Below are 89,056 nucleotides of genomic sequence, written 5' to 3' on the forward strand. Positions count from 1 at the left end.
GCCGAGGTCGCCGACCAGCTCCTCGCCAAGATCGACGAGATCGCCGAGATCTTCTGGGAGACCAAGAAGGCCTGAGGCCTCCTGCTCCCGCAGCCACCACCCCGCGACCGCTCCGGCGGTCGCGGGGTGGTGTCGTTCCGGGGCCGCCGTCAGACCTCGCGCCAGCCCGAGCCGGCTTGGTCGTGACCGTGCGCGGCCATCAGCCCGAGGCCGCCGTCGACCGTGAGGGTGCTGCCGGTGACGTACGCCGACGAGGGCGAGGCCAGGAACGCCACCAGTGCCGCCACCTCGTTGACGTGGCCGGGACGACCGAGCGGGTTGCCCGGCCGGTCCTGGTGGTAGGCCTCCTGGGTCTCCATGCCGGTCATCTCGGTGGCGATCTCGCCGGGCGCGACCGAGTTGACCGTGATGCGGTGCTCCCCCAGCTCGAGGGCCAGCACCTTCGTCAGGGCCCCGAGACCGGCCTTCGCGGCGCAGTACGCCGCGGCACCGAGCCGCGGGAGGTACTCGTGCACGCTGGTCACGTTGACGATCCGGCCGCCCCGGCCCGCCGCGACGAGGTGCCGCGCCGCGTGCTGAGAGGTCAGGAACGGACCGTCGAGGTCCGTGGCCAGCACGTGCCGCCAGGTCTCGAGCGTCAGGTCCATGACGCGGCTGCTGTGCCCGGTGCCCGCGACGTTGACGAGCACCCCGAGACCGCCGAGCCGGTCGACCAGCCGGTCGACGACGTCACCGGCCTCCGGGTCCGAGGCGTCGAAGTCCTCCACGAAGGCACGCTGGCCGCGGCGCTCGACCTCCTCGACCGTGCGGGCGACCCCCTCGGCGTCCTCGTGGCGGGTCAGCCCGACGTCGTAGCCCTCGGTGGCCAGCAGCTGCGCGACGGCGCGACCGATGCCGGAGTCGGCGCCGGTGACGACGGCGAGGCGGGGATGGTGGTCGGACATGGTTCCTCCTGGGGTGGCGGACGCTGGTCGGGGACCGGGTACCCGCCGGGCTCCAGGACGACCGGTCCGCACCGGCACGGGCAGGTGACCGGTGTCGGACGTGGGCACGACCACGGGCTGTGCGCGGACCGGCGGGTACCGGCGCGCGTGCCCGACCGCCACAGCCTCGTCGCCCTGCCCGCGCGCCACCCCGTGATCGCGGTGGCCGGCAAGGCGGCGCTCGCCGCCGTCCTCGCCTGGCTCGTCGTCCAGCCGTGGGGCGTGGTGGCCGACCGCTACGACTACTACGCCCCCCTGGGCGCGGTCGTGTCGGTCTCGACGACCCTCGTGCAGTCGGTGCGCGCCACGACGCAGGCCGCCATCGCGATCGGGCTGGGCGCCGCGCTCGCCGTGGCGACCCACCTCTCCGACCTCCCCCAGGTCGTCGGTCTGGGCATCGTCGTGGCGGTCGGGTCGCTGGCCGCCGCGTGGCCGCGCCTGGGCACGATGGGCTCCTGGGTGCCCATCTCGGCGCTGTTCGTCCTGATGATCGGCGGCGAGCACCCCTCCCTGTACGTGCTCGGCTACCTCGGGCTGACCACGGTCGGCGCGGCCGTCGGTGCCCTCGTCAACGCCGCCCTCCCGCCGCTGCCGCTCACCTCGGCCATCACGGCGCAGCGCTCGCTGCGTTCCGCCCTGGCCGACCAGCTCGAGGGGCTGGCCGAGGGCATTCGCGCCGAGCCGTTGTCGGACCCGACCGACTGGGTGGAGCGGGCGCGCGGCATCGAGGAGGACACCCGGCGGATGCAGGCGCTGGTGGCCCGGGCGGGCGAGGCCCAGCGGGCCAACTGGCGCGCCCGGGGCTGGGCCGACACCTCGACCCGGGCGGCGGACCAGGGGCGCGCGCTCGGCACGCTGGCGTTCGCGGTCCAGGAGCTGACCCAGCTGCTGGCCGAGGCCGAGCACGCCGACCGCGCCGAGGTCGCGCTGGGCCCGGCGCTGCGCCCGGCGGCGGCCGACGCGATCTGCGCCGTCGCCGGCGTCCTGCAGTCCGTCGAGGACGGCGACGAGCCCGACCCCGACTCCCACACCGGGGCGCACGACGCGGTCGAGGACTTCGGCCGGGCCGTGCGCGAGCGCCAGCAGGAGGTCGAGGGTGACTACTTCGCCGCCGGCAGCCTCGTGGTCGCGATGCGGCGCGTGCTGGAGGGCCTGCAGCCCCGGACCTGACTCCCGGGACCAGCAGCCCTGCTCAGCCGCGCCGCCGCGGGATCGTGAGCACGCGGCGTACCCGGCGGCCCGCGACGGCGGCCCGCGCCGCGTTCGACCCGGGAGCGCCGTGCACCCCGCCGCCCGGGTGGGCGGAGGCGGAGCACAGGTACAACCCGCCGACCGGCGTGGTGGCCCGGCCGGTGCCGGGCACGGGCCGGAAGACCAGCTGCTGGTGCAGCTGGGCCGTCCCGCCGTTGAGGCCGCCGCCGACCAGGTTGGCGTTGCGGGCCTCCATCTCGCGGGGGCCGAGGACCCGGCGGGCCACGACCCGGTCGCCGAACCCGGGGGCGATCGCCTCCATCCGGGCCTGCACCCGGTCACCGAAGCGCTCCCGCTCCGAGTCGTCCCAGGTGCCGCGCAGACCGTCGTCGCCGCCGTCGCGACGCACCTGCTGGGGCACGTGCGTGTACGCCCACAGCGACTCGGTGCCCTGCGGGGAGCGCGACGGGTCGGTCGTCGTCATCTGACCGGCGAGCAGGAACGGCTCGGCCGGCACGGTCTGCGACGTGACCTGGTGCAGCGCCTGGGCCATCTGCTCGACCGAGTCTGCGACGTGCACGGTGCCCGTGGGGTGCGGCTGCTCCTCGGCCCACGGCACCGGGCCGTCGAGCGCCCAGTCGACCTTGACCGTGCCCGGGTCCATCTCGAAGTCCCGCATCGCCCGCATCGTGCGGGCCGGCAGGTGCTCCGGCGCGACCAGACCGCCGTAGAGGCGGGAGGCGACGACGTCGGCGAGCACCGCGTGGCGCGCCGCCACCCGCTCCCCGTCGCGCCCGACGCGCACGCCGACCGCGCGACCGTCGCGCACCTCGATGCCGGTGACCTCGGCGTCGCAGCGGATCTCGCCGCCGCGGGCCCGGACGCGGTGCGCGAGCGCCCGGGCCAGTTCGCCGGCCCCGCCCTCGGGCACCGGGAAGCCGACCGTCTGGCCCAGCATGGTCATGAGGATGCCCATCAGTCCCGAGCCGGGCGCGTTGAGCGGGATGTCGGCGTGCCCGGCATTGCCGGCCAGCAGGACGCGGGGCGCCTCGCCCCCGAAGCGCAGCCGACCGACGTCGGCGACGGGGGTGAGCAGGGTGCGCACGAGCTCGAGGCCCCCGGCGCGCGGCAGGCGGGCCGCGGCGCCGAGGCCGGTGCGTACCGGCGGGAACGGCGCGAGCAGTGCGCCCACGACCTGGTCGCCGATGACGTCCCAGGTCGCGCACAGCTCCAACCAGGCCTCGCCGTCGCCCGCGTGCTGGGCGTCCATCAGCGTGGCCGTGACCTCGCGGTCGCGGTGCAGCGTGGCCCAGCCGGTGCCCGGCAGGTAGTGGCCGAGCACCGCGGGGGCGTGGAGCCACCGCAGACCGTGCTCCTCGAGGCCGAACGAGCGCAGGGTCGGCGAGGCCGCCGCGAGGGGGTAGAACGCGCTGAAGGTGTCGTGCACGAAGTCGGGGTGCACCCCGCGGTCGCTGGCCACCGCGCCCCCGACGTCGGGCTGGGCCTCCAGGACCAGCACGGACCAGCCGGCGTCCAGCAGCAGGTTGGCCGCGACCAGGCCGTTGGGTCCGGCGCCGACGACGACGGCGTCGTGCCCGCCGCTCATCCCCGACCTCCCCGGACGAGGACCCGCAGGTTGCGCACGAGGTTGCGCGCCGCGGGGAGCGGCCCGGTCTCGGGACCCCGGGCCGACTCCTTTCGCTCCTGCGCCGCCAGCACGTTGCCGTCGGTCGGCGGCACGGGCCGCACCAGGTCGGTCGCGAGCACGCGGAACGCCGGGCCCACGACGCGGTCGTAGACGCCCGGCAGGGCCGAGTAGCCGAGCCGCAGGAGGTGGTTGACCGGGGTGAGCTGCGGTCGCTGGAGACGCCCGCCGAGCCGGTCGAGGACCTGGGCCGCCACGCGCTCCGCGCCGACCACGGGCGGCGGGGGCCGCCCCTCGACGCCGACGACCGTGGCCGCCTGGCGGTAGATCGGGGTGTCGACGCCGCCGGGGGCGACGTAGCCGATCCGGACGCCCGGAACGTCGCGGTTCTCGATGCGCAGCTGGCGCGCGAGGGCGCGCACGCCCCACTTGCTGACGACGTACGCCGTCATGGTCGGCGCGCCCGCGTGCCCCAGCACGGAGCCGACGAGCAGGAGCGAGCCCCCGCCCTGGCGACGCAGGACGGGCACCACGTGACGGGCCACCGACGCGCTGCCGAGCAGGTTGGTGCGCACCACGCCCTCGAAGACCGCGGCGGGCAGGTCCTCCACCCGTCCGTAGGCCGCGACGCCGGCCGCGTGCACCACCGCGTCGATGCGACCGTGCCGCTCCAGGACGGCCGCGACCAGCGCGGCCACCGCGCCGTCGTCGCCGACGTCGACGCGACGGTGCAGGACGGAGGCCGCGCCGGCGGCCCGGGCCTCCTCCGCGGCGGCCTCGAGCTCCGCTTCGCTGCGGGCGGCGAGCACCACGTGGTCGCCGCGGGCGCCGGCGGCCGTGGCCGTCGCGCGACCGATGCCGCTGGAGGCGCCGGTGACGAGGACGACCCTGCCGTCCTGCTGCCCGGCCCCGGTCACGTGCGGCCCTCCACGACGTACGCCAGTCGGCGCAGGGTCTCGCTGTTGCGCCAGCGCAGCGCGACGTCGCGCACCGGCCGGGGCACCAGCACGCCCGGCCCGGCCGCGGCGTCCTCGAGGATCGTCACGCTGGTGCCCGTGCCGTCGGGCGCCAGCTCGAAGGTCACCGTCGCCTCGCCCGCGGGCCAGCCGCGGGCCCGCAGGGTCAGGCGCTCCTCGGGGTCGGCCTCGAGCACCTCGGTGTGGTCGTCGATCAGCAGCGGCCAGGTGCCCACCGAGTGGTGGATGCGGGTGCCGACCTGCGGCCACCCGCGGTCGACGTCGCGGACGCGGGACGCGCCGACGACGAACAACGGGTAGAGCCAGCCGTCGGCCAGGACGTCCCAGACCCGGTCGGGCGCGGCGGCGATGGTGCGGCGGTTCTCGCTCATGCCCGACCTGTACCCGAGGCTCGGCCGGCCAGCACCACCAGGATCGCGCCCCCTCACGAGCGAGCCGGTCGGGATCGTGGGGCGGCGAGCGACTAGGGTCGCGACGAACCCCCGCTGCGAAAGGCTGGCCCATGACCGTTGCAGGTGCGACGACCGAGTTCCCGACCGGACGTCCGGACGTCGAGCTGCGCCTGCCCGCCGACGGGGCGTACGTCTCCGTCCTGCGCACGACGGCCGCCGGCCTGGCCGCCCGGCTGGACTTCACGATCGAGGACATCGAGGACCTGCGCATCGCCGTCGGCGAGGCCACGGCGCTGGTGCTCCCCGAGGCCGATCCCGAGTCCGACCTGCAGTGCGGGTTCCATCTCGGCGAACGGTCCCTGACGGTCGAGGTGCGCGTGCAGACCTCCAGCCCGGCCGTGCCCGACTACGAGAGCTTCGCCTGGCAGGTCCTGACCACCCTCGCGGCCTCGGCCGAGGAGATCGCCACCGCGGACAGCTTCAGCGTGCGGCTGACGCTCGTCTCCGGGGTCGACCTCTGAGATGACCCCCACGACACCCGACCCCGGACCGGCGGCGGACCCGGTGGACCTCGACGACCTGGACGCGGTCGCGCCGGACCTCGGCGACGAGACCGCGGCCCCGGCCCCCGACCCCGACGCCGAGCTGGACGACGCCGACGACACGGACGACACGGACGCCGGCACGGCATCCTCCGACGACGACCCGCCGCCGGCGGTGACGCGCCACCTCGACGCCCGGAGCATCGGCATCGAGCAGACGAGGATCCGCAGCGCGGAACTGTTCGGCGAGCTGCGCGACGACTTCTCCAGCGACGCCGTGCGCCAGGGCGCGCGGGACGGCCTGGTGCACCTGCACCTGCCGCTCGTGGAGCACTGCGCCCGACGGTTCCGCAACCGCGGCGAGCCGTTCGAGGACCTCGTCCAGGTCGGGACCATCGGTCTGCTGAAGTCGATCGACCGGTTCGACACCGAGCGCGGGGTCGAGTTCTCGACCTACGCGACCCCGACGATCATCGGCGAGATCAAGCGCCACTTCCGCGACAAGGGCTGGGCGATCCGCGTGCCGCGGCGTCTGCAGGAGCTGCGCATGCAGATCAGCTCGGCCACCGCCGAGCTGACGCAGAAGCTGGGCCGCTCCCCCACGGTCTCCGAGCTCGCGGCGAGCATCGGCTGCACCTCGGAGGAGATCGTCGAGGGCATCGAGTCCAGCAACGCCTACTCGACGCTGTCGCTCGACGCGACGGACAACAGCGACGACAGCACGCAGACGATGCTCGACACGATCGGCGTCGACGACGAGAACCTCGAGCACGTCGAGGTCCGCGAGTCCCTCAAGCCGCTGCTCGACCAGCTGCCCGCGCGCGAGAAGAAGATCCTGCTGCTGCGCTTCTTCAAGAACATGACGCAGTCGCAGATCGCCGCGGAGATCGGCGTCTCGCAGATGCACGTCTCGCGCCTGCTGGCGCGCACGCTCGAGCAGCTGCGGACCAACCTCCAGGCCGAGGACTGAGCTAGGCCCGGGCCCCGTCCTCCGGGTCCTCCTCGCCCGCCAGCAGGAAGCGGGTGCTCGGCCGCGCCAGGAGCGCGGCCAGCGTGAGGACCGCGAGGGCGGCGAGCGCCACGGCGTACGCCGTCAACGGCGCGGACCGCATGTTCCACGCGATGCCGAGGTGCAGCAGCTGCGCGAGCACCAGCGGCGACCGGGCCGAGAGCCGCCCCCGGTGCAGCAGCCGCGCCGCCCATCCGAGCCCGACCCCGTAGGCACCGAGGAACACCGCGACCGCCACGGCGGTGCCGGAGCCCTCGAACGCCCCGAACCCGAGCTCGCTGACGGCGAGACCGACGGCCACCAGCGCCTGGACGGCGACGGCGACGGTCGCGACCCGCAGGGTGGTGGGTACCGGCGGGTCGGACGGGGTCGACGCAGCAGGCTCGGGCGTCGGGGAAGCGCTCACGAGGACAAGGCTAGGTGACGTGGATGTAACACCTGTGACACACCAGACCCGGCAAAGGGGTTGTGCGGTCTTTAACAACTTGTCAGTCTTGGTGCATACGTGTTCGCGGGTCCCCGGCCCGGCGTCCACGACGGAATCTTCGAGCGGGTGCGTCCCGCTCGGTCACCCCCGAACGCAAAGGACCGTCCGATCATGGATTGGCGTCACCGCTCTGCCTGTCTCGACGAGGACCCGGAGCTCTTCTTCCCGATCGGCAACACCGGCCCGGCCATCCTCCAGATCGAGGAGGCCAAGCAGGTCTGCCGTCGCTGCGACGTGCGCGAGCAGTGTCTCGCCTGGGCCCTCGAGGCCGGTCAGGACCACGGTGTCTGGGGCGGTCTGGGCGAGGACGAGCGTCGCGCGCTGAAGCGCCGCAACGCCCGCGCGCGCGTCCGCACCGCCTGAGCGCTCCGTTCCCCCGCTGATCCTGCGCTGAACCACGGCGTGCCCGTCACTCGACGGGCACGTCCACGACGAACCGGCTGCCGGCCCCGCCCTCGCGCGGACCGTGCTCGAGCCGCCCGGACAGCTCGGACTCCACGAGCGTCCGCACGATCGTCAACCCCAGGCCGCTGCTGCCCGCGAGGTCGAACCCGTCCGGCAGCCCGCGTCCGTCGTCCGTGACGACGACCCGGAGCCGGCCGCCCTCCCGGTGGGCGACGACCTCGACCGCACCGGTGGCCTCGGCGTCGTCGAGCGCACCGAACCCGTGCTCCACGGCGTTCTGCAGCAGCTCGGTCACGACCATCGCCAGCGGTGTGGCCACCTCGGAGGGCAGGGCGCCGAACTCCCCGCTCGCACGCACCCGGATGCGGTGCCCGGCGGCGCTGACGTCGGTCACCATCCGCACCAGCCGGTCGACGATCTGGTCGAACTCGACGTGCTCCTCGACCGCCTGGCTGAGCGTCTCGTGCACCAGCGCGATGGAGCCCACGCGTCGCACGGCCTCCCCGAGCGCCGAGCGCGCGGCGGGCTCCTCGATGCGGCGGGCCTGCAGCCGCAGCAGCGCCGCGACGGTCTGCAGGTTGTTCTTCACGCGGTGGTGGATCTCGCGGATCGTGGCGTCCTTGGTCACCAGCTCCCGGTCGCGGCGGCGCAGGTCGGTGACGTCGCGCAGCAGGATGAGGGCGCCGACGTGCTCGCCGTAGGGCCGCAGCGGGATCGCTCGCACGATGATCGCGACGGCGTCCGTGGCGATCTCGGTGTCGCGGTGGGCGCGCCCGCCCAGCACGGCGCTGAGGGTCTCCTCGTCCGGTCGCCGACGCGGTGGCACGAGGCTGCGGGTCAGGTCGGCGAGATGGGCTCCCACGAGATCGCCGCGGTGGCCGAGGCGCCGGAAGACCGACAGGGCGTTCGGGCTGGCGTAGCGCACCGCGCCGTCGGTCTCGACCCGGACGAAGCCGTCCCCCACCCGGGGCGAGTCGGCGTCGGCGCTGCGCTGGCCCGGCACGGGGAACTGCCCGCCGGCGATCATGCGGCTCAGGTCGGCGGCGGTCTCGAGGTACGACAGCTCAAGACGGGAGGGCGTACGCACGCCCAGCAGGTTGGTGTTGCGGCCCACGATCGCGATGACGCGGCCGTTGCGCTGCACGGGGATGGTCTCGACCCGGACCGGGACGTCGTCGCGCCACTCCGGGTCGCCCTCGCGCAGGAGCGCGCGGTGGTGCAGCGCGCCGTCGAGCAGCGGTCGCGTCCCCACCTCGACGAAGTCGCCCACGACGTCGTCGACGAGGGCCGTGGGACCCGTCGTCGGGCGCATCTGCGCCACCGACCAGAAGCCCCGCCCGTCCCGGTCGGGCAGCCACATCACCAGGTCCGCGAAGGACAGGTCGGCGACGATCTGCCAGTCGGCCATGAGCAGCTGCAACCACGCGACGTCGTCCTCGTCGAGGTCGGTGTGCTCCCGCACCAGGTCGCTCATCCACGCCACACGCCCAGGGTAGGCGGGCCCGGACCGGACCGGTCCGTGGGTCCGGCGCGACCGCGTCCCGGTTTTCTGCCCGGCGCCGCACTGCTGGCAGGATGGCGCCCATGGTCGGGTCGTACTGGAAGCAGGTGATCGACTCGGGTCTCGGGGTTCCGACCGACCGTCCGCTCGGCGACCTGACGGCCGAGCTGACGGCGATGCTCGGCTCCGCCGACCCGAGCGAGCGCGACCACACCGCGTACCCGACGCTCGCCACCTGGATCGACCGCGGGGTCTACGACGACCTGCTCCCCGGCCTCGGCGACGGGATCGCGGCCGGCCTGCACGTCGGTCTCGGCGAGACGGGCACCGACAGCGTCTTCCGGCGCAGCTTCTCCGCCCTGCTGCTCAGCGAGTGCGTGACCCGCGACAACCGCAGGGCGCTGGTGCCCGGCGGCAAGATCCTCGACTGGGGCGACCGCCTGGTGTCCTGGTACCTGCGGGAGCGCGACGACCGCGGGTTCGTCGACGGCAAGGGCTGGGCCCACGCCGTCGCCCACGGCGCCGACGCGATCGGCGTCCTCGCCGACTCCCCGCACCTCGCGGGGCCGGAGCTGACCGTGCTCCTCGACGTGCTGGCCGACCGCGTGCTCGCGCCGGGCCGCCTCCTGACCTCCGGCGAGCCCGACCGGATCGCCGAGGCGACGCTGCGCGTGCTGCGGCGCAACGTCCTGCCCCTGTCCGTCATCGAGCCCTGGGTGCGGCGGGTGGCGGCGCGCGCCACGGCATACCCCTCGGAGCGGCAGGACCCCTACCTGGTCACCGGCAACCCCGAGGCCTTCCTGCGCTCGTTGCACCTGCACCTCGCGCTCGCGCCGGAGCCGCCGCAGATGCGGCCCGACCTCCTGCTGGTGCTCGTCGACGCGCTGCGCCAGACGAACCCCGGTCTGCGCACCGCTCGCCGCTGACGGTCCTCGCCGACCACCACGACACGGACCTCCACGCACCACTCCCGCTGCGGGTGACCCATGAGTAACCTGGGTCACATGACGGCTTCCGAGACCAGTCCCGCGTCCCCCGCCAGCGCCGAGAACGGCTCCGAGAACGGCTCCGAGATCTCCGGGCACGCCGGGCAGCTGGCCGTCGCGGCTGCCCGGGCCCACGGGGTCGAGACCATGTTCACGCTGTCGGGCGCGCACGTGTTCCCGATGTACGACGGCGCCGTCAAGGCCGACCCGCCGATGCGGCTGGTCGACGTCCGCCACGAGCAGACGGCGGCGTTCGCCGCGGAGGCGACCGGCAAGCTGACCCGGACCCCCGGTCTCGCCGTGCTGACCGCCGGGCCGGGCGTCACCAACGGCGTCAGCGCCATCGCCCAGGCGACCTTCGCCGGCTCGCCCATGGTCGTCGTGGGCGGCCGCGCCCCGGCGAACCGGTGGGGCACCGGCAGCCTGCAGGAGCTCGACCACCCGCCGATCGTCGCCCCGGTGGCGAAGGACGCCCGCACGCTGCCGCTGGCCTCCGACGTGCTCGGCGGCATGGACACGGCGTTCGCGACCGCCGGGTCCTCGCACCGCGGGCCCGTGTTCGTGGACGTCCCGATGGACGAGTTCTTCAACTCGGCGAGCGGGCCCGCCCCGAGCGGCGCCCGCAGCGCTCCGGTCGAGCCCGACGGCGACGCGCTCGCCGCGATCGCGCGGCTGCTGGCGGAGGCCCGCCGCCCCGTCCTGGTGCTCGGCACCGACGTGTGGGCCGACCGCGCGGAGGTCGCCGCCCTGCGCCTGGTCGAGGAGGCCGGGATCCCCGCGATCACGAACGGGATGGGCCGCGGCGTCGTGCCCGGCGGTCACCCCCTGCTGGTCACCAAGGCGCGCAGCGCGGCGTTCGGCGGCGCCGACCTCGTCGTCGTGGTCGGCACGCCGCTCGACTTCCGCCTCGGCTACGGCCTCTTCGGCGGCAAGGACGGCGCGACGCCGGCCCGGGTCGTGCACGTCGCCGACTCCCCCGGCCAGCTCTCGGGCCACGCCGACCTCGCGGCCTCGGCCGCCGGCGACCTCACCCTGGCCCTTGACGGCATCCTCGCAGCGCTCGTGGCCCAGCCGAGCAAGCCCGACTACTCCGCCTGGGTCGGCGACCTGCAGGCGCAGGTCGGTGCCGCCGTCGAGCGCGACTCCCAGCTGCTGCGGGCCGAGGCCGACCCGATCCACCCGGCGCGGATCTACGGCGAGCTGGTTACGCGGCTGGAGGACGACGCGGTCGTCATCGGCGACGGCGGCGACTTCGTCTCGTTCGCGGGCAAGTACGTCGAGCCGAAGCGTCCCGGCGGCTGGCTGGACCCGGGCCCGTACGGCTGCCTGGGCGCGGGCCTGGGCGCCGCGATCGCGGCGCGGATCGCACGGCCGTCCTCGCAGGTGGTGCTGCTCCTCGGCGACGGTGCCGCCGGGTTCTCCCTGCTCGACGTCGACACGCTGGTGCGCCACAACCTGCCGGTCGTGATGGTGATGGGCAACAACTCCGCCTGGGGCCTGGAGAAGGGCCCGATGCAGATGCTCTACGGCTACGACGTCGCCGCCGACCTGGCGCCGCGCACGGCGTACGACTCCGTGGTCACGGCGCTCGGCGGCGCCGGCGAGACCGTCACGGACCCGCGCCGGATCGGCGAGGCCATCGACCGCGCGTTCGCGTCGGGGGTGCCGTACCTGGTCAACGTCATCACCGACGTGGAGGCCGCCTACCCCCGCAACACCTTCGGCATCTGAGGCCGCGCGTGGTGCTGGTGAGGCCCCTGCGGGCGGAGGACGCCGGGGAGGTCGCGGCCGTCGGGGAGCTGACGGTGCGGGCGTACGCCCCGTTCCTGCTGGGCCGGGAGGACCCGTACGCCGACCGGTTGCGCGACGTCGCGACCCGGGCGCGGGAGGCCGAGGTGTGGGTCGCGGAGCTGGACGGCGTCGCCGTCGGCTCGGTCACCTGGTGCCCCGACGGCTCCCCGTGGCGCGAGGTCGGGCGCGACGACGAGGGCGAGTTCCGGATGCTCGCCGTCGACCCGGCGCACCAGGGCCGCGGTGTCGCGCGCGCCCTGGTCGCGCAGTGCCTCGACCTCGCACGCGCCGAGGGGCGCGGCGGGGTCGCGCTCTGCTCGCTGCCGGAGCAGACGGGGGCGCACGCGCTCTACGCGGGCGTGGGCTTCGAGCGCGACCCCGAGCGTGACTGGTCGCCCGTCCCGGGCGTGGCCCTGCGAGCGTTCGCGCTGCGGTTCTGAGGAGGCGGGCTCCGCTCAGAGCCGGCGCAGGAACCGCTCCGCGTCGACGACGACGCGGGTGACCTCGCCCGTGGCGAGCACCTTGCCGAGCTGGTCGGCAGGGCCGTTCTCGCCCTCCGCCGCGGCGAGCACCTCGCGGACGGCGACGGTGAAGCGGACGAGTCGGCCGTCGACGTAGGACTGGGCGGCGTGGACCTCGACCTCGGCGCCCACGGGGCTGGCGGCGCGGTGCTCGAGCTCGACGCGCGTGCCGACGCTGGAGGCGCCCTGGGCCATGCCGGGGGCGAGCGCCGCCACCGTCGCGGCCTCGCACCAGGCGAGCAGCCGCGGGGTGCCGAGCACGGGCAGGCTCCCGGAGCCGACCGCCTCCGCGGTGTCGTCGTCGGTGACGGTGAAGCGCAGCCGCGCCTCGACCTCGGTGGACCCGGCGCCGGTGGAGGGACTCATGGGCCCATCCTGACGGTCCCGGAAAACCCCCGGGAAGCAACGCACCCCCGGGCCGTCAGGCTCCGGGGGTGGCGACGGTGTGCGTCGCGGCGCTCAGGCGTTGGGGCGCTTGCCGTGGTTCGCGCCCTTCTTCTTGCGAGCGCGGCGCTTGCGGCCGGTCTTGCCCATGATGGGTCCTCCTCGACATCCTCGGCCCGAGGTCGGTCTCCCAGGGCCAGCGGGCATCTTCTCAGATGAGGCGGTCGGCGGCGAATCCGGCCCGACCGCCGCTCGTCACTCCGTGATGCGGACGCGGACCTCGCGGATCTGCACCAGCACCCGGCTGCGCAGCGACTCCGGCGCCGATTCCTTGCACGAGCGCGCGACGACCGCCTTGACGGTGCGCTCGAGGTCGTACTTGCGCAGGCACGGCCCGCACTCGTCGAGGTGGGCCTGCACGATGGAGCAGTCCGTCTCGTCGAGCTCGTTGTCGATCAGGTAGATGATCCGCTCGAGGTAGTCCGCGCAGCTCTCCGCCTCGTGTTCGTGGTCGTGCTCGGCGCTCACCGCGCTCCCCCCTTCTCGAGGGCGGCACCGACCGTGTCGGCGGCGACGAGGTCGTGGACCCGGACGTAGTCGGCCAGCATGTCGCGCAGCTGGCGCCGGCCGCGGTGCAGGCGCGACATCACGGTCCCGATCGGCGTGTCCATGATCTCGGCGATCTCCTTGTAGGGGAACCCCTCGACGTCGGCCAGGTAGACGGCGAGCCGGAACTCCTCCGGCAGCCGCTGCAGGGCGTCCTTGACCTCGCTGTCGGGCAGGTGCTCGAGCGCCTCGTGCTCGGCCGACTTCAGGCCGGACGAGGTGTGCGACTCGGCGCGCGCCAGCTGCCAGTCCTCGACGTCCTCCGCCATCGACTGCTGCGGCTCGCGCTGCTTCTTGCGGTAGGAGTTGATGAACGTGTTCGTGAGGATGCGGTACAGCCACGCCTTCAGGTTGGTGCCCGGGCGGAACTGGTGGAACGCGGAGTACGCCTTCGCGAAGGTCTCCTGCACGAGGTCCTCGGCGTCCGCGGGGTTGCGGGTCATCCGCAGCGCCGCCGAGTACAGCTGGTCCAGGAACGGCAGGGCGTCGCGCTCGAAGCGCTCTCCCCGCTCCTCGTCGGTCTCGGTCGCCGGGTCGACGGTCTGCACGTCGTCCGGGCTGCCCGCTGCGGTCTCGTCAGTCATCGCGCCCGAGACTACTCCGCGACGCCTGACCCCGGCGATCGTCACGGGTCCCGTCACGGTCGCGCTCCCGCTCGTCACGGGGCGCTCCTCGCACACCAGCATCGGCTCCTCCTCCTGCCGCTCTCACCTCGTGTCGGCGGCACGGACCAGAACGACGGAGCCCGGGCGGCTATTCCACGGTCGCGCCCGGGCCACCGACCTCGCGCACGATCCACTCGAGCACGGCCTCGACGACGAGCGCGCGCACGTCCTCGACCGTGATCCCGGCGCTGCGGCGCACCTTCAGACCGTGGTCGGCGTCGGGCACCACCACCAGGTCGACGCCGGCCGGCAGCTCACCGCCGTAGGCGGTCGCCAGCTCGTCCGGCCCGCCGAACGCGTCGCGCTCGCCCTGCACCACGAGCGTGGGCACCCCGGCGTCGACGAGCGCGTCGAGCTCCGCCCGCCGCGACTTCTCGGGACGCCCGGGCGGGTGCAGCGGGAAGGCGATGAGGACCGCGCCCGCCGCCCCGAGCCGGCCGGCGCAGCGTGCCGCCGAGCGTGCACCGGCGGAACGGCCGCCCAGCACCAGCGGCGCCGCGAGGTCGTCGGCCGGCAGCGCGCGGACCGCCGCCTCGAGCGCAACGTCCAGGGTGGGCGGCGCCGTGGCCACCTTGCGGCCGGCGACCCGCCAGGGCTGCTCGAGGCGCACGACCCCGACGTCCTGGGCGGGCAGGGCGTCGGCGAGACCGGCGAGGTCGTGCATCTCGACCCCGTTCCCCGCGCCGTGGCCCAGGAGCAGCGTCGCGAGCGGCCGCCCGAGCGCCGGGTTGCGGTGCAGCCGCGCCTCGCCGTGGGCCGTGGCCACCGGGCGTACCTCCACCGCGGGGACGTCGAGCGAGCTGCTCATCCCTCCTCCAGCGGCAGCGGGTCCACCAGGTGGGCGCCGTCGTTGCGGACGTTGGAGACCGCGGTGGAGACCGGGTACGCCGTCAGCCGCCCGGGCACCGCGGGCTCCAGGAGGTCCAGCAGCTCGTGGCCCGACGCGGTCGGGTCGAGCCAGTCGTCACGGACCCCGGGGCCGACCATCAGCGGCATCCGGTCGTGGATCCGTCCCAGGTCGTCGGTCGCCTCCGTCGTGATGACGGTGCAGGTCCAGCGGAACCGGTCCGGGTCGTCGTCGCCGCGGTCGGGGTCGCGCCAGATCTCGTAGAGCCCGGCCATCGCGAGGGTGCCGCCGTCGTCGGGCCGGATGAAGTAGGGCTGCTTGACCGGCTTGCCCTTCGCGTCGGTCTGCTCGGTGACGTACCACTCGTAGTAGCCGTCCGCCGGCAGCAGGCAGCGGCGCGCGGCGAACGCACGGCGGAAGGACGGCTTCTCCGCGACCGTCTCCATCCGCGCGTTGATCAGCCGCGAGCCGATCTTCGCGTCCTTCGACCACGACGGGACCAGTCCCCAGCGCAACGCGCGCAGCTGGCGACGCGGCCCGTCGATGCCCTCCTCGGGCTTCGCGGGGCGCTCGAGCACCGCGTACACCGCGTCGGTCGGCGCGACGTTCCAGCTCGGCGCGAGGGGCTCGGCCAGCACGGTCTCGGCGACGCCGAACTCGTCCACGAGGTCGTCGGGCTCCCGGCTGGAGGCGTAGCGGCCGCACATGCCCGCCAGGGTAGTCCCGCGCCGCCGTGCGGACCCCTGGGTGGGCGTGGCGCGATCGTGTAGGAAGGGGCCATGACCGTGACGCGACTCATCGCCCGTCCCCTGCTGGCCACCATGTTCGCCGTCGGCGGAGTGAACGCGCTGCGCAACGCGGAGGCCATCGCCCCGCGCGCCGCCAAGGTGACCGACAAGCTCGTCCCCAAGGCGCAGAAGGCCGGCGCCCCCGTGCCGAGCGACGCCCTGACGCTGGTGCGCCTCAACGCGGCCGTGCACCTGGTCGCCGCAGCCGGCCTCGCGACCGGCAAGGCCCCCCGCGCCTCGGCCGCCGTCCTCGCCGCGACCCTCGTGCCGACCACGCTGGCCGGCCACCCCTTCTGGGAGGAGACGGACCCGGCGGCGAAGGGCAACCAGCAGGTCCACTTCTTCAAGAACGTCTCGCTGCTCGGCGGCCTGCTCCTCGCCGCGGTCGACACCGACGGCAAGCCCGGTCTCGCCTGGCGCGCCCGCCGGGCCGCCAAGGACGCCCAGCGCGAGGCCCGCACCCTGGCGAAGAGCGCCAAGCGCGAGGCCAAGCTGGCCAAGGCGCAGCTGACCTGAGGCCGGCGTCGCCGGGGCCGCTGCGGCGCCCCGGCGGCGCGCGTCCCGCTGCCGGTAGCCTGCCGCCCGTGACGACCGACGACCTCTGGCCCGCGCCGCACGTCTCCGAGCGGCTCGACGTGACCGTCGACCTGCCGGGCAGCAAGTCGTTGACGAACCGGTCGCTGGTCCTGGCGGCCGTCGCCGACGGGCCGTCGGTGGTGCGCCGTGCGCTGCGCTCGCGCGACACGCTCCTCATGGCGGCGGCACTCACGGCCCTGGGTTCCGAGGTGGACGCCAGCGGGCCCGACTGGACCGTGCGGCCCGGCGTTCTCGACCGCGACGCGGCCGTCGACTGCGGCCTGGCGGGGACCGTCATGCGGTTCGTCCCGCCGATCGCCGGTCTCTCCACCGGGGTCGTCTCCTTCGACGGCGACCCGCACATGCGCCAGCGCCCCATCGGCGAGATCCTCACCGCCCTGCGCGGCCTCGGCGTCGACGTGCGCGACGACGGGCGCGGCGCGCTGCCCTTCGCGATCGCTGGAACCGGCACCGTGCGCGGCGGACGGGTGCAGATCGACGCGTCGGCGTCGTCGCAGTTCGTCTCCGCGCTGCTGCTGGCGGGTGCCACCTACGAGCAGGGCGTCGACGTGGTGCACGAGGGCAAGCCGGTGCCGTCCCTGCCCCACATCGAGATGACGGTCGCCGCCCTGCGGCGCCACGGGGTCGAGGTCGACGACTCCGACGCGAACCGGTGGCAGGTGGCACCGGGCGTCGTGCGGGCCGTCGACGACCTCATCGAGCCGGACCTCTCCAACGCGGGGCCCTTCCTCGCGCTGGCCGCCGCGACCGGCTCGAGCGTCACGGTGCGCGACTGGCCCGCCGCGACGACCCAGGCCGGGGACGCGCTGCGCGAGATCCTGGCGGCGTTCGGCTGCACGATCGAGCGCACCACCGACGGCCTCCGCGTCCAGGGGCCCGACCGCCTCGCCGGGGTCGACGTGGACCTGCACGACGTCGGCGAGCTGACGCCGGTCGTCGCGGCGCTCGCGGCCCTGGCCGACGGCCCGTCGGTCCTGCGCGGCGTCGCGCACATCCGCCACCACGAGACGGACCGCCTGCGGGCGCTGGCCACCGAGCTCGGCGGTCTCGGCGCCGACGTGACCGAGACCGACGACGGCCTCGCACTGCGTCCGGCCACGCTGCGCGGCGGCGTGTTCCACACCTACGCCGACCACCGGATGGCGCACGCGGCCGTCGTCGTGGGCGCGGCCGTCCCGGGCGTTCTCGTCGAGGACGTCGCCACGACGGCCAAGACCTTCCCGGACTTCGCCGGCGCCTGGAGCGCCGTGACGACCCCGAGCGGCCGGGGCTGAGCCGGGTGGCCCGCGGGTACGACGAGAACGACCACGAGCACTACGAGCGCCCGCGGCGTCGCACCCGCCCCCGCACCAAGGACCGGCCCGCCTTCGAGGACGCCGAGCCCGGCCGCGTCGTCCGCGTCGACCGCGGACGGTTCACCGTCCTCCTCGACGACCGCCCCCACACCGGCCCCGAGGCCCGCCCCGTCACCGCGATGAAGGCCCGCCCGCTGGGCCGCAAGGCCGTCGTGGTCGGCGACCGCGTCCGGCTCGTCGGCGACACGTCGGGCGCCGACGGAGCCCTGGCCCGCATCGTCCTGGTCGACGAGCGCAGCACCGTGCTGCGGCGCACCGCCGACGACGACGACCCCTACGAGCGCGTGATCGTCGCCAACGCCGAGCAGCTGGTCGTCGTCACGGCCATCGCCGACCCCGAGCCGCGGCCGGGCCTCATCGACCGCGCGCTGGTCGCGGCGTACGACGCCGGCATGGCCCCGCTGCTCGTGCTCACCAAGGCGGACCTGGCCTCCCCCGACGACCTCCTCTCGACGTACCGGTCCCTCGGGGTGCCGTGGGTGGTCACCCGTCGCGGGGCGGACCTGGACGAGGTACGCACGCGGCTCGCGGGCCGCACGAGCGTGCTGGTCGGGCACAGCGGCGTCGGCAAGTCCACCCTCGTCAACGCGCTGGTGCCGGGCGCCGACCGGGAGGTCGGACGCGTCAACGACGTCACCGGTCGCGGCCGGCACACCTCGACGTCGGCGCACATGCTCGCCCTCCCCGACGGCCCCGCGGGCCGGGACGGCTGGATCGTCGACACCCCCGGCATCCGGTCGTTCGGGCTCGCCCACGTGCGTCCCGAGCACCTCATCGAGGCGTTCCCCGACCTCGACGAGATGACGGAGGAGTGCCCGCGCGGCTGCACGCACGGCAGCGGCGAGCCGGAGTGCGGGCTGGACGAGGCGGTCGGCCGCGGCGAGGCCGACCCCGACCGGGTCTCCTCCTTCCGCCGTGTGCTGGCCGCGCGCGAGAACAGCGACGTCTGAGCGGCGGAACCTGGCCCAGGATTCCTGCGCATGGAATCATCGGCCCATGACGTCGTCCCCGGAGCTCCCGGACATCCCCGACACCCCGAGCGGCGCGCCGCCCCACGGCCTGCGCTGGGGCGTCAAGGCGTCGTTCGTCGAGTACGTGCGCCGCAGCCCCGGCGGCAAGGGGTCCGTGTCGGACGGAGCGGTGCCGGTCGGCGCCACCGAGGTGCTGTACGCGCTGGCCCCCACGCCGCCGGAGGCCCCCGCCCCGGGCAGCGCCCGCGCCTGGGCCTTCCTCGGCGACGTCCGCTTCGCCGGGCACGGCGGGATGATGTTCGTGCGCCTGGCCGCACCCTGGGTCGAGGTGGGACCGACGGGGGCCCTGCTCAGCATCGAGGACCCCCACGGCGCCGAGGGCGCACCGCGCGTACCGCTCGCGGAGCTGACCCTGCGCGAGCAGGTCAGCGCCGAGGCCCGCGCCGACGGCGTCGAGCTGTGGACCTCGGACGACGTGCGACTGACCGCGCAGGGGGCGGCGCTGTTCAACGACGTCTACGCCCCGGGCGAGACCATGGACCCGCTCAGCGTCGTGGTGCCGATCGGCAGCGGCGCCGTCGGTGGCCTAGCCTGAGCGCCATGGCACTCGCTGACGGAGCCGACCACACCGACGACCTCCGCCTCGCCCACCTGCTCGCCGACGACGCCGACTCGATCAGCCTCGACCGCTTCAGGGCGGCCGACCTGCACGTCGTGAGCAAGCCCGACATGACCCCGGTGACCGACGCCGACCGGGCCGTCGAGTCGGCCGTGCGCGCCAAGCTCGGACGGATCCGCTCCCGCGACGCGATCCTCGGCGAGGAGGAGGGCGCGACGGCCGGCACCGCCGGGAGCGGTCGCCGCTGGATCATCGACCCGATCGACGGCACCAAGAACTTCGTGCGCGGCGTGCCGGTGTGGGCCACCCTCATCGGCCTCGAGGTCGATGGCGTGATCGTGGCGGGCGTGGTCTCGGCGCCGGCCCTGCAGCGTCGTTGGTGGGCGGCGGCGGGCCACGGCGCGTGGACCGGCAAGTCGCTGCTCAAGGCCACCCGCTGCGCGGTCTCGGACGTGCGCGACCTCGGCGACGCGTCGATGTCCTACTCCTCGCTCGGCGGCTGGGAGGAGCGGGGGCGTCTCGACGACTTCCTCGCGCTGTCGCGCCGGGTCTGGCGCACGCGGGCGTACGGGGACTTCTGGTCCTACATGCTGCTCGCCGAAGGCGCCGTGGACCTCGCCGCCGAGCCCGAGCTCGAGACCTACGACATGGCCGCGCTCGACGTGATCGTGCGGGAGGCCGGAGGCACGTTCACCAGCCTCGACGGCACCGAGGGTCCGTGGGGCGGCAACGCGATCGCGAGCAACACCCACCTGCACGAGCCGGCCCTGGGCTTCCTCGGCAGCTCGAGCGGCGACGACCCGGACGACCCGCCGTTCGCGGGCGGCTCGGTGACGCGCCTGCGCTCCGTCTGAGCCCCTCGCCCTTCCCGTGTGACCCCGGTCACACCTAGAGTCGTCGCTCCGACCCCTCAGGCGCGGACGTACGGAGGCGACCATGCGGATCCAGGACGTGATGCAGGCGGGCGACGCGGTCGTGACGCTGACCCCGGACGCGACCGTGGGCGAGCTGCTCGCCCTGCTGGCCCGCCACCGGATCGGTGCGGTCGTCGTGCGCACCGACGCCACGCCGGTCGCCGGGGTGGTGAGCGAGCGCGACGTGGTCCGGCGGCTGGCGGAGACGGCCGACCCGGCCGGACTGCTCGAGCTGACCGTGGGCGAGGTGATGACCACGACCGTGCAGACCTGCTCCCCCGACGACACGACGGCCGACCTCATGGGCGTGATGACCCGCCACCGGGTGCGCCACGTGCCCGTCGTCGCCGGTGACGCCCTGGCCGGGATCGTCAGCATCGGCGACGTGGTCAAGGCGCGCATCGACGAGCTGGCCTTCGAGCGCGACCAGCTGGACGCGTACGTCAGCGGCGGCTGAGCCCCCGAGCCGCCCGGCCCGACGCACCCGGCCCCTCGCTAGGCTTCGGCGCATGGACAAGCCCGAGATCGACTTCTTCGACCCCGAACCCCCGACCGACCTCGTGGTCACCGACGTGACCGTCGGCGACGGCGACGAGGCCAAGGCCGGCGACACCGTGTCGGTGCACTACGTCGGCGTCGCGCACTCGAGCGGCGAGGAGTTCGACGCCTCCTACAACCGCGGCACCCCCCTGCAGTTCCGCCTCGGCGCGGGCCAGGTCATCGCCGGCTGGGACAACGGCGTGCAGGGCATGAAGGTCGGCGGCCGCCGCCAGCTCGTGATCCCGCCGCACCTGGGCTACGGCGACCGTGGCGCCGGCGGCGTCATCAAGCCGGGCGAGACACTGATCTTCGTGGTGGACCTGCTCAAGGTCTCCTGACCCCGGTTCCGCACCGCACCACCGCGCGACGGCCTGTCCTCACCAGGGCAGGCCGTCGTCGTACCCCTCCTCGTCGACCACCCGGGCGCTCGCGCCCCCGAGGGTCACCACGTCGCCGCGCTGCAGCTGCCGACCGCGGCGCGTCTCGACCTCGCCGTTGACCTGCACGGCGCCGTCGGCGATCACCGGCTTGGCCTGGGCTCCGGACTCCACCAGGCTGGCGAGCTTGAGGAACTGGCCGAGGCGGATGACCTCGTCGCGGATCGGGACGTCGAAGGGCTCGCTCACGCGGGACATCCTCCCACCGCCGCTCAGCCGATCAGCACCGAGATGGTGTGGATCAGGACGCCGACGAGACCGCCGACCACGGTGCCGTTGATCCGGATGAACTGCAGGTCGCGGCCCACGTGCAGCTCGATCTTGCGGGCGGCCTCCTTGCCGTCCCAGCGCTCGATGGTCGAGGTGATCACGCCGGTGAGCTCCTCGCCGTAGCGACCGACGGCGAACACGACGCCCTTCGCCACCGCACCGTCGATGCGGGCGCGCAGCTCGGCGTCGGTGCCGAGCCGGCGGCCGAACGCGACCAGCTCGTGCTCGAGGCGTACGCGCAGGAGGCTGGCGGGGTCCTCGAGCCCGGCGACGAGGGCCCGCTGGAAGGCCTTCCACAGCGAGACGCCGGTCGCCACCACCTGCGGGTGGTCCAGCACGCGCAGCTTGAGCCGCTCCGCGCGCTCCGCGGTGGCGCGGTCGTGGGCGAGGTCGTGGGCGAGCTGGTGCAGCATCGAGTCGAAGGCCTGGCGGGCGCGGTGCTCGGGGTCGGCCTGGATGTCCTCGACCCAGCGGATGGCCTCCTGGTGGATGCGCTGGGTGACGGCGTCGTTGAGCCTGGGCGGTGACCACCAGGGGGCGCGCTCGACGAGCACCTCGGTGAAGGTCTCCTCGTTGGCCCGCAGCCAGCGCAGCAGCTCGGCCAGGGTCAGGTCGACCAGACCGTGGTGCAGGTCGTCCTCGACCATCTCGGTCAGCAGGGCCGAGGCGAGCGGAGCGATCGGCTCCTCGCGGAAGCGCGGCAGCAGCACCGTCTCGGCGACCTCGGCCACGTGCTCGTCGCGCACCTTGCCGAGCGCGATCACGGCCACGTCCGAGACCTCCTCGACCACGCGGCGGGCGTGGGCGGGATCGGCGAGCCACTCGCCCACCCGGCGGCTCGGCTCCACGGCGCCGACGCGCTCGCGCAGCACCGGCTCGGCGAGGAAGTTCTCCCGCACGAACTCCTGCAGCCCCCGGCCGAGGTCGTCCTTGCGGCGCGGGATCAGCGCCGTGTGCGGCACCGGCAGTCCCAGCGGGTGGCGGAAGAGGGCGGTGACGGCGAACCAGTCGGCCATCGCGCCCACCATCGACGCCTCGGCGCCGGCGTTGACGAACCCCCAGAAGCCGTCCTGCCCGTGGGTGGCGACGTAGACGACCGCCGCGGCGACGAGCAGGCCCGTGGCCACCGCGCGCATGCGGTTGAGGTCGCGCCGCCGCACGAGGTCGGCCTCGGCGGACCCGGGGGCGATGAAGGTGTCCGCGCTCACCGGAGGGCTCCTGTTCCTCGGGCGCACGGCGCACCCGTCGTCGGCCAGCCTAGGAGGTGGGCCGGCGCCGGGTGCGCCGTCGCGTGCGCGTCGGGCGCGGGGGGGTCGGCCCGGACGGCTCAGACGTCGTCGGGGTCGATCGTGTGCATCGCGGCCTCCTCGGCGCTGGCCCCGGCGCCGTCGATGCCCTCGTCGGTGGCGTACGCGCCGCTGTCGACGTCCGTGCCCGTGCCCTCGTCGGGCGCGAGCAGGCGGCCGGTGCGCTCCCCGCCGACCTCACCGCCGACGGGCCCGTCGACGACGTCGGCGTCGAGCTCCTCCTGCAGGCCGTCCCAGACCTCGGGCTCCTCCTGCCGCTCGCGCTCGTCGATCGTCTCGCCCTCCAGCTCCCCGGCCGGCGTGACGTCCTTGAGGTTCGAGCCGCGCAGGCGCTCCGGCGGGGAGAAGCCCTCGTCGAGGACGTCGTCGACGCCGCGGTCGTCCAGGGTGTCCGATGGCTGCAGCTGGTCTTCGCTCATGGACGGAACCGTAGGTCGCGGGTTCAAGACGCGGCCTGCCACAGCAGCGCACCGCCACCGAGCGCCGCCGCACCGGTGACGACCAGGAAGACGGCGACCCAGAACCCGCCGGGCAGCGGGGTGAGGCGGGCCAGCATGTCGGCGTCCGAGTGCGGGGCGCGGCCCGCCCGGCGCTGCGCCTGGAGCTCGAGCACCGGCCGCGGCGCGGCGAGCAGCAGGAACGCGGTCGCCGCGGTGGCGACGGCCACCTGCAGCGGCGCCGGCGCCCACCAGGACACGGCGAACACGCCGCTCCCGGCGACGAGCACGGCCCAGAGACCGAAGAAGTTGCGGATCTGCAGCAGCAGGAGGGCGAGCAGCGCGAGGGCCACCCACAGCGCACCGACGGCGTACCCGCGGGAGACCATGAAGGCCGCGACCAGACCGAGGACGCTGGGTGCGACGTACCCCGCCAACGCCGTGACGACCATCCCCGGCCCGGTCGGGCGGCCCCGCGAGACGGTCAGGCCCGAGGTGTCGCGGTGCAGCCGGATGCCCGAGAGCCGCCGGCCCGCGAGGAGCGCGGCGACGCCGTGGCCGCCCTCGTGGGCGATGGTGACGAGGTGACGGGTACGCCGCCACGCCGGGCGCCACAGCACCAGCACGGCCGCCAGCGCGACGGCCGCGAGCGCGGCCCGCTCGTCGAGCGGGGGCTGGGGCGTGACGCTGTCGCCGAGGACGCGGTCGAGGAAGTCCTGCACCCGACCAGCATCGCCGAGCGGACCAGCCCGACCGCGACGCCCCGGGGCTCCGGTGCGCCCCGCTCCTGTTCCCCGCCGGACGGGCTCGATAGTTTGGGCGGGTGACCCTCTCGGACCCCGCCCCCACCCCGTTCGCCTCCCTCGACGACTTCGTCGCGCTGCCCCGCGTCGAGGGCCTCGCGCTGTCGCCCGACGGGCGACGCGTCGCCCTCACGCTCGCCACGCTCTCGTCCGACCGCACCACCTACGCGCGCTCGCTGTGGGAGGTCGCGGCCGACGGTTCCGGGACCGCGCGCCGGCTCACGCGCAGCAGCACGGGCGAGTCGAGCGCCGCGTGGACGGGCTCCGGGGACCTCGTCTTCACCTCGCGCCGCCGGCGCAGCGGCGGGCCCGAGCAGGACGGCAAGCCCGTGGCGCAACTGTGGGTGCTGCCGGCCGCCGGCGGCGAGGCGCGTCCGGTGACCGCCCTGGCCGGCGGCGTGGACGGCGTCGCGGCCGTCGCGCGCGCGGGCGACCAGGTCGTGCTCGGCGCCTCCCTGCTCCCGGGCGCCTCGACCCTCGAGGAGGACGCTGCCCTGCGGGCCGAGCGGGCGCGCAAGAAGGTCAGCGCGATCCTCCACGAGCGCTACCCGGTGCGCTACTGGGACCACGACCTCGGTCCCGAGGAGCCCCACCTGCTGACCCTCGGCACCGCCGACCTGGGCGTCGACCCGGTCGCCCCGACGGGCGACCCGGACGACGAGGGCGACACCGACGCCTCCGACGGTTCCGACGAGCCCGGCGGCTCCAGCGGGTCCGGCCCCTCGGGCGCCGCCGACCACGCGTACCCCGCGCACCTGCCGCGTCCCGCGGACCTCACGCCCCACCCGGGTCGCAGCGCCGACACCGCCGGCGCGGCCCTGACCCCCGACGGCACCCTGCTGGTCGCCGCGCTGCGTCGTGCCCAGGGCTGGGAGGACCGGCACGCGATCGTGACGATCGACGTGCGCACCGGCACGACGACGCCGCTGGTCGACGAGGAGGGCGTGTACGCCGAGTCGCCCACCGTCAGCAACGACGGGCGCCGCATCGCCTACGTCCGCTCGCGGATGCCCAGCCCGGCCGGACCCGCCGACCAGGAGATCTGGGTGATCGGCGTCGACGGCTCCGAGCACCACCAGGTCGCCGTGGGCTGGGACCGCTGGCCGGCCGAGCTGCACTTCGCTCCCGACGACGCCTCGCTCGTCGTCGTCGCCGACTCCGACGGCCGCGCCCCGGTCTTCCGGGTCGACCTCGGCGACCCCGCCGCGCAGGTGCAGCAGCTGACGCACGACGACTTCGCCTACACCCAGGTCGCCGTGGCCCCCGACGGCGGCCTGGTCGCCCTGCGCTCGAACTGGCAGACGGCGCCGCACCCCGTCCGGATCGACTCCGACGGGGCCGTCACGCCGCTCGCGACGCCCGCTCCCCCGCCGGCCCCGGTCGGCGCGATGACCGAGGTCGAGACGACGGCCGACGACGGCGCCCGGGTGCGCGGCTGGCTGCTCACCCCTCCGGGAGCCTCGGCCGAGACGCCCGCACCGCTGCTGCTGTGGATCCACGGTGGGCCGCTGAACAGCTGGAACGCGTGGAGCTGGCGCTGGTGCGCGCAGCTGGCGGTGCAGCAGGGGTACGCCGTGCTGCTGCCCGACCCCGCGCTCTCGACCGGCTACGGCCTGGACTTCATCGCGCGCGGCTGGAACGCCTGGGGCGGCGCGCCCTACACCGACCTGATGTCGATCACGGACGCCGTCGAGTCCCGGCCCGAGATCGACGCCGACCGCACGGCGGCGATGGGCGGCTCGTTCGGCGGCTACATGGCGAACTGGGTGGCCGGGCACACCGACCGCTTCGACGCGATCGTCACCCACGCGAGCCTGTGGGCGCTCGACCAGTTCCGCGGCACGACCGACGGCGCGCCCTACTGGGACCAGCTCTTCGACGCCGAGGGGCTGGTCGAGAACTCCCCGCACCGCTTCGTCGAGAACATCAGCACGCCGCTGCTGGTCATCCACGGCGACCGCGACTACCGCGTGCCGATCGGCGAGGGCAACCGCCTGTGGGCCGAGCTGGCGCAGCACTTCGCGGACGCCGACGGGTCGATGGTGCACCGCTACCTCTACTTCCCCGACGAGAACCACTGGATCCTGGCGCCGCAGCACGCCAAGGTCTGGTACGAGACCGTCTTCGCGTTCCTCGCCGAGCACGTGCGGGGCGAGGAGTGGCGCCGACCGCGCGTCCTCGGCTGACGGGTCGGCGGGAGCGTGGACCCGCAGCTGGTGGTGGCGAGCCGGACGCTGGAGGACCGGAGGGTCGCCGGCCGCTCGGTGCACTGCGCCGTCCGCACGCTGACCGACGGCGGGTTCGTGATGGAGGGCCAGGTGCTCGGCGGCGGGGAGTACGAGTGGGCGCGGCGCCTCGACGCCGGGCAGACGGCGCGCCTGGGCGCGCTGCTCGGCGTCGCGCCCGCCGACCTGCTGGACGCGGTCGTCACCCGGTTCCCCGACGCCGCCTCCTTTGAGGAGCACCTGCGCGAGCACGGGCTGGACGGCACGTTCTGGAGCCGCCGCGAGGACTGAGCCCACCCGCTCTGGTATCCATGACGCCATGCTGCTGCGCCAGTTGGAGTACCTCGCCGCCCTGGCGCACGAGGGCCACTTCGGGCGCGCGGCGCAGGAGTGCGGCGTCTCGCAGCCCGCGCTCTCCGCGGGGATCCGCAAGCTCGAGTCCGAGCTGGGCGTGCAGATCGTCAGCCGGGGGCAGCGCTTCGACGGCCTCACCACCGAGGGCGAGGAGGTGCTGCGCTGGGCGCAGCGGGTCCTGGCCGACCGCCGCGACCTGGACCACCGGATCCAGGTGATGGGCAGCCACCTCACCGGCACCCTGCGCATCGGCGCGATACCCACGGCGCTCAGCGCCGCGTCGCTGCTGACCGGTCCGCTGCGTGCCGACCAGCCGCACCTTCACTTCTCGCTGCGCTCGATGAACTCGCGCGACATCGTCGCCGAGCTCGACGACCTGACGCTCGACGTGGGCATGACCTACGTCGACGGCGAGCCCCTCGGCCACACGCGCACCGTGCCGCTCTACCGCGAGCGCTACCTGCTGCTCACCCGCGACGACGGCCCGCTGGCCGCACTGGAGGAGGTCACCTGGCGCGACGCCGGCGCCGTGCCGCTGTGCCTGCTGCCCGCCGAGATGCAGAACCGTCGCATCGTCGACGGCTTCCTCGGCGAGGCGGGCGCGCACGCCGACGTGGTCGTCGAGACCGACACGATCTCGGCGATCTTCGCGCACGTCGCCGCGCTCGACCTGGCGAGCATCGTGCCGCAGACCTGGCTGTTCGGGGTCGCGCTGCCCGACGGCCTGCGGGTGCGACCGCTGCCCGACCCGGCCCGCGGCTACCACGTCGGCCTGGTGCTCTCCGCGCGTCGGCCCGAGACGACCCTGGCGCGTGCGCTGGTCGAGGTCGCCTCCCGCATCGACGTGCAACGCGCCCTCGAGCACGAGGTGGTACGCCGGGTGCCCACGGCCGCCGCGCTGCCGGGCGTACCTCCGCGGGACGGGTGAGCGGGGCGCCCACCGGGCGACGACTGCGATAACCGCGCGCTATCGCGCCATAGCCTCTCGCTCTTTGACGTGGGTCACACCCGTCTCTAGGTTCGACGGGCCGCGCGCACCCTCGCGGCCGTCCGAGCACCGAACGCCGAGGAGATGGCTCCGCGTGGCACTGACCTTCCTGGACCGTGAGCACACGGTCGCCCCACCCGGCTACAGCCGCTGGCTCATCCCGCCCGCGGCCCTGGCCATCCACCTGTGCATCGGCCAGGCGTACGCCACGAGCGTCTACAAGGACGCCCTCGTGGAGCACTTCGACACGAGCCTGACCGCCATCGGCGTCATCTTCTCCATCGCGATCGTGATGCTCGGCGTCTCGGCCGCCCTGTTCGGGACGTGGGTCGACCGCGTCGGTCCGCGCCGCACGATGTTCACCGCCGCCTGCTGCTGGGCGGCCGGCTTCCTGGTCGCGGCGGCCGGCATCCAGCTCGGGCAGCTGTGGATCGTCTACCTCGGCTACGGCGTGATCGGCGGCATCGGTCTCGGCCTGGGCTACATCTCGCCGGTCTCCACCCTGATCAAGTGGTTCCCGGACCGTCCGGGCCTCGCGACCGGCATGGCCATCATGGGCTTCGGCGGCGGCGCGATGGTGGCGGCGCCGCTCTCGCGCGAGCTGCTCGCGCTCTACGGCGGCGACTCCCCCGGCGGCGACGCCGTGGCGAAGCTGTTCGTCACCCTCGGCATCGCGTACTTCGCCGTGATGATGCTCGGCGTCTTCACCGTGCGCGTCCCCGCGCCCGGCTGGGTCCCCGACGGCTTCGACCCCGCCAGCGTGCGCGCCAAGCCCATGGTCACCACCGCCCAGGTCTCGGCGTCGAACGCGATCCGCACCCCCCAGTTCTGGCTGCTGTGGGTTGTGCTGCTGTGCAACGTCACCGCGGGCATCGGCATCCTCGAGCAGGCCGCCGACATGATCCAGGACTTCTTCCGGGACGGCTCGGGCGTCTCGACGGTCACCGTCGTCGTCGCCGCCGGATTCGTCGGGCTGCTCTCGGTCGGCAACATGGGCGGCCGGTTCGTCTGGTCGAGCTTCTCCGACGTGATCGGGCGCAAGCCGACCTACATCGTCTACCTCGGCGGCGGCATCGCCCTCTACGGGCTGCTCGCCACCGTCGGGTCGAGCTCGACGGTCCTGTTCGTCGCGTTCTGCTTCGTGATCATCTCCTTCTACGGCGGCGGCTTCGCGACCGTGCCCGCCTACCTGCGCGACCTGTTCGGCACCTACCAGGTGGGCGCCATCCACGGCCGGCTGCTGACCGCCTGGTCGACCGCCGGTGTCCTGGGCCCGCTGATCGTCAACGGCGTCCTCGACGCGCAGGGCAACCCCGGTGAGCTCGGCGCCGCGGACTACCAGCCGGCGCTGCTGATCATGGTCGGCGTGCTGGCGGTCGGCTTCGTGGCCAACCTGCTCATCAAGCCCGTCTCGGAGCGGTGGCACGAGCCGGCCTCCGGCCGCACCACCGGCGCCGCGGGAACCGCTGCGTCCCCCTCCTCCACCGACCCGAGCACCGACCCGAGCACGGAGGCCGCCCGATGAACGACCAGCCCACCGCGTCGCAGCACCACGCCGCGCCCCGCACCGACTACCGCGCCCGGATCGCCGTGGTGTGGACCGTGGTGCTCGCGCCCCTGGCGTACGGCGTCTTCCACGCCGTCAAGGCCGCGACCCAGCTGTTCACCGGCTGAGCCCACCGCTCCCGGGGAACCACCCCCGGGAACCACGAAGGCCCCCTCGCCGTCGGCGAGGGGGCCTTCGTCGTGCAGGCGGGACTCTCAACCCACCGGGACCGAGACCTTCTCGAGGCGCACGACGACGCCCTTGGAGGTCGGGGTGTTCGAGACGTCGGCGACGCTGTCGAGCGGCACCAGCACGTTCGTCTCGGGGTAGTACGCGGCGGCGGAGCCCCGCGGGGTCGGGTAGGGCACGACCTTGAACGCCGGGGCGCGGCGCTCGAGCCCGTCCGACCACACGCTGACGATGTCGACCTCCTCCTCGTCCGCGAGGCCGAGCTCGGCGAGGTCCGCCTCGTTGACGAGCACCACCCGACGCGCGTCGTGGATGCCGCGGTAGCGGTCGTCCATCGCGTACGGGATGGTGTTCCACTGGTCGTGCGAGCGCAGCGACTGCAGGACGAGGTGGCCGGGCGGCGCGACGAGCTCGGTGAACTCGTTCGCGGTGAACTCCGCCTTGCCGCTCGCCGTGCGGTACACGCGGTCGTTGACCGCGTTCGGCAGGCGGAACCCGCCGGGGGCCACGACACGCTCGTTGAAGTCCTCGAACCCGGGGACGACCCGCGCGATGCGGTCGCGCACGAGGCCGTAGTCCTTCTCGAACTCGCGCCACGGGACGTCGGCGCCGCCCTCGCGGCCGGCCAGGGTCCGCTCGGCCAGGCGCGAGATGATCGCCACCTCGCTCAGCAGGTCCGGCGAGGCCGGGTCGAGCCGCCCGCGCGAGACGTGCACCTCGCTCATCGAGTTCTCCACCGTCACGAACTGCTCGCCCGACTCCTGCACGTCACGGTCGCTGCGACCCAGGGTCGGCAGGATCAGCGCGGTCTCCCCGCACACGGTGTGCGAGCGGTTGAGCTTGGTGGAGATCTGCACCGTCATCGAGCAGTTGCGCAGCGCCGCCTCGGTGACCTCGCTGTCGGGCGCGGCCCGCACGAAGTTGCCCGCGGCCGCGAGGAAGAAACGGGCGCGCCCGTCGCGCATCGCGCGGATCGCGTCGACGGAGTCCCACCCGTGGTCGCGGGGCGGCTCGAAGGAGAACTCCTGCCCCAACGCGTCGAGGAACGCGTCGGGCATCTTCTCCCAGATGCCCATCGTCCGGTCGCCCTGCACGTTGCTGTGCCCGCGCACCGGGCACACGCCGGCGCCGTGGCGACCGAGGTTGCCGCGCAGGAGCAGGAAGTTGACGATCTCGCGGATCGTGGGCACCGCGTGCTTCTGCTGGGTGAGGCCCATCGCCCAGCAGACGATCACCTTCTTGCTGGACAGGACGGCGCGGTGCGCCTCCTCGATCTCCTCGCGCGTCAGGCCCGTGGCCCGCAGCACGTCGTCCCACGCGACCTGACGCGTGTGAGCGGCGAACTCCTCGAAGCCGTGCGTGTCCTCCTCGATGAACCGGTGGTCGAGCACCGTGCCGGGGGCCTCGTCCTCGGCCTCGAGCAGGAGCCGGTTGAGCGCCTGGAAGAGCGCCAGGTCGCCGCCGGGGCGGATCTGCAGGAACTGGTCGGCGATGACGGTGCCGCGACCGACCACGCCGCGCGGCTTCTGCGGGTTCTTGAACCGCATCAGGCCGGCCTCGGGCAGCGGGTTGACCGCGATCACGCGACCCCCGTTGCGCTTGGTCTCCTCCAGCGCGGTCAGCATCCGCGGGTGGTTCGTGCCCGGGTTCTGGCCGACGACGAAGATCAGGTCGGCCTCGTGGATGTCCTCGAGGGACACGTTGCCCTTGCCGACGCCCAGCGTCTGGCCGAGAGCCGAGCCGCTCGACTCGTGGCACATGTTCGAGCAGTCCGGCAGGTTGTTGGTGCCGAACGCCCGCACGAAGAGCTGGAAGAGGAACGCGGCCTCGTTGTTGATGCGCCCGGAGACGTAGAAGAGCGCCTCGTCGGGGGTGGCCAGGCCGTTGAGCTCGCCGGCGACCAGCTCGAACGCCTCGTCCCAGCCGATCGGCTCGTAGTGGGTGCCGCCGGGGCGCTTGACCACGGGTTCGGTCAGCCGGCCCTGCTGGTTGAGCCACAGGTCGGAGCGCTGGTCGAGGTCGGCCACCGAGTGCTTCGCGAAGAACTCGCGGGTGACCCGCCGCGTGGTGGCCTCGTCGGCGACGTGCTTGGCGCCGTTCTCGCAGTACTCGTTCGTGTGCCGGTCCTTCGGGTCCGGCCACGCGCAACCCGGGCAGTCGAAGCCCTTGGTCTGGTTGACGTTCAGCAGCGTCAGCGCGGTGCGCTTCGGGCTGGTCTCGCCGAGGGAGTACTTCAACGCGTGCGCCACGGCGGGCACGCCTGCGGCCCACGTCTTCGGCGGCGTCACTTTCAGGTCGTCGACGGGGTCGACCTCGGGGGCCTCGCGCGAGCTCATCTCCACCTCCAGGTTGTTCGGACAACGTCTCGCGATGCGCACCGGCACGTCAAAGAAGTGACAGCGATCACCCGATCGACGGAACCGATCACGGCTGCCCCGTCACCTCGCGGCGGCCCGGTCGAGCATCCGTCGGACCTCGCCCCGGTACCCGGCGTACTGCCGGCGCAACCGCGCGCCCGGCCAGCCGGACGGGAGCAGCTCGGCCGGGAGCAGGGGGTCGGTGGCGAGGTGGCGCACGAGCCCGGCCGCGGCAGCGAGGCGTACGCCCGGCTCCGCGGCGTCGCGCAGCCGCTCGCCCCAGGCCTCGGCCGCGCCGGCCCAGCCGGGCAGGTCCCACAGCCGCGCGGCGAGGGCGCGAGGGTCCCGCGGGCGGGCCTCGAGGACCTCGAGCCCGTCGTCGGCTCCCGCGCGGTCGTCCTCGCGGCGCAGGTTGGCCGGCCGCATCCACACGCCCTCGCGCAGCTCGGCGAGACGGCGGGCGGCCAGGGCGGTGCGCAGGGCCGCCCGCTCGGAGGCCGAGCGACCTGAGGCGACGACCACCGCGGTCTCCCAGGTCCCGTCCCAGGGACGGCCGAGGTCCGCCACGGCCTCGTCCTGGCGGGCCTGGCGGGCGACGTGGCGCGGCGCCAGTGCGTACGCCCCGTCCTCGCGCAGCAGGTCGCCCCCGGCCACCGCGCGGCTCAGCGCCACGCGCGCCGTGGCAATGGGCACCCCGAGCTCCACCGCCGCCTCCGTCAGGCGGGCCGCGTCGAGCCGCGCCGGGTGCGCCCCGAGCAGCAGGCTGAGCACGACCGACCGAGCGCTCAGCGGACGCAGGTCGACGGAGGGTTCCACGTCGACGATCCTGCCACGGATTACGTTTCTGGACACAGTTGTCACTCGAAGCGTAATGTCGCGCCATGGCGACCCACGAGGTGCTCAACCAGGTCCCGGCGCTGACCGGCTACGACACGGCGGACGACGCCGCCCTCCTCGAGGGCGTCACCCGGGAGGGTGCGGCCTGGGCGCTGCCGGAGATCCACGCCCTCGGCCGCCTCGCCGGCACCGAGGAGGCGCGGGAGTGGGGACGTCTGGCCGAGCGGGTGCCACCACGCCTGCACACCCACGACCGGACGGGCCACCGGGTCGACGAGGTCGAGTACGTGCCGGCCTACCACCGGCTGATGTCCACGGCGGTCGAGCACGGCCTGCACGCGGCCCCGTGGGCCGACGAGCGCCCCGGCGCCCACGTCGCCCGAGCCGCCAAGTTCATGACCTGGTCCGTCGACGCGGGCCACGGCTGCCCGATCTCGATGACCTACGCCGCCGTGCCCGCCCTGCGCGCCGCCCCGGAGCTGGCCGAGCGGTTCGAGCCGCTGCTGACCAGCCGCACCTACGACCCCGGGCTGCGCGACCCCGCCACGAAGGCGGGTCTCACCGCCGGCATGTCGATGACCGAGAAGCAGGGCGGCTCCGACGTCCGCGCGAACACCACGACCGCCACGCCGCGCCCCGACGGCACCTACGTGGTGGTCGGCCACAAGTGGTTCACCTCCGCCCCGATGTCCGACGTCTTCCTCACCCTCGCGCAGGCGCCCGGCGGTCTGTCCTGCTTCCTGCTCCCCCGCGTGCTGCCCGGCGGCGAGCGCAACGCCCTGCGGTTCCAGCGGCTCAAGGACAAGCTCGGCAACCGGTCGAACGCGAGCTCCGAGGTCGAGTACGACCACGCCACCGGCTGGCTCGTCGGCGAGGAGGGCCGCGGGGTGCGCACGATCGTCGAGATGGTCAACATGACCCGCCTCGACTGCGTGATCGGCTCGGCCACGGGCATGCGCACCGCGCTCGTCCTCGCGACCCACCACGCCCGGCACCGGCGCGCGTTCGGCCGCCCGCTGCTCGACCAGCCCCTGATGCGCAACGTGCTCGCCGACCTCACCATCGAGTCGGAGGCGGCGACCACCGCGATGCTGCGCCTGGCCGGGGCCAACGACCGCGCCGTGCGCGGCGACGAGCAGGAGGCGGCGCTGCGGCGCCTCGCGCTGGCCGCGACGAAGTACGCGGTGTGCAAGCGCGGCCCCGTCGCCGCCGGGGAGGCGCTGGAGTGCCTGGGCGGCAACGGCTACGTCGAGGACTTCGACCTGGCCCGGATCTACCGCGAGCTGCCACTGCTGTCGATCTGGGAGGGCTCGGGCAACGTGGCCGCCCTGGACACCCTGCGCGCGATCGCGCGCGAGCCGGCGACCCTCGACGCGTTCCTCGCCGAGGCCGAGCTGGCCACCGGCGCGGACCGCCGCTACGACGAGGCCCTGGAACGGCTGCGCAAGGAGCTGACGTCGTTCGACGACGTCGAGCTGCGCGCGCGCCGCGTGGCCGAGCGGATCGCGACCGTGTTCGCCGCCGGCCAGCTCGTGCGCCACGCTCCGGCGGCGGTCGCGGACGCGTACTGCGCCACCCGCCTGGCCGGCGACTGGGGCCACGCGCTCGGGACCCTGCCCGCCGGGCTCGACCTGGACGCGATCTTGGAGCGTGCTGGGGGCGCGACCGTTTAGTTTCGTGTCGAGGAGTGGAGGCGCCGCGGCTCACGCAAACGGCACACTGAGTCACACCTCAGTGTTCCCTTCTTCATCGTCACCACCCGGCACGTATTGATCGACATCGATCAGCGCGCCCGCGCGGGCTACCCAGCGAATTGCTGCAGCAGTGAGATGAATTCCCGGATCATCCAGTTCCACATCTCCTTCGAAGACCTGCACGATCCGAAGTTCCACGAAGCAGCCGCGATTGACCAGTTCCTTCAAACGGTCTGCGAGGTCATCGCTCAGCTCCTCGATGGCTTCTGACAGTTCCTCGGTGCCGGGCGAGATGCGGCGGTCGTCATCGAGGTCCCACTTCCAAGACGCGTACCTGTAGTTCCCACTCTCGTAGTACGGATTGGGGTCGCCGATGTCGTGCGACTCAGAGGGTTCTATGCCGATAGAGCGCGTAATCTCGCTCAGGCGCAATGCGCGACTCCACACCAAGAGGTAGGCACGGAAAGGTTCCATCTCGAGGCCGAACGATGGCAATTCTTCAAACGCCTTCATTCGAGGGCTTGGTTGAGTCATCACCACGCCTCCAACCACCCGAGTTCCCCGCTCAGCCCGAGCTGCGCTAATAGATCGCTCATTCCGACCACGCCCGCGGTCTTCTCAACTCTCGATCCATGCAGCAGTGGGCTGGCCCGCCTGCGGGGCAGCATAAGGCAGGGGCAATCGTTCGCGTTGGCACCATGGTGGAGGGCCGTCTCGGCGACTCCACCATCCGGTTGACCCGCTCGGGTTTGGCCGCTGTCCCTACGACGCACAACCATCCCCATGCCCGCGCGCGACACGTCCTGGACCACCGCCCATCCCCGCCTCCTGACCGGCATCGCCCGGGTCCTCGGCCTCGACGAGGCGACGGTGGCGAGCCACAGCCACGTGGAGGGCGACGTCGTGCACGCGTGGACGCCGGGTCGCGGCGGCGCGCAGCTGGTCGCGGGCCTCGACGGCAGCATCTACGTGCGGGAGTCCAGCCACACCGCTGCGGCGCTGCGCGTCGAGTACGCCCAGGGCGCGCGCACCGACCCCGACCGGCTCGCCGCCCGCCCGATCAACCACGCGGCGAGCGCGGTCGTCGCCATGCTGGAGCGGCTGCGGGGCACCGGCTCGACGTCCACCGCCGGGCCGACCGGGCCCGAGCCCGCCGAGCTCGCGCGGATCTTCGGCGGCCGGCTCGGAGCGACGACGCCCGAGGAGATCGAGGCCGTGCTGCGCGCGGCCGGCACGGGCACCTACGCGCTCGTCGGCGTCGACCGGGAGGTCGGGCCGGGGCACTGGTACATCGCGCACATCGGCCGCAACGCCGGCGAGACCGAGGACCAGGTCAACGCGCTCGACCCGATCGCCAACACGATGCGGCCCTGGCCGCCCGCGAACGCCGACGCGGTGCGCTGGTGGGCGACGGGCGTCCCGGCCTCGACCACCCAGAGCACCCCGAGCACCCCGAGCACGCCGCCGGCCACGGTCACCTGCGTCGCGCAGGCGCACGGGCACCGGATCTGGCTCGACACCACCGCCGGGCGCGAGAAGTGGGGCCAGATGCTGGTCGACGCGTGGGCGCGCCAACCCGCCGACCGGGTGCAGCACGGCAAGGGCCTGTGGTTCGGCTTCTGGTGGACCAGCATCCACGCGGTCGACGACGGCTTCCGGGTCTCGGCCGCGAACCTCGCGGTGCCGGAGAACGACAAGAACACCTGGAACGTCGACGCCGCGCTGGACGCGCTCTACCAGCAGCAGTACCTGTGCGACGCGCTCGGCATCCGCCGCCAGTCCGTGAACTTCCTGGCCACCATCACCGTCGAGACCGCCGCGTGGGACACGCCCGCCGTGCACCTCGTACGCCGCGAGCCGACGAGCAGCACGGACTCGGGCTGGTACGTCGGCGTCGGGCCCGAGCCCTCGGGCCCCACGGAGACGCTGGAGGGTCGCGACGTCCACCGCCGCCGCCCCGAGCTCGTGCGCTACCTCGGGCTCCCGCCCGGCTACCGCGCGACGTGGTCGGGCTCGCGCACCGAGCGGGTGGTCGCGGCCGACGGCCGCGTGCGCATCGCCGACGGGGCGTTCGTGCAGGACGGCGCGGGCACGCAGCAGCCGGCCGCCCAGCAGCCCCCCGCGCCCGCCCAGCCGGCCCAGCAGCCGGCCCAGCAGCCCTCCCAGCCCGCGCGGCGCAGCGGGCACCGGGCGTACGACGAGGCCAGTGACGCCATCGCCGACCGCGGCGCCAGCGCCGAGCGGCTGCTGGCGGCGGGCCACGGGCTGCGCGACGCGTTCGCCCGCTTCGACCACGGCATCGGCCTGCTGCCGCCGGACGCGCTGGAGGTGATGCTGACGGCGTACCGGCGCGCGGACGCCGCCGGCTCAGAGGAAGCCGCCTGGACGTGGGTGCGGCGGGCCTACTTCGAGCGCGTCGCGTCGCTCGAGCGCGCCGCGGCCGCCCGCGTCGAGCTGCTGGCGTACGACGACCCCTCCGGCGACGCGCACGTGCTGCGCGGCTGGATGCGCTTCAACGGCTACGGCTTCCCCCCGGACCCGGCGGCGGTGCTGCGCGACCACACGACGGCGGCGGAGCGTGGCAACGCCGACGCCCACTTCGAGCTGGCCGTCCTGCTCGGGTCCGGCCAGGGCGGCGTGCCGGTCGACGCCGACCGCTCGCGCCAGCACCTGCGCGCGGCGGTCGACCTCGACCACCCGCGGGCGCTGCACAACCTCGCGGTCGGGTACGCGACGGGCCAGGGCGCCCCGTTCGACCTCGCGCGGGCACTCGACCTCTACCGTCGCGCGGCCGAGCGGGGCCACCAGCGGGCCGCCTTCACCGCCGGGGTGATGACGCTGACCGGCCAGGGCACCCGCGCCGACGAGGGACGCGCGGCGGACCTGTTCGGGCTGGCGGAGGACCTCGGTCTCGACGTCCGCGAGGAGGCCGGGCACCTGCCGCCCGAGCTGCGCGACCTCGTGCTGCGCATCGTCGACTGAGCCCCCGCGGGGGCCCGGCCTCTGGGAGGATGGCGTCCGTGACCGAGCCCTCCGCGACCCTCGATCCGGCAGCCGTCCCCGCCGGCGGCGACTGGCCCCCGCACGGCACGGAGCGGCGCGCGTGGCGGCAGAGCGTGGTGCGCGGCCCGCGCGCCGACCGGGCCGTGCGCTTCGTCGACGCCAGGATCCCGCCGCGCATCGCGGAGCAGGCGTACGAGCCCACCCGCGGCCTGCGCACCCAGCTGGCGACCGCGACCGACGGCCTCGTGCGTCTCGACCAGGTGCACGGACGCAACCTGGGGGCGCTGAGCCAGCTGCTGCTGCGCACCGAGTCGATCGCCTCGAGCAAGATCGAGAACATCGAGGCGAGCCTGTCGGACTACGGCAAGGCCCTCATGGGGCAGCGCGCGAACGCCTCCGCGGTCTCGATGGCCGCCGCGACCGAGGCGCTGTCGGGCATCATCGTGACCGCCAGCAGCGACGGGCGGATCACGCGGGACGCGGTGCTGCGCGCGCACCACGCGCTGTTCCGCAGCCACCCCGACCTGGCGTCGAAGGCCGGCACGGTGCGGACGGCGCAGAACTGGATCGGCGGCAGCGACTACTCGCCGCGCAACGCCCTCTTCGTCCCGCCGCCCCCGGAGACGGTCGTCGAGCACCTCGACGACCTGTTCGCCTTCGCGAACCGCGACGACGTCCTGCCGCTGGCGCAGGCGGCCATCGTGCACGCGCAGTTCGAGTCGATCCACCCCTTCGTCGACGGCAACGGGCGGATCGGGCGCACCCTGATCCACGCGGTGCTGCGACGTCGCGGCGTCACCCGCCGCCTGACCGTGCCGATCGCGTCGGGGCTCACGGCGCACCGCGAGCGCTACTTCGAGGCCCTCGGCGACTACCGCCGCGGCGACGCGGCGACGATCATCGCCCTGCTGGCCTCGGCGACGATGTGGGCCACCCACGAGGCGCGTCGCACCGTCACGAACCTCCAGCTGATCCACGACGACTGGGACGAGGCGCTCGGCCAGCCGGCCGACGGCGCCCCCGACTCGCGGGTGCTGCGCTTCCTCATGGCGGAGCCGATCATCACCACGAGCCGGGTCGCGGAGGTCCTCGGTCTCGACGACGACGCGACCGCCGCGCTGCTGGAGCGGCTGCGTCGCGCCGACGTGCTGGCCCCGTTGACGGCGCGGGGCCGCGACCGCGTCTGGGGCGCCCACCTGGTGCTCGACGAGGTGCGCGACCTGTCCGCGCGCATCGAGCGGCTCTCGCTGCGCGACGCCGGGGACGCGGTCGACGGGCCGGTGTGGGCGCGCCCCTGGATGGGGCACTGACGCGGGCTACGAACGCGTGAACGCTCGGAAATCCTCTGGTCGCCGGGCCCCGACGGGCCTACCGTAAGGACACCCGGCCACCGAGCCGGCGTGGGGCGAGGAGAAGAGCCATGGCCGTGACGACCGCGGTGGTGCTGCTCAACGCGTCCTACGAGCCCCTCGGCGCCGTCTCCTTCCAGCACGCGGTGAAGATGCTGTTCCGGGAGGTCGCCACCGTCGAGGAGGCGCACGGCGACCGTCGGATCGGACCGCACCCCTGGCCCCGGGTGATCCGACTCGTGCGCTACGTGGCGGCCCGGTGGATGTACCGCCCGGCCGGCTACTCCCGCGAGGGCGTGCTGCGTCGCGACCGCCGCCGCTGCGCGTACTGCGGCCACCACGCCGTCACGGTCGACCACCTGCTCCCCCGCAGCCGTGGTGGCGCATGGACGTGGACCAACACCGTCGCCGCCTGCGGCCCCTGCAACCACCGCAAGGCCAACCGCACGCCCGACGAGGCCGGCATGCGTCTGCGGGTGACGCCGTACGCCCCGACGCGCGCGCAGCTAGCCGCGCTCTGAGGGGGGGCCTTCGGCCTGCTCAGGCCTGGTCAGGCCTGGTCGTAGACGACGCCCATCTCGATCGGCTGCACGCTCGTCAGCTCCTCCTGCGTGCCCTCCACGGCGACGAACGCGTGGCCCGCGTCGAAGGCCCGGACGACGACGAGGACGGTGCCCGCCCCGACCGGCACCGGGTCACGTCGGTAGCGGTCCCGCAGCACCGTGTCGATCCGGGTCCGCAGCCGCATGCCGACCGCGAACCGGAACGGCGCTGCCACCAGGTCGCTGCCGCGCAGGGCGGCGCCGCTGCCGGCCAGGTCGCCGGACAGCACGCGGGACGACGTCCGGCGCCCGCGGTGACGGGGCCAGGTCTCGCGCACCTCCCAACCCGGCGCGGCGGGCGCAGCGAGCGGGTCCTCGCCGGCGTCGAGCACCCGCAGCACGGGGACCAGCGCGTCGGGGGCGCGGTGCTCGGCCAGCACCCGGGCCACCGACCGCGCCAGCAGGTGCCGGGCGTACGTCGGCACCCGCGGCCCGACGACCGCCTCGTGGTGCGCGAGCGCGTCCGCGGCGGCGCCGTGGGCGAGGAGGCCCTCGCGCTGCCCCTCGGCGTGCCCGCCCGAGAGGTGCTCGACGGGAGGTTCGACGACCGGCTCGGCGCCGGCGTGCTCGCCGTGGACGTCGCGCCAGCCGCCCGACTCGGTCTCGAAGAGCTGCCGCTCACGGGCCGTGTAGGAGGTGACGCGGCCGGGCTCCTCGTCGATCCACGAGCTGCCCAGCACCTGGTCCTGGGCCGAGACCCCGGCGAGCAGCAGGAACAGCAGGAGGTCCTGGCCGACGAAGTCGTCGTGGAAGTCGGCCGACATCCAGAACCAGCGGGTGCCGTCGTACAGGCCCCGGTCGAACCCGCAGCGGGCACCGACGAACCACCCGCCCTCCGGCAGGGCCGCCCACTCCTCCGCGTCCGGGTCGTCCTCCGGGGGGCGTGCGACCACCGAGCTGCGGTCGTCGCCCGTGATCCCCTCGAGGTAGGCGGCGACCCAGTCCGGCAGCGGGTCGACGACGAGGGCACGGACCTGGACCACGATCGAGTAGCTCACGACGCGCGTCCTACCCCGTGGCCCACCCCGCACGCCTAGCCGCGGGCGGTCTCCTCAGCAGCCGCCCGGGCGTCGCGCAGCGGGGTGATCCACGCCTGGTGGGTCGCGCTGTTCTTCGTGATCGCCAGCAGGTCGTCCATGTGCGGCTCCAGGCCGGTGACCTTGTCGAGCGGCACGCCGATGACGAGCTGGAAGCCCAGGCCCTTCCAGGCCCGCACCGCACGGCCGGCGAACTCGGAGTCGGCCTTGACGAAGCCCTCGTCGAGGAAGACCGGCGCGAACCGCGGGCGCGAGCGCAGCTCGTCACCCAGGCGGAAGCGCAGCGCCGAGCCGACGATGAACGCCACCAGCTCCTGGCTCTCGCCACCGCTCTTCTCGCCGAGGGTGCGGTAGGTCGCCCGCAGCTCACCGGTCAGGTGGTCGTAGCGCTCCGCGCTGATCTCGACGTGGCGACGCACGTCGAGCAGCCGGTCGCGGTCGCTCGGCCCGGCGGTCACCGCCCCGGTGGCCGAGGGCAGCCGCAGCTGCTCCATGAACCGGCTGAGCTCGACGAACCGCTGCTCCAGCGCCGTCTCGTCGCTGGCGTCCACGGTGCTCGAGGTGAGCGCCCGCAGGTCCTTGAGGAAGACCTGCACGTGCGCGGGCGCGAGCCGGCGCAGCCGGATCCGCAGCCGGTCGCGCGCCGCGCCGAACTCGAGGCGGCGCAGGATCGCGTTGATCGGGTCGAGGCGGTCCTCGATCTCCTCGACCGAGGCGGCCATCGCGCCGAGCAGCGGCACCAGGTCCTGGCCGCTCCACTCGGTGAGGCGGCGGCGCCACTCCGCCCGACGATCGGCCAGGCCCTTGCCCCGCACGTCGTCGAGCACTGCTGCGTAGTCGCCGTAGGAGTCCGGAGTCGTGCCCAGGTTCGGCGAGGGCCAGCGGACCTGGTAGAGCCGGAAGACCGCGACGAGCTCGTCGTCGACGCGGCGGATCTCGGCGTCGGCGTCCGCGACCGCGGCGCCCAGGTGCTCGTGCAGGCGGTGGGCCGTCTCGGCGAACCGGTCCAGGTCAGCCGGGTCCGCCGGCGCGGCCGCGGCCGCGAACTCGCCCGCCAGCGCCGCCTCCTGCTCCGGCGTGGGGGCGGCGGCCTCGCGCTCGTCCGCCTCGGCGAGGGCGTCGGTGACCTCGTCCTCGCTCTCCACGAGCGCCAGGTGCGCGGCGTTGAGCTGCTTGCTGCGCTCGTCGAGGGCGTACCGCTCGCGGCGCGTGACCTCCAGCCGCTCGGCCAGCTCGGCGATCTGGGCGTCGAGCGCCTGCAGCCGGTCGTCGGCGGACAGGATCTCGGCCCGTCGTCGCTCCAGCTCGGCGATCCGGCGGTCGCAGCCGTCGACGTCGATCCGGTCGAAGCGCTCGCTCGCCAGCGCGTCGTAGGAGCCGCGCTGCTTCTCCAGCGCCGCCGTGCGACGGTCCAGCTCGGCCACCTCGGCGTCGATGCCCGCGAGGTCCCGCTCGAGCTCCCCGAGCTCCTCGGCGATCTCGGCGAGCGCGTCCGCGCTGGTGAAGCCGATGATGCTGCGGGCGTCGTTGCGTCCGTGCGAGCCGCGACGGCCGTTGCGGGTCTGGCCCGCGACCGTGACCCGCAGCCCGCTGCCGGACAGCTCCTCGGGGGTCTCGACGCACAGGGCGTCGCGCGACGGCTCGGCGACGTGGGCCTGCACCCAGCCGGTGAACGGCGAGTCCGCGTGCAGCAGCTTGCCCGCCACGCGGTCGGGATCGGCGTCACGGCGCCGCGGGAGGTCCAGCTCGACGCCCTCGAAGGTCAGCCGGCCGCGCAGCTGCAGGCCGTCGATGGCCGAGGAGAACCGCTCGAGCCGGTCGAGCGGCACCAGCAGGGTCCGGGCACTGCCGCCCAGCACCGTCTCCACCGCCGTGCGCCAGCGCGCGTGCTCGGGGGCGACGTCGACCAGCTCGGCGAGGAACGGCAGCTCGGCGACCTCCAGCCCGCTGGCGCGGGCCACCTCGCGGCGCATCTGGTCCATCCGGTCGGGCACCCGGCCGGCCCGACCCTGGAGCGAGTCGCGCTCGCGGCGCAGCTCGGACTGGCGGTGGCTGAGGGGGAAGCGCCGGTCGCGCGCCCCGTCGCGGTCGCGGCGAAGGGCGACCTGGCCCCGCTCCCAGCCGGCCAGCCACTGGCGCGCGTGCAGCTGCAGGGTCGCGAACGCCTCCGCCGAGAGCAGCGCGGAGTCGAGGTCGGGCGCCTGCGCGTCCGCGGCGTGCACCAGCGGCAGCAGCCGCTCCTGCAGGGCCGCGCGCCGCTCGAGGCGGTCCTCCCGCACGACCTGCTCCTGCTCGACCGCGAGGGCCAGGGACTGCAGGGTCGACCCGCCGGCGGCGCGGTGCGCCTCCTTCGCGGCCTCCAGGTCGGCGCCCAGCGACTGCTCGGTCGCGACGGTGCCGGCGAGCTGGTCGGAGGTCGTGCGTCGCGCCTCGCGGTTCTCCTCGACCGCCGTGCGCAGCAGCGCGGCGTGGGTGCGCAGCAGCCACAGCCGCAGGGGCGTGTCGCCGGAGGCGGTCACGCCGTACGCGTCGAGCTCGGCCAGGCGGGCGGCCGCCTCCCCGCGGCGGGCGTGCAGCTCGTCGATGCCGCCCAGCACCTCGAGCTTCTCCTCGGCGGTGCGCATCGCCGCGTGCGCGGCGTCGAGGTCGTCGAAGTGCTCGACGGCGCGATCGGCCGCGGCGTACGTCGCCGGGCGCTCGAGCACCATCTCCTTGTAGAGCTCGTCGACGCTGCGCACCTGGTTGCCGGCCTGGATCCGCGCCAGCAGCCGCAGCGCCTTCGACCCGTCGCCGTTGGCGCCGATGCCCAGGCGGGCGTGCAGGACGGCCGAGAACTCCGCGTACGTCCGGTGCACCCGCAGGCCGGGGAACAGCTTCTTGAGGGTGGTCGCGTGGAAGCGCTCGGGCACCGCGAGCTCGAGGGTCTCCAACGACAGCGAGCTCTCGTGGGTCGCCAGCTGCATCTGCACCTCGCCGGAGCGGGTCGCGCGGCGCGGCACGTAGTAGGTGCGCAGCACCGTGAACCGGCCGCCGCGGTCGTTGACGAACGTCATCGCCACCGCGCCCCAGGTGTCGCTGCCGCGTCCGCGCAGCAGCTGCTCCACGGGCCGTCCCGTGCGGGGGTCGTCGACGACGTCGACGGCACCGCGCAGGTACGACAGCAGGTTGCGCTGACCGGCGCCACGGGCCCGGCCGGCGACGGCGTCGTTGGAGGCGCCGTTGAACTTGGTGTCCGACGGCATCATCAGCGCCGTGTAGGCGTCGAGGATCGTGCTCTTCCCGACCCCGGAGGCGCCGGAGATCATCGTGGCGTCGCCGCGCAGCGGCACCGACGTCAGGCCCCCGAACCCGCCCCAGTTGACGAGCTGCAGGAGCGCGGCGCGCCACTGCACCGTGTCGTCCGACGGGAGCGCCACGACCTGGTGCTCGAAGAGGCCCTCCGCCTCCGCTCCCTGCTCGACCTCGTCGATGCTCACTGCCACTCCTCGTCGGCCGTCGCGCCGGTCGGCTCGTCGGTGTCGTCCGCGACATCGGTGTCGTCGGCATCGTCGGGGCCGCCGCCCACGCCGTCGCCCGGCTCCTCGGCGAACAGCGCGGTCTCGTCGGGCTCCGGCGTGGCGCGGTTGGCCTCGCGCAGCGCCGCCAGCAGCTCCTGCAGCAGCTCCAGCGGCAGCAGCGGCTCGACGGCCTCGCTGATCTCGAAGCGCTCGTCGGTGACGGCGCCGATCAGCAGGCCCGCCTTGACGATGCCCTGCACGGCCTTGCGCGCCCGCCGCTCGTCCCCGGCCTCGTCGGTCGCGTGCAGCGGGCGGAAGGAGGCGACGTGCTCGAGGATGTCGTCGTGGTCGACGTAGACCCGGGCGTCGCCGCTCGCCAGCCCGGCCCGGAGCCGGTCGCGCAGGTGCACGAGCACGAGGGTCTCCTCGCGCGACCAGGCGGCGTCGTACAGCAGCGTCGGGAACCGCTCCCCCGCCTCGCCGGTGGCCTGGCGCTTCCACGCCACCTCGCGGCCGCGGTCGATCGCGAGGTCGAGGAACAGCTCGTTGAGCCGGCCGCGCAGCACGCGCTCGTGCTCGACGAGCACCGCCCAGTCGCGCGGGTGCGTGCGGGCGCTGATGAACCGCTGCTTGAGCAGCGTGACGAACGCGTGGCGCTGGGCGTGGTCGAGCCCGCCCTCGTCGCCCTCCCACAGCGAGACCGAGCCGGCGTCGAGGTCCGCCTCGCCGTCGGTCGCTGCGGGGTCGAGGTCCACGTCGGTGCTCATGCGGGCGTCCCGTTCTCTCGTCGGTCGGGGTCGGGCAGCGCGGTGCGGGGCACGGTGAAGGCCCGCACGGTGCCGTCGGGGCGGACGGCCGCGTAGTCGTCGGTCTCGTCGGCGCCGGCCCCGGCGCCGGTCGGCCCCTCCAGCCAGCCGCGCTCGGCGGCCAGGTGCAGCAGGCCGAGGATCTCGACCGGTCGGCGCAGGGACGGCTCGAAGGTCTCGAACACCTCGGCCAGCGACCGCGCGGGCAGCAGCGAGGCCAGCGAGGCGTCGAGCCGCTCGCGCAGGGTCTCCAGCTGCGGACCACCCTGGGCGAGCAGCTCGGCGTACGACAACGGCGGCGCCAGCGTCGGGTCCGCCGCGGTGATCCGCTCGGGCGGCACGTCGTCGGCCGGGTCGTGGAAGCGCTCGCGCAGGTGGTCGATGCCGGCCCGCGGGGGCAGCAGCGGTACGCCGTGGCTGGCGCGCGGCCCGGTGCGCGCCATCCAGGTGGTCATCTCCGACTCCACCTGGCGCAGCGTCTGCTCCAGCTCGCGGTCGCGGACCGCGTCGTGGGAGACGATGTACTCCTTCAGGGTGGCGGTGACCCGGGAGCGCTGGGAGAGCACGCGGTCGAGCCCGTCGCGCACCAGGCGCACCGTCCCCCGCAGCTCGGCCCGGTCGGCGTCGCTGAGGATGCTGCCGGCCATGGGGTGCTCGAGCAGGGCCGTGAGGTCGGCGCGCAGGCGGCCGACGAGGTCGTCGTCGCGCAGCAGGGCGAAGGCACCCTCGAATGCGCGTCCCTCCTGCGTGGCGGTCATCAGGGCGTCGGCGCGGGCCAGGTAGTCGTCGATCACCTCGCCGGCGGGGCGGTCCTCGGCGCGGAAGGCCGCCAGGATCTCGCCGCGGATCCGGGCGAAGCGCTCCTCGACGCGGGCGAAGTCGCTGGGCAGCGCCGAGACCAGGGCGAGCAGCTCGGTGAACCCCTCGAGCATGTAGTCCTCGGTGACGCTCACCATCTCGGCGCCGTCGACGAGCCGGTCGCGCTCGCCCTGCAGGCGGGCGATCTCCGCCGACAGCAGCGTGACGCGGGCCGTGCGGTCGGGGTGCGCCTCGGCGTTGAACCGGCGCACGGTGCCGAGGATGGTGGCGATCCGGTGCTCGCTCAGCGTCGCCCGGTCGCGCGCCAGCGTCTTGACCAGCTCGAGGGCCTGCTGGGCGTGGGAGGTCAGCGTGTAGACCTCGGTGCCGGTCTCGTCGAGGGAGCGGACCAGCCACTGGCCGCGCATCCAGCGCTGGCACAGGTCGCGGCCGCTGCCCGCGGGCAGCTCGTCCTCGCCCGCCGCGCGCATCTCGGCGACGTGGGCCTCGACCTGGTGGTGCAGCCGCGCCGTCGGGACGGGGCGGTTGTCGCGCCCGAACGCGGCGCGGAAGATCGTGATCACGACCGCGGCCTGCCGCTGGTGCAGCAGGGTGAGCGTCGGCTGGGCGAAGGCGTCCTTGACCCGCGCCAGCTCCCCGGCGATCCCGCTCATCCGACCTGCTTCCCCGTCCGGTGCTCGTGCGACGCGCAAGCATCGCAGACGGGGCCGACAGTCTCCGAGTCCGCGGGGGCCCGGAGCAGGCCGGACGCGGGCGCGGCGCGGGTCCGGGCGCTCGCCCGGGCCCGCGCCGGCGGTCCCGCCTCAGGCGTCGGTGCTGTAGACCTCGTCGACGTAGCCGTCCCCGTCGGTGTCGTAGCCGACGGTGTCGACGTACCCGTCGCCGTCCGAGTCGTGGTCCACGACGTCGATCACGCCGTCGGCGTCGGTGTCGTGGGAGGCGGTGTCGAAGACGCCGTCGCCGTCGGAGTCGGCGTGGTAGGTGTACGTGTCGGCGTAGCCGTCGCCGTCCAGGTCGGTCTGGACCGTGTCGATCACGCCGTCGCCGTCCGCGTCGCGCTGCACCTGGTCGATCACGCCGTCGCGGTCCGTGTCGACCTCGACCTGGTCGATGACGCCGTCGCCGTCGGTGTCGTACTCGACCGTGTCCGCCAGCCCGTCACCGTCGGTGTCGTAGCGGAAGGCGTCGTCGTAGCCGTCGCCGTCGGTGTCGCGGGCGTCGGTGAGCACCGGCGCGGCCTCCGGGGCCGGCGCGGGCTCGGCCGCCGGGGCGGCGGGCTCGGCGGGCTCGGCGGGCGCGGGTGCGCCCGGCGCGGGCGGGGTGTCGTCGGAGGCGACCGAGAAGACGTACTCCCCGTCCCCCACGCTCAGCGTGTCCACGACCCCGTCGCCGTCGGCGTCGAGGGCGACGCTGTCGGCCACGCCGTCGCCGTCCGTGTCCGCCTCGGCGTAGTCGGGCACGTCGTCCCCGTCGGTGTCGAGGACCAGGGTGTCGGCGTAGCCGTCACCGTCGACGTCGGCGAGCAGCGACTCCGTCGCCCCGTCACCGTCGACGTCCGTGGTCACGGCGTCCGTGGCCCCGTCACCGTTCACGTCCCACTGCTGCTGCGTCATGCCGACCTCCTGCGCTCGTGTCCTGCTCTCCACACGGTCAGAGGGCCTCGGACCCACGGATGTTCCCGCGGGCGCGCCACGAATCCGCGGACGGCGCCCGGGCGGCCGCTCAGAGCCGTGTGACCTGCCCGGACTCGACGTGCCAGCGCTGGTCGACGTCCACGTTGGCCAGCAGCCGCCGGTCGTGCGAGACCAGCAGCAGGGTGCCCTCGAACGACGCGAGCGCCTGCTCGAGCTGCTGGATCGCCGGGAGGTCGAGGTGGTTGGTCGGCTCGTCGAGGACGAGCAGGTTGACCCCGCGCGCCTGCAGCAGCGCCATGGCCGCGCGCGTACGCTCCCCCGCCGACAGCCGGGCGACCAGCGAGCCCACCTGGTCGGCCTTGAGCCCGAACTTGGCGAGCAGGGTCCGCACCTCGGCCGGGGTCCACTCCGGCACCGCGGCCTCGAACGCGGCGCCCAGCGGCTGGTCCTCCGCGAGTCCGGTCCGCGCCTGGTCGATCTCGCCGACCGCGACCGAGACGCCCAGCGACGCCGAGCCGCCGTCGGGGGCCAGCCGGCCGAGCAGGAGCGCCAGCAGGGTCGACTTGCCGGCCCCGTTGGGTCCGGTGACCCCGATCCGCGCGCCGGCGTCGACCTGCAGGGAGACGGGCCCGAGCGTGAAGTCGCCACGCCGCACGACGACCTCGTTGAGGGTCGCCACCACCGTCGACGAGCGCGGGGCGGCGGCGATGCTGAACCGCAGCTCCCACTCCTTGCGCGGCTCCTCGACCTCGTCGAGGCGGGCGATCCGCGACTCCATCTGCCGCACTTTCTGCGCCTGCTTCTCCGACGACTCCGACTGGGCCCGGCGCCGGATCTTGTCGTTGTCGGGGCTCTTGCGCATCGCGTTGCGCACGCCCTGGGAGCTCCACTCGCGCACCGTGCGCGACCGGGCCACGAGGTCGGCCTTCTTCTCCGCGAACTCCTCGTACGCCTCCCGCGCGTGGCGGCGGGCGACCGCGCGGGCGTCGAGGTACGCGTCGTACCCGCCGTCGTAGACGGCCACCTGGTGCTGCGCGAGGTCCAGCTCGACCACGCGGGTGACGCAGCGGGCGAGGAACTCGCGGTCGTGCGAGACGAGCACGACCCCGCTGCGCAGACCGCGCACGAACGTCTCGAGCCGCTCGAGGCCGTCGAGGTCGAGGTCGTTCGTGGGCTCGTCGAGCAGCACGAGGTCGAAGCGGCTCAGCAGCAGCGCCGCGAGCGCGACGCGGGCGACCTGGCCGCCGGACAGCGACGTCATCTCGGCGTCGGCGCCGGCGTCGAGGCCGAGGTCGGCGAGCACGCCCGGCAGCCGGTCCTCGAGGTCCGCGGCACCGCTGGCCATCCAGCGGTCGAAGGCGAGGGCGTACGCGTCGTCGGCGCCCGGCGCCCCGGTGCCCAGGTCGGCCGCCGTGGACTCCATCGCGGCGGTCGCGGCGGCGGCGCCGGTGCGGCGGGCCACGTAGCCGGCGACGGTCTCGCCCGGCACCCGCTCGTGCTCCTGCGGCAGCCACCCGACGAACGCGTCGGAGGGCGCGAGCGAGACCGAGCCGCCCATCGCCGTGTCGTCGACCCCGGCGAGCAGCCGCAGCAGGGTCGACTTGCCGGCCCCGTTGGCGCCGACGACGCCGACGACGTCGCCCGGGGCCACGGTCAGGTCGAGGGAGTCGAAGAGCACGCGATGGCCGTGGCCGCCGGCCAGGTCCTTCGCGACGAGGGTCGCGGTCACCGCTCGAGCCTAGTGCCCGGCCCGTCGGGTCGCCGCGCGTGCCGCGGGCGCGCGTGGCAGGGTGCGGGCGTGACCGAAGAACGCACCGGCGCCGCTCGGCGCGGGCGCCCCGGGTACGACCGTGCGACCGTCCTGCGACGGGCGATCAGCCTGTTCAACGAGCGCGGCTACGAGGCGACGAGCATCGCCGACCTGGCGCGGGACCTCGGGGTCACCAAGTCGGCGGTCTTCCACCACGTGTCGAGCAAGGAGGACCTCCTGGCGGCCGCCCTCGACGAGGCGCTGGACGGGCTCGCGGCGGCGACCGACGCGGCCGTCGCGTCCACGGGTGCCAGTGCCCGCGAGCGTCTCCGGGCGGCGGTCACCGAGTCGGTGTCCATCCTCGTGGAGCACCTGCCCGCGGTCACCCTGCTGCTGCGGGTGCGCGGCAACAGCGCGGTGGAGCAGCGGGCGCTGCAGCGCCGCAGGGCCATCGACGACCGTCTCGCCGCGCTGGTCCGCGAGGCCGCGGCGGACGGCGACATCCGCGACGACATCGAGCCCGAGCTGGTCAGCCGGCTGATCTTCGGCGCCGTCAACTCCCTGGTCGAGTGGTACCGGCCGGGCGGCCCCCTGTCCCCCGAGGAGCTGGGCGCCGCGGTGGTCCGGATGACGTTCGAAGGACTGGCGCCCCGGACCGAGGTGCCGCCGCGCTGACCGGAGCGCACGCCCGGTGCAGCTCGGCGTTCAGGCGTCGAAGTCGACGGCGACCTCGTCGCCGACGGGGTACGTCTGGCAGGTGAGGACGAAGCCCCGCGCCACCTCGTCGTCGTCGAGCGCGTAGTTGCGGCGCATGTCGACCTCGCCCGAGGCGACGAGCGCCCGGCAGGTCCCGCACACCCCGCCCTTGCAGGCGAACGGCAGGTCGTGGCGCGAGAGCGCGGCCGAGTCGAGGATGGTGCGGTCGCGCGGCACGCGCGCGGACGTGGTGCGACCGTCGAGCGCGATGGCGACCTGCGAGGTCTCCGCGTCGACGCGGTCGCCGGTCGGGCGGACCACCTCCGGCGGCGGCTCGTCGACGTGGAACAGCTCGACGTGCACCTTCTCCCGAGCCACCCCCAGGTCGTGGAGCACCTCGCGGGCGTCGACGACCAGGCCGAAGGGGCCGCAGAGCCACACGTGGTCGAGCGCGTCGAGCGGGACGAGCGCGCGCAGGATGGCGCGCAGCCGGGCGGCGTCGATCCGCCCGGAGAAGAGGTCGACGGTGTGCGGCTCGCGGGAGAGGACGTGCACCAGGTCGAACCGCGCCGGCCACCGGTCCTTCAGGTCCGCGAGCTCCTCGGCGAACATGACGGAGCCGCTGCTGCGGTTGCCGTAGACGAGCGTGACCGCGGCCGCCGGGTGCCTCAGCACGCTCGAGGCGATCGACAGCACCGGGGTGATGCCGGAGCCCGCGGCGATGCACAGGTGGCGCCCGCCGTGGCTGGGGTCGGCCCGGAAGCCCCCGCTCGGCGCCTGCACCTCGAGCACGTCCCCCACGCGGACCTCACGCACCAGCCAGGACGAGAAGAGTCCCCCGGGGATCTCGCGCACCCCGATCCGGGGCCGGGCGCCGACCGGGGCGCAGATGGAGTACGTCCGGCGCTCCTCCACGCCGGCGACGGTGCGACGCACGGTCAGGCTCTGGCCGGCGGCGAAGTCGAAGACCTCCCGGAGGTGCTCCGGGACCGCGAGCGTCACCGCCGCCGCGTCGTCGCACAGACGGTCCACCGCGGCGACCTCGAGGCGGTGGAACTCCGTCCGGGGCCTCGCCGGGAGCTCCTCGGCTGGCGAGCGGGACACGTCAGATCTCCTTCACGTGCTCGAACGGTTCGAGGCAGTCGGTGCACCGGTAGAGGGCCCGGCAGGCCGTCGGCCCGAACTCGGACGTCAGCTCGACGGCCGTCGAGTCGCACCGGGGGCAGCGGACGTCCCGGCGCACGGGCAGCAGACGCAGAGCGACGGGACCGCCCTGCGGAGCGGCTCCGGGCGGGGACACACCGTGGTCGCGCAGCGCCCGCCGACCGGCCTGCGTGATCAGGTCGCTCGACCAGGCGGGCTCGAGGCTCACGACCACCTCCGCCTCGAAGCCGGCGTCCTGCAGGGCGCGGACGAGGTCGTCGCGCATGGTCGCCATCGCGGGGCACCCGGAGTAGGTCGGCGTGATCGTCACCCGCACCCGTCCGTCGGCCTGCACGACCACGTCGCGCAGCACCCCGAGGTCGTGCAGCGTGAGCATCGGCATCTCGGGGTCGGTGACCGAGGCCACGACGGCTCGCGCCCGGTCGGCGGCGACCGCGGACCGCACCGCCGTCACCATCGCCCCCGGGGGTGCTCGCGCGCCACGACCTGCATCTCGGCGAGCAGCCGGCCCAGCGCCTCCGTGTGCCGCCCGTCCCGGCCGGCCCGCCCGCCGTGGGGACCGACGTCCTTCACCTCGGGGCGCTCCAGCCGGGCGACGCCGAGCACCTGGTCGAGGAGGGCGTCCACCTCGTCGGCGACGCGCGAGGGCGCGACGCCGACACCCGCAGCGTCGACCTCGGTCTCGACCACGTGGTCGTCCACCAGCTCCCAGCGCCACGGCCACACCGTCCGCAGGCCGGCCTCGACCCGGCGCCGGGACTCGTCGGTCCCGAGCGCGAGCGTGACGACCCAGCGCGCGGCGTAGTCGCGGTGGTACGCGACCTCCTTCACCGCCTTGGCCGCGATCGCGGCCAGCACGGCGTCCCGACTGTCCACGAGTCGTTCCATCAGCGCGAGGCGCCAGGTCGAGAGGACCATCAGCCTCGCGACGGTGACGGCGAAGTCACCGTTGGCCTGCTCGACGAGGCGCACGTTGCGGAAGCGGCCCTCGGGCCGGAAGAACGCCAACGCGTCCTCCGGCGGCACGGGCGAACCCTCCGGGAGCGCCGGCACCACGGTCGGGTCGGCCGCGGCGGCCCTCGCCAGCAGCAGACGTGCCTGGCCGAGCAGGTCGAGAGCGATGTTGGCCAGCGCGATGTCGTCCTCGAGGTCGGGTGCGCTGCTGCACCACTCCGAGAGCCGGTGCGAGGCGATCAGGGCGTCGTCGCCGAGCATCAGGCAGTACGCGGCGAGGGCCGCGGTGTCCACGCCGTCGGGCACGGTCGTGTCGACGCCGGCGAGCGGGTCCTCGAAGGAGGTGCCGAACGCCCACCGGGAGTCGTCTCCTCCCAGGAGCCCGTCGTAGACCGAGTCGTGCTCGCTCACCTGGTCCATGGGTCCTCCTCTCACATGTGCGGGACGTCGGAGGGGATGTCGTAGAACGTGGGATGGCGGTACGCCTTGTCGCCGGCGGGGTCGAAGAGCCGGTCCTTCTCGTCCGGGCTGGACGCGGTGATCGCCGAGGCCCGCACGACCCAGATCGACACACCCTCGTTGCGCCGGGTGTAGACGTCGCGGGCGTTGCGCACCGCGGAGCGGTCGTCGGCGGCGTGCAGCGACCCGACGTGGACGTGGTTGAGCCCGCGCCGGCCGCGCACGAACACCTCGTAGAGCGGCCACTCGGCGTGCGGGACCTCGCCGATCCCGGTCGGCACGCCGTCGAGCGGCACGGCGCCGTGCCCGCCGTCGGCGCTCAGGTCGCGCCCCTGGCTCATCGCCCCTCCCCCGCGGCCGGCTCGAGAGCGTCGGACTCCCGGCGCGCGTACGCCAGGGCGGCTTCGCGCACCCAGGCACCGTCGTCGTGAGCGCGACGACGGTGCTCGAGACGCTGCGCGTTGCACGGTCCCTCGCCGCGGAGGACCGCTGCGAACTCCTCCCAGTCGGGCCGGCCGAAGTCGTGGTGGCCGCGCTCGGCGTTCCAGCGCAGCTCGGGGTCGGGGAACGTCACGCCGAGGCGCTCGGCCTGCGGCACCGACATGTCGACGAACTTCTGGCGCAGCTCGTCGTTGGTGTCGCGCTTGATCCCCCAGGCCATCGACTGGGCGGTGTTCGGGCTGTCGTCGTCCGGCGGCCCGAACATCATCAGCGCCGGCCACCAGAAGCGGTCGACCGACTCCTGCACCATCGCCCGCTGCTCGTCCGTGCCGCTCATCATCGTCATCAGCAGCTCGTACCCCTGCCGCTGGTGGAAGGACTCCTCCTTGCACACGCGGATCATGGCCCGCCCGTACGGGCCGTACGAGGTGCGGCACAGCGGCACCTGGTTGCAGATGGCGGCGCCGTCCACCAACCACCCGATCGTCCCCACGTCGGCGTACGACAGCGTCGGGTAGTTGAAGATCGAGGAGTACTTCTGCTGGCCCGAGACCAGCTTCTCGGTCAGCTCGGCGCGCGAGACGCCGAGCGTCTCCGCGGCGGAGTAGAGGTAGAGCCCGTGGCCCGCCTCGTCCTGCACCTTGGCCAGCAGGACCGCCTTGCGCCGCAGCGAGGGCGCCCGGGTGATCCAGTTGCCCTCCGGCTGCATCCCGATGATCTCGGAGTGGGCGTGCTGGGCGATCTGGCGCACGAGGGTGGCCCGGTACCTCTCCGGCATCCAGTCGCGCGGCTCGATCCGCTCGTGCCGGGACACGACCGCGTCGAAGTGATCCTGCAGGTCCTGCTGCTCCTGCTCGTCCAGCGAAACGACCGCCATGGGTGCTCCTCGCGCGCATCCTTTACTGACCGATCGGTCCGGAACACCGTGACACGCGTCACGGGAGTTGGCAACCACCGGGACGCGAGTCGTGGGGCTCCCCCGCCGGCGACGGGCCGGGAGGGGCGCGGGAAAACACAAGACCCGGTCTGCATCGCAGACCGGGTCTTGTTCCTTGTAGCGGGGGCAGGATTTGAACCTGCGACCTCTGGGTTATGAGCCCAGCGAGCTACCGAGCTGCTCCACCCCGCGTCGGTGAACAGAATGTTACGCCACGAGCGCCGGAGCACCAAATCGGTTCCGGGTGAGCCGCCTCACCCTCCCCGCAGTCGGTCCCACAGCCGTTCCCGGGGCCGTTCCCGAGGCCGCCAGGGAGGCCGGACGCAGGAGGGGCGGGGCGCCGTCCGGCACCCCGCCCCTCCTCCCTCACGCGCTACGCGCGAGCCGCTCCCGCGACCGTGGGCTCACTCCTCCGGAGCGGGCTCCTCGGTCTCCTCGGGCGCCGCGTCGGTGTCGGCACCGGACAGGCCCTGGGCCAGCTCGAGCGCCTCCTCGACCTGTGCCCGACCCTCCTCGACGAGGTCCGCGTAGGTGCCGAGGTCGCCGTCGGCGAGCGCCGCGTCCGCCTCCGCGAAGTTCTCGTCGGCCTGCGTCAGGAGGCTCTGGATCTGCTGCTCCAGGGTCTGGTCCCCGGCGCCGCCGTCACCGCCCGTCTCGCCGTCACCCGTCTCGCCGTCGCCGGTCTCGCCGTCGGGAACCTCGGTGACCTCCTCGTCGGGCGGGGTCACGCCGAGCACGTCGGCCAGGGCCTCGCCGAGCGTGGTGCCGACGCCGACGTTGTCGTCACCGAACGAGACGCTGACGAAGCGCAGGATCGGGTAGTTGCCGTCTCCCGAGGTCCGCACCGAGTAGATCGGCTGGACGTACAGCAGGCTGTCGCCCACCGGGAGCGTGAGCAGGTTGCCGTAGATCGCCTGCGTGCCCTCCCGCGTGTACGGGAACACCGCGTCGACGACCGCCTGGTCCGACTGGATCTGGTTGGCGATCTGCCCCGGACCGGACACCTGGCTCGACGAGCTGAGGCGTCGCACCCGGAAGTCGCCGTACGAGTCGGACGAGGCGTCACCGTCCACCGAGACGAACGCGGCCAGGTTCTGCCGGTTGTTCGGGGTGTAGACGCTCGTGATCGAGAACGTGTCCGGCGTGACGCCGTCGCCCGAGGGCACCGAGAGCCGGTAGGGCGGCTGCAGGCTGGACTGGTCGTTCGGGTCCGCCGGGACGGCCCAGCGGTCGTTGCCCTCGTAGAAGTCGTTCGCGCTGTCGACGTGGTACGAGGCGAGCTGGTAGCGCTGGACCTTGAACATGTCCTCCGGGTAGCGCATGTGGTCGAGCAGCGCCTCCGGGATCTCGTCCTTGTCCTTCACCGTCCCCGGGAAGGCACTGCGCCAGGCCTGCAGCATCGGGTCGGTCTCGTCCCAGGCGTACAGCGTGACCGTGCCGTCGTACGCGTCGACGGTCGCCTTCACCGCGTTGCGGATGTAGTTGATCTCGTCGGTCGGCACCGTCTGGAACGGGTTGTCGTCCGCGAGGGCGTCGTCGATCATCTCCTCGAACGACTCACGGTTCGACAGCGGGAACTGGTCCGTCGTCGTGTAGCCGTCGAGCAGCCACATCACGCGACCGTCCACGACGGCGGGCAGGGCGTCGTTGTCGACCGTCAGCCAGGGCGCGACCTTCTCGACACGGCGCTGCGGCTCGCGGTCGTAGAGGATCCGGGAGTTCTCGTTGACGCGGCCCGACAGCACGATGTTCGGCTCGCCGAACTTCACCGCGTACAGCACCTTGTGGAAGAAGCTGCCGACCTCGACGCCGTCGGCGCCGTCGTACGTGGTCGTCGTCTGCCCCTCGTCGCCCTGGGGCAGGTCGAACTCGACGTCGTTGGCGCCCTCGCTCGACTTGCCGACGATGGAGTAGGTCGGGCTGTTCTCGCCGAAGTAGATCCGGCCCTCGTACCCCTCGCCCTGGTTGGTCAGGTCTCCGACCGGCGGGAGGTTGGTCTCGGCCCACGCCGGCTGGTCGCCGGTGACGATCTGCTGGTTGTCGGCCGCCTTCTGGTTGCCGTACGCCGCGATCACGCCGTAGCCGTGGGTGTAGACCGTGTGGAGGTTCGCCCAGTTCTGGCTGCTGTCCGACAGACCGTCGGTGTTGAGCTCGCGCACACCCAGCACGACGTCACGCTCGATGCCGTCGATCGTGTACGTGTCGACGTCGAGCACGTTCGGGACCGTGTAGTAGCCGCGGACCTGCTGCAGCTGCTGGAAGGTCTGCGGGACGACAGCGGGGTCGACCAGACGGACGCCGCCCGAGCCGGCCACGGTCGAGGAGAGCGCGGACCGCGTGCTCTCCGACGCGTCGGCCAGGTCGGTGTTGGCGTCGAACTGCTCCATCTCGATGCCGTCGATGCCGTAGGCCACCTTCGTGGCCTCCAGGTGCCGCTGGATGTACGGGGCCTCCCGGTCGGCCTGGGTCGGCTGCACCTGGAAGCGCTCCATGATGGCCGGCCAGACCATGCCCAGCAGGATGGCCGAGAGGACCAGCAGGCCGAGACCCACGGTCGGCAGCATCCACGTGCGGCGCCAGACGTTGAGGAAGAACAGGATCGCGCAGATCACCGCGATGCCCATGAGGATGTTCTTGGCCGGCAGCACCGCGTTGTCGTCGGTGTAGCCCATACCGTCGATGTAGCCGCCGCTCGCGGTCAGCAGGTCGAACCGGTCGAGGTAGTAGTCCAGGCCCTTGACCAGGACGAGCAGGCCGACGAGCACGGAGAGCTGGATCTGCGCCGGCGAGGACAGCTTGTCCGTCGCCGCCTGCAGGCGGATGCCGCCGTACAGGTAGTGCACGATCACCGCGCCCATGACGGCGACGACCAGCGTGGCCATCGCGAAGTCGGTGACGAAGTGGAACCACGGCAGGTCGAAGACGTAGAAGCCGAAGTCACGACCGAAGTGCGGGTCCGTGCTCCCGAACGACTCGGAGTTGCGCCAGAGCAGGAACGAGCGCCACTGGCCGGCGGCCGAGCTGCCCGCGAAGATGCCCATCAGGATGCCGATCACGATCAGCAGCCACTTGCGCACCGGCGTGACCGCGTCGCGGTAGCGGTCCAGGCTCGTCTGCTCGTTCGAGGCCGGGCGGAAGACCGGCCGGAAGCGGTACGCCAGGTACATGCTCACCGTGACGGCGACCGCCATGACGAGACCGAACCCGACGAACAGGCCGATCCGCGTCCACAGCAGGGTCGAGAAGACCGTTCCGTAGCCCACGGAGGAGAACCACAGTCGCTCGGTCCAGAAGGAGGCGAGGCCGGCCAGCGCGATGAGGAGCGCGACGATGATGCCGGCGGTGATGAGCAGCGCGCGCGAGCGCCCTGAGGGGACGTTGACGCCCCGGGATGGTCGTCGGCCCGGCTGGCGGGGATCCGAGTCGAACAGGTCACTCACGGAGAGGGCTCCTCCTCGTCGAGGGTGGTGAACAGCAGGGCCACGAGGCCCGGCACGAGGTCGGAACCGCCGACCACGGACTTCTCGTCGTCGTGGGAACGCAGACGCAGCGCGCAGTAGGACGCCCCGGCGCGGGTCACTCCCACGACCATCCGCACCTCCTGGCGCAGGGGGTGCGCGCGGGCGAAGGCCTCGGCCTCCACCGCGTCCTGGGGGATGTCGTCGTCGACCTCGGGAGGCAGGACCAGCCGCTCCAGCGTCGCCGCGCACCCCGCGACCTGCGGCGGCCACGACACCTGCGCGACGGCGCGCTCGAACTCGTCCCCGCCCGGGAGCTCGTCCTGCTCGACCGGCGTCAGCGAACCGGCCGCCGACGCCTCGTCGAGACCGGTCCGAGCCGCCAGCTCCGGCGCCTGCTGGACGAGCAGGGCGGTGTCCACCAGCGCGTACAACCGGGCGGGCTGGCCCCAGCCCGACTCAGCCGCGTGCGCCTCGAGCTCGAGCACCGCCGCCGCGAGCGCCGGGTCGGTGTCGAGGTCGGCGCCGGCGTCGCCGGGCATGCCGAAGTCGGGCAGGTGGGGTAGGTCGGGCAGGTCGCTCATCCGAGCACGTCCTCACACGTCGTCACGTCGGCGTCGGGGTCGTCCGCGAGCGTCCCGAGGGTCTCGATGGCCTCGTCGAGGGTCTCGACGGCCACGACGCGCATGTCGCCGTTCGCGGCGTTCACGGCCTCGTCGCAGTTGCCCGCCGGCGCGAGGAAGACGGCCGAGCCGGCGTCGCGGGCGCCGGGGATCTTCTGGGTGATGCCGCCGATCCGACCCACGGTGCCGTCGAGCGCGATGGTGCCGGTGCCGGCCACGTCGAGGCCGCCGGTCAGGTCGCCGGGGGTCAGGTAGTCGTAGACGGCCAGCGCGAACATCATCCCGGCGCTGCCGCCGCCGATGCCCTCCGGCGGGGTCAGGGAGATCGGGAAGGGGAAGTCGAAGCCCAGGATGGGTGTGACGCCGATCCGGGCCGCCCCCTCGTCCTCGGCCGGCACGACCGTCACGTCGATCGTCTCGCCGTCGCGCTCGACCTCGAGGACGAGCTCGGCGCCGACCCCGGCGCGCTCCACCGCCGCGGCGATGTCGGCCGGCTCCTCGATCGGTTCGCCGTCCACGCTGCGCACGACGTCGCCGCTCTGCAGCAACCCGTCGGCCGGGTAGCCCTGGCGCACGCCACCGACCTGCACGTTCGTCTCGTAGGCGATGTCCAGCTCGGTGAGCGCGGCCGCGACCGAGAGGTCCGCGGAGCTCGTCATCTGCAGCCCGGACAGGTACTGGTTGGTCTCGTCGTCCTCGCCGTCGCCGTACTCGCTCGAGTACGGCCGGACCGTGGCGTCGCGGTCGAGCCACGCGGAGAGCGCCTCGGCGAGCGTCAACCGGGTCTCGGGACGCGTGATGCTCGCGGTGGTCATCCGCAGCTCGCCGGACGTCGGGGGGTACACCTCGTGGTCCTCGACGGTGATCGTCGCGCCGCCCTCGTGCTCCGGACCGATCAGGTCGGCCGTGGTGCCCGGGTAGTAGGTGACGAACGGAGCCGGGAGGAACAGGGCGGCAGCCCACAGCGCGGCGACCAGGGGCACGGCCACCACCCCTGCCAGGGTCCGCTGCGTCATGCGCTCCATCGTCTCAAATGACCGCAACAGGGCCGACAGCGGGTGAAGCGCCCGCGGCGCCCGTCCCCACCGGCCCTCAGTCGGCGCCGGGACGGCGCACGGCGACACCGCTGCTGCGGTCTCCGCGGTCGCGACGCGGGGCGGCGTACCCGGTCGTCGGGGGCGTGCTCAGGACCTCGCCGATGCGGCGTACCTGCTCGTGGCGGTCGGGCGCGGGACGGTCACGCCCGGCCCACCCCACCCACGCCATGGCCACGACGGTCACCGCGACGGGCGGCACGAGCCACAGCAGGACCTCCATGAGGTCGACGGTACGCCGCCGCGCGGCCGCCGCAGCGACGCCACACCGAGCGCGCACGGGGCTGCGACGCTGCCGACCCGTCCGGCGTCAGGGGGTCCCGACCCAGTCGTCGGAGCCGTCGTCGTAGCGCTGGTTCTTCCAGATCGGCACCCGCGCCTTGAGCCGGTCGATCAGCGCCCGGGTCGCGTCGAAGGCGACGCCCCGGTGGGCCGACGCGGTGCCGAGCACCACGGCCAGGTCCCCCACGGCGAGGTCCCCGACCCGGTGCACCACGGCCAGCGCGTCGATGTCGAAGTCCGCGGCGACCTCCGCGGCGACGGCGGTCAGCTCGGCGGCGGCGGTGGGGTGCGCGACGTACCCGAGCCCGTGGACCCCCTGGCCGCCGTCGTGGTCGCGCACGCGGCCGACGAACAGGTCGACCGCGCCCGAGGCCGGGTGGTCGAGGGCCGCCAGCACCTCGTCGACGGAGAGGTCGCTCGAGCGGACCTCGACGAGACGCACCACGGCGTCGGGGGCGGAGGCGGGGTCCGTGCTCACGGCGCCGAGCGTACGACCGGCCCGCCCGCACCGCGACCGCCCACCCCGGTCCCCCGGGCCGGGACGTGTTCGCCGAGGGCGTCACGGCGAGGCCGGTCCGACGCGCACCGAGCGGGTAGCGTGGAGCCCATGAGCGACCAGCCCCGCGACCCCGACGGCGACCAGCCCGGAGACGGCCAGAACCCCTTCAAGGGCACGCCGTTCGAGCAGCTGTTCTCCGGCGCCGGCCTCGGCGGCATGTTCCCCGGCGGCGCCGGCATGCCCGACCTCAACGCCCTGATGCGACAGATGCAGTCGCTCATGCAGCCCTACGAGGGTCCCCTCAACTGGCCCGCGGCCGTCGACATCGCCCGCCGCCAGGTGGCGACCGAGCCGGACCCGTCCCCCACCTCCGCGCAGAGCGCCGCGGTCGACGACGCGGTGCGCCTCGCCGACCTGTGGCTCGACGCGGCGACCGACTTCCCCAGCGGCGTGACCTCCACCGCGGCCTGGAGCCGCGCCGAGTGGGTCGTGGGCACCACCGACGTGTGGAAGGTGCTCGTCGAGCCGATGGCCTCGCAGGCGGTCGGGTCGCTCTCCCAGGCCCTGCCCGAGCAGGCCCGCGCGATGGGCGGTCCGTTCCTCGAGCTGATGGGGCGCGCGACCGGCGCCATGCTGGCCAGCCAGATCGGCACCGGTATCGGCACCCTCGCCGGCGAGGTGCTGAGCGCCTCCGACATCGGCCTGCCGCTCGGGCCGACCGGCCGTGCCGCGCTCGTGCCGGCCAACATCGCCACGTTCGCCGAGGGGCTCGACGTGCCCGCGGAGGACGTCGTCCTCTACCTCGCGCTGCGCGAGGCCGCCCACCAGCGGCTGTTCGCCCACGTCCCGTGGCTGCGGGCCCACCTCGTCGAGGCGGTCGCGGCGTACGCCAGCGGCATCGACGTCGACGTGGACGCCATCCAGCAGAAGCTGCAGGACCGCCTCGGCAACCTGGACCCGACGAACATGGCCGACCTCCAGCAGGCGATGGAGGGCGGGCTGTTCGAGCTCGAGTCGTCCCCCGCGCAGAAGGCCGCCCTGGAGCGGCTCGAGGTGACGCTGGCGCTCGTCGAGGGCTGGGTCGACGAGGTCGTCGGCCAGGCGACCGCGGAGCGGATGCCCAACGCGGTCCGGCTCGCGGAGGCGGTCCGCCGCCGGCGCGCCTCCGGCGGCCCGGCGGAGCGCACCTTCGCCACCCTGGTCGGCCTGGAGCTGCGGCCGCGGCGGCTACGCGACGCCTCCACCCTGTGGGGCTCGCTGCGCGCCCGGCAGGGCACCGAGGGCCGCGACGGGGTCTGGATGCACCCCGACCTGCTCCCCTCCGCCGCCGACCTGGACGACCCGCTGGGCTTCCGCGAGGACGCCGTGGGCAGCGAGGACGTCGACGAGTTGACCGCCGAGACCGACTTCGACGCCGAGCTGCGCAAGCTGCTGGACGGTCCGGGCAAGGCCGAGGGTCCCGAGGGTGGGTCCGACGGTCCCGACGGCGGGACCGACGGGTCCGACGAGCCGGGGAAGTGACGCTCCACGCCGACGCGCTCGCCGCGCTGGAGTCCTGGACGGCCCCCGACGCCGACCAGGAGCGCCAGCGCGAGGCGTACGTCGCCCACCTGCGCGCCCACGCCGACGGCGTCTACCGCCACGGCGTGCCCGACCACGTGACGGCGAGCGCCGTCGTCCTCGACCGCACCGGCAGCCGGACGCTGCTGACGCTGCACGCCCGCGCCCGGCGCTGGTTCCAGCTCGGCGGGCACTGCGAGGAGGGTGATCGCACGCTCGCCGGCGCTGCGTTCCGCGAGGCGGTCGAGGAGTCCGGGGTGCCGGCGGAGCGGATGCGGGTCGATCCCGTCCCCGTCCAGCTCTCGCCCCACCCGGTGCCGTTCTGCCGTCCCGCCCGGCTCGCCGCGCTGCCCGAGGGCTGCGTCGTGCGCCACCTGGACGTGCGCTACCTGGTCGTGGCCGAGGACGACGCGCAGATCGCGGTCAGCGACGAGTCGCTGGACGTGCGGTGGTGGCCGGTCGAAGCGCTGCCGGACCCCGACCCCGAGCTCGTCGCGGCCGTCGGGCTCGCCCGACGACGGCTGGCTCAGGCGGGATCGCCGGTGTCGTCGCCGAGCGCGATCACGTCGTCCTCCCCCGGCGGCGGCTCGGTGTCGGTGGCCGCCGACCAACCCAGCAGGTAGCCCTTGGCGCGCTCCGTCTTCGGGTAGTGCTCCACCCACGCCCAGAAGTCGGCGTCGTGGCCCGGCACCAGCAGGTGCGCGAGCTCGTGCACGATCACGTAGTCGACGACCCAGGTCGGCATGCCCTGGAGTCGGGTGGAGAGCCGGATCGTCCCGTCGCTCGGCGTGCACGAACCCCAGCGGGTGTTCTGGTTGTCGACCCAGCGCACCGAGGCGGGCCGGGCCAGACCGCCCAGGTAGCGGTCGCTGAGACGGCGCGCGCGCTCGGCGAGGTCGTCCTCGCTGGGGCGCTGCCGGGCGTCGGCCCGTTCGACCCGGCGGACCATCTCGCGCACCCAGCGGTCGACGTCGTCCGGCGTCAGGGATGCCGGCACGAGCACGACGATCCGGCCGTCCTCGCGGTACGCCGACACCGTGCGGCGGCGCCGCCGCGAACGGCGCACCTCGACCTCCGGGGCAGGCTCCTCCGCGGGGGCAGCTGCTCCCGACGTCGGGTCCATGGCGCGACGCTAGCGTCTCAGCGGGGTCGCGCCCAGGAGGTCAGCCTCTCGAGGGACCACGTGTTGACGATGCGGTCGGGCTCGATGCCCGCCTCCTCGGCCCGCTCGCAGCCGTGCACCTGCAGGTCGAGCTGCCCCGGCGCGTGGGCGTCGGAGTCGATCGAGAACAGGCATCCGACGTCGCGGGCCAGCTGGAGCAGGGCGGTCGGCGGGTCGCGACGCTCGGGGCGGGCGTTGATCTCGACGGCGACGTCGTGCTCCACGCACGCCTCGAAGACGGCGCGCGCGTCGAAGGCGGACGGCGGGCGCGTGCCGCGGCTGCCGCGCACGAGGCGACCGGTGCAGTGGCCGAGCACGTTGACGAACGGGTCACCGACGGCCGCGACCATGCGCCGGGTCATCGCCGGTGCGTCCATCGCCAGCTTGGAGTGCACGCTCGCGACCCGGACGTCGAGGCGCTCGAGCATCGCGTCGGTCTGGTCGAGCGAGCCGTCGTCGAGGATGTCGACCTCGATCCCCTTGAGCAGCCGGAACCCGCCGTCGCCGAGGTGGTCGTTGACGGCGTCGACGACGTCGAGCTGCCGGGCGAGGCGCTCGGCGCTGAGACCCCGCGCGACCTTGAGCCGCGGTGAGTGGTCGGTCAGCACGAGGTAGTCGTGGCCCAGCTCGATGGCGGTCATCGCCATCTCCTCGATCGGCGAGCCGCCGTCGGACCAGTCGGAGTGCGAGTGCAGGTCGCCGCGCAGCGCCGCCCGCAGCTCGTGGCCGCCCGCGACCTGCGGGCCGCCGTACCGCTGCTCCAGCTCGTCGAGGCGGCGGGGCCGCTCACCCCGCACCGCCTCGGCGACGACGCGCGCCGTGCTGGCCCCCACGCCGGGCAGATCGGTGAGGGTGCCGGCGGCGACGCGTCGCACCAGCTCCTCGTCGCCCAGGGGCAGGATCGCCGCGGCCGCTGCCCGGTACGCCTTGACCTTGTAGGTGTCCTCGCGGGCACGCTCCAGCAGGAACGCGAGGCGTCGCAGCGCGGCGACCGGCCCGTCGTCGTACGCCTCGCCCATCGCCCGCCTCTCGCTCGTCGCCCGGGTGCTCCGGGGTGCCCCGGGGCGTGATTCCGCCGTCATCCACCGTACGGCGCGGTCATCCACACCCGTCTCCACAGTTCATCCACACCTTTCTCCACAGAGGTGGAGAAGGTTTTCCACGGAGGTCGCTCCGGGCGTTGCCGCGGGGCCGGGGACCCCCTAGTGTTGCCCGTGACGAGGCCCTCGGGCGTCGGTGCCGCAGGCAAGGGGAAGGCCGGCGGCGTCCGACACCGGGGGCCTCGCTCGCGCTCCGGCCGAGGAACGGTCCGAGCCGCCCTCAGACGCCGCGGAAGACGGGCGTACGCCGCTCGCGGGCCGCCGCGATCCCCTCCTGCAGGTCCTCGGTCGCGAGCGTGATCGGCTGCGCCATCGCCTCCCACTGCAGCGCCGCCTCGAGGTCGCGGTGCCCCTGCCGCAGGGCCAGGGTGGTCAGCCGGCTCGGCAGCGGCGCGGTGGCCGCGACCTGACGCGCGACCCCCAGGGCGTCGTCGACGAAGGTCGCGGGCTCGAAGATGCGTGAGACCAGCCCCAGCGCGACCGCCTCCTCGTCGGCCACGAGCCGGCCGGTGAGCAGGAGGTCGCGCGCGTGGGCGGGACCGACGACGTCGGGCAGCAGGTGGGTCGCCGCCATCCCCGGGTGCATGCCCAGCGAGACGAACGGCGCCCCGAGCCTGGCGCCCCGGGCCGCGTAGCGCAGGTCGCAGGCCAGCGCCACGCACAGGCCCGCCCCGATCGCCGGCCCGTTGACCGCCGCGATCGTCGGCACGTCCAGGCGCCGCAAGGAGAGCCACGAGCGGTAGAACGGCAGCATCCGGTCGCGCAGCGCGTCGACGCTCGCGCCGGGCTCGCTCGCGATCCAGCGCTGGTCACCTCCGGAGCAGAAGGCCGTGCCCTCCCCCCGCACCAGCACGACCCGCACCGAGCGGTCCCCCACCAGCGCGTCGACCGCCGCCACCCAGGAGGACGTCATCTCCGGGGACATCGCGTTGCGCTGGTCGGGGTTGTCCAGCACGAGCACCACGACGCCGTCCGGGTGGCGCTCGACCCTCAGGTGGGGCAGCTGCTCGACGCGCACGTCGGAGTTCGGGCCGGAGTTCGGGGCAGGGCTCGCGTCGGAGGTCATGGGGGCAGGCTAGGGCAGCGTGTCGGGCGTCACGTCGCGGCTACCCGCGCCCGCAGGGCGTGCCTGTGGAGGAGTCCGCGCGCCGCCCGCCGTCCCGTGGCAACCTCGGCGCATGACGACAGGCGGCCCCGGACCCTCGCGCCGCACGCGGCCCGAGCGTCCGGTCCTGCGCCCCGGGGTGCCCACCCTGCGCCGCGGCGACGGGCACCTGCAGGTCGGCCTCGAGGTGGGCGCCCGCGCGGTCGTGCCGGACACGCCGGACGTACGCGAGCTGCTCACGGCCCTGCGCACCGGCGACGACCTGGGTGCTCTGCTCGGCGCGCCCAGCACGTGGCCGGCCGAGGTGAACGGGGCCCTCGACCTGCTGGTGCGCACCGACCTCGTCGTCGCGGCCGACACGCTGCTGACGACGCTCGCGCAGGCGCACCGGGTCGGCGCCGACCCGGGCACCGTGGCGGCGCTCTTCGCCGCCGACCCGGACGGCGTCCCGGCCCGCTGGTCACGGCGACGGGACTCGCCGTGGGCCGTCGACGGCCCCGCCCCCTGGGCGGCACGCCTGGTCGACCTGCTGACGGCGGCGGGCGTGCCGGCGACGGAGGGCGCGCCGGAGGATCCCGCGACGCCTCGGGTGCTGCTCGCCGTCGGCGAGCCCGACCGGGGCCGGGCCGACGGACCCGTGCGGGACGGGACGCCGCACCTCTGGGTCGCGCTCCTGCCCGACCGCGTGCGCGTCGGACCGCTCGTGGAGCCGGGACGCAGCGCGTGCCTGCGCTGCCGTGACGCCACGCTCGCCGAGTCCGACCCCCGCCTCCCCCTGGCCCTCGCGCTGGCCGTCGGCGACCCCGGCGGCCTGGCTCCCCCGCCGGTCGACCGGGCGGGCGCCGAGCTCGCGCTGTCGCTGGCGACCCGTGAGGTCCTGGCCCACGTCGACGGCGACGACCCCGCCACGCTCTCGGCCACCGTCGAGATCGGGGGCCTGGCCGGCCCGGACGCCGCGCCCCGGGCGCGGTCCTGGCCCCGGCACGCCTGGTGCGGCTGCGGGTGGGACGAGCTCGCGTCGCCCGCCTGAGGCCGGACGTGCCGACGGACCCGGCGGGCTGGTGCCCACCGGGTCCGTCGGGATCTCGGTCGTGTCGCGTGCGAGTCGTGCCGCGGGACGCCGCTCAGAGCGAGCGGGCGATCCTCAGGCGAGCCCGCGCCGCCACCGCTTGCGCGTTGCGACGAGCGGCGAGGAGACGCTGGGTGCGGTGGCGCTGCTCCGACTCGCGGAGCAGCTCCGCTGACTGTGCGCGCGCCAGTTCTTCGTTGAGTAGCTGCATCTCGGTGTTCCTGTTCTGAGAGGTCTGTCGGTCGGGTCGGGCGGTCGTCGCGGCGGTCACAGGACCGCTCCGCGCTCGAAGCGGGACGGGGTCGGGTCGAGGTCGTGCACGTGGAGCTCCATCGGTTCCTCCTGGAGGTGGGTCGTGGTCGGTGCTGCTGGGTGCTGCTGGGTGCTGCTGGGTGCTGCTGGGTGCTGCTGGGTGCTGCTGGGTGCTGCTCGTTCAGGCGGCGACGGGGTTCTTCCGCGGCCGGCCGCGGGGCCGCTTGCGCGGGATCACCACGCCCTGGGCGAAGAGCTCGCCGCCCCAGACGCCCCAGGGCTCCCTGCGCTCCAGCGCGCCGCTGAGGCACAGGCTCCGCACCGGGCAGGCGATGCAGAGCTCCTTCGCCGTCTCGACGTCGGTCGGGGACTCGGCGAACCACAGCTCGGCGTCACCGTTGCGGCACGGCAGCAGCGCGGGGTCGACGTCGTTCGCCGCGTCGTGCAGCGCGCTGAGCGCCACCTCGTCCGGTATCAGCTCGTGGACGGTCATGTCGTGTCACCTCCTTCTCGACCTGGTCGTGGGTGGGAAAACAAAAAAGCCACGGTTCCCGCTGGGGGACCGTGGCCTGGAGGCGCCGACTGAGCTGTCTCAGACGGGGGGACTCCAGGCGTGGGCCCGTGCGAACGCGAACGCGCGCTCGGCCGACGGCTTGACCGCCGCGCCGGCGAAGGTCGCCGCTCCGGTGGGGATGTCCGTGCGCGGGCGCAGGTCACCCGTGGTCGCGACGCCGCCGTCGATGCAGAGGTGGCCGCCGTAGGACATGCCGAAGCCTGCGACGTTCGTCGCGGTCGTGTTCGTGAAGATCTCCATGGGGCTCACCTCCTCAGGTGCGTAGAGCCAGGTCCCCGCGAGGGGCACAGGCGTGGTGCGGATCGGACAGGAAGGGACGCTACCCCCGCCTCGATGTCATGAGCAATCTATTTTCTGACTCATTTCACGGACTTTCCGTCGCGGCCTCCGCCGCCGCACCCCCGGGGGCGAGCGCGGGGTCCTCGCCACGGACCACGGCGAGCACGTCGTCCCCGTACTTCTCCAGCTTCGAGCGGCCCACGCCGTTGAGCCGCAGCAGGGCCTCGGGCGTCAGGGGCAGGAGCTCGGCGACGAGCTGGAGGGTCGCGTCGGTGAACAGCACGTACGCCGGGACGCTCTCGGCTGTGGCCCGGGCACGACGCCACTCGCGCAGGCGCTCGAACAGCTCCTCGTCGTAGGACGACGGGCAGTCGGCGCACCGACCGACCTTCTTCTCCGCGGCGGTGTCGAGCGGGCGTCCGCACTCGCGGCAGTGCACCGCCCGGCGCGACGCCTTGCCCCGCGAGCGCTGGGCACCGCCGGCGGCCTCCGCGGCCGCGAACTCCTGCGGCAGCACGGGACGCAGGAACCGCGAGGGCTTGCGCGAGGCGCGGCCCCCGGGCTGGCGGGCCGCGGCCCACGAGATCCACAGCTCACGACGGGCGCGGGTCACCCCCACGTAGAGCAGGCGGCGCTCCTCCTCGACCGCGGCCGGCGTGTCGGCGTACGTGATCGGCACCGCGCCGTCGTGGATGCCGCACAGCAGCACCACGTCCCACTCCAGGCCCTTCGCCGCGTGCAGCGTGGCCAGCGTGACGCCCTCGGCGACGGGGGCGTGCTGCTCGGCCGCACGTCGCTCGAGGTCGGTGACGAAGTCCGCGAGACCGCCCATCCGCTCCCCCGCCGTCTGGTCGGCGGCCTGACCGGCGGCCTGACCGTCGGTCGTCCGTCCGCCCTCGGTGGCGGCGTCGGCGAGGTCGACGAGGGCCTGGAGCGACTCCCACCGGTCGCGGGTCTGGCCGCGCGCCTCGGGCGGGGTCGGCGCCCACCCCATGCCGGCGAGCGCCGAGCGCACGGTGGCCGCGATCGTCTCGGCCTCGTCGCCGGCCCGGGCGGCTCCGCGCAGCAGGGTGACCGCCTGCCGGACCTCGGGCCGGTCGAAGAACCGTGCAGCACCGCGCACGATGTACGGCACCCCGCGCCCTGCGAGCGCCTCCTCGAAGGCCTCCGACTGCGCGTTGATCCGGAACAGGACGGCGATCTCCGACAGCGGGACGCCGCGCTCGCGCAGGCGTACCACCTCGCCGGCGGCCGCCTCCGCCTCCGCCACCTCGTCGGGCAGCGCCCGCGCCCCGATCTCGGGGCCGGCCTCGGACTGCGAGCGCAGCCGGACGCCCGCGCTCGGCGTGCCCTCGAGCAGCGCGTTCGCGCCCGCCACGATCTGCGGCGTCGAGCGGTAGTTGCGCACCAGCTCGACCGCGGTGGTGCCGGTGTGGCGGCGGGCGAACTCCTTGAGGTAGGACGCGTCGGCGCCCGCGAAGCTGTAGATCGTCTGCGCCGGGTCGCCGACCACGCAGATCTCGTCGCGGCCGCCGAGCCACAGGTCGAGGAGGGCGTGCTGGAGCGGGGAGACGTCCTGGAACTCGTCGACGACGAACCAGCGGTACTGCCGCCGCACCTGCGCGGCCACCCGTTCGTCGTCGGCGAGCAGGCCCGCGGTCCACAGGAGAACGTCCTCCATGTCCATGCGGCCCTGCTGGCGCTTGACCTCCTCGTACGCCGTCAGCGCCCGGGCCACCGTCGCCGCGTCGACGCCGTTGACGTCGCGCCCGCGGGCGGCCGCGACCCGGGGGTAGTCCTCCGGCGTCACGTTGCTGACCTTGCTCCACTCGACCTCGCCGGCCAGGTCGCGCAGCGACGCCGTGTCGGTGGACAGCCCGAGCCGCCGCGCGGCGGGGCCCATGATGCCGAGCTTGGAGGCCACCAGCTCGGGCAGCTCCGTGCCGTGCACCCGGGGCCAGAAGAACCGCAGCTGCCGCAGCGCGGCCGAGTGGAACGTCCGGGCCTGCACGCCCGGCGCACCGAGCGTGCGCAGCCGCGTGCGCATCTCGCCGGCGGCGCGCGTCGTGAAGGTCACCGCGAGCACCTCGGTCGGTGCGTACGTCCCTGTCGCCACCCCGTGCGCGATGCGGTGGGTGATCGCGCGCGTCTTGCCGGTGCCCGCTCCCGCGAGGACCCGGACCGGCCCGCGCAGGGCCTCCGCGACCTGGCGCTGCTCGGGGTCGAGCGCCTCGAGGAGCGCGCGCGGCGACGGGGCGGCAGACGACATGCGGGGCGGCTCCTCGGTGGTGCGGGTGCGTCGGGGTCGATCGCGTCGCCGACCCTAGACCGCCCCGGTGACAGCCGCGTTCGGTCGGGTGGGGGAACATCGGTGGAGCGCGGGAGGTTGACCTGCGCAGGACCTGCGAGACGCCGAGGAGAACCACCGATGAGCAGCTCGACCTTCACCATGTACAGCACCCCCTGGTGCGGCTACTGCCACCGCCTGCGCGGCCAGCTGGACCGCGAGGGCATCGGCTACGAGGTCGTCGACATCGAGCAGCACCCCGAGGCCGCGGCGATCGTCGAGAAGGCCAACGACGGCAACCAGACCGTGCCGACGCTCGTCTACTCCGATGGCAGCGCGCAGACGAACCCCAGCCTCGCGCAGGTCAAGGCGAAGCTCGCCGAGCTGGGCTGATCCCGGCCCACCAAGCCCGGCCCACCAAGCCCGGCCCACCGGCCCGGTCGGCGGGGCGCTCACCAGCGGGTGTCGAGCGCCTCGCCGAACCAGCTCTGCACGAGGCTGTGCGAGATCGAGACGGCCCCGGGCAGCAGCAGCGACCCGTCGGCCACGCCCCGGCGGATGTCGGCACGCGTGAACCACCGCGCGTCCGCGATCTCGGCGCCGTCGACGTCGATGACGTCCGCCCCCTCGGTGCGCGCCACGCGCGCGGTGAACCCGATCATCACGCTCGCCGGGAGCGGCCACGGCTGGTTGCCGAAGTAGGTCACCTCGCCCACGACGACGCCCGCCTCCTCGGCGACCTCGCGCCGCACCGCGTCCTCGAAGGTCTCCCCCGGCTCGACGAAGCCGGCCAGCGTCGAGTACCGCCCCTCCGGCCACGCCGTGGCGTGGCCGAGCAGGCACCGCTCGTCCTCCGCCCCGGGCTCGCCGTCGGTGACGAGCATGATCACGGCGGGGTCGGTGCGGGGGAACTGCTGGCGACCGCACCCCTCGGGGCTCGCGCAGCGCAGCACGTGCCCGGCGTGGGAGGCGGTCAGGCCACGGCCGCAGCGCGGGCAGAACCGCGTGGCCCAGTGCCACTCGGCCAGCCCCATCGCGTGGAACGCCAGCGGGCCGCGCTCCTCCGCGAGCACGCCCTCCAGCACCGGACGCAGTCCCTGCCACCCGTCCCCCGGCTGCGGGGCCAGGGCGGGGTCGAACAGTGCCGCGAAGTAGGTCGCACCGTCGCGCTCGCCGAGCAGCACCCGCACGGCCTCGGCGCCGGCCGCGGCCTCCGGGAGCTCGGCGACCGGCAGCCAGGCCGGAGCCCCGTCACGCACGAGCATCCGGTTGCCCGCGATCGGCAGCACCCGCGTGCCCGGCGCGTCCCACTCCCGCGCCAGCCAGTCCGCGTCGGTGCGCTCGAGGCCGTGCCGGTCGTGGGCGTACGCCGACATCGCCACGTGGGGCAGCTGGCGCTGCGCAGGGTCACGACGCTCGAGGTCGGCGCCGACGTCGGGGTTGGTCGGGGAGGGGGTGGCTGGCACGCCCGCGAGCGTACGCCCGGGTCCACGCGGTCACCGGGCCGCCAGGCCCTCCCCGCCCACGAGCCGTTCGAGCTCGGCGCGCCCGGCCAGGCGGCCGGGCTCGACCACGCGACCGGAGCGCACGAACACGAACGCCGCGCGCACCCGGTCCGGGTCCACCCCGTGGATCTCGGCCCAGGCCAGGCGGTAGAGGGCGAGCTGCAGCGGGTCGGCCCGCTCGTCGCGGCCGGTCTTCCAGTCGACGACGAGGTGGTCGTGGGTCGTGCCGTCCCCGGCGAACACCGCGTCGATGCGTCCCCGCACCACCTGACCGGCGAGCACCAGGGCGAAGGGTGTCTCGGTCGCCAGCGGCACGCGGTCGGCGAACGGACCCGCCTCGAAGGCGGCGATCACCTCGGCGAGGTCGTCGTCGCCGTCGATGCCGAGGTCGCCGCGCCCGGGCACCTCGTCGGCCGGGATCAGCGACTGTTGCCCGAACCGCGCCTCCACCCAGGCGTGGAAGCGCGTGCCGAAGCGGGCGGCCGACGACGGCGGACGCGGCATCGGCCGGGCCAGCTCACGCGCCATCTCCTCCGGGGCGTCGCGCAGCCGCGCCACCGACGTCGCCGAGATGCTCGTCGGCATCGCGACCTCGACCTGCGGCGTGCCGCTGCGGCGCGCCTCGGCGAGGAGACGGTCGATCTCCGCGTCCCACTCCCCCACCTCGGCGATGCCGACGAGGTCGAGGTCGTGGTCCTGCTCGGCCAGGGCGCGGGGGCCCTCCTCCCGCAGCCGCTCCTGCTCGACGCGCACCAGGGCCGCCGCCGCCACCCGCCGCTCGGCCTCCGTGGTCCGGCCCACGACCGGCCACGGCACCGGGTCGCGCTCCTCGCGCAGCGGGTTGGGGGTGCCCTTGGCCGGTCGCTCCACCCAGCGCTCGGCGTCCTCGCCGTGGGCCGCCAGCTCCTCGCGCAGGGTCGCGAGGTAGGCCGACGGGCCGACGGGGCTGGCCCGGGAGTCGGTCCACAGGTACGCCGAGGCCACCAGCAGGTGCCGCGCGCGGGTGAACGCGACGTACCCCAGCCTGAGCTCCTCGGCAGCCTCGTGGGCCCGGGCCGCCGCCTTGAGCTCGTCGATGTCGGCCTTCTCGTAGCCGCGCAGCTGCGGCACGTCGTGGGCGTCGCCGCGCAGCGGCGAGGGCAGCACCGCCGGCCCGGTGATCCACTGCGTGCGCGTCTGCTTGGTCGGGAACTTGTCCTCGCCGACGCCCACGCAGAAGACCACGTCCCACTCCAGGCCCTTGGCCCGGTGCACCGTCAGCAGCTTCACCGAGTCGGCCTCCGTCGGCGTCGCGACGTCGAGGCCGGTGCCGAGCTCGTCCTCGGCCGTCAGGTAGGCCAGCAGCGCCCCGAGACCGACGTCGCCGTCGACCGCCTGGAAGTCGCCGACCGCCCGCAGGAACAGGTCGAGGTTGTCGCGCCGAGCGGACGCCGACGGGGAGGTCGAGCTGGCCAGCTCGACGTCGATGCCGCCGACCTCGACGATGCGGCGCACGAGGTCGAGCAGCGGCTCGCCCGCGTGTCCGCGCAGCATGCGCAGCTCGCCGGCGAGCAGACCGATCCGGGTGCGGGCCTCCGCCGAGTACGGGTACTCCGGCGCCTCGCCCGGCGACTCCAAGGCGTCGCAGAGCGAGGAGATCTCGGTCGGGTCCGCCCCCTCGACGGCCACGGCGAGCGCCTCCTCGACGCTGCGCTGCAGGTCGCCCTCGACGTCGCCGGCGGCGAGGTCGCGGGCGCGGCGGCCCAGGACGGCCAGGTCGCGGGGGCCGATCGCCCACCGCGGGCCGGTCAGCAGCGTCAGGGCGGAGGCGTTCGCGGTCAGGTCGTGCAGCAGCGTGAGGGTCGCGACGACCTCGGCCACCTCGGGCAGGCGCAGCAGGCCCGACAGGCCGACGATCTCGACCGGCACGTCGCGTGAGGTCAGCGCGTCGAAGACGTCCGCGGCGTGGCTGTTGTCGCGGGTCAGCACGCCGATCTCGCGCCACGGCGTGCCGCGTCCGTGCGCCGCCAGCACCTCGTCGCCGAGCGCCGTGAGCTCGTCGGCGTAGGTGTCGTGGACCGCCACGCGCACGACGCCCTCCGCGGCGCCGTCAGGCGCGCGCAGGGGCTGCACCCCGGCGTACGCGGCGTAGAGCGGTGCGGCCAGGCGGTTGGCCGCCGCCAGGATCCGGCGGTCCGAGCGCCGGTTCACCGTCAGCGTGTGGGTCGCGACCTGCTCGGAGCCGTCCGCCGCCGGGAAGTCGCGGCCGAAGCCGAGGATGTTGGACACCGACGCGCCGCGCCAGCCGTAGATGGCCTGGTTGGGGTCGCCGACGGCGGTCACGGGGTGCCCCCGGCCCGCGTCCGGCGTCGGTCCGGAGAACAGCCGGCTCAGCAGCAGGGCCTGCGCGACGGAGGTGTCCTGGTACTCGTCCAGCAGCACCACCGCGTACTTCGCCCGCTCGGCCGCGCCCACGTCCGGGTGGTCGTCGGCCAGCCGCGCCGCCAGCGCGATCTGGTCGGAGAAGTCCATGAGGCCCAGGCCGGCCTTGAGCGCGCGGTACTCCCCCACCAGGTCGAGCAGCTCCTCGCGGCGGCCGATCACGTTGAGGACCTTCTCGAGGTCGGCGCGCGCCCGTGACGTCTCGAGCGACGCGCGGAACCGCGGCGCCTCCCTGGCGTGGAACGCGCGGACGTCGTCCCCGGTCACGAGGTGCTCGCTCAGCGCACCCTCGAGCGCGACGATGTTGCCGACCACCGTGGCCGGGTGGTCGCTCAGCAGCTCGACCGGACGCCGGTGGCGCGCGATGACGCGCTCGGCGAGCTGGTAGCGCGACGCGTCGGCCATCACGCGCGTGTCGGGCTCGTGGCCGATCCGCAGCCCGTGCTCGGTGAGCAGCGACGCCGCGTACGCGTTGTAGGTCGCGACCGTCGGCTCGAGCGTCTCGCCCGCCTCGTCGTCGCCCTCGTGGGGCCCGGCGCCCGCACCGGCGCCCGCGGCGCCCGGACGTCCCGGACCGAGGCCGGCGACCGCGAGGGCCTCCCGCACCCGGGTCGCGAGCTCGCGCGCGGCCTTGGTCGTGAAGGTCAGCCCGAGGATCTGCTCGGGCCGCACCTGCCCGGTGGCCACCAGGTACACCACCCGCGCCGCCATCAGCGTCGTCTTGCCCGACCCCGCGCCGGCGATGACGACAGTGGGCTCGAGGGGGGCGCTGACCGCCCGCCACTGCTCGTCGCTGACGGGGTAGTCGGCTCGCATCACCCGCTGCAGCGTCGCCGGGTCCGGGATGACGAGGGGCTCGGGCCCCGTCGCACCCTGCGCCTCCGGCGTCGCCTGCGCCGTGCCGGTCGCGCTCATCCCAGCACCGTCCCGGCACCCTGCGAGGGGCACACCGGCACGAAGGCGCAGGTGTCGCAGTGCTTGCCCGACCGCGCGGAGAACGTCTCGTGGCGCAGCACCGAGGCGGCCTGCTCCAGCTGCACCTCGACCAGACGGCGACCCGTCGGGTCGGGCTCCTGGGGCGGCTGGGACTGCACCTTGACCTTGCCGCGGGCCTCCTTGCGCAGCTGCACCAGCTCGGCGCCGCCGGCCCGGGCCGGCCGGTGCTCGGGGTCGACCAGCTCGTCGGCGGCACCGTGCTCGACCGCGAGCTGGTAGAGGCCCAGCTGGGGGTGCTCGTCCACCTCGGCGCCCGTCGGCGGGTACTTCCCCGTCTTCAGGTCGACGACGACCACGCGGTGCTGGTCGTCGATCTCGAGACGGTCGGCGAAGCCGTTGAGCAGCACCTTCTCCCCGTCCGCCAGCGTCACCTCGGCGCGCAGGTGCTGCTCCACCCCGATCACCCGGCGGGCGTCGGGCCGACCGTGCCAGCGCAGGAAGCGCACGAGGGCGTCGCGGGCCTCGGCGCGCTCGCGTCCGCTCGACCAGGGCGTGCGGAAGGACATCTGCGGCCACACGGTGTCGACGTACGCCATCAGCTCGTCCACCGAGCCCTCGTCGGCGGGGAGGTCGCCCAACGCGACCCGCTCGGCGAGGGCGTGCACCACCAGTCCGAACCCCTGCGAGGCGCTGCTGACCTGGCTGCCGCCGGCCTCCCGCTCGAGGAACCAGCGCATCGGGCAGGACAGCACGGAGGCGAGCGTGCTGGCCGAGATCCGCAGCGGTCGGTCCGCGGGACGCACGGGCGTCTCGGCGTGGGTGAGGTCGCGGGTGCCCCACCACGTGCCGGGGTCGGCGCTGCGCACCAGCGGCCGATCGAGGGGGTCGGTCGCCGCGGCCAGCCGGGCCAGCCGGCGTGCCGCCGCACGCCGCAGCGGCTCGGCCACCTCGGGGTCCGCCACCGTCCGGCGCAGGTGGGCCACCATCCCCGCCAGGGACAGCGGGCGCTGCGGACGGCCCACCACGTGCCGCGCGACGACGCCGGTCTCGGCGAGGAAGCGGGAGGGCTGCTCGCCGTCGTCGTCGCTCGACGCGACCGCCGTGAGGACCAGACGCTGCCGCGCCCGGGTGCAGGCCACGTAGAACAGGCGGCGCTCCTCCTGCAGCGCGGCCCGTGAGCCGGCCGGGGGCAGCAGGCCCTCGTCGCGGGCGCCGATCCGGTCGGCTCCGAGCAGGCTGATCCGGCGCCGCAGGTCGGGCCAGGTCTCCTCCTGCACGTGGGCGACCACGACGAGGCGCCACTCGAGGCCCTTCGACCGGTGGGCCGTCAGCAGCCGGACGGCCTCGCCGCGCACGCCCCGCTCGGCCAGGGTGTCGCCGGGGATCTCCTGGTCGAGCAACGTCTCGAGGAACCCCTCGACGCCGGAGTGCCCCCGCTGCTCCTCGACCTTCGCCGCCGCCTCGAAGAGCGCGAGCACGGCGTCCAGCTGCCGGTGGGCGCGGGCGGCGCCCGCACCGGCCTCGCTCTGGCGTCGCAGCCGCTCCGGCCACGAGGTACCCGACCACAGCGCCCACAGCGCCTCCTCGGCCGTGCCGCCCTCGTCCACGAGCGCGCGCGTCGAGCGGAGGAGGTCGCCCAGCGCCCTCGCCTTCGCCGCTCCCGCCACGCCGGCGGACACGGCGTCGTCGAGCCCCTCGGGGGTCAGCACGGCGTCGCGCAGCAGCTCGGCCGACGGATGCGGCGCGGAGCCGTCCTCCTTCGTGCGCGCCTTCTCCCGGGCGCGCACGTGACGGGCCAGCGCCCGCACCTCGGTGGCGTCGACCAGGGCGAGGGGCGAGCCGAGGAGCTGGGCGACGTCGGCCGCCTCGATCCCCGCCGGCAGCGCCACCACGACGCGCAGGGCGTGCAGCAGCGGGGCGACCGCCGGTTCGCGCACCAGCGGCAGCTCGTCGGCGGCCACCTCCACGGGCACGCCGGCGGCCGCCAGCGAGCGGCGCAGCGACGGCAGCGTCGCCCGGGCAGAGCGGACCAGCACGGCCATGTCGCCCCAGGCGACACCGTCCTCCAGGTGCGCGCGGCGCAGCAGGTCGGCCAGGTGCTCGGCCTCGGCGCGCTCGGTGTCGAACGTCAGCACCTCGACCCGGTCGCGCAGGGTCGGGTCGTCGGCGACCGGGCGCGTGAAGACCTCCCGGGCGGCCGGGTCGATGCTGCCGGTCAGCGCCAGCCGGGAGGCCACCCGTCCGGAGGCCAGCAGGATCCGGGGACCGAAGCGCCGGGTCGTGGCCAGCACCGCGACGTCCGCCGGCGAGCCGTCCGCGCGGGGGAACTGGCGCGGGAAGTCGAGGATGCCGCGCACGTCGGCCCCGCGGAAGCCGTAGATCGACTGGTGCGGGTCGCCGACGGCGACGAGGTCGCGCCCGTCCCCGGCCAGCACCTGCAGCAGGTCGACCTGACCGGGGTCGGTGTCCTGGTACTCGTCCACGAAGACCGCCCGGAACTGCGCCCGCAGCTCGTCGCGGTGCCGCTCCGCCTCGATCACCGCGCGGCGGATCAGGTCGGCGTAGTCGATCGCGCTCTTGTCGTCGAGCACGTCGAGGTACTGCTCCAGGAACAGTCCCGCCGCCGTGAACTCGGGCACCTGCTCGGACTCGCCCAGCCGCACGAGGTCGTCGGCCGTCAGGCCCTTCTCGCGGGCCCGCGCGAGCACCCCGGAGACCTCGCGGGCGAACCCGCGGGTGCCCACGGCACGGCGCAGGCCCTCCGGCCAGCGCACCGCCTCGGGGGCGTCGTGGAGCAGCTCGTGCAGCACCACGTCCTGCTCCGGCGCCGAGAGCAGCCGCAGCGGCGCGGAGTAGAGGTCGGCCGGGGCGTAGCGGCGCACCAGGCCGTAGGCGAAGGAGTGCACGGTGGAGCAGATGGCGGCCCCCGTCGTGCGGCCCAGGCGGGCGGTGACGCGGTCGCGCAGCTGCTCGGCGGCCTTGCGGGAGAAGGTGAGGGCGAGCACCTCGGACGGGTCGGTGCCCCGCCGCTCGACGCGGTCGACGATCGCCTCGACCAGGGTCGTCGTCTTGCCCGTGCCCGGCCCGGCGAGGACGAGCAGCGGGCCGCCGGCGTGGTCGACGACGCGCTGCTGGTGCGGGTCCAGGCGCGGCACGGCGACCCCGTCGTGCGTGCGCGCCAGTCGGTACTCCGGACCCCCGGGGCGCCGCTGCGTCGTCTCCGTCCCTGCCACGTCGCCCATCCCAGCACGGGCCACCGACAACGGCCGCCGGGCCCCCGGCGCCGAGCGTGTCGGGAAGCAGAGCGGTCGGGGAGTCTCAGCGCGGCAGCTCGCGCGTCTCGCGCGCCTCGCGCAGCAGGTCGGCCCACCACACCAGCTCGTCGACCGCCGCCTCGACGGCCTTGCGGGTGCCGTCGTCGGGACGGTAGGCGCCCGCGTCGTCCAGGTGCTGCCACGGCGCGGCGAGCCCGACGACCCGCCGCGTCCCGACGACCCGCAGCTCCGCGAGCACGCCACGCAGGTGCTCGACGGCCAGCAGGCCGCCGTGCACCCCGTACGCGACCATCGTCGCCGGCTTGAAGCCCCACACGCCGTAGTGGTTGTCGAGCAGGTGCTTGAGCGAGGCCGGGTAGGAGTGGTTGTACTCCGGGGTCAGCAGGACGTACGCGTCGGCGCGCGCGATCCGCTCGTCGAGCGGCCCGGCGTCCCCGCCGCCCGGGCGTACGCCGCGTCCGTCGCCCGGGTCCGTGACCGCGAGGTCGAGCACGTCCGTGGTGATCCCGGTCGTCGCCCCCAGCACCTCGGCGAGCCAGGGCAGCAGGTAGCCGGAGGCACTCTGCTCCCGGACGCTCGCGGAGATCAGGAGCACGCGCAGGTCGGTCATGGCCCCGAGGCTAGAACCTCGACATTTGTCGAGGTCAACGGGCGCCCACCGCGACCCCCGTCACACCGGGCGCGCGACCTCAGGTGCCGCAGAACGTGCGGAACCCCTCGGTGAACGTGGCGGGGGCGGGCTCGGCGTACCGCTCGCGACCCTCCTGCACGACGAACGGCGAGCGGAGCACCTCCATGAGGGAGTCCAGCGGGCCGAAGTCACCGGCCTCGGCCGCGACGAGCGCCTCGTCCACGAGGTGGTTGCGCGGCACGTAGACGGGGTTGACGCGGTCCATCGCGTCGCCGTCCGGGGAGGTCGCGAGCCAGCGCTCGAGCCACGCGTCGAGGGCCGGGCGGTCCAGCACGAGCGCGCGCACCGGCTCGCGGTCGCCGCGGGCGGCGGCGCCCAGCGCCCGGAACGTCGTCGTCCAGTCCACCCGCTCCGCGCCCAGCAGCACGAGGAGCCCGTCCACGAGCTCGGCGGTGGCGTCGTCGTCGAGACCGGCGGGCAGCGAGAGCTTGGCCCGCATCCCCTCGGCGCGGGCCGCGGCGTACGCCCCCGTGAACTCGCCCAGCAGCTCGGTCGCGACCGCGATCGCCTCCTGCTCGTCGTCGGCGAGCAGCGGCAGCATCGCCTCGGCGAGACGCGCCAGGTTCCACTGCAGGATGCCCGGCTGGTTGCCGAAGGAGTAGCGGCCCTGGGTGTCGATGGAGCTGAACACGGTGGCCGGGTCGTAGCCGTCCAGGAACGCGCAGGGCCCGTAGTCGATCGTCTCCCCCGAGATCGTCGTGTTGTCGGTGTTCATCACCCCGTGCACGAACCCGACGTCCATCCAGCGCGCCACCAGCCGCGCCTGGGCGTGGACGACGGCGCGGTAGAGGGCCCGGTACGGCGCGGGGTCCGCCGCCGCCTGCGGGTGGTGGCGCGCGATGGCGTGGTCGGCGAGGCGCCGCAGCACGGACCCGCTGCCCGACCCGCTGCCCGACCCGTCGCCCGAGCCGTCACCCTCGCTGTCGAGCAGCCGGGCGTACTGGAAGCTGCCGACCCGCAGGTGGCTGGCCGCCACGCGGGCGAGCACGGCGCCGCGACCGGGGGTCTCGCGCTGCACGGTGCGGCCGGTGGCCACCACCGCGAGGCTCCGGGTGGTCGGCACGCCGAGCGCGTGCAGGGCCTCGCTGACGACGTGCTCGCGCAGCATCGGGCCGAGCAGCGCGCGGCCGTCGCCGCCGCGGGCGTACGGCGTGCGTCCCGAGCCCTTCAGGTGCAGGTCGCGCACCCGGCCGTCGGGGCCCGTCAGCTCGCCGAGCAGCAGCGCCCGGCCGTCGCCGAGGCGCGGGGAGAAGCCGCCGAACTGGTGGCCCGCGTACGCCTGTGCCACCGGCCGCGCGCCGGGGGGCGGCTCGACGCCGGTGAGCAGCCCGAGCCCCTCCGGGCCGCGCAGCGCCTCGGGGTCGAGGCCGAGCTCGAGGGCGACGGGCTCGTTGAGCACGACGAGCTCGGGCGCCGGCGCCTCCTCGGCGCGCCACGGGGTGGCGAGCTCGGGCAGCGCGTCGGCGAAGGACGTTCCCAGGACGGGGGCGGTGACAGGCACGTCCTCGAGGTTACGCGGGGCACGACGATGGTCGCCCGGGCCGCGACCTTCGTCGCTTCCGGCGTCCGTCGACGGCGCCCTAGCGTGGTGGGCATGAACGACGAGTCCGCGCCCGGCGTGCCCGCGAGCCCCGGCACGGGCGGGCACGACGACCTCGGCATGACGCGCCAGGACGCGGTGTGGACCTACGTCCTGCTGGGCCTGGGCGGTGTCGCCCTCCTGGTGCTCGGCCCCCTGGCCGCCCGCTGGCTGGCCGGCGCCGACCTCCCGCTCGTGCCCTTCCGCGACACGCTCGCCTGGATCGGCGGGTTCGACCAGTGGTGGGCCTGGGTGGTGCGCCCCCTGGTCGGGCTCGGGGCCGGCCTCGCGATGGCCGCGGTCGTCGTCGACGAGGAGTGGCACCTCGAGGTGCACGACGACCACGTCCTGACCCGGCGCGGCAGGGACCGACGTCGGCTCGAGCGCTCCGGCATCGTCGGCGTGCACCTCGAGAAGAAGCACGTCGTCATCGAGGGCGAGCACGGGCGCGTCCTTTTCGACCACCCGGTCGAGGCGAGGGGCGAGCAGGTGCGCGAGGTGTTCACCTCGCGCGGCTACCCCTACGAGTCGCTGTAGCCGACCGCGAGCAGGACGGCACGCAGGACGTCGGCGCCGCGGTGCGCCTCGGCGACGCGGTCCGACAGGCCCAGGCCGGCGAAGGTCGTGGCCGCCGCCTCGAGCTCGGCGAGCTCGGCCGCGACCACGCGTCGCTCCTCCTCGGCGTCGAGCTCGCGACGCGGGACCTCGCTCCCGCCGACGCCCACCACCCCGCCCGTCGGCTCCGGGACGGGCACGGCCTCGGCGTTGTCCAGCGCCCCGAGCGCGGACCGCACCGCCGCGGCGACGGTGCGGTCTCGGGCCCGCACGGCGTTCGTCAGCTCGAGGCGGAGCAGGTCCCGGAGGCCGGTGGGGGTGCTCATCCCCCGACGCTACCGACGGCGCCGCCCCCGCGCGTACCCCTTTTCCCGGCTCCCGCGGCTCAGCTCTCGCGCGACGACAGCACGCAGAACTCGTTGCCCTCCGGGTCGGCCAGGACCGTCCAGGACACGTCGGTCGGCTGCCCGACGTCGACGCGGCGCGCGCCGCGGGCGACCAGCCGCTCGATCTCGGCGTCGCGGTCGTCCGAGACGTGCGGGGCGAGATCGAGGTGCAGCCGGTTGGGTCCCGGCTTGTCACCGCCGGCGGGGACGAACACGAGCCCCGGTCCGACCCGCTCCCACGGGGTCGCCGCGACGTCGGCCTCGGTGACCCAACCGGGCACGAGGACCAGCTCGTCCGGGGCCTCGTAGACGATCCTCCAGCCGAGCGTCTCCGCCCACCACCGCCCGAGGACGGCGACGTCGTGGGCCTGGACGACGGTGGTGTACCAGCGCAGCGCCACGGCTCAGCCGATCGGCGCGGTGCCGGACTCGTGGGCCACGATGTCGCGCGCGAGCCCCTCCCACCTGGCGTACGCGTCGGGGTACGCCGAGCGCTGGACCGCCTGCGCCGCCTGGGTCACCGACATCGACTCCCAACCCGCGATGTCGAGCAGGCCGGGGTTCGGCGTGTGCGCCGCGGTGCCGTAGAACGCCTGCGACGACAGCACCGGGTCCTGCACCTGGGCCTCGGTGCCCCAGCCCTGGGACGGCCGCTGCTGGAACAGGCCGAGCGAGTCGCGGTCGCCGTAGTCGACGTTGACCAACGTGGACTCCTGCATCGCGGTGGCCAGCGCGACCACCCAGCCCTGCTCCCCGACGCCGGCGCCCTTGCCGACGCCGATGATCGTGCGGGCGTTGGCCTTCTGCTCGTCGCTGAGCGAGTCGTAGGTCGAGCCGGGGGGCGAGCTGCTGCCGGTGCCGAACAGCGCGGTCCAGGTCTGGGGGCCGACCTGGCCGTCGACGGCCAGGCCACCGGCGGCCTGGAAGTCGCGCACCGCCTGGGCGGTCTGGGGCCCGAAGTCGCCGTCGCCGAGGACCGCGTGGCCGCGCGCCTCGAGCAGCACCTGGAGCGCCTGGACGGCGTGACCCGAGTCGCCCTCGGCGAGCGGCACGACGAGCGCGGCGATCGTCTGCGGGCCCGCGACGCCGTCGACGACGAGGCCGCTGCCCTGCTGGAACGCGGAGACGGCGGCCTGCGTGCCGTCGCCGAACTGCCCGTCCGCGGGCGTGGACTGCCCGTGGTGGGTGAGCAGGTGCTGCACGGCCGTCACGTCGGGGCCGGTCGATCCGGTGCGGAGGTTCGGGTACGCCGCGCTCGCGGCACCCGGGGTCGCCGCGACGAGGCCGAGGGCCAGGGCCGCGGCCACGAGCGGCGCGAGCAGCACGGTGACGAGGCGTCGGGCCGGCGCACCTCGTGCGGTCCGGCGGTGGGCAGGGGCCAGTGGTCGTGTCTCCCGAGACATGGGACCCAGGCAAGCACGGATCGCGGCCCCCTGCATCCGTCGCGCGACGGATCCGGCTCAGGCGCGCCCGAAGCGTCCGCGGCGGTGGACCAGGAGCGCGTCGGCCTCCGCGGCGCCTTCGCCGGAGGCGGGCGGGTGCGCGTCCTCGGCCAGCTCCACCGACTCGACGACGCAGGTGACCAGGCGCGACCAGCCGACCTCGACGCTCGACTCCAGGCGAACCTCCACCCACCCCGCCGCGTCCTCGAGCCGCGGACCCGCGGGGCCGGGCGCGAAGGACGCGTGCCGGAACGGCCCGCCGGGCGCCGGCGCCGTGCCGGCGAACATCTCGGCGAGGTCGCGGTGGCGCCAGCGCAGCAGCTGCACGAGCGCGCGGCCGGTCTCCTCGAGGGCGAGCGTGAGGTCGGCGTCGGGGTCGAGCAGGGCGAGCACCCGGCCCTCGGGGCCGTTGGCCACCATCAGCGACGAGACGGTCAGTCCGTCGGCGCCCACCGGGTCGCCGTCGCCCGCGGTCCACAGGGTCACCGCGGCGCCCAGCCGCCCGCGCAGGGCCCGGACCGGGTCGCGCGAGGGGTCGGCGAAGGGGTGGCTGGAGTGGATGGTCACGTGTCTCCTCCCGCCCGGGGCACCCCGAGCTCCCACTCGGTGCCGAACGACCCGGTCGTCAGCTCCGCGGTGCCGCCGAGGTCGGCGAGCCGTCCGCGGATCGATCCCGTGACCCCGAGCCGCCCGTCGGCCTCGGCGGCGTCGAGGCGCCCGGGCGCGATGCCGGGGCCCTCGTCGCGCACGGTCACGACGACGCGGTCGTCGAGGTCCTCCAGCAGCACCCAGGCGGGGGCGTCCTCGCCGACGTGGACGGCGACGTTGTCGAGGCACGCGCCGGCGGCGGCCACGAGCTCGCGGGCGTGGCCGGCCGGCAGCGGGACGGGTACGCCGGGGGTCACCACGCGCACGTCGGGACGCGGACGCCCGCCCAGGGCCTCGAGGGCGCCGGCGACGTCGACGGGCCGGTCGTCGGCCGCCGAGCCGGGCTCGACGCCGGCCTCGCCCCGGGCGTCGGCGGTGAGCGTGTCCTGGGCACGGATCAGCGAGCGCAGCGCCGCCTCCTGCTCGCCGGCCAACCGCGCCAGCTCGACGCCCGGCCCGCCGAGCTCCGCTCCGCGGCGCTGGGTCAGGGCGAGCACCTGGAGCACCCCGTCGTGCACCGCGCGCGCGAGCCGGGCCCGCTCCTCCGCGGCGGCCGCCTCCCGCTCCGCACGGTCGCGCTCCGCGGCCATCCGCTGCAGCGACTCTGCGAGGTAGCCGACGATCGGCGCACCGATCGCGATGAGGAACAGGTGGCCGTAGTTCGTCTGGTTGAGCTCCGAGCGCACCGAGACGTCGGCCGCACCGAGCACCACGGCGGCGACCAGGCCGCCGCGCCAGCGCCAGTGCACCGCCCAGGCCAGGAGGGCGCCCATGATCCAGAAGCCCGGGACGGTGGCCCGCATGTCGTCGCCCTTGACGGGGAGGCTGACCAGCAGCAGGGCGGCCGCGACCGCGAGGTCCGCGACGAGCAGGGGCGTGCGGCGGCGGCGCGGGGAGGCGTACCCCCACAGCGCCACGGGCGTCCACACCAGCATCACGCCGACGCAGACCCACAGGCCGACGACGTGCTCGGCGTTGTCGCGGCGCACCACGTTGAGTGCGACGGCGTTGAGGAGCAGGACGACGCGCAGCACCGCGAGGGCGCGGAACATCCGGTTCTCGACCGCGACGGCCGCGGCGTCGCGCCAGCCCGGCGGCACCAGCCGCAGGCGTACGCCCCTGCTGCTCGCCCGCTCCCCCATGCGCCTGCCCGACCCGTCGATCAGGAGGCCTTGCGCGTGGGCTCCTCGACCTCGCGCGCCGACTTCTTCGCGTCGGCCTTGGCTCGCGCGGCGTACACGTCGACGTACTCCTGGTCGGAGAGCGTCATGATCGCGTACATGATCTCGTCGGTGACAGAGCGCAGGATGTAGCGGTCCCCGCTCATGCCCTCGTAGCGGCTGAAGTCGAGCGGGGCGCCGAAGCGCACGGACGGTCGCGTGAGTCGGCCGAACTTCTTGCCGGGGGGAGCCACGGTGTCGGTGCCGATCACGGCCACCGGGATCACCGGCACACCGGTCTCGATCGCGAGGCGGGCGACGCCGGTCTTGCCGCGGTAGAGCTTGCCGTCGTGGCTGCGCGTGCCCTCGGGGAAGATGCCGAACAGCTCGCCGCGGCCGAGCACGCTCTTGGCGGACATCAGCGCGCCCTCCGCGGCGTTCGCGCCGGAGCGGTCGATCGGGATCTGGCCCGCGCCGTTGAAGAAGGTGCGCTGCATCCAGCCCTTGAAGCCGGTGCCGGTGAAGTACTCCGACTTCGCCACGTAGCTCACGCGGCGCGGCAGCACGAGCGGCATGAACAGCCAGTCGGCGTAGGAGAGGTGGTTGCTGGCCAGGATGGCCGGACCCTCGCCGGGCACGTGGTCGAGACCGTCGGCCTTGGGCCGGAAGACCAGCCGCAGCAGCGGGCCGAGCGCGATCAGCTTGAGGAACCAGTAGAACACCGCGCACCCACTCCCGTGTCGACCCCGAACGCCTGCGGCGGCGACACCGTCGTCCGCGCCGCTCACGGACTCTAGACCCTGCACCCCCTCGTGCAGAATGCCCGCCATGTCCGTTCACCCGCTGGCCCTCCCCTCCTCGGTCGCCGCTCGCCCCGACCTCACCGGCGGCCGCCGGGTCGGCGTGCTGCTCAGCCACGGCTTCACCGGCTCCCCCGTCTCGGTGCGGCCGTGGGGCGACGCGCTGGCCGAGCGCGGGTACGCCGTCGAGGTGCCGCGGCTGCCCGGTCACGGCACGACCTGGCAGGAGATGAACCGGACCCGCTGGGAGGACTGGTACGAGCACCTCGAGCGCGTACTCGAGCGCCTGGTCGACGAGAACGACGCCGTCGTGGTCGGCGGACTGTCGATGGGCGGCGGGCTCGCGCTGCGTCTCGCGGCCGCCCACGCCGGCCGGGTCGCGGGCGTCGTGCTCGTCAACCCCGCGGTGACGAGCACCAACCGGCAGCTGCTCGCCGCACCGCTGCTGCAGCACGCCGTGGGCTCGGTGGCGGCCATCGGCAACGACATCGCGAAGCCCGGCGCCGACGAGCGGGCGTACCCCCGCACCCCGCTGCGCGCCCTGGTCTCGATGACGCGCGGGTGGAAGGACGTGCGCGACCACCTCGGGGAGGTCACCGCACCCGTGCTGCTGTTCCGCTCCGCGCAGGACCACGTCGTCGACCCGTCGTCGGCGGCGCTGATCCGCTCCCGCGTCGGGGACGTCACCGAGCGCGTGCTCGAGGACAGCTTCCACGTCGCGACCCTCGACCACGACGCGCAGCGGATCTTCGACGAGACGGCCGAGTTCGTCGCCCGGGTGACGGCCTGACCGGCTGCTTCGGGCGTGTCTAGACTCGACGGCGTGAACCGCGGCAGCGACGACGAGGCCTGGCGCGCGATCGTCGAGAACTTCGGGGAGCGTGCGCGGCTCGACGACGAGTCCGAACGGCCCGGCGAGCCCGCGGAACGCCCGGACGACCGGGCCGGCGACGGGCCCGACGAGGGCCCCGGGGACGTCGACCTCGATCGGATCGCGGAGCTGACCGGGGTCGGCCCCCGTCCCGACCAGGACCGCACCGAGCCCGTGCGGCCCGACCCGGAGGAGGAGCGGTTCGTGCCGCCGCCCCCGCCGCCGCTGCCCCGCCCCAGCCCCGGTCGCCTCGTCGCGTGGCTGGGCGTGCTCGGCGCGCCGGTGCTGCTCGTGCTCCTGCTGGTCCTGCAGTTCACGCTGCCGGCGTGGTTCGCCAGCGGGCTCGTGATCTGGTTCCTCGGCGGTTTCGCCTACCTCGTCACCGAGATGCCCCGCGAGCGCCCGGACGACGGCGACAACGGCGCCCGCGTCTGAGGCGTACCCGGCGCGGTCCCCGACCGGCTGCGGAGAGAACGCGGACCGGCCGTGGGAAAACGCGGACTCCCCCGCGCTCCGACGACGCGTCCGTCCGCGTTCTCCACGGCCCCGTCCGCGTTCTCTCCGCCGCCGGACCCCGCCGGACCCCGCCGGGTCGGCGCGAGCACCGGTCCGCTCACACCTCGCCGAGCGCGGCGGCGCCGATGATCGCCGCCTCGGGGCCCAGCAGGGCGGCCCGCACGGGCGGGAGCTCGCGGTGCGGGGCGCCCACGAGGGAGCGGGCCAGCGCGGCGCGTGCCGGATCCAGCAGCCGGTCGCCCACGGCGCTGACGCCCCCGCCGACCACCACGACGTCGGGATCGAGCCCGGCGACGAGGTTCGCGAGCCCGACGCCGAGCCAGCCGCCGACGTGGGTGAAGGCCTGCACGGCCACGAGGTCGCCGGCGGCGGCCGCGTCGGTGACCATCGGCCCGGTGAGCCGGTCGGCGACCCCGCCGCACCAGTCGTCGAGGACCGTGGGCTCGCGCCCGATCCGGGCGCGGGCGAAGGCGACGAGCGCGTTGCCGCTGGCGTACTGCTCCCAGCAGCCCCGCCCGCCGCACTCGCAGGCGACGCCGTCGGGCACGACCTGGGCGTGCCCGAACTCCCCCGCCATCCCGTTGCGGCCGCGCAGCACCCGTGGCCCGGCCCCGGCGTCGAGGACGACCGCGCCGCCGATCCCGGTGCCGACCGTCACGGCGATCGCGCAGCCGGACCCGCGGGCCGCGCCGTGACGGTGCTCGGCCCAGGCGGCGGCGTTCGCGTCGTTGTCGAGGTGCACCGGTGCGCCGAGCAGGGCGGCGAGACGACGCCGCACCGCCTCGCCCCGCCACGGCAGGTGCGGCGCGAACATCACGCGCTCGCCCGCGGCGTCGACGAAGCCCGCCGCGGCCACACCCACCGAGGCGACCTCGCGGCCGTCGACGACCTCCTCCACGGCCTCGGCGACGGTGCTCTCGAGGAGCACCACGGAGGAGTCGCGCGGCGGGGTACGCCGGACCGCGACCGCCGCGATCGCGCCGTCGGGCTCGACCACTCCGGCCAGGATCTTCGTGCCGCCGACGTCGACGCCGACCCGCAGGCCGGCGGAGCGGCCCACCCGCTCGCTCACCGGCGGGCGAGGTCGGCGGCGCCGATCATCCCGGCGTCGTTGCCGAGCTCGGCGAGGCGGATCTCCGCCGCGGGGCGGTAGCCGCGCCCGCTCAGCGTGTGCGCGAAACGGCCGCGCAGGGGGCCGAGGAGCAGGTCGCCGGCGGCCGAGACGCCGCCCCCGACGACGACGAGACCCGGGTCCAGCACCGAGACGAGCGAGGAGATCCCCTCCCCCAGCCAGGTGCCGAGCTCCTCGAGCTGCTCGACGCAGAACGGGTCGCCGGCCTGCGCCAGCTCGGTGATCAGCGGGCCCTCGATCGCCGCCGGGTCGCCGCCCGCCCGCTCGAGCAGGGGCGCGGCCAGCAGCGACCCGCAGGCGGCGTCCTCCCGGGCGCGGCGCACGAGGGCCGAACCGCTGGCGTACTGCTCCCAGCAGCCGTGGCTGCCGCAGCCGCAGAGCCGACCGCCGTGCACGAGGCGCAGGTGGCCGATCTCGGCGGCGATGCCGAAGGCCCCGCGCCGCAGCTCGCCGTCGGCGATGATCCCGCCGCCGACGCCGGTGCCGACGGTGACCAGCAGCATGTCGGCCAGGTCGAGGTCGCGACCGGCGCCGAAGACGAACTCGCCCCACGCCGCCGCGTTGGCGTCGTTCTCGACGACCACGGGCAGCCCGAGGCGCTGCGCCAGCTCGCTGCCCAGCGGCTCGTCGCGCCAGGCCAGGTTGGGCGCGAAGAGGACCGTCGAGCGCCCGGCGTCGACGAACCCCGCCGCGCCGACGCCCACGTGCTCGACCGCGTGCTCGCGGGCGAGCTCGGTGACCAGCGAGGTGACGGTCGCGGCGATCGCCTCGCTGTCGCTGGCGGGCGACTCGGCGCGCAGGCGCGCCAGGATCCGGCCCTTCTCGTCGACGACGCCACCGGCGATCTTCGTGCCGCCGATGTCGATGCCGCAGGAGAGGCTCATCGCGGCGTCTCGTCGTCGAGGTCGATCCGCTCCACGCCGTCGGAGCGGGCGGGGCCCGGCCGCGGGTCGGCGGCGACCGCGTTCAGCAGCGCCGCGGAGGCCTGCATGAAGGACGCGGCCGCTCCGGCGAGCTGGGCGCGGACCTCCGGCGTGCACTGGCGGGCGAGGTGGATGCCGCGGCAGACGGGGCAGAACCGGCACTCGGAGGACGCCTCGGTCGAGGTCCCGGACGACTCACCGGGCGACTCACCGGCCGCGGCGTCGCGCAGCCCCTCGGCCAGGCCGTGGACACCCTGGGCGACCCCGTGGGCCATGCCCCCGAGACCGCCGGCACCGCCGTTGTCCTGGGCACCGCCGTGGTCGAGGTCGTGGTCGCGCGCCCAGTCCGCGAGGGCGCCGAACAGCTTGGCCGCTTCCTCGCCGACGCTGCCGACACGCTCCCCCGCCTGCTCGCCCGCGGGCTGGTCCGTGCTCACGTCACCGTCTCCTCGAATCGCACCGTCAGCTGGCCGTCCTCGACCCGGGCCCCGGCGATGCGGTGGCGCGCGAGCCCGGTGGGCAGGGTCAGGAGGCGACGATACGACCCCACGGTCACCACCAGCTCGTCCCCGTTGCGCGCGAGCGCGACGTCACGTCGCTCCACGAGCGGGAGGGTCAGGGCCAGGGTGGCGCGGCCGTCGGCCAGCTCCACGGCGTACGGCCCCTCGCCCTCGGGGTCCGCGAGCGGGTCGGCGGGCAGGGAGGCGTACACCTCCTCCACCATCGCGGCGAGCGCCGGCGCGCCGACGGGCTCGGCCGGGCGGTAGCGCGAGCGCCACACCGGCAGGCCCTCGAAGGAGGCCTCGGCGTCGGCCAGCACCGCGCTCTGCGCGGCGACCCAGCCGGCACGCCACTCGTCCGCCCCGTCGGCGGGGAAGACGCGGTTGGCCACGACGCCGTCGACGCGGTAGCCGAACAGGGACAGCATCGTGTACGAGCGGCGGGCCTCGGCGAGCACGACGCGCTCGGGCGTGAGCACCACCCGCACGGACGCGCGGGGGCCGGTGAGCAGCGCGCGTACCTCCTCGAGCTCGGCGTGCAGGCGCTCGAGCGCGTCGAAGACGTTCTCGTTCGGCATCGGTACGCCCGAGGCCCGCGTCAGCACGGGCTTGAGGGTGCGCATGACCCGGCGCTGCGTCGGGAAGATCCGCTGGACGTACCACCCCAGCGCCTCCGGCAGCGCCAGCAACCGCAGCGTCTCCGCGGTCGGCGCGCAGTCGACGACGATCACGTCCCAGCGCCCGGAGCGCGCCTGCAGCCGCAGCTCCAGCAGCGCCAGGACCTCCTCGGCGCCGGGCAGGACCGTCAGCTCCTCGGCGGCCACCCGGTCGACGCCGACCACGTCGAGCACCGAGAGCAGGTAGCGCTGGATCTCGGCCCACGACTGCTCGAAGCGCAGCTGGGCGTCGACGTGCTGGACGTAGAGGTGCTCGGCGACCGCGGTCGGCTCGGGGCCGACGGGCACGCCGTACGCGTCCGCGAGCGAGTGCGCCGCATCGGTCGAGAGCACCAGCGTGCGGCGCCCGCGTGCGGCCGCCAGGGCGGCCGTGCCCGCCGAGACCGT

88 protein-coding genes and 1 tRNA gene are annotated in these 89,056 nt (G+C 74.6%); 31 read left to right on the forward strand and 58 right to left on the reverse strand.

The window, feature by feature from the left end:
- Positions 1-149: 149 nt before the first annotated feature.
- Positions 150-944 (reverse strand): SDR family oxidoreductase, encoded by a 795-nt coding sequence (locus RDV89_RS11505; RefSeq protein WP_315733196.1) that lies wholly within the window; start codon positions 942-944, stop codon positions 150-152.
- A 147-nt stretch (positions 945-1,091) separates the two neighbouring features.
- Between RDV89_RS11505 and RDV89_RS11510 the strand changes: the two genes are divergently transcribed.
- A complete protein-coding gene (locus RDV89_RS11510) occupies positions 1,092-2,153 on the forward strand; it encodes an aromatic acid exporter family protein (protein ID WP_315733197.1) in 1,062 nt (353 codons plus the stop codon).
- 22 nt (positions 2,154-2,175) lie between these two features.
- Here the strand turns inward: RDV89_RS11510 and RDV89_RS11515 are convergent, their stop codons facing one another.
- The 3 genes from RDV89_RS11515 to RDV89_RS11525 are packed head-to-tail and all read right to left on the reverse strand — an operon-like array spanning position 2,176 to position 5,167.
- Positions 2,176-3,780: a phytoene desaturase family protein gene (locus RDV89_RS11515; RefSeq protein WP_315733198.1), complete on the reverse strand. Its 1,605-nt coding sequence runs from the start codon at positions 3,778-3,780 to the stop codon at positions 2,176-2,178.
- Positions 3,777-4,736, reverse strand: a complete 960-nt coding sequence (locus tag RDV89_RS11520; protein ID WP_315733199.1) for an SDR family NAD(P)-dependent oxidoreductase — start codon at positions 4,734-4,736, stop codon at positions 3,777-3,779. Before RDV89_RS11520 ends, RDV89_RS11515 begins: the two co-directional genes overlap by 4 nt.
- Complete coding sequence (locus RDV89_RS11525) at positions 4,733-5,167, reverse strand: SRPBCC family protein (protein ID WP_315733200.1); 435 nt, start codon at positions 5,165-5,167, stop codon at positions 4,733-4,735. The genes RDV89_RS11520 and RDV89_RS11525 overlap by 4 nt, the downstream gene beginning before the upstream one ends.
- A gap of 131 nt (positions 5,168-5,298) precedes the next feature.
- Between RDV89_RS11525 and RDV89_RS11530 the strand changes: the two genes are divergently transcribed.
- On the forward strand, positions 5,299-5,709 hold the full coding sequence (locus tag RDV89_RS11530) for an ATP-binding protein (protein ID WP_315733201.1): 411 nt from the start codon (positions 5,299-5,301) through the stop codon (positions 5,707-5,709).
- A gap of 1 nt (position 5,710) precedes the next feature.
- Complete coding sequence (locus tag RDV89_RS11535; RefSeq protein WP_315733202.1) at positions 5,711-6,700, forward strand: RNA polymerase sigma factor SigF; 990 nt, start codon at positions 5,711-5,713, stop codon at positions 6,698-6,700.
- A gap of 1 nt (position 6,701) precedes the next feature.
- On the opposite strand, the gene RDV89_RS11540 is transcribed toward RDV89_RS11535, so the two are convergent.
- Entirely contained in the window at positions 6,702-7,145 is a 444-nt protein-coding gene (locus tag RDV89_RS11540; RefSeq protein ID WP_315733203.1) for a hypothetical protein, read from the reverse strand.
- Between the two features lie 192 nt (positions 7,146-7,337).
- Between RDV89_RS11540 and RDV89_RS11545 the strand changes: the two genes are divergently transcribed.
- A complete protein-coding gene (locus tag RDV89_RS11545; protein ID WP_110208737.1) occupies positions 7,338-7,589 on the forward strand; it encodes a WhiB family transcriptional regulator in 252 nt (83 codons plus the stop codon).
- A gap of 46 nt (positions 7,590-7,635) precedes the next feature.
- Here RDV89_RS11545 and RDV89_RS11550 read toward each other — a convergent pair whose 3' ends face one another.
- Positions 7,636-9,105, reverse strand: a complete 1,470-nt coding sequence (locus RDV89_RS11550) for a sensor histidine kinase (protein ID WP_315733623.1) — start codon at positions 9,103-9,105, stop codon at positions 7,636-7,638.
- A gap of 110 nt (positions 9,106-9,215) precedes the next feature.
- On the opposite strand from RDV89_RS11550, the gene RDV89_RS11555 reads away from it, so the two are divergent.
- The 3 genes from RDV89_RS11555 to RDV89_RS11565 all read left to right on the forward strand — a co-directional run bounded on the left by RDV89_RS11555 (position 9,216) and on the right by RDV89_RS11565 (position 12,349).
- A complete protein-coding gene (locus RDV89_RS11555; protein ID WP_315733204.1) occupies positions 9,216-10,058 on the forward strand; it encodes a DUF2785 domain-containing protein in 843 nt (280 codons plus the stop codon).
- A 78-nt stretch (positions 10,059-10,136) separates the two neighbouring features.
- Positions 10,137-11,849: an acetolactate synthase gene (locus tag RDV89_RS11560; RefSeq protein WP_315733205.1), complete on the forward strand. Its 1,713-nt coding sequence runs from the start codon at positions 10,137-10,139 to the stop codon at positions 11,847-11,849.
- 11 nt (positions 11,850-11,860) lie between these two features.
- A complete protein-coding gene (locus RDV89_RS11565) occupies positions 11,861-12,349 on the forward strand; it encodes a GNAT family N-acetyltransferase (RefSeq protein ID WP_315733206.1) in 489 nt (162 codons plus the stop codon).
- A gap of 15 nt (positions 12,350-12,364) precedes the next feature.
- On the opposite strand, the gene RDV89_RS11570 is transcribed toward RDV89_RS11565, so the two are convergent.
- From RDV89_RS11570 to RDV89_RS11590, 6 genes are all read right to left on the reverse strand, one after another.
- Entirely contained in the window at positions 12,365-12,796 is a 432-nt protein-coding gene (locus RDV89_RS11570) for a thioesterase family protein (protein ID WP_315733207.1), read from the reverse strand.
- Positions 12,797-12,889: 93 nt separating this feature from the next.
- Complete coding sequence (locus RDV89_RS20245; protein ID WP_369759046.1) at positions 12,890-12,964, reverse strand: 50S ribosomal protein bL37; 75 nt, start codon at positions 12,962-12,964, stop codon at positions 12,890-12,892.
- Positions 12,965-13,069: 105 nt separating this feature from the next.
- On the reverse strand, positions 13,070-13,342 hold the full coding sequence (rsrA, locus tag RDV89_RS11575) for a mycothiol system anti-sigma-R factor (RefSeq protein WP_315733208.1): 273 nt from the start codon (positions 13,340-13,342) through the stop codon (positions 13,070-13,072).
- Positions 13,339-14,004, reverse strand: coding sequence for a sigma-70 family RNA polymerase sigma factor (locus RDV89_RS11580; RefSeq protein ID WP_315733209.1), 666 nt, complete (start codon positions 14,002-14,004; stop codon positions 13,339-13,341). The genes rsrA and RDV89_RS11580 overlap by 4 nt, the downstream gene beginning before the upstream one ends.
- Before the next feature lie 169 nt (positions 14,005-14,173).
- Entirely contained in the window at positions 14,174-14,893 is a 720-nt protein-coding gene (locus RDV89_RS11585; protein WP_315733210.1) for an alpha/beta hydrolase family protein, read from the reverse strand.
- Positions 14,890-15,639: an SOS response-associated peptidase gene (locus RDV89_RS11590; protein ID WP_315733211.1), complete on the reverse strand. Its 750-nt coding sequence runs from the start codon at positions 15,637-15,639 to the stop codon at positions 14,890-14,892. Before RDV89_RS11590 ends, RDV89_RS11585 begins: the two co-directional genes overlap by 4 nt.
- Before the next feature lie 72 nt (positions 15,640-15,711).
- Between RDV89_RS11590 and RDV89_RS11595 the strand changes: the two genes are divergently transcribed.
- From RDV89_RS11595 to RDV89_RS11625, 7 genes are all read left to right on the forward strand, one after another.
- Positions 15,712-16,236, forward strand: coding sequence for a DoxX family membrane protein (locus tag RDV89_RS11595; protein ID WP_315733212.1), 525 nt, complete (start codon positions 15,712-15,714; stop codon positions 16,234-16,236).
- Between the two features lie 68 nt (positions 16,237-16,304).
- The gene (gene aroA / locus RDV89_RS11600) at positions 16,305-17,591 is read left to right on the forward strand and encodes a 3-phosphoshikimate 1-carboxyvinyltransferase (RefSeq protein WP_315733213.1); all 1,287 of its coding nucleotides are present in this window, start codon (positions 16,305-16,307) and stop codon (positions 17,589-17,591) included.
- The gene (gene rsgA / locus RDV89_RS11605; RefSeq protein WP_315733624.1) at positions 17,588-18,622 is read left to right on the forward strand and encodes a ribosome small subunit-dependent GTPase A; all 1,035 of its coding nucleotides are present in this window, start codon (positions 17,588-17,590) and stop codon (positions 18,620-18,622) included. The genes aroA and rsgA overlap by 4 nt, the downstream gene beginning before the upstream one ends.
- A gap of 46 nt (positions 18,623-18,668) precedes the next feature.
- Positions 18,669-19,238 carry an HtaA domain-containing protein gene (locus RDV89_RS11610; RefSeq protein ID WP_315733214.1) on the forward strand — a complete coding sequence of 190 codons (570 nt, stop codon included), beginning with the start codon at positions 18,669-18,671 and terminating at the stop codon, positions 19,236-19,238.
- Between the two features lie 5 nt (positions 19,239-19,243).
- Positions 19,244-20,116, forward strand: a complete 873-nt coding sequence (locus tag RDV89_RS11615; RefSeq protein WP_315733215.1) for an inositol monophosphatase family protein — start codon at positions 19,244-19,246, stop codon at positions 20,114-20,116.
- An 82-nt stretch (positions 20,117-20,198) separates the two neighbouring features.
- Positions 20,199-20,633: a CBS domain-containing protein gene (locus RDV89_RS11620; protein WP_315733216.1), complete on the forward strand. Its 435-nt coding sequence runs from the start codon at positions 20,199-20,201 to the stop codon at positions 20,631-20,633.
- 52 nt (positions 20,634-20,685) lie between these two features.
- Positions 20,686-21,054 (forward strand): FKBP-type peptidyl-prolyl cis-trans isomerase, encoded by a 369-nt coding sequence (locus tag RDV89_RS11625; RefSeq protein ID WP_315733217.1) that lies wholly within the window; start codon positions 20,686-20,688, stop codon positions 21,052-21,054.
- A gap of 39 nt (positions 21,055-21,093) precedes the next feature.
- Here RDV89_RS11625 and RDV89_RS11630 read toward each other — a convergent pair whose 3' ends face one another.
- The 4 genes from RDV89_RS11630 to RDV89_RS11645 all read right to left on the reverse strand — a co-directional run bounded on the left by RDV89_RS11630 (position 21,094) and on the right by RDV89_RS11645 (position 23,889).
- Complete coding sequence (locus tag RDV89_RS11630; RefSeq protein ID WP_315733218.1) at positions 21,094-21,342, reverse strand: RNA-binding S4 domain-containing protein; 249 nt, start codon at positions 21,340-21,342, stop codon at positions 21,094-21,096.
- A 23-nt stretch (positions 21,343-21,365) separates the two neighbouring features.
- Positions 21,366-22,631: a DUF445 domain-containing protein gene (locus RDV89_RS11635; RefSeq protein WP_315733219.1), complete on the reverse strand. Its 1,266-nt coding sequence runs from the start codon at positions 22,629-22,631 to the stop codon at positions 21,366-21,368.
- Positions 22,632-22,750: 119 nt separating this feature from the next.
- The gene (locus RDV89_RS11640) at positions 22,751-23,149 is read right to left on the reverse strand and encodes a DUF5709 domain-containing protein (protein WP_315733220.1); all 399 of its coding nucleotides are present in this window, start codon (positions 23,147-23,149) and stop codon (positions 22,751-22,753) included.
- A 23-nt stretch (positions 23,150-23,172) separates the two neighbouring features.
- On the reverse strand, positions 23,173-23,889 hold the full coding sequence (locus tag RDV89_RS11645) for a M50 family metallopeptidase (RefSeq protein WP_315733221.1): 717 nt from the start codon (positions 23,887-23,889) through the stop codon (positions 23,173-23,175).
- A gap of 101 nt (positions 23,890-23,990) precedes the next feature.
- Between RDV89_RS11645 and RDV89_RS11650 the strand changes: the two genes are divergently transcribed.
- From RDV89_RS11650 to RDV89_RS11670, 5 genes are all read left to right on the forward strand, one after another.
- Positions 23,991-26,156 carry a S9 family peptidase gene (locus tag RDV89_RS11650; protein ID WP_315733222.1) on the forward strand — a complete coding sequence of 722 codons (2,166 nt, stop codon included), beginning with the start codon at positions 23,991-23,993 and terminating at the stop codon, positions 26,154-26,156.
- 15 nt (positions 26,157-26,171) lie between these two features.
- Positions 26,172-26,486: a hypothetical protein gene (locus tag RDV89_RS11655; protein WP_315733223.1), complete on the forward strand. Its 315-nt coding sequence runs from the start codon at positions 26,172-26,174 to the stop codon at positions 26,484-26,486.
- A 28-nt stretch (positions 26,487-26,514) separates the two neighbouring features.
- A complete protein-coding gene (locus RDV89_RS11660) occupies positions 26,515-27,477 on the forward strand; it encodes a LysR family transcriptional regulator (protein WP_315733224.1) in 963 nt (320 codons plus the stop codon).
- Between the two features lie 154 nt (positions 27,478-27,631).
- Positions 27,632-29,062 carry an OFA family MFS transporter gene (locus RDV89_RS11665; protein WP_315733225.1) on the forward strand — a complete coding sequence of 477 codons (1,431 nt, stop codon included), beginning with the start codon at positions 27,632-27,634 and terminating at the stop codon, positions 29,060-29,062.
- Complete coding sequence (locus RDV89_RS11670; protein ID WP_315733226.1) at positions 29,059-29,211, forward strand: MFS transporter small subunit; 153 nt, start codon at positions 29,059-29,061, stop codon at positions 29,209-29,211. The genes RDV89_RS11665 and RDV89_RS11670 overlap by 4 nt, the downstream gene beginning before the upstream one ends.
- Positions 29,212-29,298: 87 nt before the next feature.
- On the opposite strand, the gene RDV89_RS11675 is transcribed toward RDV89_RS11670, so the two are convergent.
- Both RDV89_RS11675 and RDV89_RS11680 read right to left on the reverse strand, forming a co-directional pair.
- Positions 29,299-31,608, reverse strand: coding sequence for an FdhF/YdeP family oxidoreductase (locus RDV89_RS11675; RefSeq protein ID WP_315733227.1), 2,310 nt, complete (start codon positions 31,606-31,608; stop codon positions 29,299-29,301).
- A 102-nt stretch (positions 31,609-31,710) separates the two neighbouring features.
- Complete coding sequence (locus RDV89_RS11680; RefSeq protein ID WP_315733228.1) at positions 31,711-32,445, reverse strand: PaaX family transcriptional regulator C-terminal domain-containing protein; 735 nt, start codon at positions 32,443-32,445, stop codon at positions 31,711-31,713.
- 65 nt (positions 32,446-32,510) lie between these two features.
- Here RDV89_RS11680 and RDV89_RS11685 point away from each other — a divergent pair, with 65 nt between their 5' ends.
- Positions 32,511-34,139, forward strand: a complete 1,629-nt coding sequence (locus tag RDV89_RS11685) for an acyl-CoA dehydrogenase family protein (RefSeq protein WP_315733229.1) — start codon at positions 32,511-32,513, stop codon at positions 34,137-34,139.
- A 51-nt stretch (positions 34,140-34,190) separates the two neighbouring features.
- Here RDV89_RS11685 and RDV89_RS11690 read toward each other — a convergent pair whose 3' ends face one another.
- Positions 34,191-34,694 (reverse strand): DUF4279 domain-containing protein, encoded by a 504-nt coding sequence (locus RDV89_RS11690; protein ID WP_315733625.1) that lies wholly within the window; start codon positions 34,692-34,694, stop codon positions 34,191-34,193.
- Positions 34,695-34,943: 249 nt separating this feature from the next.
- Between RDV89_RS11690 and RDV89_RS11695 the strand changes: the two genes are divergently transcribed.
- The 3 genes from RDV89_RS11695 to RDV89_RS11705 all read left to right on the forward strand — a co-directional run bounded on the left by RDV89_RS11695 (position 34,944) and on the right by RDV89_RS11705 (position 39,033).
- Positions 34,944-37,142: an immunity protein Imm33 domain-containing protein gene (locus RDV89_RS11695; protein ID WP_315733230.1), complete on the forward strand. Its 2,199-nt coding sequence runs from the start codon at positions 34,944-34,946 to the stop codon at positions 37,140-37,142.
- Positions 37,143-37,180: 38 nt separating this feature from the next.
- Positions 37,181-38,473 (forward strand): Fic family protein, encoded by a 1,293-nt coding sequence (locus tag RDV89_RS11700; RefSeq protein ID WP_315733231.1) that lies wholly within the window; start codon positions 37,181-37,183, stop codon positions 38,471-38,473.
- Positions 38,474-38,583: 110 nt separating this feature from the next.
- Positions 38,584-39,033 carry an HNH endonuclease gene (locus tag RDV89_RS11705; protein ID WP_315733232.1) on the forward strand — a complete coding sequence of 150 codons (450 nt, stop codon included), beginning with the start codon at positions 38,584-38,586 and terminating at the stop codon, positions 39,031-39,033.
- A gap of 29 nt (positions 39,034-39,062) precedes the next feature.
- On the opposite strand, the gene RDV89_RS11710 is transcribed toward RDV89_RS11705, so the two are convergent.
- The 6 genes from RDV89_RS11710 to RDV89_RS11735 form a co-directional block, all read right to left on the reverse strand.
- A complete protein-coding gene (locus tag RDV89_RS11710) occupies positions 39,063-40,112 on the reverse strand; it encodes a hypothetical protein (protein WP_315733233.1) in 1,050 nt (349 codons plus the stop codon).
- Positions 40,113-40,147: 35 nt separating this feature from the next.
- On the reverse strand, positions 40,148-43,627 hold the full coding sequence (locus RDV89_RS11715; protein WP_315733234.1) for an ATP-binding protein: 3,480 nt from the start codon (positions 43,625-43,627) through the stop codon (positions 40,148-40,150).
- Positions 43,624-44,415: a DUF4194 domain-containing protein gene (locus RDV89_RS11720; protein WP_315733235.1), complete on the reverse strand. Its 792-nt coding sequence runs from the start codon at positions 44,413-44,415 to the stop codon at positions 43,624-43,626. Before RDV89_RS11720 ends, RDV89_RS11715 begins: the two co-directional genes overlap by 4 nt.
- Positions 44,412-45,926 carry a DUF3375 domain-containing protein gene (locus RDV89_RS11725; protein WP_315733236.1) on the reverse strand — a complete coding sequence of 505 codons (1,515 nt, stop codon included), beginning with the start codon at positions 45,924-45,926 and terminating at the stop codon, positions 44,412-44,414. Before RDV89_RS11725 ends, RDV89_RS11720 begins: the two co-directional genes overlap by 4 nt.
- Positions 45,927-46,076: 150 nt before the next feature.
- Positions 46,077-46,886, reverse strand: coding sequence for a hypothetical protein (locus RDV89_RS11730; RefSeq protein WP_315733237.1), 810 nt, complete (start codon positions 46,884-46,886; stop codon positions 46,077-46,079).
- A 109-nt stretch (positions 46,887-46,995) separates the two neighbouring features.
- The gene (locus RDV89_RS11735; RefSeq protein WP_315733238.1) at positions 46,996-48,636 is read right to left on the reverse strand and encodes an ABC-F family ATP-binding cassette domain-containing protein; all 1,641 of its coding nucleotides are present in this window, start codon (positions 48,634-48,636) and stop codon (positions 46,996-46,998) included.
- 69 nt (positions 48,637-48,705) lie between these two features.
- Between RDV89_RS11735 and RDV89_RS11740 the strand changes: the two genes are divergently transcribed.
- Complete coding sequence (locus tag RDV89_RS11740) at positions 48,706-49,332, forward strand: TetR/AcrR family transcriptional regulator (RefSeq protein WP_315733239.1); 627 nt, start codon at positions 48,706-48,708, stop codon at positions 49,330-49,332.
- A gap of 30 nt (positions 49,333-49,362) precedes the next feature.
- Here RDV89_RS11740 and paaE read toward each other — a convergent pair whose 3' ends face one another.
- The 11 genes from paaE to RDV89_RS11795 all read right to left on the reverse strand — a co-directional run bounded on the left by paaE (position 49,363) and on the right by RDV89_RS11795 (position 59,243).
- Positions 49,363-50,457 (reverse strand): 1,2-phenylacetyl-CoA epoxidase subunit PaaE, encoded by a 1,095-nt coding sequence (gene paaE / locus RDV89_RS11745; RefSeq protein ID WP_315733240.1) that lies wholly within the window; start codon positions 50,455-50,457, stop codon positions 49,363-49,365.
- A gap of 1 nt (position 50,458) precedes the next feature.
- Positions 50,459-50,962, reverse strand: coding sequence for a 1,2-phenylacetyl-CoA epoxidase subunit PaaD (gene paaD, locus RDV89_RS11750; protein WP_315733241.1), 504 nt, complete (start codon positions 50,960-50,962; stop codon positions 50,459-50,461).
- A gap of 5 nt (positions 50,963-50,967) precedes the next feature.
- The gene (gene paaC, locus RDV89_RS11755; protein ID WP_315733242.1) at positions 50,968-51,891 is read right to left on the reverse strand and encodes a 1,2-phenylacetyl-CoA epoxidase subunit PaaC; all 924 of its coding nucleotides are present in this window, start codon (positions 51,889-51,891) and stop codon (positions 50,968-50,970) included.
- 11 nt (positions 51,892-51,902) lie between these two features.
- Positions 51,903-52,271, reverse strand: coding sequence for a 1,2-phenylacetyl-CoA epoxidase subunit PaaB (gene paaB / locus RDV89_RS11760; RefSeq protein WP_438823274.1), 369 nt, complete (start codon positions 52,269-52,271; stop codon positions 51,903-51,905).
- Positions 52,268-53,248: a 1,2-phenylacetyl-CoA epoxidase subunit PaaA gene (gene paaA / locus RDV89_RS11765; protein WP_315733243.1), complete on the reverse strand. Its 981-nt coding sequence runs from the start codon at positions 53,246-53,248 to the stop codon at positions 52,268-52,270. Before paaA ends, paaB begins: the two co-directional genes overlap by 4 nt.
- A gap of 178 nt (positions 53,249-53,426) precedes the next feature.
- Positions 53,427-53,500 (reverse strand) — tRNA-Met (locus tag RDV89_RS11770).
- 212 nt (positions 53,501-53,712) lie between these two features.
- Complete coding sequence (locus RDV89_RS11775) at positions 53,713-56,748, reverse strand: UPF0182 family membrane protein (RefSeq protein ID WP_315733244.1); 3,036 nt, start codon at positions 56,746-56,748, stop codon at positions 53,713-53,715.
- A complete protein-coding gene (locus RDV89_RS11780; protein WP_315733245.1) occupies positions 56,745-57,350 on the reverse strand; it encodes a PPA1309 family protein in 606 nt (201 codons plus the stop codon). Before RDV89_RS11780 ends, RDV89_RS11775 begins: the two co-directional genes overlap by 4 nt.
- On the reverse strand, positions 57,347-58,405 hold the full coding sequence (locus RDV89_RS11785) for a YlbL family protein (RefSeq protein WP_315733246.1): 1,059 nt from the start codon (positions 58,403-58,405) through the stop codon (positions 57,347-57,349). Before RDV89_RS11785 ends, RDV89_RS11780 begins: the two co-directional genes overlap by 4 nt.
- Before the next feature lie 76 nt (positions 58,406-58,481).
- Positions 58,482-58,706: a hypothetical protein gene (locus RDV89_RS11790; protein WP_315733247.1), complete on the reverse strand. Its 225-nt coding sequence runs from the start codon at positions 58,704-58,706 to the stop codon at positions 58,482-58,484.
- 87 nt (positions 58,707-58,793) lie between these two features.
- On the reverse strand, positions 58,794-59,243 hold the full coding sequence (locus tag RDV89_RS11795) for a molybdenum cofactor biosynthesis protein MoaE (protein WP_315733248.1): 450 nt from the start codon (positions 59,241-59,243) through the stop codon (positions 58,794-58,796).
- 129 nt (positions 59,244-59,372) lie between these two features.
- On the opposite strand from RDV89_RS11795, the gene RDV89_RS11800 reads away from it, so the two are divergent.
- Positions 59,373-60,785, forward strand: a complete 1,413-nt coding sequence (locus RDV89_RS11800) for a zinc-dependent metalloprotease (protein WP_315733249.1) — start codon at positions 59,373-59,375, stop codon at positions 60,783-60,785.
- Complete coding sequence (locus RDV89_RS11805) at positions 60,782-61,447, forward strand: NUDIX hydrolase (RefSeq protein ID WP_315733250.1); 666 nt, start codon at positions 60,782-60,784, stop codon at positions 61,445-61,447. The genes RDV89_RS11800 and RDV89_RS11805 overlap by 4 nt, the downstream gene beginning before the upstream one ends.
- Here RDV89_RS11805 and RDV89_RS11810 read toward each other — a convergent pair.
- From RDV89_RS11810 to RDV89_RS11820, 3 genes are all read right to left on the reverse strand, one after another.
- Positions 61,351-61,947, reverse strand: a complete 597-nt coding sequence (locus tag RDV89_RS11810) for a M48 metallopeptidase family protein (protein WP_315733251.1) — start codon at positions 61,945-61,947, stop codon at positions 61,351-61,353. The two genes, RDV89_RS11805 and RDV89_RS11810, sit on opposite strands and share 97 nt — an antisense overlap.
- 17 nt (positions 61,948-61,964) lie before the next feature.
- Complete coding sequence (locus RDV89_RS11815; protein WP_315733252.1) at positions 61,965-63,005, reverse strand: PHP domain-containing protein; 1,041 nt, start codon at positions 63,003-63,005, stop codon at positions 61,965-61,967.
- Between the two features lie 301 nt (positions 63,006-63,306).
- Positions 63,307-64,152: an enoyl-CoA hydratase/isomerase family protein gene (locus RDV89_RS11820; protein ID WP_315733253.1), complete on the reverse strand. Its 846-nt coding sequence runs from the start codon at positions 64,150-64,152 to the stop codon at positions 63,307-63,309.
- 112 nt (positions 64,153-64,264) lie between these two features.
- On the opposite strand from RDV89_RS11820, the gene RDV89_RS11825 reads away from it, so the two are divergent.
- Entirely contained in the window at positions 64,265-65,221 is a 957-nt protein-coding gene (locus RDV89_RS11825; protein ID WP_315733254.1) for a hypothetical protein, read from the forward strand.
- A 94-nt stretch (positions 65,222-65,315) separates the two neighbouring features.
- On the opposite strand, the gene RDV89_RS11830 is transcribed toward RDV89_RS11825, so the two are convergent.
- The 4 genes from RDV89_RS11830 to RDV89_RS11845 form a co-directional block, all read right to left on the reverse strand.
- Entirely contained in the window at positions 65,316-65,531 is a 216-nt protein-coding gene (locus RDV89_RS11830; RefSeq protein WP_315733255.1) for a putative WhiB-interacting protein, read from the reverse strand.
- 162 nt (positions 65,532-65,693) lie between these two features.
- A complete protein-coding gene (locus RDV89_RS11835; RefSeq protein WP_315733256.1) occupies positions 65,694-66,005 on the reverse strand; it encodes a WhiB family transcriptional regulator in 312 nt (103 codons plus the stop codon).
- A 99-nt stretch (positions 66,006-66,104) separates the two neighbouring features.
- Positions 66,105-66,326 (reverse strand): hypothetical protein, encoded by a 222-nt coding sequence (locus RDV89_RS11840; RefSeq protein ID WP_315733257.1) that lies wholly within the window; start codon positions 66,324-66,326, stop codon positions 66,105-66,107.
- Positions 66,327-66,450: 124 nt separating this feature from the next.
- Positions 66,451-68,634 (reverse strand): ATP-dependent DNA helicase UvrD2, encoded by a 2,184-nt coding sequence (locus tag RDV89_RS11845; protein WP_315733258.1) that lies wholly within the window; start codon positions 68,632-68,634, stop codon positions 66,451-66,453.
- Between the two features lie 159 nt (positions 68,635-68,793).
- On the opposite strand from RDV89_RS11845, the gene RDV89_RS11850 reads away from it, so the two are divergent.
- Positions 68,794-69,045 (forward strand): mycoredoxin, encoded by a 252-nt coding sequence (locus tag RDV89_RS11850; RefSeq protein WP_315733259.1) that lies wholly within the window; start codon positions 68,794-68,796, stop codon positions 69,043-69,045.
- A gap of 59 nt (positions 69,046-69,104) precedes the next feature.
- On the opposite strand, the gene nudC is transcribed toward RDV89_RS11850, so the two are convergent.
- The 5 genes from nudC to RDV89_RS11875 form a co-directional block, all read right to left on the reverse strand.
- On the reverse strand, positions 69,105-70,118 hold the full coding sequence (gene nudC, locus RDV89_RS11855; RefSeq protein ID WP_315733260.1) for an NAD(+) diphosphatase: 1,014 nt from the start codon (positions 70,116-70,118) through the stop codon (positions 69,105-69,107).
- A gap of 30 nt (positions 70,119-70,148) precedes the next feature.
- Entirely contained in the window at positions 70,149-73,493 is a 3,345-nt protein-coding gene (locus RDV89_RS11860; protein WP_315733261.1) for an ATP-dependent helicase, read from the reverse strand.
- Positions 73,490-76,747: an ATP-dependent helicase gene (locus RDV89_RS11865; RefSeq protein WP_315733262.1), complete on the reverse strand. Its 3,258-nt coding sequence runs from the start codon at positions 76,745-76,747 to the stop codon at positions 73,490-73,492. The genes RDV89_RS11860 and RDV89_RS11865 overlap by 4 nt, the downstream gene beginning before the upstream one ends.
- Before the next feature lie 85 nt (positions 76,748-76,832).
- A complete protein-coding gene (locus tag RDV89_RS11870) occupies positions 76,833-77,399 on the reverse strand; it encodes an NADPH-dependent FMN reductase (RefSeq protein WP_315733263.1) in 567 nt (188 codons plus the stop codon).
- 79 nt (positions 77,400-77,478) lie between these two features.
- A complete protein-coding gene (locus RDV89_RS11875; protein ID WP_315733264.1) occupies positions 77,479-78,981 on the reverse strand; it encodes a protein adenylyltransferase SelO in 1,503 nt (500 codons plus the stop codon).
- 93 nt (positions 78,982-79,074) lie between these two features.
- Here RDV89_RS11875 and RDV89_RS11880 point away from each other — a divergent pair, with 93 nt between their 5' ends.
- Positions 79,075-79,596 carry a YqeB family protein gene (locus RDV89_RS11880; protein ID WP_315733265.1) on the forward strand — a complete coding sequence of 174 codons (522 nt, stop codon included), beginning with the start codon at positions 79,075-79,077 and terminating at the stop codon, positions 79,594-79,596.
- On the opposite strand, the gene RDV89_RS11885 is transcribed toward RDV89_RS11880, so the two are convergent.
- From RDV89_RS11885 to RDV89_RS11910, 6 genes are all read right to left on the reverse strand, one after another.
- The gene (locus tag RDV89_RS11885; RefSeq protein ID WP_315733266.1) at positions 79,581-79,940 is read right to left on the reverse strand and encodes a hypothetical protein; all 360 of its coding nucleotides are present in this window, start codon (positions 79,938-79,940) and stop codon (positions 79,581-79,583) included. The genes RDV89_RS11880 and RDV89_RS11885 overlap by 16 nt on opposite strands.
- 59 nt (positions 79,941-79,999) lie before the next feature.
- Positions 80,000-80,401 (reverse strand): VOC family protein, encoded by a 402-nt coding sequence (locus RDV89_RS11890; RefSeq protein WP_315733267.1) that lies wholly within the window; start codon positions 80,399-80,401, stop codon positions 80,000-80,002.
- 3 nt (positions 80,402-80,404) lie between these two features.
- Complete coding sequence (locus tag RDV89_RS11895; protein WP_315733268.1) at positions 80,405-81,325, reverse strand: peptidoglycan-binding domain-containing protein; 921 nt, start codon at positions 81,323-81,325, stop codon at positions 80,405-80,407.
- Positions 81,326-81,460: 135 nt separating this feature from the next.
- The gene (locus tag RDV89_RS11900; protein WP_315733269.1) at positions 81,461-82,009 is read right to left on the reverse strand and encodes a flavin reductase family protein; all 549 of its coding nucleotides are present in this window, start codon (positions 82,007-82,009) and stop codon (positions 81,461-81,463) included.
- Positions 82,006-83,232: a MacS family sensor histidine kinase gene (macS, locus tag RDV89_RS11905; protein ID WP_315733270.1), complete on the reverse strand. Its 1,227-nt coding sequence runs from the start codon at positions 83,230-83,232 to the stop codon at positions 82,006-82,008. The genes RDV89_RS11900 and macS overlap by 4 nt, the downstream gene beginning before the upstream one ends.
- Before the next feature lie 20 nt (positions 83,233-83,252).
- Positions 83,253-83,972: a lysophospholipid acyltransferase family protein gene (locus RDV89_RS11910; RefSeq protein ID WP_315733271.1), complete on the reverse strand. Its 720-nt coding sequence runs from the start codon at positions 83,970-83,972 to the stop codon at positions 83,253-83,255.
- Between the two features lie 106 nt (positions 83,973-84,078).
- Here RDV89_RS11910 and RDV89_RS11915 point away from each other — a divergent pair, with 106 nt between their 5' ends.
- Positions 84,079-84,840, forward strand: coding sequence for an alpha/beta hydrolase (locus RDV89_RS11915; RefSeq protein WP_315733272.1), 762 nt, complete (start codon positions 84,079-84,081; stop codon positions 84,838-84,840).
- Between the two features lie 33 nt (positions 84,841-84,873).
- The gene (locus tag RDV89_RS11920) at positions 84,874-85,356 is read left to right on the forward strand and encodes a hypothetical protein (protein ID WP_315733273.1); all 483 of its coding nucleotides are present in this window, start codon (positions 84,874-84,876) and stop codon (positions 85,354-85,356) included.
- A 178-nt stretch (positions 85,357-85,534) separates the two neighbouring features.
- On the opposite strand, the gene RDV89_RS11925 is transcribed toward RDV89_RS11920, so the two are convergent.
- The 4 genes from RDV89_RS11925 to RDV89_RS11940 form a co-directional block, all read right to left on the reverse strand.
- Positions 85,535-86,509: an ROK family protein gene (locus tag RDV89_RS11925; protein WP_315733274.1), complete on the reverse strand. Its 975-nt coding sequence runs from the start codon at positions 86,507-86,509 to the stop codon at positions 85,535-85,537.
- Positions 86,506-87,453, reverse strand: a complete 948-nt coding sequence (locus tag RDV89_RS11930) for an ROK family glucokinase (protein ID WP_315733275.1) — start codon at positions 87,451-87,453, stop codon at positions 86,506-86,508. The genes RDV89_RS11925 and RDV89_RS11930 overlap by 4 nt, the downstream gene beginning before the upstream one ends.
- Positions 87,450-87,929: a hypothetical protein gene (locus RDV89_RS11935; protein WP_315733276.1), complete on the reverse strand. Its 480-nt coding sequence runs from the start codon at positions 87,927-87,929 to the stop codon at positions 87,450-87,452. Before RDV89_RS11935 ends, RDV89_RS11930 begins: the two co-directional genes overlap by 4 nt.
- Positions 87,926-89,056: ArsA family ATPase (locus RDV89_RS11940; protein ID WP_315733277.1), on the reverse strand; the 1,131-nt coding region annotated here is incomplete at its 5' end. The genes RDV89_RS11935 and RDV89_RS11940, both read right to left, overlap by 4 nt.

The organism is Nocardioides imazamoxiresistens (assembly GCF_032378595.1).
Taxonomy (GTDB): Bacteria; Actinomycetota; Actinomycetes; order Propionibacteriales; family Nocardioidaceae; genus Nocardioides; species Nocardioides imazamoxiresistens.

Excerpts from the sequence above, each read along its gene's own strand:
- RDV89_RS11690 (WP_315733625.1), bottom strand. The coding sequence starts at position 34,694 with ATGACTCAACCAAGCCCTCGAATGAAGGCGTTTGAAGAATTGCCATCG.
- RDV89_RS11695 (WP_315733230.1), top strand. The coding sequence starts at position 34,944 with ATGCCCGCGCGCGACACGTCCTGGACCACCGCCCATCCCCGCCTCCTG.
- RDV89_RS11620 (WP_315733216.1), top strand. The coding sequence starts at position 20,199 with ATGCGGATCCAGGACGTGATGCAGGCGGGCGACGCGGTCGTGACGCTG.
- RDV89_RS11835 (WP_315733256.1), bottom strand. The coding sequence starts at position 66,005 with ATGACCGTCCACGAGCTGATACCGGACGAGGTGGCGCTCAGCGCGCTG.
- RDV89_RS11530 (WP_315733201.1), top strand. The coding sequence starts at position 5,299 with ATGACCGTTGCAGGTGCGACGACCGAGTTCCCGACCGGACGTCCGGAC.
- RDV89_RS11860 (WP_315733261.1), bottom strand. The coding sequence starts at position 73,493 with ATGAGCGCGACCGGCACGGCGCAGGCGACGCCGGAGGCGCAGGGTGCG.
- RDV89_RS11595 (WP_315733212.1), top strand. The coding sequence starts at position 15,712 with ATGACCGTGACGCGACTCATCGCCCGTCCCCTGCTGGCCACCATGTTC.
- RDV89_RS11840 (WP_315733257.1), bottom strand. The coding sequence starts at position 66,326 with ATGGAGATCTTCACGAACACGACCGCGACGAACGTCGCAGGCTTCGGC.
- RDV89_RS11880 (WP_315733265.1), top strand. The coding sequence starts at position 79,075 with ATGAACGACGAGTCCGCGCCCGGCGTGCCCGCGAGCCCCGGCACGGGC.
- RDV89_RS11885 (WP_315733266.1), bottom strand. The coding sequence starts at position 79,940 with ATGAGCACCCCCACCGGCCTCCGGGACCTGCTCCGCCTCGAGCTGACG.
- RDV89_RS11820 (WP_315733253.1), bottom strand. The coding sequence starts at position 64,152 with ATGACCTCCGACGCGAGCCCTGCCCCGAACTCCGGCCCGAACTCCGAC.
- RDV89_RS11825 (WP_315733254.1), top strand. The coding sequence starts at position 64,265 with ATGACGACAGGCGGCCCCGGACCCTCGCGCCGCACGCGGCCCGAGCGT.
- RDV89_RS11505 (WP_315733196.1), bottom strand. The coding sequence starts at position 944 with ATGTCCGACCACCATCCCCGCCTCGCCGTCGTCACCGGCGCCGACTCC.
- RDV89_RS11845 (WP_315733258.1), bottom strand. The coding sequence starts at position 68,634 with ATGTCGTCTGCCGCCCCGTCGCCGCGCGCGCTCCTCGAGGCGCTCGAC.
- RDV89_RS11640 (WP_315733220.1), bottom strand. The coding sequence starts at position 23,149 with ATGAGCGAAGACCAGCTGCAGCCATCGGACACCCTGGACGACCGCGGC.
- RDV89_RS11535 (WP_315733202.1), top strand. The coding sequence starts at position 5,711 with ATGACCCCCACGACACCCGACCCCGGACCGGCGGCGGACCCGGTGGAC.
- RDV89_RS11670 (WP_315733226.1), top strand. The coding sequence starts at position 29,059 with ATGAACGACCAGCCCACCGCGTCGCAGCACCACGCCGCGCCCCGCACC.
- paaA (WP_315733243.1), bottom strand. The coding sequence starts at position 53,248 with ATGGCGGTCGTTTCGCTGGACGAGCAGGAGCAGCAGGACCTGCAGGAT.
- RDV89_RS11815 (WP_315733252.1), bottom strand. The coding sequence starts at position 63,005 with ATGGGCGAGGCGTACGACGACGGGCCGGTCGCCGCGCTGCGACGCCTC.
- RDV89_RS11725 (WP_315733236.1), bottom strand. The coding sequence starts at position 45,926 with ATGAGCGGGATCGCCGGGGAGCTGGCGCGGGTCAAGGACGCCTTCGCC.
- RDV89_RS11550 (WP_315733623.1), bottom strand. The coding sequence starts at position 9,105 with ATGAGCGACCTGGTGCGGGAGCACACCGACCTCGACGAGGACGACGTC.
- RDV89_RS11870 (WP_315733263.1), bottom strand. The coding sequence starts at position 77,399 with ATGACCGACCTGCGCGTGCTCCTGATCTCCGCGAGCGTCCGGGAGCAG.
- paaC (WP_315733242.1), bottom strand. The coding sequence starts at position 51,891 with ATGGACCAGGTGAGCGAGCACGACTCGGTCTACGACGGGCTCCTGGGA.
- RDV89_RS11610 (WP_315733214.1), top strand. The coding sequence starts at position 18,669 with ATGACGTCGTCCCCGGAGCTCCCGGACATCCCCGACACCCCGAGCGGC.
- RDV89_RS11800 (WP_315733249.1), top strand. The coding sequence starts at position 59,373 with ATGAGCGACCAGCCCCGCGACCCCGACGGCGACCAGCCCGGAGACGGC.
- RDV89_RS11525 (WP_315733200.1), bottom strand. The coding sequence starts at position 5,167 with ATGAGCGAGAACCGCCGCACCATCGCCGCCGCGCCCGACCGGGTCTGG.
- paaB (WP_438823274.1), bottom strand. The coding sequence starts at position 52,271 with ATGAGCCAGGGGCGCGACCTGAGCGCCGACGGCGGGCACGGCGCCGTG.
- RDV89_RS11545 (WP_110208737.1), top strand. The coding sequence starts at position 7,338 with ATGGATTGGCGTCACCGCTCTGCCTGTCTCGACGAGGACCCGGAGCTC.
- RDV89_RS11560 (WP_315733205.1), top strand. The coding sequence starts at position 10,137 with ATGACGGCTTCCGAGACCAGTCCCGCGTCCCCCGCCAGCGCCGAGAAC.
- RDV89_RS11705 (WP_315733232.1), top strand. The coding sequence starts at position 38,584 with ATGGCCGTGACGACCGCGGTGGTGCTGCTCAACGCGTCCTACGAGCCC.
- RDV89_RS11590 (WP_315733211.1), bottom strand. The coding sequence starts at position 15,639 with ATGTGCGGCCGCTACGCCTCCAGCCGGGAGCCCGACGACCTCGTGGAC.
- RDV89_RS11585 (WP_315733210.1), bottom strand. The coding sequence starts at position 14,893 with ATGAGCAGCTCGCTCGACGTCCCCGCGGTGGAGGTACGCCCGGTGGCC.
- RDV89_RS11790 (WP_315733247.1), bottom strand. The coding sequence starts at position 58,706 with ATGGAGGTCCTGCTGTGGCTCGTGCCGCCCGTCGCGGTGACCGTCGTG.
- RDV89_RS11625 (WP_315733217.1), top strand. The coding sequence starts at position 20,686 with ATGGACAAGCCCGAGATCGACTTCTTCGACCCCGAACCCCCGACCGAC.
- RDV89_RS11685 (WP_315733229.1), top strand. The coding sequence starts at position 32,511 with ATGGCGACCCACGAGGTGCTCAACCAGGTCCCGGCGCTGACCGGCTAC.
- RDV89_RS11930 (WP_315733275.1), bottom strand. The coding sequence starts at position 87,453 with ATGAGCCTCTCCTGCGGCATCGACATCGGCGGCACGAAGATCGCCGGT.
- RDV89_RS11660 (WP_315733224.1), top strand. The coding sequence starts at position 26,515 with ATGCTGCTGCGCCAGTTGGAGTACCTCGCCGCCCTGGCGCACGAGGGC.
- RDV89_RS11515 (WP_315733198.1), bottom strand. The coding sequence starts at position 3,780 with ATGAGCGGCGGGCACGACGCCGTCGTCGTCGGCGCCGGACCCAACGGC.
- RDV89_RS11720 (WP_315733235.1), bottom strand. The coding sequence starts at position 44,415 with ATGAGCACCGACGTGGACCTCGACCCCGCAGCGACCGACGGCGAGGCG.
- RDV89_RS11730 (WP_315733237.1), bottom strand. The coding sequence starts at position 46,886 with ATGACGCAGCAGCAGTGGGACGTGAACGGTGACGGGGCCACGGACGCC.
- RDV89_RS11780 (WP_315733245.1), bottom strand. The coding sequence starts at position 57,350 with ATGAGCGACCTGCCCGACCTACCCCACCTGCCCGACTTCGGCATGCCC.
- RDV89_RS11570 (WP_315733207.1), bottom strand. The coding sequence starts at position 12,796 with ATGAGTCCCTCCACCGGCGCCGGGTCCACCGAGGTCGAGGCGCGGCTG.
- RDV89_RS11915 (WP_315733272.1), top strand. The coding sequence starts at position 84,079 with ATGTCCGTTCACCCGCTGGCCCTCCCCTCCTCGGTCGCCGCTCGCCCC.
- RDV89_RS11850 (WP_315733259.1), top strand. The coding sequence starts at position 68,794 with ATGAGCAGCTCGACCTTCACCATGTACAGCACCCCCTGGTGCGGCTAC.
- RDV89_RS11555 (WP_315733204.1), top strand. The coding sequence starts at position 9,216 with ATGGTCGGGTCGTACTGGAAGCAGGTGATCGACTCGGGTCTCGGGGTT.
- RDV89_RS11580 (WP_315733209.1), bottom strand. The coding sequence starts at position 14,004 with ATGACTGACGAGACCGCAGCGGGCAGCCCGGACGACGTGCAGACCGTC.
- RDV89_RS11785 (WP_315733246.1), bottom strand. The coding sequence starts at position 58,405 with ATGACGCAGCGGACCCTGGCAGGGGTGGTGGCCGTGCCCCTGGTCGCC.
- RDV89_RS11675 (WP_315733227.1), bottom strand. The coding sequence starts at position 31,608 with ATGAGCTCGCGCGAGGCCCCCGAGGTCGACCCCGTCGACGACCTGAAA.
- macS (WP_315733270.1), bottom strand. The coding sequence starts at position 83,232 with ATGGGGGAGCGGGCGAGCAGCAGGGGCGTACGCCTGCGGCTGGTGCCG.
- RDV89_RS11810 (WP_315733251.1), bottom strand. The coding sequence starts at position 61,947 with ATGGACCCGACGTCGGGAGCAGCTGCCCCCGCGGAGGAGCCTGCCCCG.
- RDV89_RS11615 (WP_315733215.1), top strand. The coding sequence starts at position 19,244 with ATGGCACTCGCTGACGGAGCCGACCACACCGACGACCTCCGCCTCGCC.